The 115,343-nt window shown below is 44.2% G+C and carries 111 protein-coding genes and 3 pseudogenes; 55 read left to right on the top strand and 59 right to left on the bottom strand.

The features are described 5' to 3' along the window. Positions 1–39: 39 nt before the first annotated feature. From xni to queF, 5 genes are all read right to left on the bottom strand, one after another. A complete protein-coding gene (gene xni / locus AB6F11_RS00570; protein WP_017069498.1) occupies positions 40–813 on the bottom strand; it encodes a flap endonuclease Xni in 774 nt (257 codons plus the stop codon). A gap of 145 nt (positions 814–958) precedes the next feature. Next, complete coding sequence (gene ppnN / locus AB6F11_RS00565; protein WP_102393213.1) at positions 959–2,323, bottom strand: nucleotide 5'-monophosphate nucleosidase PpnN; 1,365 nt, start codon at positions 2,321–2,323, stop codon at positions 959–961. Between the two features lie 243 nt (positions 2,324–2,566). Next, positions 2,567–4,132, bottom strand: a complete 1,566-nt coding sequence (locus tag AB6F11_RS00560; RefSeq protein WP_102393214.1) for a GGDEF domain-containing protein — start codon at positions 4,130–4,132, stop codon at positions 2,567–2,569. Between the two features lie 118 nt (positions 4,133–4,250). Beyond that, positions 4,251–6,509: a tetratricopeptide repeat protein gene (locus AB6F11_RS00555; RefSeq protein WP_102393215.1), complete on the bottom strand. Its 2,259-nt coding sequence runs from the start codon at positions 6,507–6,509 to the stop codon at positions 4,251–4,253. A 58-nt stretch (positions 6,510–6,567) separates the two neighbouring features. Then, positions 6,568–7,413, bottom strand: a complete 846-nt coding sequence (gene queF, locus AB6F11_RS00550; RefSeq protein WP_017060768.1) for an NADPH-dependent 7-cyano-7-deazaguanine reductase QueF — start codon at positions 7,411–7,413, stop codon at positions 6,568–6,570. Positions 7,414–7,544: 131 nt separating this feature from the next. On the opposite strand from queF, the gene syd reads away from it, so the two are divergent. The 3 genes from syd (at position 7,545) to AB6F11_RS00535 (ending at position 10,479) form a co-directional block, all read left to right on the top strand. After that, positions 7,545–8,090, top strand: a complete 546-nt coding sequence (gene syd / locus AB6F11_RS00545) for a SecY-interacting protein (RefSeq protein ID WP_050633962.1) — start codon at positions 7,545–7,547, stop codon at positions 8,088–8,090. 4 nt (positions 8,091–8,094) lie between these two features. Beyond that, positions 8,095–8,871 carry a Zn-ribbon-containing protein gene (locus AB6F11_RS00540; protein WP_102393216.1) on the top strand — a complete coding sequence of 259 codons (777 nt, stop codon included), beginning with the start codon at positions 8,095–8,097 and terminating at the stop codon, positions 8,869–8,871. 402 nt (positions 8,872–9,273) lie between these two features. Continuing rightward, positions 9,274–10,479, top strand: a complete 1,206-nt coding sequence (locus AB6F11_RS00535; RefSeq protein ID WP_050633964.1) for a carbohydrate porin — start codon at positions 9,274–9,276, stop codon at positions 10,477–10,479. 91 nt (positions 10,480–10,570) lie between these two features. Here the strand turns inward: AB6F11_RS00535 and AB6F11_RS00530 are convergent, their stop codons facing one another. The 3 genes from AB6F11_RS00530 to metN form a co-directional block, all read right to left on the bottom strand. Then, a complete protein-coding gene (locus tag AB6F11_RS00530; protein ID WP_017060765.1) occupies positions 10,571–11,380 on the bottom strand; it encodes a MetQ/NlpA family lipoprotein in 810 nt (269 codons plus the stop codon). Positions 11,381–11,446: 66 nt separating this feature from the next. Beyond that, positions 11,447–12,130: a methionine ABC transporter permease gene (locus tag AB6F11_RS00525; RefSeq protein ID WP_017060764.1), complete on the bottom strand. Its 684-nt coding sequence runs from the start codon at positions 12,128–12,130 to the stop codon at positions 11,447–11,449. Next, positions 12,120–13,154: a methionine ABC transporter ATP-binding protein MetN gene (gene metN, locus AB6F11_RS00520; protein WP_017060763.1), complete on the bottom strand. Its 1,035-nt coding sequence runs from the start codon at positions 13,152–13,154 to the stop codon at positions 12,120–12,122. Before metN ends, AB6F11_RS00525 begins: the two co-directional genes overlap by 11 nt. A gap of 207 nt (positions 13,155–13,361) precedes the next feature. On the opposite strand from metN, the gene gmhB reads away from it, so the two are divergent. The 5 genes from gmhB to treC all read left to right on the top strand — a co-directional run bounded on the left by gmhB (position 13,362) and on the right by treC (position 18,892). After that, positions 13,362–13,946: a D-glycero-beta-D-manno-heptose 1,7-bisphosphate 7-phosphatase gene (gene gmhB, locus AB6F11_RS00515; RefSeq protein ID WP_017060762.1), complete on the top strand. Its 585-nt coding sequence runs from the start codon at positions 13,362–13,364 to the stop codon at positions 13,944–13,946. Positions 13,947–14,058: 112 nt separating this feature from the next. Continuing rightward, complete coding sequence (locus AB6F11_RS00510; RefSeq protein ID WP_017060761.1) at positions 14,059–14,400, top strand: MliC family protein; 342 nt, start codon at positions 14,059–14,061, stop codon at positions 14,398–14,400. Positions 14,401–14,491: 91 nt separating this feature from the next. After that, on the top strand, positions 14,492–15,436 hold the full coding sequence (gene treR / locus AB6F11_RS00505) for a trehalose operon repressor TreR (protein WP_017071999.1): 945 nt from the start codon (positions 14,492–14,494) through the stop codon (positions 15,434–15,436). Between the two features lie 204 nt (positions 15,437–15,640). Beyond that, positions 15,641–17,065 (top strand): PTS trehalose transporter subunit IIBC, encoded by a 1,425-nt coding sequence (gene treB / locus AB6F11_RS00500; protein ID WP_017063347.1) that lies wholly within the window; start codon positions 15,641–15,643, stop codon positions 17,063–17,065. Between the two features lie 141 nt (positions 17,066–17,206). Then, complete coding sequence (treC, locus tag AB6F11_RS00495) at positions 17,207–18,892, top strand: alpha,alpha-phosphotrehalase (RefSeq protein WP_102393217.1); 1,686 nt, start codon at positions 17,207–17,209, stop codon at positions 18,890–18,892. Positions 18,893–19,072: 180 nt separating this feature from the next. Here treC and AB6F11_RS00490 read toward each other — a convergent pair whose 3' ends face one another. Next, entirely contained in the window at positions 19,073–19,675 is a 603-nt protein-coding gene (locus tag AB6F11_RS00490) for a YitT family protein (RefSeq protein WP_017060757.1), read from the bottom strand. 347 nt (positions 19,676–20,022) lie between these two features. Between AB6F11_RS00490 and glyA the strand changes: the two genes are divergently transcribed. Next, on the top strand, positions 20,023–21,273 hold the full coding sequence (gene glyA, locus AB6F11_RS00485; protein ID WP_102393218.1) for a serine hydroxymethyltransferase: 1,251 nt from the start codon (positions 20,023–20,025) through the stop codon (positions 21,271–21,273). Between the two features lie 338 nt (positions 21,274–21,611). Here the strand turns inward: glyA and AB6F11_RS00480 are convergent, their stop codons facing one another. The 6 genes from AB6F11_RS00480 to tsaA all read right to left on the bottom strand — a co-directional run bounded on the left by AB6F11_RS00480 (position 21,612) and on the right by tsaA (position 26,124). Then, entirely contained in the window at positions 21,612–21,938 is a 327-nt protein-coding gene (locus AB6F11_RS00480) for a hypothetical protein (RefSeq protein ID WP_102394418.1), read from the bottom strand. Between the two features lie 232 nt (positions 21,939–22,170). Beyond that, the gene (locus AB6F11_RS00475; protein ID WP_004738555.1) at positions 22,171–22,362 is read right to left on the bottom strand and encodes a DUF4250 domain-containing protein; all 192 of its coding nucleotides are present in this window, start codon (positions 22,360–22,362) and stop codon (positions 22,171–22,173) included. A gap of 1 nt (position 22,363) precedes the next feature. Further along, positions 22,364–22,567, bottom strand: coding sequence for a YaeP family protein (locus AB6F11_RS00470; RefSeq protein ID WP_008222923.1), 204 nt, complete (start codon positions 22,565–22,567; stop codon positions 22,364–22,366). A 164-nt stretch (positions 22,568–22,731) separates the two neighbouring features. Further along, complete coding sequence (locus tag AB6F11_RS00465; RefSeq protein ID WP_017060754.1) at positions 22,732–23,421, bottom strand: tellurite resistance TerB family protein; 690 nt, start codon at positions 23,419–23,421, stop codon at positions 22,732–22,734. Positions 23,422–23,611: 190 nt separating this feature from the next. Further along, positions 23,612–25,327 carry a proline--tRNA ligase gene (locus AB6F11_RS00460; protein WP_017063353.1) on the bottom strand — a complete coding sequence of 572 codons (1,716 nt, stop codon included), beginning with the start codon at positions 25,325–25,327 and terminating at the stop codon, positions 23,612–23,614. 101 nt (positions 25,328–25,428) lie between these two features. Beyond that, complete coding sequence (gene tsaA, locus AB6F11_RS00455; RefSeq protein ID WP_102394419.1) at positions 25,429–26,124, bottom strand: tRNA (N6-threonylcarbamoyladenosine(37)-N6)-methyltransferase TrmO; 696 nt, start codon at positions 26,122–26,124, stop codon at positions 25,429–25,431. 125 nt (positions 26,125–26,249) lie between these two features. On the opposite strand from tsaA, the gene AB6F11_RS00450 reads away from it, so the two are divergent. The 3 genes from AB6F11_RS00450 (at position 26,250) to AB6F11_RS00440 (ending at position 28,613) form a co-directional block, all read left to right on the top strand. Next, on the top strand, positions 26,250–26,510 hold the full coding sequence (locus AB6F11_RS00450; protein WP_009847432.1) for a type B 50S ribosomal protein L31: 261 nt from the start codon (positions 26,250–26,252) through the stop codon (positions 26,508–26,510). Position 26,511: 1 nt separating this feature from the next. Beyond that, positions 26,512–26,637 carry a type B 50S ribosomal protein L36 gene (ykgO, locus tag AB6F11_RS00445; RefSeq protein ID WP_004734365.1) on the top strand — a complete coding sequence of 42 codons (126 nt, stop codon included), beginning with the start codon at positions 26,512–26,514 and terminating at the stop codon, positions 26,635–26,637. 389 nt (positions 26,638–27,026) lie between these two features. Continuing rightward, complete coding sequence (locus AB6F11_RS00440; protein ID WP_102394420.1) at positions 27,027–28,613, top strand: AbgT family transporter; 1,587 nt, start codon at positions 27,027–27,029, stop codon at positions 28,611–28,613. A 112-nt stretch (positions 28,614–28,725) separates the two neighbouring features. On the opposite strand, the gene AB6F11_RS00435 is transcribed toward AB6F11_RS00440, so the two are convergent. Beyond that, complete coding sequence (locus AB6F11_RS00435) at positions 28,726–29,169, bottom strand: YaiI/YqxD family protein (protein ID WP_017063355.1); 444 nt, start codon at positions 29,167–29,169, stop codon at positions 28,726–28,728. Positions 29,170–29,223: 54 nt separating this feature from the next. Then, entirely contained in the window at positions 29,224–29,511 is a 288-nt protein-coding gene (locus tag AB6F11_RS00430) for a hypothetical protein (RefSeq protein ID WP_017069390.1), read from the bottom strand. A 768-nt stretch (positions 29,512–30,279) separates the two neighbouring features. Here AB6F11_RS00430 and AB6F11_RS00425 point away from each other — a divergent pair. After that, positions 30,280–30,798: a GNAT family N-acetyltransferase gene (locus AB6F11_RS00425; protein ID WP_017060749.1), complete on the top strand. Its 519-nt coding sequence runs from the start codon at positions 30,280–30,282 to the stop codon at positions 30,796–30,798. Here the strand turns inward: AB6F11_RS00425 and AB6F11_RS00420 are convergent. Both AB6F11_RS00420 and AB6F11_RS00415 read right to left on the bottom strand, forming a co-directional pair. After that, positions 30,764–31,072 (bottom strand): DUF3301 domain-containing protein, encoded by a 309-nt coding sequence (locus AB6F11_RS00420; RefSeq protein ID WP_017060748.1) that lies wholly within the window; start codon positions 31,070–31,072, stop codon positions 30,764–30,766. The genes AB6F11_RS00425 and AB6F11_RS00420 overlap by 35 nt on opposite strands. 84 nt (positions 31,073–31,156) lie before the next feature. Further along, on the bottom strand, positions 31,157–32,197 hold the full coding sequence (locus AB6F11_RS00415) for a DUF3549 family protein (RefSeq protein ID WP_017060747.1): 1,041 nt from the start codon (positions 32,195–32,197) through the stop codon (positions 31,157–31,159). Between the two features lie 87 nt (positions 32,198–32,284). Between AB6F11_RS00415 and AB6F11_RS00410 the strand changes: the two genes are divergently transcribed. Both AB6F11_RS00410 and truC read left to right on the top strand, forming a co-directional pair. Then, a complete protein-coding gene (locus tag AB6F11_RS00410; RefSeq protein WP_102394421.1) occupies positions 32,285–32,599 on the top strand; it encodes a YqcC family protein in 315 nt (104 codons plus the stop codon). Next, positions 32,599–33,348, top strand: a complete 750-nt coding sequence (gene truC / locus AB6F11_RS00405) for a tRNA pseudouridine(65) synthase TruC (protein ID WP_017060745.1) — start codon at positions 32,599–32,601, stop codon at positions 33,346–33,348. The genes AB6F11_RS00410 and truC overlap by 1 nt, the downstream gene beginning before the upstream one ends. A gap of 153 nt (positions 33,349–33,501) precedes the next feature. Here truC and AB6F11_RS00400 read toward each other — a convergent pair whose 3' ends face one another. The 3 genes from AB6F11_RS00400 to map form a co-directional block, all read right to left on the bottom strand. Continuing rightward, a complete protein-coding gene (locus AB6F11_RS00400; RefSeq protein ID WP_004734354.1) occupies positions 33,502–33,885 on the bottom strand; it encodes a DUF3461 family protein in 384 nt (127 codons plus the stop codon). Positions 33,886–34,066: 181 nt separating this feature from the next. Then, positions 34,067–36,688 (bottom strand): bifunctional uridylyltransferase/uridylyl-removing protein GlnD, encoded by a 2,622-nt coding sequence (gene glnD, locus AB6F11_RS00395; protein WP_102394422.1) that lies wholly within the window; start codon positions 36,686–36,688, stop codon positions 34,067–34,069. Between the two features lie 138 nt (positions 36,689–36,826). After that, positions 36,827–37,705, bottom strand: coding sequence for a type I methionyl aminopeptidase (gene map, locus AB6F11_RS00390; RefSeq protein WP_017060743.1), 879 nt, complete (start codon positions 37,703–37,705; stop codon positions 36,827–36,829). Positions 37,706–38,162: 457 nt separating this feature from the next. On the opposite strand from map, the gene rpsB reads away from it, so the two are divergent. The 21 genes from rpsB (at position 38,163) to AB6F11_RS00285 (ending at position 60,886) form a co-directional block, all read left to right on the top strand. Beyond that, the gene (rpsB, locus tag AB6F11_RS00385) at positions 38,163–38,894 is read left to right on the top strand and encodes a 30S ribosomal protein S2 (RefSeq protein ID WP_032546326.1); all 732 of its coding nucleotides are present in this window, start codon (positions 38,163–38,165) and stop codon (positions 38,892–38,894) included. A 141-nt stretch (positions 38,895–39,035) separates the two neighbouring features. Beyond that, a complete protein-coding gene (gene tsf, locus AB6F11_RS00380) occupies positions 39,036–39,881 on the top strand; it encodes a translation elongation factor Ts (protein WP_017063361.1) in 846 nt (281 codons plus the stop codon). A gap of 161 nt (positions 39,882–40,042) precedes the next feature. Then, positions 40,043–40,774: a UMP kinase gene (pyrH, locus tag AB6F11_RS00375; protein ID WP_017060742.1), complete on the top strand. Its 732-nt coding sequence runs from the start codon at positions 40,043–40,045 to the stop codon at positions 40,772–40,774. A gap of 98 nt (positions 40,775–40,872) precedes the next feature. Then, positions 40,873–41,430, top strand: a complete 558-nt coding sequence (gene frr / locus AB6F11_RS00370; protein WP_017060741.1) for a ribosome recycling factor — start codon at positions 40,873–40,875, stop codon at positions 41,428–41,430. Positions 41,431–41,528: 98 nt separating this feature from the next. Then, a complete protein-coding gene (locus AB6F11_RS00365) occupies positions 41,529–42,281 on the top strand; it encodes an isoprenyl transferase (RefSeq protein WP_017063364.1) in 753 nt (250 codons plus the stop codon). Between the two features lie 15 nt (positions 42,282–42,296). Then, entirely contained in the window at positions 42,297–43,139 is an 843-nt protein-coding gene (locus tag AB6F11_RS00360) for a phosphatidate cytidylyltransferase (RefSeq protein WP_017063365.1), read from the top strand. 51 nt (positions 43,140–43,190) lie between these two features. Further along, positions 43,191–44,399, top strand: a complete 1,209-nt coding sequence (ispC, locus tag AB6F11_RS00355) for a 1-deoxy-D-xylulose-5-phosphate reductoisomerase (protein ID WP_102394423.1) — start codon at positions 43,191–43,193, stop codon at positions 44,397–44,399. Next, positions 44,396–45,754, top strand: coding sequence for a sigma E protease regulator RseP (gene rseP / locus AB6F11_RS00350; protein WP_017060736.1), 1,359 nt, complete (start codon positions 44,396–44,398; stop codon positions 45,752–45,754). Before ispC ends, rseP begins: the two co-directional genes overlap by 4 nt. Before the next feature lie 48 nt (positions 45,755–45,802). Continuing rightward, the gene (gene bamA / locus AB6F11_RS00345) at positions 45,803–48,208 is read left to right on the top strand and encodes an outer membrane protein assembly factor BamA (RefSeq protein ID WP_102394424.1); all 2,406 of its coding nucleotides are present in this window, start codon (positions 45,803–45,805) and stop codon (positions 48,206–48,208) included. Positions 48,209–48,235: 27 nt separating this feature from the next. Continuing rightward, on the top strand, positions 48,236–48,736 hold the full coding sequence (locus AB6F11_RS00340; RefSeq protein ID WP_102394425.1) for an OmpH family outer membrane protein: 501 nt from the start codon (positions 48,236–48,238) through the stop codon (positions 48,734–48,736). Positions 48,737–48,741: 5 nt separating this feature from the next. Next, positions 48,742–49,773, top strand: a complete 1,032-nt coding sequence (gene lpxD / locus AB6F11_RS00335; protein ID WP_102394426.1) for a UDP-3-O-(3-hydroxymyristoyl)glucosamine N-acyltransferase — start codon at positions 48,742–48,744, stop codon at positions 49,771–49,773. 93 nt (positions 49,774–49,866) lie between these two features. Then, on the top strand, positions 49,867–50,319 hold the full coding sequence (gene fabZ, locus AB6F11_RS00330; RefSeq protein ID WP_009847408.1) for a 3-hydroxyacyl-ACP dehydratase FabZ: 453 nt from the start codon (positions 49,867–49,869) through the stop codon (positions 50,317–50,319). A gap of 1 nt (position 50,320) precedes the next feature. Further along, positions 50,321–51,109, top strand: coding sequence for an acyl-ACP--UDP-N-acetylglucosamine O-acyltransferase (gene lpxA / locus AB6F11_RS00325; RefSeq protein ID WP_017069381.1), 789 nt, complete (start codon positions 50,321–50,323; stop codon positions 51,107–51,109). Positions 51,110–51,238: 129 nt separating this feature from the next. Next, the gene (gene lpxB, locus AB6F11_RS00320) at positions 51,239–52,435 is read left to right on the top strand and encodes a lipid-A-disaccharide synthase (protein WP_102394427.1); all 1,197 of its coding nucleotides are present in this window, start codon (positions 51,239–51,241) and stop codon (positions 52,433–52,435) included. Between the two features lie 33 nt (positions 52,436–52,468). After that, positions 52,469–53,089, top strand: a complete 621-nt coding sequence (gene rnhB, locus AB6F11_RS00315; protein WP_017069379.1) for a ribonuclease HII — start codon at positions 52,469–52,471, stop codon at positions 53,087–53,089. A 112-nt stretch (positions 53,090–53,201) separates the two neighbouring features. After that, positions 53,202–56,681, top strand: coding sequence for a DNA polymerase III subunit alpha (dnaE, locus tag AB6F11_RS00310; protein ID WP_102394428.1), 3,480 nt, complete (start codon positions 53,202–53,204; stop codon positions 56,679–56,681). Between the two features lie 45 nt (positions 56,682–56,726). After that, positions 56,727–57,686 (top strand): acetyl-CoA carboxylase carboxyl transferase subunit alpha, encoded by a 960-nt coding sequence (gene accA, locus AB6F11_RS00305; RefSeq protein ID WP_017060731.1) that lies wholly within the window; start codon positions 56,727–56,729, stop codon positions 57,684–57,686. A gap of 124 nt (positions 57,687–57,810) precedes the next feature. Continuing rightward, positions 57,811–59,145, top strand: a complete 1,335-nt coding sequence (gene tilS / locus AB6F11_RS00300; protein ID WP_017060730.1) for a tRNA lysidine(34) synthetase TilS — start codon at positions 57,811–57,813, stop codon at positions 59,143–59,145. A 46-nt stretch (positions 59,146–59,191) separates the two neighbouring features. Further along, positions 59,192–59,515 carry a cytochrome c gene (locus AB6F11_RS00295; protein WP_170791809.1) on the top strand — a complete coding sequence of 108 codons (324 nt, stop codon included), beginning with the start codon at positions 59,192–59,194 and terminating at the stop codon, positions 59,513–59,515. Between the two features lie 130 nt (positions 59,516–59,645). Then, entirely contained in the window at positions 59,646–59,984 is a 339-nt protein-coding gene (glnB, locus tag AB6F11_RS00290; RefSeq protein WP_017063373.1) for a nitrogen regulatory protein P-II, read from the top strand. Positions 59,985–60,043: 59 nt separating this feature from the next. Then, the gene (locus AB6F11_RS00285; RefSeq protein ID WP_017060728.1) at positions 60,044–60,886 is read left to right on the top strand and encodes an endonuclease/exonuclease/phosphatase family protein; all 843 of its coding nucleotides are present in this window, start codon (positions 60,044–60,046) and stop codon (positions 60,884–60,886) included. Between the two features lie 106 nt (positions 60,887–60,992). Here AB6F11_RS00285 and AB6F11_RS00280 read toward each other — a convergent pair whose 3' ends face one another. The 3 genes from AB6F11_RS00280 to gloB all read right to left on the bottom strand — a co-directional run bounded on the left by AB6F11_RS00280 (position 60,993) and on the right by gloB (position 64,079). Then, a complete protein-coding gene (locus AB6F11_RS00280; protein ID WP_017060727.1) occupies positions 60,993–61,679 on the bottom strand; it encodes a YIP1 family protein in 687 nt (228 codons plus the stop codon). After that, the gene (locus AB6F11_RS00275) at positions 61,676–63,250 is read right to left on the bottom strand and encodes a LysM peptidoglycan-binding domain-containing protein (RefSeq protein ID WP_017063374.1); all 1,575 of its coding nucleotides are present in this window, start codon (positions 63,248–63,250) and stop codon (positions 61,676–61,678) included. Before AB6F11_RS00275 ends, AB6F11_RS00280 begins: the two co-directional genes overlap by 4 nt. 70 nt (positions 63,251–63,320) lie before the next feature. Beyond that, positions 63,321–64,079 carry a hydroxyacylglutathione hydrolase gene (gene gloB, locus AB6F11_RS00270; RefSeq protein ID WP_017060725.1) on the bottom strand — a complete coding sequence of 253 codons (759 nt, stop codon included), beginning with the start codon at positions 64,077–64,079 and terminating at the stop codon, positions 63,321–63,323. Positions 64,080–64,132: 53 nt separating this feature from the next. On the opposite strand from gloB, the gene AB6F11_RS00265 reads away from it, so the two are divergent. Continuing rightward, complete coding sequence (locus AB6F11_RS00265) at positions 64,133–64,915, top strand: class I SAM-dependent methyltransferase (protein ID WP_017060724.1); 783 nt, start codon at positions 64,133–64,135, stop codon at positions 64,913–64,915. A 98-nt stretch (positions 64,916–65,013) separates the two neighbouring features. Here the strand turns inward: AB6F11_RS00265 and rnhA are convergent, their stop codons facing one another. Then, entirely contained in the window at positions 65,014–65,478 is a 465-nt protein-coding gene (rnhA, locus tag AB6F11_RS00260) for a ribonuclease HI (RefSeq protein ID WP_017063376.1), read from the bottom strand. A gap of 56 nt (positions 65,479–65,534) precedes the next feature. On the opposite strand from rnhA, the gene dnaQ reads away from it, so the two are divergent. Continuing rightward, on the top strand, positions 65,535–66,302 hold the full coding sequence (gene dnaQ, locus AB6F11_RS00255; RefSeq protein WP_017060722.1) for a DNA polymerase III subunit epsilon: 768 nt from the start codon (positions 65,535–65,537) through the stop codon (positions 66,300–66,302). Positions 66,303–66,311: 9 nt separating this feature from the next. Next, positions 66,312–67,559 (top strand): TIGR03503 family protein, encoded by a 1,248-nt coding sequence (locus tag AB6F11_RS00250; protein WP_017069371.1) that lies wholly within the window; start codon positions 66,312–66,314, stop codon positions 67,557–67,559. Positions 67,560–67,687: 128 nt separating this feature from the next. Here the strand turns inward: AB6F11_RS00250 and fadE are convergent, their stop codons facing one another. After that, positions 67,688–70,153: an acyl-CoA dehydrogenase FadE gene (gene fadE, locus AB6F11_RS00245; RefSeq protein ID WP_102394429.1), complete on the bottom strand. Its 2,466-nt coding sequence runs from the start codon at positions 70,151–70,153 to the stop codon at positions 67,688–67,690. A gap of 330 nt (positions 70,154–70,483) precedes the next feature. On the opposite strand from fadE, the gene lpcA reads away from it, so the two are divergent. Further along, positions 70,484–71,059 carry a D-sedoheptulose 7-phosphate isomerase gene (gene lpcA / locus AB6F11_RS00240; protein WP_017066852.1) on the top strand — a complete coding sequence of 192 codons (576 nt, stop codon included), beginning with the start codon at positions 70,484–70,486 and terminating at the stop codon, positions 71,057–71,059. A gap of 64 nt (positions 71,060–71,123) precedes the next feature. Then, entirely contained in the window at positions 71,124–71,969 is an 846-nt protein-coding gene (locus AB6F11_RS00235; RefSeq protein ID WP_010436557.1) for a class II glutamine amidotransferase, read from the top strand. 100 nt (positions 71,970–72,069) lie between these two features. On the opposite strand, the gene purN is transcribed toward AB6F11_RS00235, so the two are convergent. After that, on the bottom strand, positions 72,070–72,744 hold the full coding sequence (purN, locus tag AB6F11_RS00230; protein ID WP_102394430.1) for a phosphoribosylglycinamide formyltransferase: 675 nt from the start codon (positions 72,742–72,744) through the stop codon (positions 72,070–72,072). A gap of 132 nt (positions 72,745–72,876) precedes the next feature. After that, positions 72,877–73,917 carry a phosphoribosylformylglycinamidine cyclo-ligase gene (gene purM, locus AB6F11_RS00225; protein WP_008222945.1) on the bottom strand — a complete coding sequence of 347 codons (1,041 nt, stop codon included), beginning with the start codon at positions 73,915–73,917 and terminating at the stop codon, positions 72,877–72,879. Between the two features lie 169 nt (positions 73,918–74,086). On the opposite strand from purM, the gene upp reads away from it, so the two are divergent. Then, positions 74,087–74,713, top strand: a complete 627-nt coding sequence (gene upp, locus AB6F11_RS00220) for a uracil phosphoribosyltransferase (protein WP_017060716.1) — start codon at positions 74,087–74,089, stop codon at positions 74,711–74,713. Positions 74,714–74,854: 141 nt separating this feature from the next. Here the strand turns inward: upp and AB6F11_RS00215 are convergent, their stop codons facing one another. Continuing rightward, positions 74,855–76,093: a uracil-xanthine permease family protein gene (locus AB6F11_RS00215; RefSeq protein ID WP_050619933.1), complete on the bottom strand. Its 1,239-nt coding sequence runs from the start codon at positions 76,091–76,093 to the stop codon at positions 74,855–74,857. Positions 76,094–76,371: 278 nt separating this feature from the next. On the opposite strand from AB6F11_RS00215, the gene AB6F11_RS00210 reads away from it, so the two are divergent. Continuing rightward, the gene (locus AB6F11_RS00210) at positions 76,372–77,631 is read left to right on the top strand and encodes a DUF2066 domain-containing protein (protein ID WP_102394431.1); all 1,260 of its coding nucleotides are present in this window, start codon (positions 76,372–76,374) and stop codon (positions 77,629–77,631) included. 110 nt (positions 77,632–77,741) lie between these two features. Here the strand turns inward: AB6F11_RS00210 and AB6F11_RS00205 are convergent, their stop codons facing one another. The 4 genes from AB6F11_RS00205 to AB6F11_RS00190 form a co-directional block, all read right to left on the bottom strand. Further along, the gene (locus AB6F11_RS00205; protein ID WP_017060713.1) at positions 77,742–78,179 is read right to left on the bottom strand and encodes a DUF2069 domain-containing protein; all 438 of its coding nucleotides are present in this window, start codon (positions 78,177–78,179) and stop codon (positions 77,742–77,744) included. After that, a complete protein-coding gene (wrbA, locus tag AB6F11_RS00200) occupies positions 78,176–78,769 on the bottom strand; it encodes an NAD(P)H:quinone oxidoreductase (protein WP_017066556.1) in 594 nt (197 codons plus the stop codon). Before wrbA ends, AB6F11_RS00205 begins: the two co-directional genes overlap by 4 nt. A gap of 6 nt (positions 78,770–78,775) precedes the next feature. Continuing rightward, positions 78,776–79,126 carry an arsenate reductase (glutaredoxin) gene (gene arsC / locus AB6F11_RS00195; RefSeq protein WP_017060711.1) on the bottom strand — a complete coding sequence of 117 codons (351 nt, stop codon included), beginning with the start codon at positions 79,124–79,126 and terminating at the stop codon, positions 78,776–78,778. Positions 79,127–79,248: 122 nt separating this feature from the next. Then, complete coding sequence (locus AB6F11_RS00190) at positions 79,249–80,703, bottom strand: M48 family metallopeptidase (protein WP_102394432.1); 1,455 nt, start codon at positions 80,701–80,703, stop codon at positions 79,249–79,251. Positions 80,704–80,881: 178 nt separating this feature from the next. Between AB6F11_RS00190 and AB6F11_RS00185 the strand changes: the two genes are divergently transcribed. Then, complete coding sequence (locus AB6F11_RS00185) at positions 80,882–81,121, top strand: sulfurtransferase TusA family protein (RefSeq protein ID WP_017060709.1); 240 nt, start codon at positions 80,882–80,884, stop codon at positions 81,119–81,121. Next, positions 81,114–82,190 carry an AI-2E family transporter gene (locus AB6F11_RS00180; protein ID WP_017063383.1) on the top strand — a complete coding sequence of 359 codons (1,077 nt, stop codon included), beginning with the start codon at positions 81,114–81,116 and terminating at the stop codon, positions 82,188–82,190. Before AB6F11_RS00185 ends, AB6F11_RS00180 begins: the two co-directional genes overlap by 8 nt. A gap of 148 nt (positions 82,191–82,338) precedes the next feature. Here AB6F11_RS00180 and AB6F11_RS00175 read toward each other — a convergent pair. Then, positions 82,339–82,482: pseudogene (locus AB6F11_RS00175) on the bottom strand (thioredoxin-dependent thiol peroxidase); the annotation flags it as partial. 520 nt (positions 82,483–83,002) lie between these two features. Here AB6F11_RS00175 and AB6F11_RS00170 point away from each other — a divergent pair. Both AB6F11_RS00170 and AB6F11_RS00165 read left to right on the top strand, forming a co-directional pair. Next, positions 83,003–83,434: a diadenylate cyclase gene (locus AB6F11_RS00170; RefSeq protein ID WP_086774689.1), complete on the top strand. Its 432-nt coding sequence runs from the start codon at positions 83,003–83,005 to the stop codon at positions 83,432–83,434. Next, entirely contained in the window at positions 83,434–84,036 is a 603-nt protein-coding gene (locus tag AB6F11_RS00165; RefSeq protein ID WP_086774688.1) for a hypothetical protein, read from the top strand. The genes AB6F11_RS00170 and AB6F11_RS00165 overlap by 1 nt, the downstream gene beginning before the upstream one ends. A gap of 84 nt (positions 84,037–84,120) precedes the next feature. Here the strand turns inward: AB6F11_RS00165 and AB6F11_RS00160 are convergent, their stop codons facing one another. The 11 genes from AB6F11_RS00160 to AB6F11_RS00110 all read right to left on the bottom strand — a co-directional run bounded on the left by AB6F11_RS00160 (position 84,121) and on the right by AB6F11_RS00110 (position 96,894). Further along, positions 84,121–84,585: a Mov34/MPN/PAD-1 family protein gene (locus tag AB6F11_RS00160; RefSeq protein ID WP_136999095.1), complete on the bottom strand. Its 465-nt coding sequence runs from the start codon at positions 84,583–84,585 to the stop codon at positions 84,121–84,123. Continuing rightward, positions 84,563–86,311 (bottom strand): ThiF family adenylyltransferase, encoded by a 1,749-nt coding sequence (locus tag AB6F11_RS00155; protein ID WP_206361197.1) that lies wholly within the window; start codon positions 86,309–86,311, stop codon positions 84,563–84,565. Before AB6F11_RS00155 ends, AB6F11_RS00160 begins: the two co-directional genes overlap by 23 nt. Continuing rightward, positions 86,311–87,549 (bottom strand): nucleotidyltransferase, encoded by a 1,239-nt coding sequence (locus AB6F11_RS00150; RefSeq protein WP_136999093.1) that lies wholly within the window; start codon positions 87,547–87,549, stop codon positions 86,311–86,313. The genes AB6F11_RS00155 and AB6F11_RS00150 overlap by 1 nt, the downstream gene beginning before the upstream one ends. A gap of 301 nt (positions 87,550–87,850) precedes the next feature. Then, the gene (locus AB6F11_RS00145) at positions 87,851–89,437 is read right to left on the bottom strand and encodes an SAVED domain-containing protein (protein WP_136999092.1); all 1,587 of its coding nucleotides are present in this window, start codon (positions 89,435–89,437) and stop codon (positions 87,851–87,853) included. A 315-nt stretch (positions 89,438–89,752) separates the two neighbouring features. Further along, positions 89,753–91,117 (bottom strand): SMODS domain-containing nucleotidyltransferase, encoded by a 1,365-nt coding sequence (locus AB6F11_RS00140; protein ID WP_136999091.1) that lies wholly within the window; start codon positions 91,115–91,117, stop codon positions 89,753–89,755. 9 nt (positions 91,118–91,126) lie between these two features. Further along, positions 91,127–92,233, bottom strand: a complete 1,107-nt coding sequence (locus AB6F11_RS00135; protein ID WP_086774682.1) for an SAVED domain-containing protein — start codon at positions 92,231–92,233, stop codon at positions 91,127–91,129. Between the two features lie 680 nt (positions 92,234–92,913). Next, positions 92,914–93,183 (bottom strand): hypothetical protein, encoded by a 270-nt coding sequence (locus tag AB6F11_RS00130; protein WP_240698607.1) that lies wholly within the window; start codon positions 93,181–93,183, stop codon positions 92,914–92,916. A gap of 431 nt (positions 93,184–93,614) precedes the next feature. Next, a complete protein-coding gene (locus AB6F11_RS00125) occupies positions 93,615–94,028 on the bottom strand; it encodes a hypothetical protein (RefSeq protein WP_136999090.1) in 414 nt (137 codons plus the stop codon). Positions 94,029–94,355: 327 nt separating this feature from the next. Continuing rightward, positions 94,356–94,907 carry a hypothetical protein gene (locus tag AB6F11_RS00120; RefSeq protein WP_086774660.1) on the bottom strand — a complete coding sequence of 184 codons (552 nt, stop codon included), beginning with the start codon at positions 94,905–94,907 and terminating at the stop codon, positions 94,356–94,358. A 101-nt stretch (positions 94,908–95,008) separates the two neighbouring features. Further along, positions 95,009–96,388, bottom strand: coding sequence for a DEAD/DEAH box helicase (locus AB6F11_RS00115; RefSeq protein WP_136999089.1), 1,380 nt, complete (start codon positions 96,386–96,388; stop codon positions 95,009–95,011). Continuing rightward, a complete protein-coding gene (locus AB6F11_RS00110; RefSeq protein ID WP_269147984.1) occupies positions 96,382–96,894 on the bottom strand; it encodes a hypothetical protein in 513 nt (170 codons plus the stop codon). Before AB6F11_RS00110 ends, AB6F11_RS00115 begins: the two co-directional genes overlap by 7 nt. A 114-nt stretch (positions 96,895–97,008) precedes the next feature. On the opposite strand from AB6F11_RS00110, the gene AB6F11_RS00105 reads away from it, so the two are divergent. Next, on the top strand, positions 97,009–97,344 hold the full coding sequence (locus tag AB6F11_RS00105) for a helix-turn-helix domain-containing protein (protein ID WP_086774657.1): 336 nt from the start codon (positions 97,009–97,011) through the stop codon (positions 97,342–97,344). A gap of 65 nt (positions 97,345–97,409) precedes the next feature. On the opposite strand, the gene bcp (AB6F11_RS00100) is transcribed toward AB6F11_RS00105, so the two are convergent. From bcp (AB6F11_RS00100) to AB6F11_RS00070, 7 genes and pseudogenes are all read right to left on the bottom strand, one after another. Beyond that, the gene (bcp, locus tag AB6F11_RS00100) at positions 97,410–97,874 is read right to left on the bottom strand and encodes a thioredoxin-dependent thiol peroxidase (protein WP_086774656.1); all 465 of its coding nucleotides are present in this window, start codon (positions 97,872–97,874) and stop codon (positions 97,410–97,412) included. A gap of 114 nt (positions 97,875–97,988) precedes the next feature. Continuing rightward, positions 97,989–98,477 carry a bacterioferritin comigratory protein gene (locus tag AB6F11_RS00095; protein WP_136999088.1) on the bottom strand — a complete coding sequence of 163 codons (489 nt, stop codon included), beginning with the start codon at positions 98,475–98,477 and terminating at the stop codon, positions 97,989–97,991. Further along, positions 98,477–100,678 carry a site-specific integrase gene (locus tag AB6F11_RS00090; protein ID WP_136999087.1) on the bottom strand — a complete coding sequence of 734 codons (2,202 nt, stop codon included), beginning with the start codon at positions 100,676–100,678 and terminating at the stop codon, positions 98,477–98,479. The genes AB6F11_RS00095 and AB6F11_RS00090 overlap by 1 nt, the downstream gene beginning before the upstream one ends. Positions 100,679–100,691: 13 nt before the next feature. Beyond that, positions 100,692–103,046 (bottom strand): hypothetical protein, encoded by a 2,355-nt coding sequence (locus AB6F11_RS00085; protein WP_136999086.1) that lies wholly within the window; start codon positions 103,044–103,046, stop codon positions 100,692–100,694. A 1-nt stretch (position 103,047) separates the two neighbouring features. After that, positions 103,048–104,448: a site-specific integrase gene (locus AB6F11_RS00080; RefSeq protein WP_136999085.1), complete on the bottom strand. Its 1,401-nt coding sequence runs from the start codon at positions 104,446–104,448 to the stop codon at positions 103,048–103,050. Between the two features lie 91 nt (positions 104,449–104,539). Then, positions 104,540–104,872: pseudogene (bcp, locus tag AB6F11_RS00075) on the bottom strand (thioredoxin-dependent thiol peroxidase); the annotation flags it as partial. A gap of 12 nt (positions 104,873–104,884) precedes the next feature. Beyond that, entirely contained in the window at positions 104,885–105,427 is a 543-nt protein-coding gene (locus AB6F11_RS00070; RefSeq protein WP_017060705.1) for a glycine cleavage system protein R, read from the bottom strand. A gap of 374 nt (positions 105,428–105,801) precedes the next feature. On the opposite strand from AB6F11_RS00070, the gene dapA reads away from it, so the two are divergent. Together dapA and bamC are read left to right on the top strand one after the other, a co-directional pair. Continuing rightward, on the top strand, positions 105,802–106,680 hold the full coding sequence (dapA, locus tag AB6F11_RS00065) for a 4-hydroxy-tetrahydrodipicolinate synthase (RefSeq protein ID WP_102394433.1): 879 nt from the start codon (positions 105,802–105,804) through the stop codon (positions 106,678–106,680). 48 nt (positions 106,681–106,728) lie between these two features. Continuing rightward, entirely contained in the window at positions 106,729–107,775 is a 1,047-nt protein-coding gene (bamC, locus tag AB6F11_RS00060) for an outer membrane protein assembly factor BamC (RefSeq protein ID WP_017060703.1), read from the top strand. A gap of 161 nt (positions 107,776–107,936) precedes the next feature. Here bamC and AB6F11_RS00055 read toward each other — a convergent pair whose 3' ends face one another. The 4 genes from AB6F11_RS00055 to AB6F11_RS00040 all read right to left on the bottom strand — a co-directional run bounded on the left by AB6F11_RS00055 (position 107,937) and on the right by AB6F11_RS00040 (position 110,457). Next, positions 107,937–108,146, bottom strand: coding sequence for a DUF2897 family protein (locus tag AB6F11_RS00055; RefSeq protein ID WP_017060702.1), 210 nt, complete (start codon positions 108,144–108,146; stop codon positions 107,937–107,939). 8 nt (positions 108,147–108,154) lie between these two features. Next, on the bottom strand, positions 108,155–108,829 hold the full coding sequence (locus tag AB6F11_RS00050; protein ID WP_017063385.1) for a M15 family metallopeptidase: 675 nt from the start codon (positions 108,827–108,829) through the stop codon (positions 108,155–108,157). A gap of 45 nt (positions 108,830–108,874) precedes the next feature. Further along, on the bottom strand, positions 108,875–110,011 hold the full coding sequence (gene dapE / locus AB6F11_RS00045; protein ID WP_017060700.1) for a succinyl-diaminopimelate desuccinylase: 1,137 nt from the start codon (positions 110,009–110,011) through the stop codon (positions 108,875–108,877). 98 nt (positions 110,012–110,109) lie between these two features. After that, a complete protein-coding gene (locus tag AB6F11_RS00040; RefSeq protein ID WP_017060699.1) occupies positions 110,110–110,457 on the bottom strand; it encodes an ArsC family reductase in 348 nt (115 codons plus the stop codon). A 205-nt stretch (positions 110,458–110,662) separates the two neighbouring features. Here AB6F11_RS00040 and AB6F11_RS00035 point away from each other — a divergent pair, with 205 nt between their 5' ends. Next, positions 110,663–110,950 carry a helix-turn-helix domain-containing protein gene (locus AB6F11_RS00035; protein WP_004734273.1) on the top strand — a complete coding sequence of 96 codons (288 nt, stop codon included), beginning with the start codon at positions 110,663–110,665 and terminating at the stop codon, positions 110,948–110,950. A 68-nt stretch (positions 110,951–111,018) separates the two neighbouring features. Here the strand turns inward: AB6F11_RS00035 and AB6F11_RS00030 are convergent, their stop codons facing one another. Continuing rightward, a complete protein-coding gene (locus AB6F11_RS00030; RefSeq protein ID WP_017063387.1) occupies positions 111,019–111,351 on the bottom strand; it encodes a DUF4156 domain-containing protein in 333 nt (110 codons plus the stop codon). A 12-nt stretch (positions 111,352–111,363) separates the two neighbouring features. Then, the gene (locus AB6F11_RS00025) at positions 111,364–111,708 is read right to left on the bottom strand and encodes a DUF2956 domain-containing protein (protein WP_017060697.1); all 345 of its coding nucleotides are present in this window, start codon (positions 111,706–111,708) and stop codon (positions 111,364–111,366) included. A 109-nt stretch (positions 111,709–111,817) separates the two neighbouring features. On the opposite strand from AB6F11_RS00025, the gene AB6F11_RS00020 reads away from it, so the two are divergent. From AB6F11_RS00020 to AB6F11_RS00005, 4 genes and pseudogenes are all read left to right on the top strand, one after another. Further along, positions 111,818–112,279 (top strand): DUF2919 domain-containing protein, encoded by a 462-nt coding sequence (locus AB6F11_RS00020; protein WP_017060696.1) that lies wholly within the window; start codon positions 111,818–111,820, stop codon positions 112,277–112,279. 65 nt (positions 112,280–112,344) lie between these two features. Beyond that, the gene (locus AB6F11_RS00015; protein ID WP_102394434.1) at positions 112,345–113,268 is read left to right on the top strand and encodes a Dyp-type peroxidase; all 924 of its coding nucleotides are present in this window, start codon (positions 112,345–112,347) and stop codon (positions 113,266–113,268) included. Between the two features lie 121 nt (positions 113,269–113,389). Next, positions 113,390–114,523, top strand: a complete 1,134-nt coding sequence (locus AB6F11_RS00010) for a flagellin (RefSeq protein WP_017063389.1) — start codon at positions 113,390–113,392, stop codon at positions 114,521–114,523. A gap of 297 nt (positions 114,524–114,820) precedes the next feature. Next, a pseudogene (locus tag AB6F11_RS00005) lies at positions 114,821–115,343 on the top strand (flagellin B); the annotation flags it as partial.

The following is a 115,343-nucleotide window of genomic DNA, read 5'->3' as shown; positions in this document are numbered from 1 at the left end:
GGGGCATTTTTTGTATCAATATTATCGAGTCACAGCAACTTAAGCGTTTGCTTCGTAACGAATATCTTGCAGGTTGAACCCTAAATCAATATCGGTTTTGAGTGCCGATACTTGCTTACATACACGAGCGGATTCGATGTGTTCGTCGAACTTCTTACGATATTTTTTCGGCAGATCTTCTGCTTGATAGGCCGCTTCGATATCTGGGTAAGTGGTCAATATCTCTTTGGCTGCTTTTGGCCCGATACCTGGGATGCCCGGTACTTGGCTTGAGCTTACGCCCGTTAATCCCCAGTAATCCGCCAGTTGTTCAGGTTTAACGCCAAACTCAGCTTCGATAAAGGGTTTATCTAACCAGCGGTGCTGGAAGTAATCTCGGATCTGAAGCGTTGGTGACAACAGTTGGCAGTAGCCCTTATCCGTCGAGACGATGGTGACGGTTTCTCCGTGGTCAGCTACTTTCTTTGCCAGTGTTGCGACGAGATCATCCGCTTCATCGCCATCAGACAGCAGTGAATCAATGCCTAACTCCCACCAAGCTTGTTGAATAGCATCAAGGCCTTTCATCAATGGTTCTGGCATCGGTTTACGATTCTGCTTATAAGCAGGAAGCACATCTGCGCGCCAGCCACGGTCTTGTAAATGGTGATCAAATACCGCGATGATGTGGGTGGGCTTTGATTCATTCAGAATCTTATTGAGAGTGCGAATTGTGGTGGTAATGGTTCTTGCTATATCGGTTGGATCCGGCTGAACAGAGTGCACGCGTCGGATGAGGTTTAAGGCATCGATAATAACAAGATGGATAGACATAAGTTTCCACTAAATAGGCAATAAAAAAGGGGCTGCTAGCCCCTTATAGTAACGTATCACTTGGTGAGTTGAAACGTTAGCGACGTAAACGTCATAAGCTGATTAACTTTATGTCTGCCACTTAGTTACTCGTTAATGAGTGTGCCTATTCGCTCGGTGCGATTTTATAGCAAGGCACGTAATCAGAGCCGCCCGGTAACTTCATTCGATGTTGCTCAACAAAGTCATTCAGCAGTTGGTCCATCTTGGTCATTAGCTCTTTGTCGCCATCAATTAGGAATGGGCCGTGCTTCTCGATCTCCAGAATACCCTCTGCTTTGACGTTACCAGCCACAATGCCTGAGAACGCTTTACGTAAATTAGCGGCTAGGCTTTCTGTTTTTTGGTCCATATGAAGATCAAGCGCCGCCATAGATTCGTGTGTTGGGTCGAATGGCAGTTGGAACTCAGGCTCAATATGCAGTGACCAGTTGTAGCTGTAGGCATCACCGGTCTCTTTACGGTGAGAACGCACATCTGGCATCGCTTGTTTCATGATTTTCGCAGCGCGTGCTGGGTCATCAATCACGATCTCGTAATGTTTCTGCGCATCAGGCCCTAGAGTTTCCCCAATGAACTTATCGATTGAGCGGAAGTAAGCCTCACTCTCTTTCGAGCCCGTTAACACAATCGGCATTGGTTGTTCGGCGTTATTCGGGTGCATCATGATCCCTAAGATGTACAGCAGCTCTTCCGCCGTGCCTGGGCCGCCTGGGAAAATGATGATGCCATGTGCCATACGAACGAATGCCTCAAGACGCTTCTCGATATCTGGCATGATCACCAGTTCGTTTACTATCGGGTTTGGTGGCTCAGCGGCAATGATTGAAGGCTCTGTCAGTCCTAAGTAACGATGATCAGTATAACGCTGTTTCGCGTGACCAATAGCCGCGCCTTTCATTGGCCCTTCCATCGCACCCGGTCCACAACCTGTACAAATGTTCAGCTCACGTAGGCCCAGTTCATTACCCACTTCGCGAGTGTACTGGTATTCAGTGGCATTAATTGAGTGACCACCCCAACACACGATCAGGTTAGGCTCGATGCCCGGCGTAAGTGCGCCTGCATTCCTCAGAATACCAAATACGAGGTTGGTAATGTGAGTGGCATTAGTCAGGTTGAGCCTTTGGTTATCTGCGAGGTGCATGTTGACGTAAACAATGTCACGCAGCACTGAAAATAGGTGCTCTTGAATACCCTTGATGATTTCACCATCGACAAAGGCATGCTCTGGTGGGTTGCTTAGTTCGAGCTTAATACCACGCTCACGGCGAACGACTTCGACATCGAACGACAGATATTTGTCAAGCAACTCTTTGGAGTTGTCGGTATGGCTACCCGAGTTCAGGACCGCTAACGTACAGTTGCGATACAGTTGGTACAGATCACTAGACGCGGTTTTCTTAAGACGCTCAACCTCAAGTTGAGAGAGTAAATCCATGCTACCGGCAGGGCTGATATGAGTGATCATAGTGCCTCCTTGTTGAAAAGAGCAGGGGACGTTGAAGTGACCCTCTGGCTCGAGAGTGAGAAGCAAACGTTGAAAGTGTTTGGTTAAAGGTAGGAGAGAGTTAACCAGACGAAACGGATACGACAGCGTTGCTTGCCATGAATGCTTGTTAAGCGAATGTTAATCATTAGCTTAGCAAACATTGAGGGAAATGGTATGTGATAAGTATTTGAAAAAATGAAATAAATTAAATCTAGGGCTGGCCTAGTGCCAAACAAGTTGGTTGGTACCGCGTTGTTTTGCTTTATTTAGAGTCTTATTGAGTCGCTCTAGCACTTCTTCAGGTGTATCTGACTCTTTAAACTGAGTACTTGCCGCGCATAAAGTGATCGTGATTTGCTGGTCACGGAATTTAAAGGGCAGGCGGCTTACTTGAGTTTGAATGTTCTGAATCACCTGATGGCAATATTCATCGGTTTGCTCTGGCAGCAATAACACAAACTCTTCACCTGAAAAACGTGCCACAGTATCGGTGGTGCCTGCTTCTTTGGTAATAGTTCTTGCGATGATCTTGAGTGCTTTGTCGCCCGCGGTGTAACCAAAGCTATCGTTAATTGCTTTGAAGTTGTCGATGTCGAGCAGTACTACGCGTAGCGAGTGTTGCGCGCGGATCCAGCGGCGATACTCAAGCTCTAAGCGATCAGTAAAGGCAGTGCGATTGTAAACCTTGGTTAGAGGATCAAGCAGCATACGCTGAGCCTGATCTTCCAAGCGCTTACGGTAATCTTGCGTCACTTCATAGAGTGAATCTAACTGAGTCTTTCCGTAACTCATTCTCTCTATCAGAGCTTGTTCTTTTTGCTCTGCGTGGTTCAGCCTTTCCGAAAGAGAGGCGATTTCACTGAGTAGCGGATTAATCGACAGCTTTAAACTATCAATATCTTTCGCTTTATCTACCGAGCTTTGGCTTCTAGTGACTAGTTCATTTAACTCAGAGTTTAGACCTTGTCGGTGCTCAAAGTAGCTCTGGCTCTGGTCGGCATTTTGGTCTGCCGTTTTGATGCTGGACGCTAAAGAAGAATTAAGCTGATCGATGAATTGTTCAGACTTCTTACGTTCTAGGTTGGTGCCTTCAATAACCAGTTTGAGGATCTGAAGTGTTAGCTCAAGTAGGTTTTGTGTGGAAACACCAAGCAGCAGCTTCGCTCGAATATCGGTAAGCAGATCACCCGATTCACCCTCGAAGTCGAGTTCAGTGATCAGATGTTGTAGTTCGTTTGATAGGTCGGAAAGGAGCTCTTGTTCCGGAGAGTGCGCAGCATCGGCAAAATGAGTGCGTGAGTTGTTCGCCATAATCTTAATGGCACGCTCATAAATACCGAGTAGTTTCATGGCATGGTCAACTTTCTGACTGCCATTGCATTCGGAGAAGCTAAGTAAGTTTCGTAGGTCGCGTTTTAGCTGTGCTGGAAGGCCAGTTATGCGTTGCAGCGTTTCCCCACTGTGCTTAATGCTATCGTCCAGATATCCGTTCTGTTTATCCATAGCCAACGTTTTCTGCTTAAGCATCCTTTCTAATACTGCCAGCTTTGGGATCATCGAGCTAATGTCTTTTTGCTTTTCTAGCTCTTCCCTAAGGGCAATGAGGTTTTCATCTAAATGGCTGTTACTACCAACACATGCATCACTTAAAGACGTGACGATACGCTTTAGAACTTTCTGTTCTCTAATAAACTTGAACGAGGTGTCTCTTTGCGTCAAACGGACCTGATCCAACTGAGATTTCAGCTGGTGGAGTTGCGCCTGAATGTCTTTTTCAAGAATGCCCATAGATGTATTTATTAGCGCCGCGTAGACCGATCTCGATCATTTTGATGAAATTCCGTTACATCGATAATAACAAAACTAAAAATAAGGTCACGACTTGCTGCTCTTAACCGCTCGCAAATCAGTCATCTTTTAGCATTTTTTTGATGTTGTCCTCATTCTGGTACGAGGATTGTATTTTTATTAACCCTTGATTAATCGCATGTTTACACGCTTCTCTTATGTTACCAGTTGCAAGGCTCGCTGCTGGTGCATTATCGATAGCTTTTAGATAGACCCATTGGCTACTGCGCTCTTTGAGACTGATCTCACGGGCGAGATTGGTCGACATCAACAATACGTCGAGCAGCTCTTGATCGTTAATTGCGGTGTAAGCGCGTGGCAAGAATGGGTAGTCAGCGATGCCCATACGGACCGTTCGGTTGATGTTTCGCTCTGTTTCGAAGTCATTCACCCAAGACTGAATCTTTCTGAACATGTCCTCAGGCGACAAATCACGGTCCGCGTTTGGCTCGATATAAAGCAGGTTCGCATCCGAGAAGTGGTAGACACGAGCTGGGCCTTCAAGCTTAGATTTTAGGAATTCACCGAAAGCGTCTTCCAGTTCTAGACCGGCTTTGTAACCGTTCTGCGTGTACATATTGCGTAAGAACGGTAAATCAATCATCACGAAGCGTAAGCGGTCGTTGAGTGGCTCATGAATCAATTCGCCAAGTTGCCACTGTTCGAAGGTCTGGCTGGTTTGTTCTAGCGAATTGGACAGCTTGGCATTGAGCATTCTGAGGTTCGGGAGCTTAGATCGTGAGTGCGTAAACAGGTCTGTTCGTAGTGAGTCGACTTCTTTGGCTAAGGTTTGAATGAGGTAGCCACGGCGAAGCACAAAGAAGAACAAGATAATACTGAACAGGAATAGGGCGAACGATATTTTCTGGAACTTGCGATGCTCTAGTTTGTACTTTTCTAGCTCTTGCGCTTGGCCTGCGTAGTGCAGGGTTTGTTCGGCAAATTCTTTCTGTTGACGGAACGCGTCTTCGCCAACACGGTTGAGTTTTTGCTGCTCTAGAGAGACAAGGCTGTTGTATTGCTTGAGGTTTGCCAATGCTTGCTGTGGACGACCTGCCTGTTCATAACCCAAAGAAAGTAAGTAGTACGAGCGTTGTGAAAGGCGCATGTTCTCTATCTGGCGTGAGATCTCAAGTGCACGTGTCGCATGCTTTATCACGTCTTCGCTTTCTTGTAGGTGATACGCTAACCCTGCAGATAACAGTGCAGCACGGCCTTCCAGCTTTGGAATGTCGGTATATTCCAGCAGCTCAAGGGCACGGGTTAGGTACTGTTCTGCTAGAGGGTAGTTATAAAGGCGTAAGTAGGTCGCCGATAGACTTAGTCGGATATCAATGACTTGGTGGATATCTCGGTCAGTGCTTTCGTGATCAAGAACGTTGAAGAAGTGTACCAAGGCAAGGTTATATTTCCCTTGATAGAAGTACACATCCCCCATTTTCTTAAGCACTTGTGCTAAGACAGGCGAGTTTTCAAAATTGTCATAGAAATCAGCGGCTTGAGATAGGTGTTCTAACGCTTTATCCAACACTTGGCGCTCAAAGAAAAGCTGCGCAAGTAGGCGGTTGACCTTGGCCAAACGTGAACTTAGATTGCCCTCTACTGATTTCCAGTAGCCATACAACAACTCGGATAACGCGTGGTTGTACTCTTTGTGAGTCAGATAAAACTCGCCGACGGAGATATGGTAGTCGATGGTGACTTTTTCAGAGTAACGTTGATCGAGATAGGTTTTGGCTTCTTGATAGAACTTTTCGGCTTCATCGATCTTGTTGTCGTAAGAGGCGATGTCGGCTTTCAACATGATCAAGCGATAGGTAATGCCTTCCGTTAAGCGTAAGGTTTTATTCACCGACTCTAGATTTGTTTCAATGTTAGTGAGCTCTGATTTTGCTTTGGCTGATTTTCTATCACTCAGCCAAAGTAAGCGAACTTTTAGGATCTGAAGATCTATTTTTAGGTAATCAAGCTTATAGGTTTGCGCTAGCTCGGAGGCTTTGTCGATGTGCTGAATCGCAATACGCATATTGCCAAGGTTGTATTCCGCTTTGGCTAAGATCTTATACGCATCGATACTGCTGTTTGGTGTTCGAATCGAGGAGTCTGTCTCTTCGCGAGAAATAGCTGAAGGGCTTTTCTCGCGTTGATCAGAAAGGACACGCAGCGTTAGGTAGCTGTTGGCCATTTGTTTTGCTTGGCTCGGCTCGATCTCAACCAAATTATTGGCTTCATTGAGTAGCGCCGACGAATAAACCGACGCATTGACCGATGTGCTTAAGCTTAAAATAAATAGACTAACAACGTATAACCAACGCATTTCAATGTCCCTTTAAAGATTTGGTAGGTTCAAATAAGTGTGGGTGGTTCTCGCCTGATTATTGGCGAGCCATACGCTTATTGTGGCTTGGTCTATCTTGCTCTGTTGAACGGTATGGGTTGATATCCAGACCACCACGACGTGTGTAACGTGCGAACACAGTTAGCTTCGAAGGTGCACAGTATTTCATGATGTCAGTGAAGATACGCTCAACACATTGTTCGTGGAATTCATTGTGCTCACGGAAAGAAACTAAATAGCGTAGCAGAGCTTCACGGTCAATTTGCTTACCAGAATATGCGATCTCAACGCTGCCCCAATCCGGTTGATTGGTGATCAAACAGTTCGACTTCAATAGGTGGCTGTGCAGTGTTTCTTCAACGTCTTGTTCGCCAGCAGCGCCTTCAAGCAGCGACGCTTCAAAGTCGTAGCTAGTGATTTGGATGTCTTGGTTGTCGATACAGTCACCTTCCATCGTCACGATAGGTTGGTTAGTGTAGTCGGTTACTGAGTTTACATTCACAATCACCGTTTCGCCTGCACATGCCGACAAATCTTGGGTCAGGCGCTCGGTTACTTGATCCCAGTTTTCAAATTGAGTCTGGTTGTAGCTGTTCAGGTACAGCTTGAAAGATTTTGATTCAATTAAATTTGGGCTGGTTGCTGGGATGAAAACTTCACCGACAGCCACTTGTGGTAGACCATTGGTGTTTAGCCACGAAAGCTCGTACATCGTCCAAATATCATGACCAACAAAAGGCAGCTCGCCGTTTAGCGCAAGATCATCGCGATTAAGGCTACGAGGCACTGGTTGCAATAAACTTGCATCGTATTGGTTAGAGTACTCAGTTTTTTGGCCAAGGGTTAAACCCGCTAGCTCTTTTGCGTCAGAATATTTGCTCATACTTTCGTTTCAAATTCGATTAGAATGGGGTCGATTTTACTGAATCCCCCTTACCCTGTCATTAAGTCATCGCTTAATCGGCGCGGAAAGGGCTCGGATTCTATTTATTATTTTGTGTTTAGGAGATTTTCATGACTCAACGTGCTCAAGACGCACTACTTTCTTTTAGTCAGCGATACGTTGACGCGTGGCAGCAGAAACACCAAAGCTTACCTCGTAATGAGGAGTTGGTGGACATCGTATCGCCATGCGTAGAAGAAAAGAGTGGCGATGCCGTGTTGTGGAAGCACTATCCACGTGAGCAATTCGCGGATTTCACCAACGTTGAAACCGGTATTGAGTTGACTCTGCATGAAGACATCAAAACTTTCTACGGCGCACAATTCAGCGCAGATATGAACGCAACTTTCGATGGTAACGAATTGACTCTGTTACAGATTTGGAGTGATGAAGACTTCGAATGCCTACAAGAAAACATTTTGGGTCACCTAGTAACTCAGCGTCGCTTGAAGCTAAAACCAACGGTTTTCATTGCCGCGACCGATGCTGAGCTGGATGTTATCTCTATCTGTAACCTAACGGGTAACGTGATTTTGGAGCGCTTAGGTACCAAAAATCGTGATGTGCTCGCCGAGACATTGGCAGAATTTTTAGAAAAGCTACAACCAGCGGTATAAATAGATGTACGTACTAGAACTTCAATTTGAGTGTTTTGATAACACAACGGTAAGCGCTGTCGACAAGGCGGTTAATGGCTTAATGGATGCACTTCGTTATAACGGACAAGTGTTAGGTCGTGAGTTCCCAATCGTGATGGGCGATGGGGAATTCTATGTTCGCGTTGTGTGCCCGGAGCAAGATAGCTTGCACCCGCGGAATCACTCAGACTTTGTGAAAATGTGTTTTGATCGCTTGTCTAACGCGAGCCTACTAGCGCCTAAAATGCGTTTGCTCGGTCGAGATCTGAACTCAGAAGAAGTGGCAGAAGATGAAACACCAAGCTGGCAGGTGTTATACACGACATTCGTGCACACCTGTTCACCGCTGCGTAGTGGCGATAGCTTGCTACCAATCCCTTTGTATCGCAATCCACCTACCTTCAATGGCGACCATAAAGCCGTGTTGAAATGGCAGACCGAATGGCAAGCCTGTGATGAAGTACAAATGGGTGGTGGTTGTCGCGCGGAACATGCAACGCTAACCGAGATCAGTGACACGAAGAGTGTGCTGTTTAAACGCGGTTGGGGTCTAAGAGGGCGCATTGAGTATCTGACTAAGGTTCCAACCTACTACTACTTATACCGTGTCGGTGGGATCAGCCTGAAAGATGAAAAAGAGCGCAAATGCCCGCAATGTGGTGGTGAATGGCTGCTAGATGCGCCTATCCACGATATTTTCTATTTCAAGTGTGATGACTGCCGATTGGTGTCAAACATCTCTTGGGATCACCTGAAGTAGTCTTCTTGTAGTTATTTAAGCGTCATGCTTTAGATATCGGAGTGCTATTTAGTGCTCCGATATTTTTTTCCTTTTATATTAAATGTTTAGCACCTTGTATCATCCCCGATGCCGTGACTTCGTTACCTGTCTTAGCTTGATCTTTGTTACTCTCTTATCGTTATCCTTTTCCCCTTTAAATACGCACAGAACGTGATATTCAGCTCTTTCTGTAGCGCCAATGTATTCATTGAAATAATCCAACACCCATCAACTTTTAGTTATCTCAATAGTTATCCTGATCACAATAATCAATCAGTTCTCTTTCAATTTATATTCTGCTCAATATAAATGGGATCGATCCCATGGGAATGTTCCCATTTATAAATAATAACCTGATTCTAGATCTGAAAGGAATGGACGATGAAACTGTTACCTATTGCTGCTGCACTCTCTACTGCTTTACTTGCTCCTAATTTATACGCTGATGAAACCACGCCATTGGAGTTCAATGGCTACATGCGCGGCGGCGTTGGCCTGAGTAATGAAGGCGGCTCAAACAGCAAGTGGGAGGTGAGTAAAGTTGGCCGACTCGGCAACGAAAATGACCTGTATGGTGAGTTTGGCTTTAAGAAAGAAGTGTATGCTGAGGACGACGTTTCATTTTTAGTTGATTCCATGTTGTCGTACTGGCAAGGCCAAGATGAGAATGCCGCGGATAAAAGCGTGGATGTGGTGCAATTGAATGTTCAGGCGGTGGGGCTTTTTGAAGATAAGGACATTGGGATTTGGGCGGGTGAGCGCTACTACCAACGTCATGATGTGCACATCGTTGATAACTACTACTGGGATGTAAGTGGTATTGGAGCCGGCGTTGAACACATCAACCTAGGCCCTGGTAAATTATCGGTGGCTTTGATTCAAGACACGGTGACTGGCGATGTGTTTGATGGCAAAGAAACCACAGCCATGATTGCTGATATACGTTATGCGGGCATTCCATTGTGGAGCAATGCTGATCTTGAGGTCGGTATTGATATGAACTTCGCCAATGAAAAACAAGGTCAAACGGTGGATGCGGATGACAGCGTAATGCTAACGGCGAGCTTGAATCAAAACCTATCTGGCGGCTTCAACAAAACCATTCTACAGGTTGCTAACTCTGGTTATGCCGAGCAGATGACGACTTTTGGAACGGGTAAAGGCATCGTTCGTGATGCAAACAACAATGACGCCGATGGCTTCCGTTTGATTAACTGGGGCGTGCTTGCGATTGGTGAGAACATCGAGTTTGGCCACACTGTGCGTTATGCCGCGTCAACCGGTGTGGGTGCTAATAATAGTGATGATGACTCTTTCAGTGCCGTCATTCGTCCGCTTTATAAGTGGGACAAGCGCATGCGTACCATCCTTGAAATTGGTGGTTTTGTAGAAACGATTGATAACCAAGATGGGGCAGGTGGTAAATTCACAATCGCTCAGGCTTGGGTTCCACAAGTGGGTTTCTGGTCTCGTCCTGAATTCCGTATCTTCGCCACTTACTTGAATGATGCTGAAAACGACAATGCCTTCGGTGAAGGTAAAAACAGTGAAATGAGTGTTGGTATGCAAGTGGAAGCTTGGTGGTAAGTCGAACTTCCTGGTAAATCCTAACCAATAAAAAGGGGCTGACGTTATGTCAGCCCCTTCGGGTATCTATACAGTGCTGTTATTTAGTTGATTACCAACCTTTAACGACGCCACCTTGGAAGATGTCAGAAGCTGCGTTGTACACTTCTTCAGTTTGGTAAGCTTTAACGAAGTTTTGTACGTTTTCAGCGTTTAGGTTGTCTTCACGAGAAACGATTAGGTTTACGTAAGGAGAATCTTTGTCTTCAACGAATACGCCATCTTTTTGTGGAGTCAGGTTGATAGAGCTCGCGTAAGTTGTGTTGATGATAGATAGAGCAACATCATCAAGAGAACGTGGCAGTTGAGCTGCGTCTAGTTCAACAATCGTTAGGTTCTTAGGGTTACCCACGATGTCGCGAACTGTAGCTAGAAGACCTGCGCCTTCACGAAGTTCAAGAAGACCTTGTTGCTCAAGAAGAAGTAGAGAGCGACCTAGGTTTGTAGGGTCGTTTGGTACAGCAATACGAGCACCGTCTTGGATTTCGTCTACCGATTTCACTTCTTTAGAGTAACCCGCAATTGGGTAAACAAACGTGTTACCAGCGATAGTTAGCTTGTAGCCACGGTCAGCCACTTGCTGATCTAGGTACGGTGCGTGTTGGAATGCGTTGATGTCGATAGAACCATCATCTAGAGCTGCGTTTGGTGTTACGTAATCCGTGAAAGTAACCAGTTCAACGTCTAGGCCGTATTTCTCTTTCGCTACTTTAGCTGCCACTTCAGCAACTTGCGCTTCTGCACCTGCCATTACGCCAACTTTTACTTTAGAAGTATCCACTTCTTTATCACCACAACCTGCTAGAACTAGCGCTGAAGCTGCTGCTGCGATAGTTAGTAAACCTTTAAGGTTAAATTTCATAATAATCTCCTTTTAATAAATCTATTTAATTAGGTTCAGACGACTCTAATCTTTATGTGTGAGTCTTTATCTGTGGTCAACGCGGCGAACTAATGAATCACCGATTGATTGAATAATTTGTACCAGCACAATCAACATCACTACTGTCACAGCCATGATGGTCACATCGTAGCGGTGGAATCCGTAACGAATCGCGACATCACCTAGGCCACCACCGCCTACAGTACCGGCCATTGCTGAGTAGCTCACCAGAGTCACTAGCGTAATCGTTACTGAGTTGATGATAGTCGGTAGTGCTTCTGGAAGCAGAACCTTATTGATGATTTGTGTTGGTGTTGCGCCCATTGATTGGGCCGCTTCCACTAGACCTGTTGGTACTTCAAGTAGTGCACTTTCGATAAGTCGAGCCACGAATGGGATAGCGCCAATCGTCAGTGGAACAATCGCTGCTGTTGTACCGATGAAGGTACCAATCAGCATCTTAGTCAGTGGAATAATCGCAACCATCAAAACTAAGAAAGGTACTGAACGACCCACGTTCACAATCGCACCTAGAATCTTGTTTACTTTGGTGTTCTCTAACAGGCCACCTTTTTTAGTCGTATGCAGAATCACGCCTAGTGGAATACCGACCGCGAAGCCAACAATGCCTGCAACAGCAACCATGTAAAGCGTTTCGCCTGTTGCGCCTAATAGAAGGTTACCGTTAAGGCTGATCCAGTCAGCAATCTCGTTGAAACTAAAGGACATAACCAAGCACCTCTACTTTTACATTGTTGTCGCGTAGGAATTGGATAGCAGCATTATCATCTGCTTCATTACCGAACAGTTCAGCGACCATCATGCCGAACTTCACGCCACCGGCGTAATCAAGGTCAGAACTTAAGATGCTGACATCGATATTGAATTTACGTGCGATTTGCGTCATTAGCGGAGCATCAACCGTTGCACCCGTAAACTCAAGACGCACCAGCGGGTAGCTGCTGTTTACGCGAGTCTCTTGCAAACGTGCTTGGTAATCTTCAGGGATCGTCAGATCCAACGTTGAGCGAATAAACTGATGCGCTAGCTCTGTCTTCGGATGAGCAAAGATGTCACCGACTGTACCTTTCTCTACCAATTCACCGCCGCCAATGATCGCAACCTCGTGACAAATGCTTTTAACCACATCCATCTCGTGTGTAATAAGCAGGATAGTGATGTTCAGCTTGCGGTTGATTTCACGCAGCAGCTCAAGGATAGATTGAGTTGTTGCTGGATCCAATGCGCTGGTGGCTTCATCACATAGCAGTACTTTCGGGTCAGAGGCCAGTGCGCGAGCAATCGCCACACGCTGCTTTTGACCACCACTTAGGTTTGCCGGGTAGGTGTCACGCTTATCAGCAAGGCCAACCAGTTCAAGTAACTCGCTGACTTTCGCTTCAATAATCGCTTTATCTTTACCAGCAAGTTCTAGAGGCAGTGCTACATTGTTAAATACAGTACGAGAAGACAGCAGGTTGAAGTGCTGGAATATCATGCCGATGTTACGGCGCGCTTCGCTAAGTTCTGATTTGCTGAGTTTTGTTAGGTCGATACCGTCAACAATCACTTCACCAGAGGTCGGAGCTTCCAACATATTTACACAACGGATCAGGGTACTTTTGCCTGCACCAGAAGAGCCGATGACTCCAAAGATTTGACCTTGAGGAATGTGGAGGTTGATATCAATTAAGGCATTGATTTCTTTAGTGCCTTGATAAAAAACCTTGTTGACTTGATTCACTTTAATCATAGAGAAACCCGTGCAGGTAGAACAGAATAATATGTCGATAGCTCGCTCGATTTACAGACGATGCTATGGTGTTCTATGATCTAAGTCAATAGATATTTTTACGTCTAGACGGCTAAACGTCGATTGTATGGCTAAGCTAGAAACAAATCGTTAACGAACGCAAAACTAAATAGATAGTGATGAAGCAAATAAAGCGTGTAATAATTAATGATTAATAGAGAGTTGATAGAGAACAAAATTTTGTCTAAACCTGCTGTTTTTTTAGATCGTGATGGAGTGATTAACGTTGATCACGGCTACGTACATGATGAGCATGACTTTGAATACATCGATGGTGTGTTTGAAGCGGCGAAAGCGTTTAAAGATATGGGTTATTTATTGGTGCTAGTGACCAACCAATCTGGTATTGCTCGCGGCATGTTTAGTGAAGACCGTTTTCTTTCTTTAACGCAGTGGATGGATTGGAACTTTGTTGATAATGGTGTCGAGCTCGATGGCATTTATTACTGTCCTCACCACGCTGAGCACGGTATTGGTGACTACAAGCAAGATTGTGAATGTCGTAAGCCAAAGCCAGGCATGTTCATTTCTGCTCGTGACTTTCTGAAGATTGATATGGCTAACTCGGTCATGATCGGCGATAAAGCGGAAGACATGATGGCTGCAGAAGCAGCAGGTGTTGGTACTAAAGTCTTGGTAAGAACGGGTAAACCCATCACTGAAAAAGGTGAAGCGTTGGCTAGCGTGGTACTTGATAGCATTAAAGACGTACCCGCTTTCTTAAAAGGCTAAACGTTTTATTTATCACTAAGGTATGGACCTATCATTAGGCACTTACATTAGGTTTGTTCGAACCTGTGAATAGGCTAAGTGTCGTTGACTATATAAAGATGAGGAACGAAGTATGAAAGCTATGTTGGTAGCATCTCTATGTACAGTAGCATTGGTTGGGTGCTCTAAATCAGCAGCCCCTGAGACTGATAGCGCAACATCGAATGATCAATTCGCGACTTATCAATGTGAGTCTGACGTCTCGTTTGATGTGTCTTACCTTGATAATGAAAAAGCGGTACTACGCTTGCCTGATAATGAATACCGCCTGACTCAAGTTCCAGCGGGCTCAGGAACCAAATACATCTTAGATGATGGCACTTCAGAGATGATTAACAGCATCACTTTGCGCACGAAAGGTGACAATGCGCGTCTAGAACTTGGTCGCGTAGTCTATCGAAATTGCCAAAAGTAAGTCATAGTAAGAACTGCTAGTATTTACAAACAGTTAAGTGAGGGAATCTACCCTCACTTTTTCTTCTCTTCCCTTTAACGTTAGACTTTTTATGAGCAAAAAACTCACTATTCTTGATATTGCAAAGCTGTCCGGTGTTGGTAAGTCAACCGTATCACGCGTTCTGACCAATGATCCAAAAGTGAAACCTGAAACCCGTGAAAGGGTGGAAAGAGTAATTCAAGAATCTGGGTACACGCCTTCAAAATCTGCGCAATCGATGCGCGGTGGCAGCCAAAAAGTCATCGGCGTGATTATCTCTCGTTTGGACTCTCCCTCTGAAAACAAAGCCGTTAGCACGATGCTGGCCGAGTTGTATCGAGCGGATTACGATGTCGTGATCATGGAAAGCCAACTTGATAGAGATAAAGCCAATGAGCACCTGCAAGTTCTAAAGCGTCGTAACGTTGATGGCATTATTGTATTTGGTTTTACTGACTGCGATATTCCGGCAATCGAAGCTTGGGAACACAAAGCGGTGGTGATTGCTCTGGATACCGAGAACGTGACGTCGATTAACTATGATAACCAACAGGTGATCAATAGTGCGTTGGTGCATTTATCGGATCAAGGGATCTCTGACATTGGCTTTATCGGGGTTGATCCTAGTGATAAATCAACCGGTGAACTGCGTCTTAAGGCTTATCTCGATTGGTGTGAAAACACAGGTTCGGTGGCAAACTATCGTACTGGTCAACTTCATCACGAAAGTGCTTATCAGCTGGTGGATGAGGTACTAACACCTAACACCCAAGCTATAGTCTGTGCTAGTGACACATTGGCTCTCGGTGTGATCAAACGTCTGCAAGAGCGACAACGTGAAGATGTGGTCGTCACCGGCGTTGGTGGTAATGATCTTCTCTCTTTCTTGTTCCCTCGAGTATTTAGCATTGATCCTGGGTATCAATCTGCAGGTAAATTGGCCGCTAATCTATTGATCTCTCAGCTTTTAGGCAATTCAGAGATCTCTCATCACACTCAATCTCCGATTCTATAATCCACTCAATTAAGCGAAATTGAACCGCTTAGATTAAAATTAGAGTGTGATCTCTTTCAATTAATGGGACTGTTCCCATTTTAATTTATCATTCATGTGGGCATTATAATAACCGTGATTGGGAATGTTCCCATCAATCTAAATCGAAGTGGTTATAGCTGCATGGTTTAGAAGAGTAATTGAATGAAACCAGGGTGGGGTAGTATGAGTAAGATAGCGAAGCAAGACGTTGCGCGTCTTATCGAGTTAGTCGGTGGTAAAGAAAACATTGCGAGTGTCAGCCACTGTCTGACTCGACTGCGTTTTGTATTGAACGATACAGAGCAGGCCAACAAAGCTGAACTCGAAAAACTGAAGCTAGTAAAAGGCTGTTTTACTAACGCAGGCCAATTCCAAGTTGTGATTGGCACTGAAGTTGATGAAGTGTACGCACTTCTGATTGAACAGACAGGTAAAGAGGCATCATCAAAAGATGAGGCGAAGCTGGCTGCTCGTCAAAATATGAACTTCCTTGAGCGTGGTATCTCCCATTTAGCCGAAATTTTCGTACCACTGCTGCCTGCCATCATTACAGGTGGTTTGATTCTTGGTTTCCGTAATGTGATTGGCGACATTCGCATGTTCGACGGCAAAACCTTAGTTGAAATCAGTCAATTCTGGGCAACCGTTCACTCTTTCTTATGGTTGATCGGCGAAGCTATTTTCTTCTTCCTACCGGTTGGTGTGTGTTGGGCTACGGTTAAGAAGCTTGGCGGAACCCCAATTTTGGGTATCACGCTCGGTGTGACCTTAGTTTCACCACAACTCATGAACGCATACATGATAGGTAAATCGGTACCTGAGGTATGGGATTTTGGACTGTTTGTGATTGAGAAGGTCGGTTATCAGGCTCAGGTGATCCCAGCAATGTTAGCGGGTGTGGCTTTGGCGTTCATTGAAACCAATCTTAAGCGCATCGTCCCTGCTTACTTGTACCTAGTTGTGGTGCCATTTGTATCGATTATTTTGTCTGTGATTCTAGCGCACGCTTTCATTGGCCCATTCGGTCGTATGTTAGGCGATGGTGTGGCATTCGCAGCTAAAGCGGCAATGACAGGTGATTTTGCGATTCTTGGTTCAGTGGTTTTTGGTTTCCTATACGCACCTTTGGTTATCACGGGTATTCACCACACCACCAACGCGGTGGATCTGCAACTGATGCAAGACTTAGGCGGGACACCAATTTGGCCTTTGATTGCACTATCAAACATTGCACAAGCATCGGCAGTAGTCGGCATCATTATCTTGAGTAAGCGTGAAGGTGAACGAGATATCTCGGTTCCTGCGGCAATCTCAGCCTACTTAGGTGTAACAGAGCCTGCGATGTACGGTATTAACCTTAAATACAAATTCCCAATGCTGAGCGCAATGATTGGTAGTGCTGTTGCAGCCGCAATCTGTGGTAGCGCGGGTGTGATGGCGAATGGTATCGGTGTCGGCGGCTTGCCGGGCATCCTATCGATTCAACCTCAATATTGGTCGATTTACCTAGTCGCGATGCTGGTGGCGATAGTACTGCCTATCACGCTAACCCTGTTTTTCTACAAGCGAGCCCAATCCAAGGGTGAGTTAGAAACCGCGAACGCGTAATGCATTGAATAAGCGATGACTCCAAAATGAGTTATCGCTTTTTCTCTTAGTTATAGCTTTTTCTTTTAGTTATAACGGCTATTCGACCATGATTCACATGGTGATTTTTATTTTATATTTTCTGGTAAGTGAGTGTTAGAGATGGCGATGACTGAACATGATGAAAGCTGGTGGAAAACCGCAACCATCTATCAAATCTACCCAAAGAGCTTTTGTGACAGTGGCAGTAAAGGTACTGGCGACATCAAAGGGATCATTTCGAAACTGGATTACCTCAAACATTTGAGTGTCGATGCGATTTGGCTAACCCCGGTTTACGCATCTCCTATGATCGATAATGGTTACGATATCTCAGACTACTACGCGATTAATCCTCAATTCGGCACCATGGAAGATTTCGACCTATTGCTGGCTGAAGCGCACCAACGTGGTATTCGTATCGTGATGGATATCGTGGTAAACCACACCTCAACAGAACATGCGTGGTTTCAGTCAGCATTGGGTGATAAAAACAGCCCATACCGCGACTACTACATATGGAAAGATCCCGTAGATGGTCAAGCACCAACTAACTGGCAGTCTAAGTTCGGTGGTAATGCGTGGGAACTAGATGAGGCGACTGGGCAATACTTCCTACACTTATTCGCCAAAGAACAGGCTGACCTCAACTGGGAGAACCCGGTTGTACGTGAAGAAGTGAAAGACGTTATCAGCTTTTGGGCAGAAAAGGGCGTTGATGGTTTCCGCTTGGATGTGATCAACCTGATTTCGAAGCAGCAAGACTTTCCTAATGATGATATCGGTGATGGCCGTCGTTTCTATACCGATGGTCCACGTGTACACGAATACCTGAAAGAGATCAGCGAAGCGGTATTCCAGAAGTACGGCAGCGTGACCGTAGGCGAGATGTCTTCAACCACGTTGGAACACTGCCAGCAATACTCAAACGTTGATAACAGTGAGCTATCGATGGTGTTTAACTTCCACCACCTTAAGGTCGATTACACCAATGGTGAGAAGTGGACCAATGCGCCGTTTGATTTCTTACAGCTCAAATCGATCTTTAACCACTGGCAAACGGGATTGAATGGCAAAGGGTGGGGCGCACTATTCTGGTGTAACCACGACCAACCAAGAGTGGTGAGCCGCTTAGGTAACGATCAGCAATATCGCGTTGAATCAGCCAAGATGCTTGCCGCTTCTGTTCACATGATGCAAGGCACGCCGTATATCTATCAAGGTGAAGAGATTGGTATGACCAACCCAGGTTACACCGAGATCAGCCAGTATCGTGATGTAGAGAGTACCAATATGTACGACATCATGGTGAATCGTGATGGTGTGGCTCATGAAGATATGATGGCGATTTTGGCGCAGAAGTCTCGTGATAACTCTCGTACACCAATGCAATGGAACAGTGAGCCTTACGCAGGGTTCTCACAAGCTCAGCCATGGCTTGATGTAGCGAATAATTACCCTGGGATTAACGCTGAGCAAGCACTGGAAGACAAAGACTCTGTTTTCTATTTCTATAAGAGTTTGATTGAGTTACGCAAACAAGTACCAGTGATTACGGATGGCAGCTATCAAGATCTATTGCCTGAGCACCCGTCGGTATTTGCGTACTCTCGTGAGAGTGAAGGACAAACTCTGCTGTGCATTAACAACTATTATGGTGAAGAGGCTGAATGCGTTTTACCTGAACGTTTTGAGATGGCAAAGGCTAAGAGCTTGTTGTCTAATTATCAAGTGAGCGAGAGTTTAGTGGCGTCTCATCATCAAGTTTTGCAACCTTACGAGACTCGTATTCTTTTGATCGAAGGTTAGCCTTGTTTTTATTTCAATCGGCTTGATTCTCTTCCCCTTAAAGGATTCGGCTGTTAAAAGGCTTTGGAGTGCTCCCCAAAGCCTTTTTTGTTTTAGTGATGGCTGGAATATCGTGCCTCGAGTCTACTTGCTAGAAGTTTGAGCATCGAGTGCCAGCAACGACAGAGCAGGTAATGAACTTTAAGACGCGTAATTCACCGAGTAGCGAGTTGGTTTGTGGTTCATTGCCAATACGATGTTCAATACTGCGGTGCCTAATACAGATACGGCAATCACCCAAGGTGACACGAAGAAGAACGATGCAAACAGAATACACGCATCAATACCCATTTGTGTTTTGCCTACCGAGATACCGTAGCGGTCTTGGATAAACAAGCACAGTACGTTGAAGCCACCCAGACTTGAGCGGTGACGGAATAGGATTAGCATACCTAAGCCCATTAGTAAGCCGCCGGCAACAGCACAATAGATCTCGTTATGAACTTCTAGCGAGATAACTAAGTATAAATGATCGGCAAACACAGACACTAAAGCACCAGAAATCGCACTGCTAATAGCAAAGCTACGGCCGAATCGTTTCCATGCTAATAAATAGAATGGACAATTGGCAACAAAGTACAAAATACCAAAGGTTACAGGCAAGAATTGACTCAAAAGCAGAGCCAAGCCAGTAGTGCCCCCGGTAAGCAGGTTCGCTGACTGTAAAAAGAAGACGCCTAACGCCACTAAAAACGTGCCAGTGAGAATCGCTACCCAATCTTCTTTACGTGAGTGTTTTTCCATCGTTTTTATAATTACCTAACCAATAAAGGCGTGCATAGTAGAGAAAAACCTTAGCTTTCGGTAGCTTGAGGGGCAAAATTAAGGTAAACCTATGTAATCTGCGTTTTACAGGGTGTAAAGCGTAAAATTGACAGTAAGCGCCATCTTTGGTTGGATAAGCCAAATAACCATGATGAATCTTATTTGTGATTATGAAAAAACTGCATGATAAAATTGCAATTAGCTCTTTATGACCTAGATCAAATTATGTAGAATGCGTCACATCAAAACGGTGACGGAAACGTTTGCTTTCGGTCGTTGTGTGGTTTTTTTGAAACTTTCAGTACAATCTGAGTCAGGAGATACAGATGCTTAAGCGTGACATGAACATTGCTGATTACGATGCGGATCTATTCGCAGCTATCCAAGAAGAAACTCTTCGTCAGGAAGAGCATATCGAACTTATCGCTTCAGAAAACTACACAAGCCCACGTGTAATGGAAGCTCAAGGTTCTCAGCTAACAAACAAATACGCTGAAGGCTACCCAGGCAAGCGTTACTACGGTGGTTGTGAGTACGTAGACAAAGTTGAAACTCTAGCAATTGAACGTGCATGTGAACTATTTGGTGCAGAGTACGCAAACGTACAGCCTCACTCAGGTTCTCAAGCAAATAACGCTGTATACATGGCACTACTAAATGCAGGCGATACGGTTCTAGGTATGAGCCTAGCACACGGTGGTCACCTAACTCACGGTTCTCCAGTAAACTTCTCTGGTAAGCTTTACAACATCATCCCTTACGGTATCGATGAAGCGGGTCAAATCGATTACGAAGAGATGGAAAAGCTGGCTATCGAGAACAAGCCTAAGATGATCATCGGTGGTTTCTCTGCTTACTCTCAAATCTGTGATTGGAAGCGCATGCGTGAAATCGCTGACAAAGTAGGTGCTTACCTGTTCGTAGATATGGCTCACGTAGCAGGTCTAATCGCTGCAGGCGTTTACCCGAACCCAGTGCCACACGCTCACGTAGTAACTACAACGACGCACAAAACGCTTGCGGGTCCTCGTGGTGGTCTAATCCTTTCTAACGAAGGCGAAGATCTTTACAAGAAGCTGAACTCAGCAGTATTCCCAGGCGGCCAAGGTGGTCCTCTAATGCACGTTATCGCTGGTAAAGCAGTAGCGTTCAAAGAAGCTCTAGAGCCAGAGTTCAAAGAATACCAAGCACGCGTTGTTGCTAACGCAAAAGCAATGGTTGCTGAATTCCTAGCTCGTGGTTACAACATCGTTTCAGGTTCTACAGAGAACCACCTGTTCCTAGTTGACCTAATCAACAAAGACATCACAGGTAAAGAAGCAGATGCAGCACTAGGTGCAGCAAACATCACTGTAAACAAGAACTCAGTACCAAACGACCCACGTAGCCCATTCGTTACTTCAGGTATCCGTATCGGTTCTCCTTCTATCACTCGTCGCGGTTTCTCAGAAGTAGACGCGAAAGAGCTAGCAGGTTGGATCTGTGACATCCTAGATAACATGGGCGATGAGTCTGTTATCGAAGCAACGAAAGCAAAAGTATTAGAGATCTGTAAGCGTCTACCTGTTTACGCTTAATTTTTCTGCGTAGTAATTTGAACTTCGTTGTCGAGCATGCTCACTTACATCCGTAAGCTCCGCGTGCTCTCCTAGAATTTCAAACGACTACTTTGAAAAAGTACTTTTAAAGGGGCTCATTGAGTCCCTTTTTGTTTTAGGGAAAGGTGTTGAAGACTCTGCACCTGTTCCTTGAACTAAAGCTATTTGATTGAAAATACGATTTGAAAGGCTCCTTTATTGGGGCCTTTTTGGTATCTATCGGAATGAAAGTTGGGTTACCTGAGAATACAGAAAGGCGGGTACTAAAAAGGGTTAATGCTTTCACATCAACCCTTTGTGGTTTTCTTATGTTGGTTCTACTTTCTGATACTAAGCAGGGTGCCAGACTTACACTTGAATGAATAATAATGGCGGCTCTCATTGAATTTGCCTAAGCCTTCGCCGTCACAGTAATCGATATTGATATCACGCATCACTTCTAATGTGTCTTCGCTGTTCAAAGCGAATTTAGAGCCATCAGAACAGACGATACGAACTCGTTCATCATGGCTTACAGAGTAAATATCGACTTCAGTATTACACAGCTCAAAAGAGGCTTCGCGAAAGTTGTCTTGCTGAGTATTTGAAGCGCAACCTGCGGTGAGTGCGGCTGCGATAACGGCTAAAAGTCCGAGTCTTTTCATTGTTAATCCTTCACTATCATCAAGTTGAGTGATGAGTTTTATATGCTAGTTTAGGTAGCCTATACAACAATACGCTTTGGTTCAAGGCGCGTTCGTTGACTCTAAGATATAAAAGTATAGGTGCATACAGATAATTTATAATGGGTTTGCTGCGTGTTTCCTTATTACGTATCACCAACAAAAAAAGACCAACACAGAGGTTGGTCTTTAAATAGGAAGATTTTTTAAACGACTATCGAAACTGTTTAGCTTCTGGAAGATACTCAAAACCAGCAGACGCGAGCTTAGCGATTAAGGCTGCTTTGTCGATTTCGTAGAAGTTGACCACTCGATCTAAATCACCGCCGAAGTCGTCACGAAGCTTCATGTTGACGATGCTCATCAACATCACTGGATCCATTTTTTCAAAGTTAGCGAGGTTCATATTAGTCCTCGAAATCTGAAATCAGTAAGTTAGCAGCGGCAAAGGCTGCACGTTCACGAGCTTCTTTAGGAAGAGACTCATCGGCAGCAAGGTCATTCAATGTTTTTACTGCGCAGGTGATCGCTTTAGGGATATAGCCTTGGTCGCCACTGCCAATTTGAGAATACAGTTCACGAACCAAATCACAACAATCGTATACTTTCATTTTTATACCTAACCAAATGATAACTGATCTCAATATACACATAGAGATAAGCAAAAACAAAGTGGATCTGATCAAGTTCAGAGTTAGTTTGTCCTTGCTCAATATCTCACTTGGTTAGCTCGCTGCTTAGGCCGTTCTTTACGGCTTCGTTTGGTACTTGCCGATTAGCCAGAGACTTGTTGTTCAAGTTGATAGGTGACTTCATCAGCAAGATTGAGCTGTTTCGCGAGCTCTTTCAGGTACGCCTTTTCCATGAAATTCTGTTCGTCGGCCACAATCAAAGAGGCTAAGTAGATCTCACTCGCCTGTTGAGGTGACGTTGCCAGTTGAGCGATTTCGCTTGGGTCGAGTGGCTTATGCAGTTCTTCAGAGACCAATTTAGTCAGTTGATAATCAGCGCCCATATTCTCGACGGCTTGCTCTATCTTAGCCATCTCTTCTTCATCAACATGGCCATCAGCTTTAGACGCGGCAATCATCGATCGTAGAATCAGCACGCTGTGGTTTGCATCATTTTCATCAAACTGAGCCTGTTCGGCGTTAGGTGTCTGGCCTTGTTTGGACTGGTAGTCGTTGTAGACTTTATAAGCCAAAGCGCCCAGTGCTGCTGCGCCGCCAATCCCAGCCGCTTTCTTACCCATTTTCTTAGTCTTCTTAGAGCCCATTAACGCACCTAACAGTCCTCCGCCAACTGCGCCTGCACCGAAGGCTCCGAGTGTACTTTTACTGCTACTCTTGCTATTGCTGCCTTGAGAAAGGCCACTTAAACTTGAAGACCCTTGTGAAAGTTTCTGAGTACCTTGTTTTACGAGATCTGATTTAAGTGCTTGGTTCAGTAAGCTTTTGATATCCATCGATACCTCCAATGGTGAGCATGTCCAAAAAGTTGATGACACCAATATACGGATTTAAAGATGAACAGGGGATTAACTTACGTTATTTACTCTACTGATAAATAGAAGGGAGTTTGAAGCGAAATGACAGGCACAAAAAAGGCCACCTAACGGCAGCCTTTCAATGTTTATCTAGTCAGTAATCGGATTACTAAGCTAGTTGAGCCTTAAGGTGCTCGATAACCGTGTCCATTGCGATAGCTTCTTTATCACCAGTACGACGGTTTTTGTATTCGAAGTTACCTTCGTCCATGCTGCGATCGCCGATAACGATAGTGTGAGGGATACCCACAAGCTCGATATCTTTAAACATAACACCAGGGCGCTCTTTACGGTCATCGAATAAAACTTCGATACCCATAGCTGTTAATTCAGCGTATAGCTTCTCAGCTGCTTCTTTAACGCGCTCAGATTTGTGCATGTTCATTGGTACGATAGCAACTTGGAACGGCGCTAGTGCGTCTGGCCAAGTGATACCGAATTTATCGTGGTTTTGCTCGATAGCAGATGCAACAACACGTGAAACACCGATACCGTAACAACCCATTTCTAGGATTACGCTCTTACCATCAGGACCAAGCACGTTACAGTTCATTGCTTTAGAGTAAGTATTACCTAGTTGGAAGATGTGACCAACTTCGATACCACGCTTAAGCTGAATAGTACCTTGACCACATGGGCTAAGGTCGCCTTCAACAACGTTACGTAGATCTTCAACTTGAGCAAGCTCAACGTCACGACCCCAGTTGATGCCGAAGTAGTGCTTACCATCTACGTTTGCACCAGCGCCAAAGTCGCTCATTACAGCAACAGAGCGGTCAACGATGAATGGTAGCTCTAGGCCAACAGGTCCAAGTGAACCAGGACCTGCACCAACAAGTGCGCGGATTTCTTCTTCAGAAGCCATCTCTAGCGGAGAAGCAACCTGTGGAAGGTTCTCTGCTTTCACTTCGTTCAGTTCGTGGTCACCACGGATGATTAGCGCGATGATATCAGCGTCTACTTCATCAGAAGCTTTAACGAATAGAGTCTTAACTGTCTTCTCGATTGCTAGACCGTGTTGCTCTACCAATTCTGCGATAGTTTTCGCATTTGGTGTATCAACCAGTTCCATCTCTTGAGTTGGTGCTGCTGCATCTTCAGTAGGAGCAAGTGCTTCTGCTTTTTCGATGTTTGCTGCGTAATCTGACTCAGTTGAGAATGCGATTAGGTCTTCGCCGCTTTCAGCAAGAACGTGGAACTCTTGAGAGCCGCTGCCGCCGATTGCGCCAGAGTCTGCCAATACTGGACGGTATTCAAGGCCCATACGGTCGAATGCTTTACAGTAAGCATCGTGCATCGCTTGGTAAGACTTTTCTAAGCCTTCTTTGTCGATATCAAAGCTGTACGCATCCATCATAGAGAATTCACGTGCACGCATTACGCCAAAACGAGGGCGGCGCTCATCACGGAATTTAGTCTGGATTTGGTACAGATTTAGAGGTAGCTGTTTGTAAGAGCTGATCTCGTTACGTACTAGACTCGTTACCACTTCTTCAGCTGTTGGGCTAAGAACAAATGGACGAGAGTGACGGTCTGTGAAACGAAGTAGCTCAGGCCCCATCTTTTCAGAACGGCCAGTCTCTTCCCAAAGCTCAAACGGTTGAACTACGGGCATCAAGATTTCAACGGCACCTGCATTATCGATCTCTTGGCGAACGATATTTTCGACTTTACGCAGTACACGTAGACCAGTAGGTAGCCAAGTATATAAACCTGAAGCTAGCTTACGGATCATACCTGCACGTAGCATCAGCTGGTGGCTGATAACTTCTGCGTCGTTTGGAGTCTCTTTCAGAGTAGAAAGAAGGTAGTTACTGGTACGCATTCTATGGTATCCGTTTCATCATTGATAAAAGAAAACTTGCTGTCGTTCGTAACCACAGCAAATCTGATATAGCCGCATATAATATCAGCCTATTTGGGATCTCAAAAGCGTTCAATGTCAGTTACATTGATGAAAAGCGTTTCAACCACGAATTTCACGTTAAGATTGAACAAATTTACCGCATATTCCTTGTTGTCAGGCTTACCTTTCTTATAGGCAGGGCGAGGATCTTGGCCTAATACTTCTTTGATCACCTGAATGATATGGCGCGCTTGTGGATGGCTTGCGAGCTTACTTTGCGCTTGCTGCGAAAAGTTAACGTCGAGCACTTCTGGTTCATCGGTGGCAAACCCTCCCAATGCATCCGGAATCGAATCTGAATAGGGGATATAAGGCTTGATGTCGATGATCGGTGTACCGTCTACTAAGTCGACGCTGCCGAGATCCAACCAAGTCTGTCCTTTCTCTTGAGACACACCTTTTAGTTCAACCGCAGACATGCCAATTCCATTTGGTCTGAATGTGGCACGTGACGCGAATACACCAATACGTTCATTCCCGCCAAGGCGAGGTGGCCTCACAGTTGGTTTCCAGCCTGCTTCAAGGTTCTTGTCGAACAGAAATAGTAACCAAACATGGCTAAATTGCTCTATATCACGAACAGACTCAAGGCAGTTTGCTGCATCAACCAATCTGACTCTTGAGGTGGATGTGGGTACCAACCTGGGCTGCCTTGGCACAGCGAACTTCTCTTTATAAGGAGACTCAATAAAGCCAACAGGTTCAATGGTGTACATAGTTGGGTGTTCTCTGATTACGATTAAGACGGAAAAATATCATAAAATCGCTTGTTTTTCTTTTGATAATAATTATCATTTGCAATGTTATAACATTGCAAAATTAGTTATTTAAGGGAAATACAATGAAACCGAATATCCATCCAGATTACCGTCCCGTGGTTTTTCATGACACCAGTGTCGATGAGTACTTCTTAATCGGCTCAACGCTAAAAACAGACCGTACTATCGAATGGGAAGACGGCAATACTTATCCTTACTTCACGATTGAGGTGTCGTCAAAGTCGCATCCTTTCTATACGGGTAAACAACGAGTGCTACATAAAGAGGGACGTGTTGCGAACTTCACTCGTCGTTTTGGTCAATTAGGTAAGGGAGCGAAATAGAATGAAAGTTGTGAAATCACTTAAAAGTGCGAAAAGTCGCCATCCTGATTGCCAGATAGTAAAGCGCAGAGGTCGTCATTATGTTATCTGCAAAACCAATCCGAGATTCAAAGCGGTTCAGAAATAGTCAGTCAAATTGATGTGACGCGAGTGTAAAAACGAGGGGAAAGTCAAACTTCATTCATTTGTCTGTTTTTCTTTTCCTTCGAGAGGAACTTAACCGGATATCGAGTGTGTATTTAACGTACGATGTATTTTGTTTTCAAGTAAATCAATGGGTTATATTGTGAGTTATATTTCTAGTGAATGCGTTGTTGTAAATTATAAATCTAGTTTTTGTGTTTAATATAGATTTATTTGCTAATTAATTGTTCAAATAGAGTTAAAAGTCGTTGTTTGTTACACACTTTGTAACATTTTGAATTTCTAATTGATATTTTTGTCGCGTACCCTTCGCTGGCAATTTGAACATCTTTGTCACAATTGCACAGGAATCACTACACAAGGAGGGAACAGATGAGTTCATCTGCTTCAATAAAAAACAACGCACCAAAAAAACCTATTTTTACCCGTTTTCTCGATGGTGTTGAATATTTGGGGAACCTATTACCCCACCCGATCACTCTTTTCGCAATCTTCTGTGTCGCTATTCTAGTTACTTCAGGTATAGCTGGATATTTTGATGTGTCTGTTATGGACCCTCGTCCAGAAGGTGCTCCAGGTCGTGCTGCTGACGGCATGATCTACGTTGTAAGCTTACTTAATGCTGAAGGCTTACAGCTCATTGTTACTAATCTAGTGACAAACTTTGTTGGCTTTGCGCCATTAGGTACCGTGCTTGTTGCAATGCTAGGTGTAGCGATTGCTGAGCACTCAGGTCTATTATCTGCGGCGATGCGTGGCATGGTAATGGGCGCATCTAAGCGCATGGTTACGGTAACCGTAGTTTTCGCAGGTATTATCTCTAACACGGCTTCAGAGCTTGGCTATGTAGTACTTATCCCGCTTGCAGCAATGCTTTTCCACTCTTTGGGTCGTCACCCATTAGCAGGTCTAGCGGCAGCATTTGCTGGTGTATCTGGTGGTTACTCTGCAAACCTTCTAATCGGTACGGTTGACCCGCTGCTTTCTGGTATTACTACAACAGCAGCACAAATGATTGACCCGACTTACAACGTTGGTCCTGAATCAAACTGGTACTTCATGTTTGTTTCTACTTTCTTCATCGCGATTACAGGTGCATTTGTAACTGAGAAGATTGTTGAACCAAAACTGGGTAAATACAACGACGAAGAAGCGTCTGAAGATTTATCAAATGATTCAATGGGCAAGCTAACAGACGTTGAGAAGAAAGGCCTTAAGTTTGCGGGTATCGCAGTGCTAGCGGTTTCAGCGCTTCTTGCTTGGACGATTGTTCCAGCTGATGGTGTTCTACGTTCAGCAGCAGGTACGGTTTCAGGTTCTCCATTCCTGAAAAGTATCGTAGCGTTCATCTTCGTATTCTTCGCAGTTCCTGGTTTTGTTTACGGTAAAGTTACCGGCACAATGAAAACAGACCGTGATGTAATCAATGCAATGTCTAAGTCTATGTCTTCAATGGGCATGTACATCGTACTTGTGTTCTTCGCTGCTCAGTTTGTTGCTTTCTTCAAGTGGACTAACTTCGGTCAAGTATTCGCAGTTGCAGGTGCTACTTTCCTACAGGATATCGGCCTAACGGGTCCAATGTTGTTCTTCGCATTCATCCTAATGTGTGGCTTCATTAACCTGATGATCGGTTCGGCTTCTGCTCAGTGGGCAGTAACAGCGCCAATCTTCGTTCCAATGCTAATGTTAGTAGGTTACGCACCTGAAACGATTCAAGCGGCTTACCGTATCGGTGATTCAACAACCAACATCATTACGCCAATGATGAGCTACTTTGGTCTTATCCTAGCTGTAGCGACGCGTTACATGAAGAACCTAGGTATCGGTACTCTGATTGCAACTATGCTTCCATACTCAATCGTATTCTTGGTTGGTTGGAGCTTAATGTTCTACGTTTGGGTATTCGTATTTGGCCTACCAGTAGGTCCAGGTGCTGCAACGTACTACACGCCTTAGTTGTAGAGTAGGGGAAACCTTCTTCTAATTGATATTAAAAAAACCTGCATTGTTTGCAGGTTTTTTGATTTTTTATGGAGAGATAGAACTAGGTTAAGCTCGGATGAGCCAGCTAGCGTTTGGCTAGAATTCTATCTAAGTGGTTGGCAAACTCACGACGGTCGGTTTGAGAAAGGGCACTTGGTCCACCCGTTTGGATGCCACTTGAGCGCATGGTATCCATAAAGTCACGAATGTTCAGACGCGCTTTAATGGTCTCTTTGGTGTAAAGCTCACCGCGAGAGCTGAGTGCTTGCCCACCTTTAGTGATCACTTCGTCAGCCAGAGGGATATCGGATGTAATCACAAGATCGCCGGGTTCAGTGCGCTTTACGATTTCATCATCAGCAATATCAAACCCGCTTGGCACTTGAATTGAGTGAATGTTATTGCGTTTAGGAACGGGAACCAGATGGTTTGCCACAAAGGTACATTCAACCCCTGTGCGCTCAGCTGCGCGTACGATTGTTTCTCGGATAACCTTTGGACAAGCGTCCGCATCAACCCATATCTTCATAGTGTTCTATTTCTCTGTTAGCTTATTTATCGGTCAACTTATTGCTCAGTTGCCTTATTGATCAGTTAGTTTAGCTTCAAGCATGGCAACGCGAGCAGTGAGTTCAAGGATTTGCTTTTCCAGTTGGCTAACACGATCAAGTGCTGGCTCTTCTTGTGTCGCGACTTCAACTTTAGGAACACGATTTGCGCTTTTCCAGCTCTTGATGGTCGTGATTAAAGCGGGCATCGGAACGGATGTGCTCATACGAGCCTTAACTAAAGCAACTGTCGGCTCTTTCCCTTGCGCTTGCAGTCCTTCAAGCACTGATTTCAACTCTTCAGAAACATCTTTTGTCAGCATGTTGATCTCCATTTTTAATCTTTAGTCATTTTACTCGCTCTGGTGAATGATAGCGAATCATAAAACCGCCCATGGCTTGTGAGAGATCTCTTACAAAGGTTGTGAGATAACACGAATACATCGCTAGAGAGATTGATGTGCACATGGTTAAGGTGTTGAATTTTAATTGTTTTATATAATTAACAACTTTCTTGAATTCAAAATGTGATGCAAATCTATTGTCCGAAATCCTAAATCGCGTAAATTAAACCTTGTCGGAAGGATTCTGACACGGAACAGGAAAGCACCAAGGATTTGGTTATCTTCAGGATGAAGATTTGGTTACTTAGGATTGAGTGATCAAGCATGGAGCGTAAGGACATTGTAGGGATACAGTCAGTTAACAGGAAGTTAGCTGCAACGGAATGACAATGGACACCTTTAGGATTAAAGGGTTGGATTAGCATCAGGACGATGTAAAGGACACCGCTCACGGAACAAGTGATGTGCGCTAACTAGGATTGTTAGCTTTCAGGATGATTGGACACCGCTAGGACGGCGAAGTAAAGGAAAGAGCTGAAGGATTACAGCCACTATTATGGATGATGCATGGAGCATTAATTAGTAGCCGGACTGCTGCGAGTAAGACCCTAGCCCTGACACTTCGGTGTCGGGGCTTTTCTTTTCCTAAGGCTTTTTCTCTATCTAGGGGCTCTCTTTAATTCAGGAGCTTTTATCTAAGCACGCGACATCTGCTTTTCTGCTAATGGTCAACACAAGGAGTGTTTTATGACGATAGCAACCTCAAGAACGCTGTTGGTACCTTATACCGAGCAGTTAGAACATGACTTTATCAAGTTGAATTGCTGCCCCATCAATCGTGCTGAAATGAACGGGCCGCATTCTATTGCCTCTGCAAAACACCTATTTCAAGAAATACTGAACGACAACGTTGGTTTTTGCCGAGCCATTATCCACAACCAAACCCGCGAATACCTCGGGCATTTGTTTGTTTCGTCTGAAGAAGGGAAGCATGAACTGGGATTTATTCTGGACAAGGAGTTTTGGAATCAAGGCCTTGCTAGTGAAGTGCTAAAACCTTTCTTTAGTTTGGTTTGTTTTGAAGAACACCTAACGAATGTTGTCGCGACCGTTAATGTTGGTCATAACCCATCAATTAAGTTACTTGAAAAGTTAGGCTTTGCATTTAAAGAGACCAAACAAGATCAGTTTGGCCCTTATCATGAATATAGTTATACCGCGTATTGCGACGTTACATTCTATGAGGCTGTAGCTCAAACCGCATAGAACGGAAGCCCACCATGGTCAGTTTCCCTTGGTACAGGTCATCACCTAACGCTGAAAACTCAAATTGATACACGGTGTGCCAGCGCCAAATGGTGGTGAGCTCATGGCGCATCTTAAGTTTATGACCACTAAAGGCAACACTTAATAGCTGTAAGTCGAGCTCTTTACATTTTCTCGCAATGGCAGCTTTCGCAAGCTCGGATTGCCTGCGCTGTTGCCAAAACAGAAAGCAAAAGAAGCACAGCATCAAAATAGCCAATAAGTTATCTATCATTTAATCCATACTTCCTTTTATCTCTCTATTCCGTTCGTGATTTGAGCTTTTTGTTATGAGCTACTGAGCTGTTCTGTCTGGTATCTATTGCGACTTAGCCGCTTGTTGTAATTCTACAAGTGCATTGGCGAGTTCTGGTGATGGGTTCGAGTTCAATAATGGTAAAAATACCATTCTCAGTGTCGGAATCATCACTAAATCTGCAAATAACTGATTGAACAAGTTTTGGTTGCCCGTTTGTGCGAGACGCAGCAAGAACTGCTCAGCAATCGCAGGATCTTGCAGTGCGTGCCAGCTGCGACCAGCCAAACCAATCAATACTTCTTGGTGGCTTAAGCGCGGGCTAGCCAGAACTTGGTTAATTACGGCGTTGGTTGTGCTTTGCTCTGCGCCAGAAAGGGCACGTACCAGTGCTGACAGTAAGAACAGATCTGGCTCTTGACTGTTAATCTCATTCTCTGCCATTTCTTGTAAGCGTTGAGCGAGCTTGTCATTGATTTGCGTATGCTCAAGCGCCCCGAGAGTCGCGTATAGAGGTTCTGAAGGCAGCTTATTCAATGCTTTGCGAATCGCGACACCATTTTGTTGGCTGCCTAAACGAGCACACATATCAGTGATGCCTTGTAGGCCAACGGTTTTCCAGTTGTCCCAGCCTAGATCGCCTGTGAAGTAGTGTTGAGCGTGTTCGTAGTATTGGCTCGTTGCAAGGTCTAAACCTGCTCTTACTTGGCTATGGAACACGGCCATTTTGTCTTCTGAAGGCTTGAAGGTATATGGGTTGTTTGACAGCTTTTGTTGTTGCTCTTCGCTGATCTCACCGTTCAAACGTGTGCCCATCGCTTCGATAACAAACTTAAGGAAATTGCCGACATCACCTTGATGTAATAGGCCTCTTTCGTCCAGTTTGAATTTTAGGAACCAGATCCAAGGCTGCTTGTGTTCGTTCCAGTAGCTAATCGCTAAGTGAGCTTGTTTTTGAAGTGGAAACGGGTATGGCTGTTTCCCCTGCTCAACATCAGAGAATAGGGTGTTGTCGATCTTCTGGATACGGCGACCTAGGTCGTAGATATCGTATTGGCAACCGCTATTCTTTAGCAACTGAGTGAGCGTGTGAATCGTTTCCATAGTAATAAAGCTCCTAACTTTCTTTCCTAAATAGATGGTACTCTATGCCCCAATTTCAAGGTCACTAGATAAATAACTTGGTGAAAAATGACAGCAGCCACAAAGTTACCTCTTTTACTTCAACAATTAGAACAACAAATGCGCCAATGTTCTCTATGGAGTGTTCTTCCGCCTTCGGATGAAGCTCTGGCGAGCGTTGAACCTTTCGGGATTGATTCGTTACAACCGGAAGAGTGGTTGCAGTGGATCTTTATCGTTAAGATCAACGCAATGATGGATGCCCAAATGAGCCTACCGAAAGGCTTTGCTATCCATCCTTATTTTGGTGAAGTGTGGAAAAATGAGGCAGACAAAGTCGGACTGCTAGTGACAATTCAGAGCATTGATGAGGTATGTGCGTAATGTTAGAGATCATTTATCAAGATGAGTACTTTGTCGCGGTGAATAAGCCCGCTGGCATGCTAGTGCATCGTTCATGGTTGGATAAACACGAAACGCAATTTGTTATGCAGACATTGCGCGATCAAATTGGTCAGCATGTATTTCCATTACACCGCTTAGACAGACCGACATCGGGTGTGTTGGTGTTTGCGTTGTCGAGTGAGGTTGCTTCACAGGTGATGCCAATGTTCGCTAATCATGAGATGCAAAAAACCTATCATGCGATTGTCCGTGGTTGGATAGAAGAGGGCGATACGCTCGATTATGCACTTAAGGTTGAGCTGGATAAGATCGCAGATAAGTTCGCGAAAGAAGACAAAGAAGCGCAAGAGGCAGTGACAGTCTATGAACCGCTAGCAAAAGTAGAAGTGCCATATTCAACAGGACGCTTTCCTACGAGCCGCTACTGCTTGGTTGAGATGATGCCAAAGACAGGTCGCAAACATCAGCTGCGTCGTCACATGGCTCATCTAAGACATCCGATTGTCGGTGATACTTCACATGGTGATGGTAAGCACAATCGACTGTTCCGTGATGATTTAGATTCGCATCGTTTGTTGTTGCACGCTTCTGAGCTTCGCTTTATCCATCCTTTCACAAAAGAAGAGTTGGTGATGAAGGCCAACCTTGATGAAACTTGGCTAAGGTTGTTTGAAACCTTTGAGTGGGATACTAACTTAATCGATGCTCAAACTTGCTTGTCTAAGTAAGTCTCGCGTGTTTAGGCAATCTCCAGTCTAAGTGAATAGAGAAAATAGAATAAAAAACAAAGGGCTGATAGTGATATCAGCCCTTTTTGTATCTGTATAACCTTAACGGCATAACTAATGTTGGTTAGTTAACAGTAATAGTTAGTCGCGGGATCATTTTAGCTTTTCTAGATCAGCTTCGATCTCAGCGATCTTGCTTGATACCACTTTCTCTAGATGGCGTAAGTCGGTAAGGATCTTCTGCTTCACATCCACCTCAGCCGTTGGCGTCGGTTTGGTGATTTTGTTGAGTTCATCAATCACAAGAGTGAGGTTGCGGTTAATCTCTGTCACTTCTTTGTATTGATTATTGCCACCGCTAACAAGCACACTTTTTACTTGTCGTGGGTACTTAAATTTAACGCTTTTCGCGAACAGTTCCCCTTTCTGCTTACGAAAGTAAATCTTCAGGATATCTTTGTGCGCTTCTTGGCGAAGGGAGTAACGTTCAATCTGTTTAGGTTCGTGGATACCTAAGCCAGTGAGGTTTGGATACATAAGCGACCTCTAGGTTATGAATGTAATACTTTTATGTAATTGACTTGATCAATGTAGCAGCCTAACGACGAGCTAGATAGTTGATATCTGTGAATTGATTGTAAGTTGTGGGCAAGATCGCTCTCTATCTTTGCCCACACTTATTTGGTTATTAAACCTGTTTTTAGACTGAATTCGCTTTCTAAGGTGCGAGTTCAGAAACGTGCTCGGTTAATCGTTCTCTTAGTGCCTGTTCTTGTTCTTCAGACAGCCTTCCTCCCGCTTCACTGGTCAGAATAAACAGATCCTCTGCTCGCTCACCTATGGTGGTGATTTTGGCACCGTGCAAGTTGATGTCTAGCTCCGCAAAGGTTGCACCGACTTGAGCCAATAACCCCGGCGTATCAAGAGCTCTTAACTCCATCAAGGTACGTTTCTTGCTCTTGGTTGGTAGGAACTCAACTAAGGTTTTGACCTTAAAGTGTTGCAAGTTACGTGGCGTGCGACGCGTCTTAATCTTAGTTGGGCGGCCATCAGCCAATACATGAGTCAGATGTTTAGCAACGGCTTTGTGTCTTGCTTCATCAATCGCTTCGCCGTGCTGGTCTAGTACGATAAAGGTATCCAAAACATGACCATCTTTGCTAACCATGACCTGCGCGTCATGAACGTTAAAGTTGCGTCTGTCGAGTTCGGCAACCACGGTCGCAAACAGTGCTGCTTGGTCTTTACAATAAACGAACACTTCTGTGCCACCACGCGTCGCTTTCTTACTGATCAGCACTAACGGTTGGCTTGGGTCTTCTAGGCGAAGTAAGTGCTCACAGTGCCAAGCGATTTGTTTATGTGTGTGACGCAAGAAATAATCGGCCTTAAAGCGTTGCCACAACACTTCAATCTCACGAGCGGTGAAGCCTTCTTTACGCAGCAGTGCTGATGCCATTTGTTGGTTGTGACGAATACGGTCTCTGACATCGACAGGGTTTTCCAAGCCGCGGCGCAGTGCTCGCTGCGTTGAGTGGAACAGCTCAGCTAACAGGGTTCGTTTCCAACTGTTCCATAGCTCAGGGTTAGTCGCACAGATATCGGCAACGGTTAAACAAACCAGTAGCTCGAGTGATTCTTCATCACGCACTTTTTTGGCGAATTCGGTGATCACATCTGGGTCGTAGATATCACGACGTTGAGCCGTTACTGACATCAATAGGTGATTTTGTACCAACCACGCGACTTGTTTGGCTTCAGGCTTCGATAGCCCGTGTTCAATACAGAAAGAGTAAGCCTCAACCGCACCTATCTCAGAGTGGTCTCCGCCGCGGCCTTTGCCGATGTCATGGAAGATAGCGGCAAGGATCAGCAACTCTTTCTTCTGTACTCGAGGATAGACTTCACAGCAGATAGGGTGCTTATCGTGGTTTTCGATTTGACCAAAGCGGTTGATGTGCTTGAGCAGGCGGATACTGTGCTCATCCACGGTGTAAACATGGAATAAGTCAAACTGCATCTGACCAACGATCTGGCTCCACTGCGGTAAGTACGCAGAGAGCACGCCCAATTTGTGCATTAAGCTAAAGGCTTTGTGCAGGGCATTAGGGTGGCGAACTAGATCCATGAACTTGTCACGAGCTTCAGGAATGGTATGCAGGAATCGGTTCAATCGACGGCGTGCCGTACGCAGTTGTCGCAATGTTGGTGGACTTACCCCTTCGATAGTCGAGTCATTGGCGATATGGATGAACATATCGAGAATGGTTTCTGGTCTTGCTTGGAATAGGGCAGGCTTGCGCGCTTCGATCAACGAACCTCGACGTTGGAAATCACTATCGAGAATTTCAGCATCTTGGGTTTGACCGCCATTGATGATCGCTTGATCGAACAGCTTAAGCAGCATCTTATTCAGTTCAGCAACACGACGAAGAGTTCGGTAGAACTCTTTCATCATCATCTCAACACCACGGTTTCCTTCACCCGTATAACCCAGATGTTCAGCGACTTGAGCTTGATGCGCGAACGTTAAACGGTTGTCGTAACGGCGCAGTTCAATATGCAATGCAAAGCGAACACGCCATAAAAAATCTTGGCACTCAACGAGCTCACGATATTCAGCATCGGTCAGAAAGCCGTATTTGCTCATCTCTAACAAAGAGGTCGCGCCGAAGTGGCGACGCGCAACCCAGCTCAGGGTATGGATGTCTCTGAGCCCTCCCGGAGTCGATTTGATGTCCGGTTCTAAATTATAGGTGGTGTCGTGGTAGCGAGCATGACGCTCTCTCTGTTCTTGAATCTTGGCTTTGTAAAACGTCTCACTTGGCCAAAATGAATCGGAATGAATCTTCAGTTTTAGTTCTTGGAAAGTGTCTTCACTACCACATAACAATCGCGACTCTTGTAGGTTGGTCGCGACGGTTAAATCATCGGTGCCGATATCGAGACACTCAGTAATAGTTCGCACAGCATGGCCAACTTCGAGCTTTAAATCCCAAAGTAGAGTAATGAATTGACTGACCTTTTCACCAAGAGCTGGTGGTAGTGTTTTTTGCGAGACAATGAGAATATCAATGTCAGACAAAGGATGCAGTTCGCCACGACCATAACCACCCACTGCGACAAGTGAAATATGAGGCAGTTTGTTGAATCCGAAATTTTCCCACAAACGATTGAGAAGTAAATCCATGTATTCGGAGCGGAGTAGAACCAAATCGGTGACGGGATGGTGGTTCAGAAATTCATTTTTTTGATACTGCGTGAAGATCTCGAGCTGATTTTTTAATTCGCAGATTTCAATTTGTTCGTCATTGAACGTAAGAGGGCATTGATAAGGCATAGTCTGCTATCCGTGCAAGCAAATGAGAATAGTAAACAATTTAACAGAAGCTGATGGAAAATCGAAATTGAGTGGATAAAAAATATCCTCGACAATGCGAGGATATTTTTAAAAGGCTGATGCGCTCAGTTCGGTGAACTAAGCGTTCTTCATGATACGTGGGATTGTATCATCGCTGCGCAGTGTTAGTACTTCACAACCAGTATCAGTTACAACCAGAGTGTGCTCCCATTGAGCCGAGTTCTTGCTGTCTGCTGTGTATACTGTCCAGCTATCTTCGTCATCAAGACGACAGCCAAACTTACCCGCGTTGATCATTGGCTCGATAGTGAAGCACATGCCTGCTTTTAGCACGGTGCGATCGCTGTTCTTGTAGTGAACTACTTGTGGATCTTCGTGGAATTCAGAACCAATGCCGTGACCACAGTAATCTTTAACAATAGAGAACTTAGCGCGTGGGTTGTTCTTGTTGTTTGTTTTGATGTACTTCTCGATAGCAGTACCGATTTGACCAAGTTGAACACCTGGCTTAACTTGGCGCATGCCTTCGTAAAGTGCTTCTTGAGCAACCATGCACAGACGCTTGTTTGCAGGTGAAACCTCACCCACTAGGAACATCTTAGAGGTGTCACCGTGGTAGCCTTGAGGGCGAGTACTAAGATCGGCATTTGCGTCATCAGGGATGATAACTGTGATATCAACGTTCAGAATGTCGCCATCTTTGAGTACCGCAGGTTTGAATTGACCTGTGCTACCCGTCTCGTCTTGTGACGCGGGAATGCCGTGACACACAATATGATTGATAGACGTACAGATAGACTTAGGGAAACCGTGGTAATCGAGTGGCGCAGAGTATGCACCTCTTTCTAGAGCGTACTCATGACAAAGCGTATTGAGCTCTTCCGTCGTGGTACCCACTTGGATGTGAGGTTCGATCATCTCAATAATGTCAGCGGCCAGCTTGCCGGCGACGCGCATTTTTTCAATTTCTTCAGCAGTTTTAATTTTTACAGCCATTGCATATCTCTTAATTTGGTAGCACCTAAGTGTGCATATTGGGGCTATTCTATCAGTGCAGCAATTTAGCGCAACATTACCATGTCCGTACAATACTGGAGGATACTGTTAACGTGATTAAATAATGTTCGGTTAACAGATGCAGAACCTGCTTGATATAGACACTATTTTATAGAGAAAATTTACCTTTAGAGATCAGTATAGCAGTCGCCATTTTTAGAATTTTTTCTAGCCATAGATAGACAAAATATGGTATAAAGCGCGCCGGACATCAGGACTGTTTTCTCCAATTGGCGAAACAAGCTTTATGTCCACTAACTTATTTCTTTAAATCACACACATTCCGACACATGTTCCGGGGTGCCTCAACAACACAGATAACGGCTGAAAAGTGGTTAGTTGTTAGGGGTCGGATTCATGGGGGATGTGGAGGCCTAACCCCATAGAGGATTTTAAAATGGCAACTGTATCAATGCGCGATATGCTTAAAGCTGGTGTTCACTTCGGTCACCAAACTCGTTACTGGAACCCAAAAATGAAGCCATTCATCTTTGGTGCTCGTAACAAAGTACATATCATCAACCTAGAAAAAACTGTACCAATGTTCAACGAAGCTCTAGCAGAAATCGCTAAAGTTGGTGAGAAGAAAGGTAAAGTTCTTTTCGTTGGTACTAAGCGCGCTGCATCTGAAGCTGTTAAAGAAGCTGCTGTAAACAGCAACCAGTTCTACGTTAACAACCGCTGGTTAGGCGGTATGCTAACGAACTACAAAACTGTTCGTCAGTCTATCAAGCGTCTGAAAGAACTTGAAGCGCAAGCTCAAGACGGTACTTTCGACAAGCTAACTAAGAAAGAAGCTCTAATGCGTACTCGTGAAATGGAGAAGCTAGAGAAGTCTCTTGGTGGTATCAAGAACATGGGCGGCCTACCAGACGCTCTATTCGTAATCGATGCTGATCACGAACACATCGCAGTTAAAGAAGCAAACAACCTAGGTATCCCAGTTTACGCTGTAGTTGATACTAACTCTAACCCAGACGGCGTTGACTTCGTTATCCCAGGTAACGACGATGCAATCCGTGCAGTACAGCTTTACCTAAACGCTGCTGCAGACGCGGTTAAAGAAGGTCGTAACAAAGACGTTGCTGCTGTAGCTGCTGAAAAAGATGGTTTTGTAGAAGCTGAATAATAGCGGCTCTGAATCACGCTTGGCTTAGCTAATATAGATTTTGAAATCTTTATTAAATGTAAGCTAAGTTATAGTTAGATCGGGGGCCTCGTTTTGGCCCCTGATTTTTACCTTATTTTCGAATCAACCGAGGAATAGAGAATGGCAACTGTAACTGCTGCTCTAGTTAAAGAACTTCGCGAGCGCACTGGCGCTGGCATGATGGAATGTAAGAAAGCGCTTGTAGAAGCAAACGCTGACATCGAACTAGCAATTGAAAACATGCGTAAATCTGGCGCAGCGAAAGCAGCTAAGAAAGCTGGTAACGTTGCTGCTGAAGGCGCAATCATCATCAAAGAAGAGAACGGTGTAGCTGTTCTTCTTGAAGTTAACTGCCAAACTGACTTCGTAGCAAAAGATGCTAGCTTCACTGCGTTTGCAGAAGAAGTTGCAGCTGCAGCAGTAGCTTCTAAAGCTTCTGTAGAAGAGCTACAAGCACAGTTCGAAGAAACTCGCGTTGCTCTAGTTGCTAAAATCGGCGAAAACATCAACATCCGTCGCGTAGCTTACGTTGAAGGTGCTGCACTAGCTTCTTACCGTCACGGTGAGAAAATCGGTGTTGTTGTAGCTGGTGAAGGCGAAGCTGAAACTCTTAAGCACGTTGCTATGCACGTTGCTGCTTCTCGTCCTGAGTTTGTTAACCCAGAAGACGTACCAGCAGACGTAGTTGCTAAAGAGAAAGAAGTTCAAGTTGAAATCGCTATGAACGAAGGCAAGCCTCAAGAGATCGCTGAGAAAATGGTTATCGGCCGTATGAAGAAATTCACGGGCGAAATCTCTCTAACTGGTCAAGCTTTCATCATGGAACCTAAGAAAACTGTTGGCGAAATCCTTAAAGAAAAAGGCGCTGCAGTATCTAACTTCGTACGTCTAGAAGTTGGTGAAGGTATCGAGAAAGCTGCTGAAATGAGCTTCGCTGACGAAGTTGCAGCGGTACAAAAAGGTTAATCCTTAGCGTATTGTTTGAAAAAAGACCGTGGCAAATGCTGCGGTCTTTTTATGAATAGTGAACTATTTTTGAAGGCAACGTTAGTGGTTATGAATGCAAACTGACTTACTCAGTTTTTATCCATGACTGTTAATCATCAACTCTTTGGAAGGTAAACTCCATGACTACGAACCCTAAACCAGTGTATCAACGTATTCTGTTAAAACTTAGCGGTGAAGCGCTACAAGGCGAAGAAGGTTTTGGTATTGACCCAACGATCCTTGATCGTATGGCTCAAGAAGTAAAAGAATTGGTTGAACTAGGCGTTCAAGTTGGTGTTGTTATCGGTGGCGGTAACTTGTTCCGTGGTGCTGGTCTTGCTGAAGCTGGCATGAACCGCGTTGTTGGTGACCACATGGGTATGCTTGCAACGGTAATGAACGGCCTTGCAATGCGTGACGCTCTTCACCGTGCTTACGTAAACGCACGTGTAATGTCTGCAATCCCTCTTAAAGGTGTGTGTGACGACTACAACTGGGCAGATGCAATCAGCCAACTACGTCAAGGTCGCGTTGTGATCTTCTCTGCTGGTACGGGTAACCCATTCTTCACTACGGATTCTGCTGCATGTCTACGTGGTATCGAAATCGAAGCTGACGTAGTTCTAAAAGCGACAAAAGTAGATGGTGTATTTACTTCTGACCCTGTAGCAAACCCAGACGCAGAGTTGTATGATACGTTGTCTTACAACACGGTTCTTGATAAAGAACTTAAAGTAATGGACTTGGCTGCATTTACGCTAGCACGTGATCACAAAATGCCAATCCGTGTATTTAACATGAATAAACCAGGCGCACTACGTCGCGTGGTTATGGGTGAAACTGAAGGTACATTAATCAGCGACGCTGACTAATTTTTCGGGCTTACTGAGGTGTTGTACCTTGGTAAGCTTATCCTTATCACTCCAAATAAAAAGCTTTCTTGAAGAAAGAACATAATCAAGGTGAAATTGTGATTAACGAAATCAAAAAAGACGCTCAAGAGCGCATGGTAAAAAGTGTTGATGCACTAAAAAACAGCCTGCAAAAGATTCGTACAGGCCGTGCTCACCCGAGCCTACTTTCTGGTCTTACTGTTGAGTACTACGGTGCTCCAACGCCTTTGACTCAAGTAGCTAACGTTATCGCTGAAGATGCACGTACACTAGCTATTACAGTGTTTGATAAAACACTGACTCCTCTAGTTGAAAAAGCAATCCTGACATCTGACCTAGGCCTAAACCCTATGTCTGCTGGTACGGTTATCCGTGTTCCACTTCCACCGCTAACGGAAGAGCGTCGTAAAGACCTAGTTAAAATCGTTCGTGGCGAAGCTGAAGGTGGCCGTGTTGCTATCCGTAACATCCGTCGTGACGCGAATGGCGATCTAAAAGCACTTCTTAAAGATAAAGAAATCTCTGAAGATGAAGATCGTAAAGCACAAGACGAAATTCAAAAGCTAACTGACGCTGCGGTTAAGAACGTAGACGAAGTTCTAGCTGTTAAAGAAAAAGAGTTGATGGAAGTTTAATTTTCCATATTCTTTTCTTTCCGGAAAAACGCTGTACTCACGGTGCAGCGTTTTTTTATGCTACTCTGTTCGACTATTAGAATTTGATTCACTCTTTTATGCATAATTCTCAAGCGTTCACAGACTCTCTTCCTAAACACATTGCTATCATTATGGATGGTAATGGTCGCTGGGCAAAAGCTCAGGGCAAGCCTCGCGTCTTTGGCCATAAAAACGGTGTTCAAGCCGTTCGTAAAACTATCTCTTCTGCAGCCAGACTTGGCATTAAAGCCGTTACTCTTTTTGCATTTAGTAGCGAAAACTGGCGTCGTCCTGAAGAAGAAGTCGGTATCTTGATGGAACTGTTTATTTCAGTGCTGTCGAGTGAAGTTAAAAAGCTTCATAAAAATAATCTACAACTTCGTGTTATTGGTGATAAAAGTCGTTTCAATGATCGACTACAAAAGAAGATAGAAGAAGCGGAAGCTTTGACTAGCACCAATACGGGTATGGTTATTAATATTGCAGCTAACTACGGCGGTAAGTGGGATATTCAGCAAGCAATGACCTCTATTGCTCAACAGGTAAAGTCTGGTGATATTAATGTAGATGACATTGATGAAGCTATGATTACACAGCACCTGACAATGGCAGATATTCCTGAAGTCGATCTACTTATCCGTACCAGTGGCGAATGCCGCATTAGTAATTTTATGCTTTGGCAGTTGGCTTACGCCGAAATGTATTTCACTGAACAATTCTGGCCAGACTTTAATGAAGACAGCTTAGTAGAAGCTGTGACTTGGTTTGTTAACCGTGAGCGTCGTTTTGGATGCACCGGTGAGCAAATTAAAGCTCTGATGGACAGTTAATAAGGATTTTTTGGTTTGAAACAACGAATTATTACGGCGTTGATTTTAGCTCCCCTAGTTATTCTAGGTATTTTCGAGTTATCACTTCCTACATTTATTCTTTCACTAGCGGTAATCTCGCTATTGGGTTTTTGGGAGTGGACTCAGTTTGTTGAAAGCAAATCACGTTATGTAGCGTTGATTCCAACGGTTGTGGTAAGTGCTGCAAGTTTTGCTTTTATCCCTTTTGATGCATTTAGCCTTAATAACTTGTCTACTGCTCACTACGCCATTCTAACGATTGGCTCGATTTGGTGGGTAATCGCGAGTGGCATGGCGGTGACTTATCCTAAGTCTATGCCTGCATGGAAAGACTCTTCTCTTCTTCGTCACGCCTTTGGTGTGCTGACTCTGCTGCCATTCTTCTGGAGTGTGGTTATCCTGCGTGCTAACGGTATCGATGCTGATCCTTACCACGGTGCTAAACTGGTGATGTTTGTTTGCTTGCTTGTTTGGGCTGCAGATAGCGGCGCATACTTTTCAGGAAAGAGTTTTGGTAAGCGTAAAATGGCACCAGCGGTAAGCCCTAATAAGACGATTGAAGGTCTTATCGGTGGCATTATTACTGCGGTGATCGTGGCTTGGATCTTTGCTGACTTGTTTGACATCCAATTCACAAGCCCACTTCACATGATTGTTATTACCCTTGTGACCGTTGTTATTTCTGTTCTAGGTGACCTTGTTGAAAGCATGTTTAAGCGTGTTTCTGGGGTGAAAGACAGCAGTAATCTGATTCCTGGTCATGGTGGTATACTAGATAGAATAGATAGCTTAACGGCTGCATTCCCTGTCTTTGCTCTGCTTTATTTAGCATTCTAATAAAAAAGGGCAGTGATTCTGCCCTTTATTACATTTCTACGGTCATATGTGATGCGAAATCTAACTATCCTTGGCGCTACCGGCTCAATTGGTGCAAGTACACTAAAAGTCGTTGAGCAAAACCCAGATCTCTATTCAGTGGTTGCACTGGCTGCAGGCTCGAATGTTGAAAAGATGCTGGCGTTAGTTGAAAAGTGGCAACCAAGCTATGTTGCTATGGCTTGCTCTGATGCAGCGTCTCAACTGACTGAAGTGTTGTCCGTGAGTTACCCTAACGTAAAAGTACTTTCAGGCACTGAAGGCATGTGTCAGGTTGCTTCTCTAGAGGAAGTGGACACGGTAATGGCCGCGATTGTTGGTGCCGCTGGTTTACTTCCTACTATGTCTGCGGTTAAAGCGGGCAAGCGTATCTTGCTTGCAAACAAAGAAGCTTTGGTGATGTCTGGGCAGTTGTTTATCGACGCCGTGGAAAAATACGGTGCAGAGCTGCTTCCTGTCGATAGCGAGCATAATGCTATTTTCCAATGCCTTCCGCAGAACGTACAAACTAACCTAGGCCGCTGTAACCTTGAAGAAAACGGCATTAACCATATTCTTCTGACTGGTTCTGGTGGTCCTTTCCGTTATACCGATGTGGCTGAACTCGAATCAGTGAATCCTGAACGCGCAATTGCACACCCTAACTGGTCTATGGGGCCTAAGATCTCTGTCGATTCTGCGACTATGATGAATAAAGGGCTAGAGTACATTGAAGCGAAATGGCTATTTAATGCTTCTCAGGAGCAGTTAAAGGTCATCATTCACCCGCAGTCTGTAATTCACTCGATGGTTCAGTACAAGGATGGCTCTGTGCTTGCTCAAATGGGCGAACCAGATATGGCAACGCCAATCGCTTTGACGATGTCTTACCCTAATCGTACCGAGGCGGGTGTTAAGCCTTTAGACTTTACTAAAGTGGGTGAGCTTACCTTCTTAGAACCAGATTTCAGTCGTTACCCGTGTTTGAGGTTAGCGATTGAAGCGTGCTACTTAGGTCAGCATGCGACAACAGCCATTAATGCAGCAAACGAGATCGCGGTCGATGCTTTCTTGAACAATCAGGTGAAGTTTACCGATATTGCTGTCATTAACGAACACGTTATGAGCAAAGTATGTGAACAACATAACTCTGAGGGTTTAGATAGCTTGGAAAGCCTTCTCGAGCTCGATAATATGTCTCGTCAAATAGCCATTCAATTTATTAAAGAGCAGCTAGCATGAGTGGAATTCTGTGGAACTTCGCATCTTTTATCGTAGCGCTTGGCATTCTGGTTGCTGTTCATGAGTTTGGACACTTCTGGGTCGCTCGTCGTTGTGGTGTGAAAGTTGAAAAATTCTCGATTGGTTTTGGTAAATCAATCTGGAGTAAAGTTGGCCGTGATGGTACTGAATACAGCTTGTCAGTGATTCCACTGGGCGGCTACGTTAAGATGCTCGATGGTCGTGTTGACGATCTTTCTGAAGATCAACAGCAATACGCTTTCGACAAGAAGCCGCTTTGGAAACGAACGGCGATTGTGGGTGCAGGCCCTGCATTCAACTTTATCTTTGCGGTGTTCGCGTATTGGTTAGTATTTTTGATTGGCGTACCCGCGGTTAAGCCCGTGATTGGTGAAGTCACTCCACAATCTATTGCTGCACAAGCCGGAATTGAAACTGGAATGGAACTTAAATCTATTTCAGGAATCAAAACCGCAGATTGGGAATCAGTCAATATGGGGTTGATATCGCACATTGGTGATCAATCCATGACAGTGACGGTTGCTTCTCAAGACGACATCGGCTTTGAGCAACAAATGACATTGGATATTTCAGACTGGTCGTTCAACCCAGAAACTGAATCTGCAATGACAACGCTGGGCTTTAGACCGTATTCTCCAGAGATATCGACCGTACTGGCTCAAATCATTGATGATGGCGCTGCATACGATGCAGGTCTTGAAGCTGGCGATAAAATTGTTGAGATTAACGGGCAACCTATTGAACAGTGGCAGTCGGTTGTTGAGTTAATTCGTGCTAATCCAATGACATCATTGGACTTGGTCGTATTGCGAAATGGTGCCGAGCAGTCATTGGTTATGACACCAAAAAGTCGAGAGCTTTCTGATGGTTCGACAATCGGCTATGCAGGTATTGCTCCGGAAGTCGCAGAATGGCCAGAAGATTATCGCTTTGAGTTACAATTTGGTGTAATTGAGTCTGTAGGAAAAGCATTTGATAAAACAGGTCAAATCATTGGATTGACACTGACAATGCTTAAGAAGCTCATCGTTGGTGATGTTGGCTTAAACAACTTGAGTGGCCCTATTTCAATCGCTAAAGGTGCAGGTACAACCGCCGATTACGGTTTGGTTTACTTCTTAGGCTTTTTGGCTCTGATTAGTGTTAACTTGGGGATTATTAATTTGGTTCCGCTGCCTATGCTTGATGGCGGACATTTGCTCTTTTTCGCTATTGAGGCCGTTACTCGTAAACCGGTGCCTGAAAAAGTTCAGGAAATGGGATACAGAGTGGGAGGTGCAATCCTCTTCTCTTTGATGGCTCTGGCAATATTTAATGATTTTACTCGTCTGTGAATGGTTTCTCACAGGCATTGGTAGTAGCAAGGAATAATTAGAATAAGTATGGCGATTAAGCAAATTCTGTTCGCAAGTCTATTGGCCACTAGTGTGGCTGCGAACGGAGCACAAAATTTTGTGGTTCAAGATATCAAGATCGAAGGTTTACAGCGTGTTGCACTTGGTGCAGCTCTACTGAAAATGCCAGTGCGTATTGGCGATGAAGTGGATGAAAGCGATGTATCTGAGATCATTCGTGCATTGTATGCTTCAGGTAACTTCGAGGACGTTAAAGTTCTTCGCGATGAAGGTGTTTTAGTTGTTCAAGTAAAAGAACGACCGACCATCGCGAGCATTTCATTCTCGGGTAACAAAGCGATCAAAGAAGAGCAACTTCAGCAGAACCTAGATGCGTCTGGTGTTCGTGAAGGTGAGGCTCTTGACCGTACTACGCTGAGTAACATTGAAAAAGGCCTTGAAGATTTTTACTACAGTGTTGGTAAGTACAACGCGACAGTAAAAGCGGTTGTGACACCTCTGCCACGTAACCGTTCTGACCTTAAGTTTGTGTTTACTGAGGGCGTATCCGCTAAGATTCAGCAAATCAACTTTATCGGTAATGAAGTCTTCTCTGACTCTGAACTGCTTAGTCGTTTCAATCTGAATGTTGATGTTGCATGGTGGAATTTCCTTGCGGATGAAAAATACCAAAAGCAAGTATTAGCCGGTGATATCGAAGCGCTGAAATCTTACTACCTTGACCGTGGTTACCTTAAGTTTAAGGTTGACTCTACGCAGGTGGCGATCTCTCCAGACAAAAAAGGTGTTTACATCACGCTTGGCCTCGATGAAGGCGAAGCCTACACCGTTAAAGATGTCTCTTTCCGTGGTGAATTAATCGGTCGTGAGGCTGACTTCGAAGCGTTAGTGCCATTCGAAGACGGCGATACGTACAACGGTTCTTCGGTAACGTCTTTGGAAGAGAACGTAAAACGAATTCTTGGTGAATCTGGCTACGCGTACCCACAAGTTCGCACGATTCCTGAATTTGACGATGAGACCAAAGAAGTGTCGTTGGTTATCAATGTAGAAGCGGGCAGCCGTATCTATGTTCGTGATATTCGATTCACGGGTAACAACTCAACGAAAGACGAAGTACTGCGTCGTGAAATGCGTCAAATGGAAGGCAGCTGGCTTAACTCTAAGTCCATTGATACCGGTAAGAGCCGTCTTAACCGTTTAGGTTTCTTTGAAACGGTTGATGTACAAACAGTGCGTGTTCCTGGCAGTGAAGACCAAGTTGATTTGGTTTACAACGTTAAGGAAGCGAACTCAGGCAGTATCAACTTTGGTGTCGGCTACGGTACTGAATCTGGTGTGAGTTTCCAAGTTGGCCTGCAACAAGACAACTTTGCGGGCTCTGGTAACCGTGTTGGCGTAAGTGCCATGATGAACGATTACCAAAAAAACGTGAGCTTAGACTACCGTGACCCATACTGGAACCTGGATGGTGTGAGCTTAGGCGGTAAGATCTTCTACAACGAATTTGAAGCCTCTGAAGCGGGCATCGTCGACTATACCAACCAAAGTTATGGTACGAGCTTAACCTGGGGTTTCCCTATGGATGAGCTGAACCGCATTGAGTTCGGTGTTGGCTATACGCACAACAAGATCGGTAACGTACCGACTTATATCCAGGTTGAACAGTTTGCGAGAAGTATCGACCAATACGGTGATGAGCACATCTTAACTGATGACTTCGATATCAATATCTCTTGGACGCGTAACAACTTGAACCGTGGTTTCTTCCCAACAGAGGGTAACCACCAACGTGCTTTCGCTAAAATGACGGTACCAGGCTCTGATGCTCAGTACTTCAAAATGCAGTACGATGTAAAACATTACATCCCGCTGACCAAAAAGCATGAGTTCACACTATTGATGCGCGGCCGATTAGGCTATGGTAATGGTTATGGTCAAACAGATGGTAACGATAACTTGTTCCCATTCTACGAGAACTACTACGCAGGTGGTTTTACAACCCTACGTGGTTTTGGCTCTAACTCAGCTGGCCCGAAAGCCGTTTACGGCAGCAGCACAGGTAATAACCCAACCTATGATACCGCTACTGATGATTCAGTGGGTGGTAACGCGGTTGCCTTAGCAAGCTTAGAGTTAATTGTACCAACGCCGTTTGCTTCTGATGAAGCGCGCAGCCAAATTCGTACCAGTGTCTTCTTCGATATGGCAAGTGTATGGGATACCGAGTTCGTAGACCGTGGCGCACCTAACAGTGGCGGCCAGTACTACTACGATTACTCTGATCCAACAAATTACCGTTCATCTTATGGTGCAGCCCTTCAATGGATGTCACCGATGGGCCCACTGGTTTTCTCTCTAGCGAAACCAATTAAAGTTTACGAAGGTGATGATGAGGAATTCTTCACATTCACCATTGGTAGAACTTTCTAATATTTAAAGGACAATATTTTGAAAAATATGATTAAAGCAGCAGGTTTAGGCCTTGTAGTTCTTAGCTCTTCTTTCTTTGCAACAGCTGCTGAAGCTGCGCAAAAAGTGGGTTATGTAAACACTGCACAAGTATTCCAGGCTCTACCTCAGCGTGAAGTTGTTCTTCAAAAAATGCAGGAAGAGTTCAAAGACAAAGCAGCTGAGCTACAGAGCATTCAAGCTGAAGCTAAAACGAAGATTGAAAAGCTTAAGCGTGATGGCGAGCTACTAGGTCCTGACGAAGTTGAGAAGCTACGTATCGAAGTAGGCCAACTAGACAGCAAGTACAAAATCAAAGCTCAAGCACTAGAAAAAGCAAGCCAACGTCGTGAAGCACAAGAGAAGCAGAAGCTATTCAAAGTGATTCAAGATGCTGTAACGAAAGTTGCAGAGAAAGAAGGCTACGACATGATCGTTGATATTCAAGCTCTGCAATACGGCAAGCCAGAATACAACATCTCTGAGAAAGTAATTAAAGTACTGAAATAAGTTTTATGAAGAATCTGACTTTAGCCGAATTGGCAACGATTACCGGGGGAGAGCTACACGGAGATGGTACAATTACCGTTTCAGCAGTCGCTCCGATGGATAAAGCGCAAGAAGGTAACATTACGTTCCTTTCTAACGTGAAGTACAGCAAGCACCTAGGTGACTGTAAAGCGTCCGCTATTATGGTTAAAGAGAGTGAGCGTCAACTGTGCAAGACTAACGTGATTGTGGTTAATGACCCTTATGTTGCTTTTGCTAAAGTTGCTCAAGCGCTTGATACTACTCCTGCTCCCGCAGCGGCTATTGCTGATTCTGCTTCAATCTCTAGCGAAGCAACCATTGGACAAAATGTGTCTATTGGCGCGAACGCTGTGATTGAGTCTGGTGTAGTACTTAGTGATGATGTGATCATCGGTGCTGGTTGCTTTATTGGTAAAAATGCAAAAATTGGCGCAGGCACTAAGCTGTGGGCTAACGTAAGTGTTTACCATGAAGTTGTGATAGGTGAAGCATGTCTGATCCAATCAAGTACTGTTATTGGCTCTGATGGCTTTGGCTATGCAAACGAGAAAGGTGAGTGGGTTAAGATCCCGCAAGTGGGTTCTGTTCGCATTGGTAACCGCGTAGAAATCGGCGCGTGTACTACCATTGACCGTGGTGCATTAGATGACACAATCATTGAAGATAACGTTATCTTAGATAACCAACTTCAAATTGCTCACAATGTTCACATCGGATATGGTTCTGCTCTTGCGGGTGGTACTATAATCGCAGGCAGCACGACGATAGGTAAGTACTGTATTATTGGTGGCGGCAGTGTGATTAATGGTCACATTGAAATCGTTGATGGCGTTACAATCACCGGTATGGGGATGGTAATGCGCAGCATCACTGAGAAAGGCATGTACTCTTCAGGTATTCCTTTACAGCCAAATAAAGATTGGCGTAAAACAGCAACGCGTGTTCATCGAATTGATGAAATGAACAAGCGTTTGAAAACTGTTGAAAAACTTATCGAGAAGAGCGCGGAATCATAATTCCAGCATTTCTAATAAAAGGCTCGCGTACAGCGAGTCTTTTTCGTTTATAATCCTTCTAATTAAATAAAGAATATATATAGGAATACGACTTTGACTACTGAACAGACAACGATGAACATTACTGAAATTCAGGAACTATTACCTCATCGCTACCCATTCTTAATGGTTGATCGTGTGACTAGCTTTGAAAAAGAAAAAACACTGACTGCGATTAAGAATGTCTCTGTTAACGAACCTCAGTTCACAGGCCACTTCCCACAACTTCCTGTATTCCCAGGCGTGTTGATCTTAGAAGCAATGGCACAAGCAACAGGCCTTCTAGCATTTAAATCTTTTGGTGCGCCTTCTGGCAACGAGCTTTACTACTTTGCAAGTGTTGATAAAGCAAAATTCCGTAAGCCAGTAGTACCTGGTGACCAACTGGTTATCGAAGTTGAATTCTTAAAAGAACGTCGTGGCATCGCATCGTTTAATGGTGTTGCTAAGGTTGACGGCGTAGTTGTATGTTCAGCTGAACTTAAATGTGCTCGTAGAGAGTTTTAATATGATTCATGAAACAGCGAAAATTCACCCGGCAGCAGTAATCGAAGGTGATGTAACTATCGGTGCTAACGTGACGGTTGGGCCTTTCACTTACATTGCTGGTAACGTGACAATTGGTGACGACACTGAAGTGATGTCGCACGTTGTGATCAAAGGTCACACAACCATTGGTAAAGAAAACCGTATCTTCCCACACGCTGTTATCGGTGAAGAAAACCAAGATAAGAAATACGGCGGCGAAGACACAACAGTTGTGATCGGTGATCGCAACGTAATTCGTGAAGCGGTTCAAATCCATCGTGGTACGGTTCAAGACAAAGCAACCACAGTGATTGGTGATGACAACTTACTTTGTGTTAATGCTCACGTAGCGCACGATGTTATTGTTGGTAACCACACTCACATTGGTAACAACGCTATTCTTGGCGGTCATGTAACGGTTGGCGACTACGCTGGTGTTATGGCACTTTCTGCGATTCACCCATTCTGCTCAATTGGTGCTTACGCATACATCGGTGGCTGTTCTGCAGTTGTTCAAGATGTACTGCCGTACGTGCTTGCACAGGGTAACCACGCGGCTCCATTCGGCCTTAACCTAGTAGGCTTGAAGCGTAACGGATTTGAGAAACCTGAAATTCGTGCACTACAGAAAGCGTACAAAGAGCTATACCGTTCAGGTAAAACACTTGAAGAAGCGAAAGCGGCTTTAGTGGAAATGGCAAAAGAGTTTACTTCGGTAGTTCCTATGCTTGAAATGCTAGAGAACTCTGAGCGCGGTATTATTCGTTAATACTCGATGTGGTTATGTACCAATCCGCGTAAGTATGACAATAATTACTTAATCAGATTGGTATAACAAAAAGATCGCTAATCATTAGGCGATCTTTTTTGTTTTAGGCAAGAAGGGAATTGGAAAACTATGGCACAGCAAGAAACAGCAACCAACAGCACGGACTTTGTTTCGATTGAACCACTGCGCGTAGGTATCGTTGTCGGAGAACTCTCTGGTGACACGCTTGGCGAAGGTTTTATCAAAGCAATCAAATCGCAGTACCCGAACGCTGAATTCGTGGGTATTGGCGGACCAAAAATGAAGGCGCTTGGTTGTGAGTCTCTTTTCGAGATGGAAGAGCTGGCTGTCATGGGCTTAGTTGAAGTACTTGGCCGTTTACCTCGCTTATTAAAAGTGAAAGCAGAGCTGGTAAAGTATTTCACTCAAAACCCGCCAGATGTGTTTGTGGGTATCGATGCGCCCGATTTCAACCTAAGGCTTGAGTTAGACCTTAAGAACGCTGGCATCAAAACGGTGCATTACGTGAGCCCTTCAGTGTGGGCTTGGCGTCCCAAACGTATCTTTAAAATCGACAAAGCAACTGACTTGGTATTGGCTTTCTTGCCGTTCGAAAAAGCGTTCTACGATAAATATAACGTTGCCTGTGAGTTTGTTGGTCACACGTTGGCAGACGCGATTCCTTTAGAGCCAAGTAAACAAGATGCTCGAGAGCTGTTAGGTCTTGATCAAGACAAGCAGTGGTTAGCCGTACTGCCGGGCAGTCGTGGCGGTGAGATGGGTTTGATTGCTCAGCCATTTATCGAAACTTGCCAGAGTATTAAGCAGAAGTATCCGGATATCAACTTTGTTGTTGCGCTCGTTAACGAGCAACGTAAAAAGCAGTTTACTGAAATCTGGCAATCGACCGCACCTGAGCTTGAATTCACGTTAGTCGAAGATACGGCAACCAACGTGATTACCGCCGCTGATTCTGTGCTTTTGGCTTCAGGTACCGTGGCTCTCGAATGTATGTTGCTTAAACGCCCTATGGTGGTTGGTTACAAAGTAAATAAGCTGACGGGTTACATTGTTAAGAAATTGGCGATCACTGAGTTTGTGTCACTGCCGAATATTTTGGCTGGTGAAGAGATCGTGAAAGAGCATATTCTTGAAGAGTGCCACCCAGACTTTTTGTTCCCGTCTGTCGATAAAATGCTATCAGCCGATAACAGTGCCTTGATCGAACGCTTTACCGAGATGCATCACTGGATCCGTAAAGACGCAGACAAACAAGCCGCTAACGCAGTATTGAAATTGATTGACCGACCTTTTGTTGAAGCATAAAGCGCTTACTTACAGAATATTAAGAGATTAGTTATGGCAGTAAAAGAGAAAAAAGAGCTTCCTCCATTTGAATACCCGCAAGGCTACCAGCTGTTTGCTGGCGTGGATGAAGTAGGACGTGGCCCTTTGGTTGGCGACGTGGTGACTGCTGCGGTTATCCTCGATCCAAACAACCCAATCGAAGGCTTAAACGATTCAAAAAAACTGTCTGAGAAAAAGCGCCTTGCTCTGCTTCCTGAAATTAAAGAGAAAGCATTGGCGTGGTCGGTTGGTCGTTGTTCACCACAAGAAATTGATGAGTTGAACATCCTGCAGGCAACCATGGTCGCCATGCAGCGCGCTATCGCTGGGTTGAGCGTTCAGCCTGACATGGCACTGATCGATGGTAACCGTGTTCCTCAACTTCCAATGGACGGTCTGGCTATTGTAAAGGGCGATTTACGAGTAGCAGAGATCAGTGCGGCGTCTATTATCGCTAAAGTGGTTCGCGACCAAGAGATGGAAGAACTCGATAAGCTTCATCCGGAATTTGGCTTTGCTAAACACAAAGGTTACCCGACTAAGGCGCATTTTGAAGCCATTGAAAAGCACGGTGTTACCGAGCATTACCGCAAGAGCTTTAAGCCAGTAAAGCGTATTCTTGGTATAGATTAAACGCTACATGGCTCAGAGCTAAGCTTCGAATAAATTTGCTTACTTGCTGCAGAAAAAAATAGAATACACTCAGTTGTAATCCTAGGCCCTAGCCTAGAACTCAGGAAAAATAATGTCAGATCCAAAATTTGTTCACCTACGCGTACACAGTGACTTTTCTATGGTGGATGGCCTGTCTAAGGTGCCACCGTTAGTTAAGAAAGTCGCTGAAATGGGTATGCCCGCCCTAGCATTGACCGATTTCACTAACCTGTGTGGTTTGGTGAAGTTTTACGGTACTGCCCATGGGTGTGGGGTTAAGCCAATTATTGGTGCTGATTTCCTCATGCAATCTCCAGAATTTGGAGATGAACTGACGAAACTGACGGTGTTGGCGTCTGATAACAAAGGTTATAACAACCTTACCTTGCTGATTTCAAAAGCTTACTTGCGTGGTCACGTGCAACATCAGCCTGTGATCGACAAAGAGTGGTTAATCGAAAACGCTGAAGGATTGATCATCTTATCCGGTGCGAAGGAAGGTGAGATCGGTAAGGCATTGCTGAAAGGTAACCGTGATCTCGTCGCGAGCAGTGTCGAGTTTTACAAGACTCACTTCCCCGATCGCTTTTATTTAGAGTTGATTCGTACAGGGCGTGCCGATGAAGAGTCTTATCTGCACTTTGCACTAGAACTTGCTGAGCAGGAAGACTTGCCTGTTGTTGCAACCAACGAAGTAGTATTCCTAACTGAAGACCTGTTTGATGCCCATGAAATCCGCGTGGCAATTCATGATGGTTTCACTATGGTCGATCCTCGTCGTCCTAAAAATTACAGCGCGCAACAGTATCTTCGTAGCGAAGAAGAGATGTGCGAGTTGTTCTCCGATATCCCTGAAGCACTTGAGAACAGTGTTGAGATTGCTAAGCGTTGTAATGTAACGGTTCGTCTGGGCGAGTACTTCCTGCCTAACTTCCCAACGGAAGGTTTGGCGATTGAAGACTTCTTGATCAAGAAATCTGAAGAAGGCCTTGAGCGACGTCTAGCGTTCCTATTCCCAGATGAAAAAGTGCGTGCTGAGCGCAGACCGGAATACGATGAGCGACTCAAGATTGAGCTCGAAGTTGTTAACAACATGGGTTTCCCAGGTTACTTCTTGATCGTAATGGAGTTCATCCAGTGGTCAAAAGACAACGATGTGCCAGTAGGTCCTGGCCGTGGTTCTGGTGCCGGCTCTCTAGTCGCTTACGCCTTGGATATCACCGATCTCGATCCACTTGAATACGATCTACTTTTCGAACGTTTCTTGAACCCAGAACGTGTATCCATGCCCGATTTCGATATCGACTTCTGTATGGATAAGCGTGACCAAGTTATTGATCACGTGGCTGAAATGTACGGTCGTGATGCCGTTTCTCAGATCATCACCTTTGGTACCATGGCGGCAAAAGCGGTAATCCGCGATGTAGGCCGTGTACTGGGTCACCCGTTTGGTTTCGTCGATCGAATTTCAAAGCTTGTACCGCCAGATCCGGGTATGACGCTAGAGAAAGCATTCCTTGCTGAACCTGCATTGCCAGAGCTTTACGATGGCGATGAAGAAGTTCGTGAGCTGATCGATAAGTGTCGCATCCTTGAAGGTTGTACGCGAAATGCCGGTAAGCACGCGGGCGGTGTTGTTATCTCACCCACCACGATCACCGATTTTGCGCCAATCTATGCCGATGCAGAAGGTAACTTCCCAGTAACGCAATTCGATAAGAATGACGTTGAAACCGCCGGTTTGGTTAAGTTCGACTTCTTGGGTCTACGTACTCTGACCATCATCGATTGGGCGTTAGGCCTTGTAAACCCTCGCCTGAAGAAAGAAGGCAAAGAGCCGGTTCGTATCGAGTCGATTCCTCTTGATGACCAAGCGTCATTTAACCTATTACAAAATTCTGAAACCACCGCGGTATTCCAGCTGGAATCGCGTGGTATGAAAGACCTTATCAAACGTCTACAGCCCGACTGTTTTGAAGATATTATCGCATTGGTAGCCCTGTTCCGTCCGGGTCCTCTGCAATCAGGCATGGTAGATAACTTTATCGACCGTAAACACGGCCGTGAAGCGGTTTCTTACCCTGATGAAACGTGGCAACACGAATCGCTGAAAGAGACGCTAGAACCTACGTACGGCATCATCCTGTATCAAGAGCAGGTAATGCAAATCGCACAGATCCTTGCTGGCTATACGCTTGGTGGAGCGGATATGTTGCGTCGTGCGATGGGTAAGAAAAAGCCAGAAGAGATGGCAAAGCAGCGTGGTACCTTTAAAGAGGGTGCTGAAGCCAATGGTGTTGATGGCGAGCTGGCCATGAAGATCTTTGACTTGGTAGAGAAATTTGCGGGCTACGGCTTTAACAAATCTCACTCCGCAGCATATGCACTGGTTTCTTATCAAACGCTATGGCTGAAAACGCACTACCCAGCGGAATTTATGGCTGCGGTAATGACGGCAGATATGGATAACACCGAGAAGGTTATTGGCCTTGTTGATGAATGTTTCCGTATGAAGCTCAAGCTTTTACCACCAGATATCAACTCGGGTCTGTACCGCTTTAACGTGGATGAAGATGGCGCGATTGTTTATGGCATCGGTGCGATCAAAGGGGTCGGTGAAGGCCCTATTGAAGCGATTATTGAAGCGCGAAATAAAGGTGGTTACTTTAAAGACTTATTCGACTTCTGTGCACGTCTTGATCTGAAGAAGGTTAATAAACGTGTTATCGAAAAGTTGATTCTATCCGGAGCCTTAGATAGATTAGGTCCTCACCGAGCGGCGATGATGGCATCTTTGAAAGATGCGGTGAAGGCAGCGAGTCAACATCACCATGCCGAGTCTTTTGGTCAATCTGATATGTTTGGCGTGTTGACCGACGCTCCGGAAGAGGTTGAACACAAGTATACCCAAGTGCCTAAATGGCCTGAGAAGGTTTGGCTTGAAGGTGAACGTGAAACGCTTGGTTTGTATTTAACGGGTCACCCGGTTAACGCTTACATCAAAGAGTTAGCGAAATACACCAGCTGTCGTTTGAAAGATGCCACGCCAACGCGTCGTGACCAATCACTAACAATTGCAGGCTTGGTGATTGCTGCGAGAGTGATGACGACGAAGCGCGGCACGCGAATTGGTTTGATGACACTTGATGACCGTTCGGGCCGAATGGAAGTGATGTTGTTCTCGGATGCGCTCGATCGCTACGCAGAATTGCTCGAAAAAGACAAAATTGTGGTCGTTTCCGGACAGGTCAGCTTTGATGATTTCAATGGCGGGCTTAAAATGTCCGCGCGCGAGGTCATGGACTTAGGAAGCGCCCGTGAGAAATATGCTCGTGGGGTGTCGATATCTATCGACCAATCCCAAATTAACGGTCAATTTTTTGAACGCTTTAGTCAAATCTTAGAACCTTATAGAGCCGGAACGGTCCCAGTCAATGTATACTACCAGCGTGCCGACGCTAGAGCGCGGTTAACATTGGGCACAGAATGGCGCGTGACGCCAAGTGATACATTACTAGACGAATTAAAACAGCTGCTTGGAAATAGCCAAGTAGAACTCGAATTTAACTAAAATTTAGCTTCGCGAATGCGGAGCTGAATCAACAAGGATTCATAGATGAGCCTGAACTTTCTAGAATTTGAAAAGCCTATCGCTGAACTTGAAGCAAAAATCGAAGCGCTACGTGACGTTTCGCGTCACGGTGGTGACACAGCGGTAGATCTAGACAAAGAAATCGAACAACTAGAGAAAAAAAGCTTAGAGCTTAAACAGAAAATCTTTAGTGACTTAGGTGCATGGCAGGTAGCTCAACTTGCTCGTCACCCTCAACGTCCTTACACCAAAGATTACCTGGAGCATGCATTCACAGAGTTTGAAGAGATGGCGGGCGATCGCGCTTACGCTGACGACAAAGCTATTGTGGGTGGTATGGCTCGTCTAAATGGCCGTCCTGTTATGGTTATTGGTCACCAGAAAGGTCGTGAGACTAAAGAGAAAGTGATCCGTAACTTTGGTATGCCAAAGCCAGAAGGTTACCGTAAGGCGCTACGTCTAATGGAAACTGCTGAGCGTTTCAACATGCCTATTATTACTTTCATCGACACAGCGGGCGCATACCCAGGTGTTGGTGCTGAAGAGCGTGGTCAATCTGAAGCTATCGCTAAAAACCTAAAAGTGATGGCTGGCCTTTCAGTTCCTGTTATCTGTAACGTTGTGGGTGAAGGCGGTTCTGGTGGCGCACTAGCGATTGGTGTTGGTGACTACGTGAACATGCTTCAGTACTCTACGTACTCAGTAATCTCTCCAGAAGGTTGTGCTTCAATCTTATGGCGCGATTCAGATAAAGCACCACAAGCAGCTGAAGCGATGGGCCTGATTGCTCCTCGTCTTAAAGAGCTTGAGCTTATCGACGAAATCATTCCTGAGCCTCTAGGTGGCGCGCACCGCGACCCTGCACAAACCGCTCAAAACATGAAAGACATGTTAGTTAAACAGCTAGAAGAGCTAGAGCAGTTTGATAACGAAACGCTGCTTGAGCGTCGTTACCAGCGTCTAATGAGCTACGGCTACTGCTGATAACTTGCCTTAGCGATAAGGCTAGCTATACGAACAAATGATGAAAGGGTTGGACTCAGTGCCAACCCTTTTTTATTATTAAAACATTATCCCTTAAAACACGATCTCTTGGTTTATTAGCCTCATGACACACTTAATTGATACCTTCACATCTGTACTTGATCAAAGCGCGCTTAAGCCTTGTCGGTTGATCGTCGCTTTCAGTGGTGGTGTCGATTCACGAGTGTTGTTGGAGTTGGCTGCCCAATTCGCTAAGTCCCATCACATCGATTGCTGTGCGGTACATGTTCACCACGGCTTAAGCAACAATGCTGATTATTGGGCAGAGCAGTGCAAAACATGGTGTGATGCTTTGTCGGTATCCTTGTTCATTGAACGAGTCTCGCTAGATATTAGCCGTGGAGAAAGCGTTGAAAAGCTGGCTCGAGACGCGCGATACCAAGCCCTTAAAAAGCATATTAGACAAGGTGATGTGTTAGTGACAGGCCAGCACATCGATGACCAAGTCGAGACCTTCTTGTTAGCTCTTAAGCGTGGCAGTGGTCCGAAAGGGCTCTCTTCAATGGCGAAAGTGATGCCATTTTCAGGTGCTCATATCGTTCGCCCACTGCTGTCGGTGACGAGAACGGATATTGAAGTGGCGGCGCGCGATATGGCTTTAACTTGGGTAGAAGATGAGAGTAATCAAGACGTTCGCTTTGACCGTAATTTTATTCGTCATCAAGTCACTCCGACACTGACCGAGCGTTGGCCTAGTTTTCGAGAATCGGTCAGTCGTAGTGCTCAGCTATGTGCAGAGCAAGAGTTACTGTTGGATGAGTTGTTAGAATCTCACTTACAACAAGCTTTGACTGAGAAGCACAGCTTAAGTATTGAGGTATTATCTCAGTACTCTGATTTACTGCGTGCACGCTTATTAAGAATGTGGCTGAGCCGCTGTAATCAACCGATGCCGAGCCAAAAGCAGCTCAAACTTATATGGGATGAGGTGGCATGTGCTCAGGCAGACGCCAACCCTAAGCTGGTGTTGAATGAGGTTGAGGTTAGACGTTTTAATCATCAGCTCCATGTCGTAAAAGAGACCAAAGACTTGTCGAACTGGCAAAGTGATATCTCGATGGAAGAGAGCTTAGTTTTGCCTGACGGTTTAGGGGAACTACACTTAACTTCAGCGGCGAGTGATGGTGTATCTAACCACTGTGATGCGCAACATTTTAGTCTCAACACAACGAGAGGAACACTGCGAGTGATATTTAACCCTGAGGGATTGTCAGCACACCCTGTTGGGCGCGGTCATAGCAGGAAGCTTAAGAAGTTGTTTCAAGAGTACCAAGTACCCAGTTGGTTAAGACGCAGAACGCCGATATTAATGGATGGCGATCGAGTGATCGCTGTTTTAGGCTTATTCGTAGATAAAAACTACGAAGGTCAAGATTGTGAAGCGCTTTGGAGCAAGTAGAAAAAGTTTATGTCACAATTCACCGTCACTTTAATAAAAATAATTAATGGAATATGCAATGAAGAAAATTACACTAGGATTAGTTCTTGGATTTGGACTATTGAGTGGTAACGCTCTGGCGGCTGATGTTGCTGCGGGTCAAGCTAAAGCAGCAATCTGTGCGGCATGTCATGGTGCAGACGGTATCGCAGTGATCCCTGGCTATCCAAACCTTAAAGGTCAAAACGAGCAATACATCGCTTCATCAATTAAGGCCTATAAGAATGGCCAGCGCACCGGCGGTTTGGCCGCTGTAATGCAGGCTCAAGCTTCAATGCTGAGTGATGAAGACATCGCGAATCTAGCCGCTTACTACGCAAGCCTTAAGTAAAACCTTCTCAAAGCGCTGATTAAACAAGATGATAAATTTCGAGCCAGAGCTTTAAAGCTCTGGCTTTTTTCATTGAATGTTTACTATAGCTAACCGATAATGAGCCATTCGCACAGTTTAAGGGATGAACATGAAAAAGATTGAAGCCATTATCAAGCCATTCAAACTTGATGATGTACGTGAAGCACTTGCAGAAGTGGGTATTACGGGTATGACAGTATCTGAAGTTAAAGGCTTTGGACGTCAAAAAGGTCATACTGAGCTATACCGCGGCGCAGAGTACATGGTCGACTTTTTACCTAAAGTGAAACTAGAAATCGTTGTGACCGACGAAGTGGCTGACCAATGTGTTGATACCATCATTGAGACGGCTCAAACAGGTAAAATTGGTGACGGTAAGATCTTCATTACTGAAGTTGAACGTGTGGTACGTATTCGTACTGGCGAAGAAGACGAAGACGCCGTATAAAAACTATTACCCTAAAAGGAGCGTTTATCGCTCCTTTTTCATCTCTGGTAGGGTGCTGTATGTTTAAGAAAACCATCATTGTTATCACGTTATTGATAACGCTTGCTGTCGTTAGTTTTCATTTTATCTTCGTGATCCCGAATAAACCCAACCTGATCATTTCCTCTCAAAGTACCAGTAACGACATCTACAGTTGCTACCAAAACTCTGCACCGAAAGCGATTGATGTGTCTGATGGCTTAGACATTACGGTGTGGAATATCTACAAGCAAAACCGAAATAATTGGCAGAGTGAGTTAAATAAGCTGTCGGCAGGTAGCGATTTAGTCTTGCTGCAAGAAGCTAGTATGACAGAAGGACTTCGCCAATGGGTAATGAGCGGACAGTGGGGAAGCACACGTGTTAATGCGTTTGAGGCCTTTGAGCAAAGTGCTGGGGTACTCAACCTAGCAACCCATTTACCGATTGAAGCGTGTGCTTATACTCATGAAGAACCTTGGCTTCAACTGCCTAAATCGGCGCTTTGGTCGCGTTACCAACTAAACAATGGCGAAGAGCTGGCTGTGATTAATATCCACGCTGTGAACTTTACCTTTGGTACGGAAGATTACGAGGCTCAGCTCAAGAGCTTAACTGACAATCTGCAAAAGTATCGTGGGCCGGTTATTTTTGCTGGGGACTTTAATAGCTGGAGTGAAGCTCGCTTTGCTGTATTGAAAGATGCGTTGGAGAAGGTTGGTTTGACGGAAGTTGCCTTTGAGCCAGATAATAGAACTCAGTTCATTACAGGACTGGTGCTCGACCATGTGTTCTATCGAGGGCTAGAGGTAGAAAAAGCAAAAGCGCCCATTACGGACGCTTCTGATCATAACCCTATGCGAGTGACCTTTAAGGCTAAATAGTGATTAGCTATTAGTCATTGGAACTTAACCATTCGCACGGTGGTTACCTTGGGAAATCTAACGGAACAATAGGCTAGAGAGTCTTCGCTAGCCTTATCTCTTCTACTTAAAAGATTAAAATGTAGAGCGCCCAGATTAGGTAGTAGCCAACCCATGGTAAGCCTGAAATCACAAGCGCTTGCCCGCGTTCAAACTCAGTCCACGTTAATACCGCAGCATAACCTAGCACGATGTACCATGGCAGAAGCAGTGGTAATGAGCTAGCAAACTGTGACCAATCATTAGTTAGCGGTAACTTGATCAAGCCATTTAAGCTGTTCAAGTCGGCAGCGTAGTTCATCACATGTCCATGCTTGAGTATCAGGCTTGCGTAGCTTGCTACATCACCTAAAACAGCTGGGAATATAACAACCGATGCCGCTGCAAACCATCGCCAAAAGCTGTGCTGATGTTGGCTTGGCTTGGTTGCTAGGTTAAACCAGAATGCCAATAGAACGATGGTTAATGTTCGGCCAAATACGTCGCTGATGATTTCACTTGCGAGTAAGGTATTGCTGTCAAGTAACGCCAATTGGTCAGGGTTCGTTTGAGCCAGTTGCTGCGAGAGCTCTGCACTTAACCATGCAAAATCTACATTCGAAAAATAAGCACCCCAAAACAAAAATGGGCTGAGCATTAATACGACGTAGGGTTGCCATCCCCAAGCACTTCGTTGATAAAGCGCTAAGAAACAAGCTGTTGGCGAACGGAATATATCCAACAGCATGACGAGTGGGTTACTTGACGGGTTCATACACTTACCTTAGTTACATCAACATACAGCTTCAGTTTTTGTCCTGGCTGTAGGTATTTTTTGTTCTGCAAAGTGTTCCATTTTACAACATCTGTACTTTTTACTTTGAACTTTGATGCAATACCGCTGACTGTGTCACCCGATCTTACGTTATAAAAGATCGTACGGATGATGGCGCCGTCTGAGCCGTTCTTCCAAATGACCAGTTCTTGACCAACTCTAAGCGTGTCGCGTGGTCCCATGCCATTCCACTTAGCCAGTGATTGATGAGAGACCTTATTTGCGCGTGCAATCGTCCATAGGCTGTCACCACTTCTTACAGTATGGCTGAGCTTATATTGACCACGACTCTTCGACTGTGTGCTTGCTAGGCGGTTTGAGGCGCTTAGGGCGTATGTCTTGTCGTCTTTGGTGGATGTTGGGATAAGTAAGTGCTGGCCAATACGAATATTGTTGTTGCTCAAACCGTTTGCAGAGCGGATCACTTTGCTGGTGGTGTTATATTTGCTTGCCAGTACGCTAATGCTGTCACCAGATTGAACCTTGTAACGCACCAACTTCATGCCTTTGCCTTTATTGGCAGCGACTTCTTTGTTGAATTTCTCAACTGAATCTAAAGGAAGTAATAGTTGTTGGTGTTTCTCTGGTGCCGTTGCCCATTGGTTGTAAGCCGGGTTGTAACCTTGAAGTTCTTTGACAGGAATGCCTGCGTAGTTCGCAGCAATGGCTAAATCAAGCTGTTCTTCAGGGTTAACCAGAGTCAGCACTGGCTTATTCGGGATCGCCGGAATATCGATGCCATACTTTTCTTGGTTGGCAATGACATCTGCTAGAGCAAGCAGTTTAGGTACATAGCTGCTGGTCTCTTTTGGTAAGTCCAAAGAGAAGAAGTCGATTGGCTTGCCAAGCTTCTTGTTCTTGCGGATTGCGCTGTTTACTCGACCACCACCACTGTTATAGGCAGCAATCGCATGATTCCAGTCGCCATCGAAACGTCGGTTAAGATCTGAGAGGAAGTCCAATGCGGCGTCGGTAGAGGCGGCAACATCGCGGCGGCCGTCATACCAAAAGTTCTGTTCAAGCCCGTAGTCTTTGCCAGTGCCTGAAATGAATTGCCATAGACCAGCAGCACTGCCATGAGAGTAGGCAAATGCATCGAAAGAGCTTTCTACAACGGGTAGTAGTGCCAATTCTAGTGGTAAGCCTTTTTCTTCAATCTTAGTCGTGATCAGATACAAGAAAGGTTCAGCACGCTTTGATACTGTTTTTAGATGACTCGGGTGCTTGAGATACCAAGTTCGGTAGTAGTCGACCTTCTTTTGGTCTGGCACTTCCATTTCAAGTTGCATCGCAATGCGTTTCCAAACATCTTCTTGTGTTTGTGGAGTAACGACAGGTGCTTCAACTTTTTGATCTTCTTTGGCTGTTGCTTCTGATGAAACGTTCGCTTGAGAAACTTCTTTAGTAGGAGATGTGTTGGTTTGCTCGGAAGCTTGGTCTGGATTCTCTGACTGAGTTAATTGGCAACCAGAAAGTAGTAATACCAAAGCCCAGCTGTACTTAACTCGCATGTTACAGCCTTTTTAATTAACGGCCGATGATAATACTTGCCACCCCCTATGAGTGACAAGTCTGTATTTGTTAAAATTCGTTCTTCCACGCACGTAAAGCGGTGAATACCGATAAAGGATCGGTCTGCTCGGTGCGATTAGACACTGATTTCACTACACTTGGCTCGGTATAGCGCAGGAAGGGGTTCACAAACTTCTCTTGTCTCAAATTTGTGGGGATGGTCGACTTATTTTGAGCGCGAAGTCGGTTCACTTGGTCGCGATATTGCTGCAAATGTTGGTTATCAGGCTCTACGGCTAATGCGAAAGCGATATTGGCTGCAGTGTACTCATGTGCACAATAAACTTCGGTTTCTTGAGGCAGAGCCGTGATCTTATTCAGTGCATCGAACATCTGTTGTGGTGTGCCTTCCATGATTCGGCCACAGCCCGCAGAGAACAACACATCACCACAAAACAGTTTGGCATCGCCCACATAACCAATATGACCCGCAGTATGGCCACTGAGCCCTAGGACGAGGAATACTTCGCCAAACAGTTCTAATTGATCACCATCATCGACCGGATGAGTTAAGGTAGGGATAGGTTCATTCCTTGGACCGACAACATCCACGCCGGGAAATTGTCTAACGAGTTCTGGAACACCACCAATGTGATCGTGGTGGTGGTGTGTAATCAAGATTGCATCTAAAGTTAGCTCATGGTGTGCCAAGTACTCTAATACTGGAGCCGCATCACCAGGGTCGACGACAGCACAACGGCGATCGCTATTTTGAATCAGCCAGATGTAATTGTCGTTAAATGCAGGTATGCTTTTGATATGTAACATTATTGGTTCTCCAGTCACTATTAGTGCGACAGAATAAGTGAGACAGATTATTGATGAAGCCAGCACGTAGCAGAAAGAAGTTTGAACGTCCTTACACTTGGGCGCAATTGCACAATGGGGACTGGTTGAGAGAATCTATTCAAACTCGACTCGATGAGTGGTGCCCAAAGCTATTTGGTTACCATATGCTCAAGCTCGGTGGCCTCAGTAGTGAGATTTCTAGCTGCACATGCAACATTCAACATCAAGTAAACCTAGATATCCAGAACCCATTACATAATGTGATAGCGGATGGCTATAATTTACCCTTTTTGGAGAAAAGCTTTGATGTTGTGGTGCTCAGTCATCAATTAGATTATAGCAATGACCCGCATCGCTTATTGAGAGAAGTCGATCGAGTGATGATGGACGATGGCTATATCATTATCACGGGCTTCAACCCAATCAGTGTCACTGGGCTTGCCAGTTTGATGCCTTGGCGAAAGAACAGCTTGCCTTGGAGTGGGCGTATGTACACGCCAAGTCGAATTAAAGACTGGTTAGGTGTACTTAACTATGAAGTAATTCATTGTGACACCTACGCGCTGTTTCCGATGAGTAAGTATCAAGCGATGTGGACGTGGTTGGAGAACAGCTTAGGTGGTTGTGCATCCTTCGCCGGAAGCCAATACTTTATTGTTGCTCGTAAGCGTACTTACCCGCTAAAACCCATCAAACCACATTGGCACCTTAAGCGACGTTTCTCGCCTGTTGGGGCAAGTTTTAGAACCAATACGCGCCGTACAATGGATTCAGCCAAAGCGTCATATCCGCTAAAAACAGAAAAAGCCGATTAGTTGTCGGCTTTTCATCTATCAATTCGATTGAGAAATTGTCAATTAGTTTAAGAAATTATAAATCGCTTTCTGAAATGTGCGTCTAATTAAAAAGACGATTAGCTTGGTTGATAGCCCGTATCTTCTAGAGTCGGATTCTCCGCTGCATTTCGCGCTAAATCATCACACATTTCGTTTTCTCTGTGTCCGGCGTGTCCTTTTACCCAGCGCCAATCAACGTTATGGCGAGCGGTTTCTTTATCGAGCCTTTGCCACAGATCGGCATTTTTAACCGGTTTCTTGTCGGCTGTTTTCCAGTCACGCTTTTTCCAGTTATGAATCCACTGTGTGATACCTTGACGCACGTATTGGCTATCTGTGGTCAGAATCACAGAGCAAGGTTCTTTGAGGGTTTGGAGAGCAACGACAGCGGCGAGCATTTCCATACGGTTATTGGTTGTTAGCGTGAAACCTTCTGCTAGCGTCTTCTCGACTTTTTTGTAGCGAAGTACGATACCATAGCCGCCGGGACCAGGGTTGCCTAAACAAGAACCATCAGTGAAAATTTCAACTTGTTTCGTCATGATTTGATACTATTACCTCAAGCACATTATCGGCATAGTCTGACACAGTTATCCTTATGAATACCAGTAGCACTCCAGAACAAAGCACGAACGAAAAAAACAGTTCGAACGAAAATAAGCGCATTGTTGTACTCGATACCGAAACCACCGGTATGAATACAGAAGGTGGCCCTCACTATATGGGTCACCGCATCGTTGAAATTGGTGCAGTAGAGATCATCAACCGTAGGCTGACCGGGCGTCATTTCCACGTCTACATCAAGCCCGATCGTGCGATTCAAGAAGAGGCGATTGGCGTTCACGGTATTACCGATGAATTCTTGATTGATAAGCCTGAATACCAAGACATTCATAAAGAGTTTCTCGACTTTATCAAAGGTGCGGAGCTGGTGGCTCATAACGCGCCCTTCGATACGGGCTTCATGGACTATGAGTTTGAGAAGCTCAACCCAGCGATAGGTAAAACGGATGACTACTGTAAAGTTACCGATACCTTGGCAATGGCGAAGAAGATATTCCCAGGTAAAAGAAACAACCTAGATATCTTATGTGACCGTTACGGTATCGATAACTCGCACCGCACTCTCCACGGCGCATTGCTCGATGCGGAGATCCTAGCCGACGTCTACTTATTGATGACGGGTGGTCAAACTTCGCTGCAATTTAACGCTGGTCAACAGGAAGGTGAAGCCGAAAGCATACGAAGAGTAGAAAGTGGTCGAAAATCCCTAAAGGTTTTACGAGCTACGGCCGATGAAGTAGAAGCGCATCAAAGTCGTTTAGATCTCGTCGAGAAAAGCGGAAGCTGCCTCTGGCGTCAGTAGGGAGAAAGTATGTTAAGGGTATTGGCTACCGGTTGCTTATTGCTGTTAAGTTTTGGCTTACATGCAGCAACAGAATCCGTTATGAGTTTATTGGACAACCGTTTTAGAGTTGATCCCAGTATTGAACAAGTCACCTTTGTGATTTATCGAGCCGATAACTCTAAACCTGTCGTTTTGGTTCGCCCTGATGGCAAGAAATACTACTCTTGGCGCAATGCTGATAATGTCCGTTGGTACGAAGAATCGTCCATGGACATTATCTCTATCGACAATCCGATGCCCGGCCCTTGGCAAGCGATAGGTAAAGTTTCCCCTAAGAACAATATCAAGCTGCTGTCTCATCTTGTTTTGGATGCTAATGAGTTCCCAGATAAGTTGTATCAAACAGAGCGCATCAAATTTACCGCTCGACTGACTTCTGATGGCAAGCCGCTGGTGCTGCGCGATTTTCTCGATCGCGTGAAGCTTAAGGTTACCTTTACTAAGTTTGTTGAAAACGAAGAGTCTTTGGTGAGAGAAGCGCGCCCGGTGCCGGTTGTGATGGGCGAGTTTGCCGATGATGGCGCTGATCTTGATGAAAAGGCCGGAGATGGTGTGTTCACTGTCTCTTTGCCAATTGATATCGAGCCCGGTAAATACCGAGCGCGTATTACCTCTGGTAATGGCGTGTTCCTGCGAGCGCAAGAGCAAGAAGTCTTGGTTTACCCAACACCGATCACTAGCACCTTCATTCAATCACGAAAAGAGGGTTTACCTCATACTATTGTGGTGTCTGGTGAACAGGGGATGATCGCACCGAGCTCGTTAGCGGTTCATGTTGAGCACAAGGCTCCTGATGAATATGTGATGTACAAGCAGGGGCAAGCTGAAGTCGACGCAATGAAAGTCGCTTTAGAGGTGCCTTATAATGGCGATTTAGGAATTTATAATTGGTCAGGGATGGTTTATGCCACTGATGCTTCAAGTCAGCGCCCGCTGATCTTTCCAATTACCGAGCAGTCGTACAGCGTTGTTGAAGATATCGACTTAGCAGAGTCACGACGCCTTCAAGAAGAAGCTCTTGCTGAACAGAAGCGTATCGCAACAGAGTTGATGATCCTTCAAAAACGTGAAGATGACAGACAGCGCAGTATGATCATTATTGCGGTGGGTAATGTGGTCGCGATTCTATTGGGCTTATTGATTTGGTTTGTGGTTCGTAAGGTTAAAGCGAAGAAAAAAGCGTTACCTGAGATGCAGCTCAAGGCGCCCAAGTAACTCGCATAGATGATTAGATTGTCTAGAGAGAATAAGCCGCTAGATAAAGCATGGGAATTTGTGGCAACGAAATCATGAACAAAAAAACGGGACTCATAGGAGTCCCGTTGTTGTTTCTTTTTCTGGCCTTAAGCGACGTTATCAATCGATTGGTCTGGGTACTGAGACTTTGCTGCAAGCTCCTCTGGTGAGAAGTCATCCACGTTAATCGTGTACAGTCTATGTTCCTCAGCGCTAATCAGAAGATTTGCTTCGTCTTGCGTTAAGATACCTTTCTCAAGTCCCAACTGAGCAACAAGATCAAGTCGTAAGAAGGCACGTTTTTGATGCGTCTCTTTGCAGACTTTGTCGAACAGAGGTTCAGCTTGAAGAATCACTTCTAGCGCTTTTTCAATCTTACCTACTGGGTTGTATTCCGTCGCTTCTAGGTATTGGCCGCGACCTATACGAGAGCGTGTTTCGCTTGGTGTTTGTAGAATGTGCGCAACTTTGCTGTCGAGCTTGTCGTTTGGTGCACGACGGATACGGCCAAATGGCATTAACACAACACGAAGTAGACGGCCGATCACAGGGTTAGGGAAATTCGCTAAGAACTCATCAATCGCCACTTCAGTCTGACGTAAGCTATCTTGCATACCCCAATGTACTAACGGTAGATCTTCAGCGTGGCTGCCTTCACTTTCAAAGCGCTTCAACGTTGCTGAACCGAGGTAAAGTTGACTCAGGATATCACCCAGTCTTGCTGATAAACGTTCTCTACGCTTCAGTGATCCGCCTAGAACTGCCATTGAAATATCAGACAGTAGCGCTAGGTTTGCACTGTAGCGGTTTAGCTGTTGGTAGTAACGCTGTGTCTGTTTATCTGTTTTATTTGAAGGTGTTGGCGCATCAGAACCACGACCATCGGTTAAACCAAACCACAAGCTGCGGACTAGGTTGCTCATCGTAAAGCTAACGTGCCCTGCTAACGCTGAATCAAACTTATCAAGCGCATCGCTGCTTTCAGAATAAGCCGCTTCCATTTCGTTCAGTACGTAAGGGTGACAGCGAATCGCACCTTGACCATAGATGATCATTGAACGAGTCAGGATGTTTGCGCCTTCAACCGTAATCGCGATAGGCGAGCCTTGGTAGCCACGAGCTAGGAAGTTCGATGGGCCTAAACAAATGCCTTTACCACCGACGATATCCATCGCATCAATGATGCTGCGCTGGCCACGGTGAGTACAGTGGTACTTAACGATTGCAGAGATAACCGAAGGCTTTTCACCAAGGTCGATGCCCGCAACGGTTAGGTTACTTGCAGCGTCCATTACATAAGCGTTACCTGCAAGGCGTGCAAGTGGCTCTTCAACCCCTTCCATGCGGCCAATAGGCTGTTTGAACTGACGGCGGATACGAGCGTAAGCGCCAGTTGCAAGCGCGGCAGACTTGATGCCACCAGTTGAGTTTGAAGGCAGTGTGATACCACGACCAACCGACAGGCACTCAACCAGCATACGCCAGCCTTGACCGGCCATTTTCTGACCGCCAATGATGAAATCGATAGGCACGAAGATATCGTCGCCTTGCGTCGGGCCATTTTGGAAAGGTACGTTTAGTGGGAAGTGGCGGTTGCCAATCTCTACGCCTTTTAAATCCGTTGGGATAAGCGCACAAGTGATACCAAGATCTTTTTGATCACCAAGCAGGCCGTCCGGGTCACGAAGTTTAAAAGCTAAGCCTAATACCGTCGCGACAGGCGCGAGAGTGATGTAACGCTTGTTCCAAGTTAGGCGCATGCCGAGTACTTCTTCGCCTTGCCAGTCGCCTTTACAAACCACACCGTAATCTGGAATAGAGCCAGCGTCTGAGCCAGCTTCTGGGCTAGTTAGTGCGAAACAAGGGATCTCTTTACCTTCCGCTAGGCGAGGCAGGTAGTGGTTTCTTTGTTCTTCTGTACCGTAGTGTTGTAAAAGCTCACCAGGGCCTAATGAGTTAGGTACGCCAACCGTCGATGACAATACACTAGAAACACCCGTCAACTTCTGTAGAACCAAAGATTGAGCGTAAGCTGAGAACTCTAAGCCGCCGTATTTTTTCTTGATGATCATGGCGAAGAATTTATGGTCTTTCAGGTATTGCCATACTTCTGGTGGCAAATCAGCAAGCTCATGTGTCACTTGGTAATCGTTGACCATTTCACACACGGTATTTACTGGACCATCTAAAAACGCTTGCTCAGCCTCAGAGAGTTTTGGGTCAGCAATGTTCTGAAGCTTCTTCCATTCAGGTTTGCCTTTGAACAGCTCTGCTTCCCACCATACTGTGCCAGCTTCTAGTGCTTCTTTTTCTGTCTGAGACATCGCTGGCAGAACTTTCTTAAATAAAGAGAGTGCTTTTTGGCTGATCAGTGTCTGACGAATGGTCGGTACAGCAAAGATCGCAACGGCTAATAGATAGCAAAGCCAGCCAGTAACAGCCACGCCGCCAAACAGTGTGAGTGCTATCATCGCGCAGGTTAGTACAACTAATGCACGCACAAGACTAACTCTATGGTAAAGACAGACGCCTAAGATGACGGTCATGCCGAGTAGGGAGAGCAATATGTTCATGATCGATTTCCTTTTCAGAGATCACTTATTGTTATTAAGTTTTAGGTAAGAGGTCTAACCAGTTAAGTGTAAACAAAATATTAAATATTTGTAAAACTCTAAATTGGATAAAAAGCGATCTGAATAGAGTTAAAATTCTAATTGTGAGAGGTTGGTGGTGAATATTTGGGCGGATCGACAGTGACTGGTTAATAAAGGTGGCAATCTTTGGGCTTAAGTGTCGACACTATTTCATGTTTGTGGGTAAACTCAGTGATATAAAGAGGGGGAACCCCTCAATTCTCGTTTCGCGCAAGTTAAACTGCGCCAAAAAAATAAGAGATAAGCCTTATGTACCAAGACCTAATCAAAAGTGAATTGAACGAAGCTGCTGACGTTCTTAACAAGTTCTTGAGCGATGACCACAACATCGCTCAAATTGAAGCGGCTGCAAGACTGATTGCCGACTCATTCAAACAAGAAGGCAAAGTGCTTTCTTGTGGTAACGGTGGCTCACACTGTGATGCCATGCACTTCGCGGAAGAGCTTACTGGTCGATACCGTGAGAACCGCCCAGGTTATGCTGGTATTGCGATTTCAGATCCTAGCCATTTATCTTGCGTGAGTAATGATTTTGGTTACGACCACGTATTTTCTCGCTATGTAGAAGCGGTAGGCCGTAAAGGTGATGTGCTGTTTGGTTTGTCGACTTCTGGCAACTCTGGCAACATTTTAAAAGCGATTGAAGCTGCTCAAGCGAAAGGCATGAAAACCATCGCCCTAACAGGTAAAGATGGCGGTAAAATGGCAGGTTGTGCAGACATCGAAATCCGAGTTCCACATTTTGGTTACGCAGATCGCATTCAAGAAGTTCACATTAAGATTATTCATATTGTGATTCAACTTGTTGAAAAAGAAATGGAATAGTCGTTTACAGAGATTTAAAGCACAGCTTAGGCTCTGCTGGTTTTAATAGGGAGTAGATTAAACCATGTGTGAATTGCTCGGTATGAGCGCGAATGTGCCAACTGATATTTGTTTTAGTTTTACTGGTCTGATGCAGCGTGGAGGTAACACAGGTCCACACCGTGATGGATGGGGTATCACTTTTTATGAGGGAAAGGGTTTTCGTACTTTTAAAGATCCTAACCCTAGCTGTGAATCTAAGATCGCAGAGTTGGTTCAAAACTACCCAATTAAAAGCCAGGCTGTTGTCAGTCATATTCGTCAAGCCAACCGTGGTGGGGTTAATCTTGAAAATACTCACCCTTTTACCCGCGAACTTTGGGGAAGATACTGGACTTTTGCTCACAATGGTCAGTTAACAGACTACGATGATCTTATCAGTGGTCGTTTCAGACCGGTAGGTGAGACGGACAGTGAGCTCTCTTTTTGTTGGTTATTAAAACAGCTCGAGGATCGCTTTCCTGAACCGCCTCAAGACATGGAAGGCATGTTTCGCTTTGTTGCTGAGTGTTGTGACCAGTTACGAGATAAAGGTGTCTTCAACATGTTGTTGAGTGATGGTGAGTATGTGATGACGTACTGTACCAATCATTTGTACTGGATAACAAGACGCGCGCCTTTTGGCAACGCGAGCTTAATTGATGAAGACGTTGAGATTAACTTCCAAGAAGAGACCACGCCGAACGATATAGTTACCGTAGTGGCAACTCAACCTCTTACATGCAATGAGGAGTGGTTTAGAATGAAGCCTGGCGAATATGCGCTGTTTCATTTTGGTGAGCTGATAGGTAACAACCATCAAGCGTTAGAAGATGTTGCTTACGCACCTAAAAAAGTTGCGAGCCAAGCACCGACTGAGCCATTGAGCTAAAACCTCCGGGTAGTATTATTTGCTCTGAACAAAAGAGAGGCCGCTTACTGAACCAAAAGATCAGTAAGCGGCCTTTTTATTTGATTTAGTTTTTGACGAACTACTCTTCTGCGTAACCGTGCTTGCCCAACGCTATACCGTCTAAGATCGCTTGCCCGTTTACCATTAATAAACGATCTTCAGCGAACCATTTACAGACCATAGGGTAAATGCAGTGTTCTTGAGTCAGCACTCGGCTTGCCAACATATCAGCATCATCATCTTCAAATACCGGCACCTTAGCTTGCAAGATCACAGGGCCGCCATCGAGCTCCTCGGTAACAAAGTGGACGCTGGTGCCATGCTCTTTGTCCTGAGCATCAATAGCACGCTGGTGGGTGTGCAGCCCCGGATACTTAGGTAACAGGGAAGGGTGAATGTTGACCATTTTACCGGAATAGTGACGAACAAACTCTGAACTCAGGATACGCATGTACCCCGCAAGTACGATTAAATCGGGTTGGTATGCATCAATCTGAATCATCAATTCATGATCGAACTCTTCACGTGAACCAAAGTCTTTTGGATTCACTGAATGTGCGTCAACACCTGCGGTTTTCGCTCGTTCTAATCCAAAAGCCTCTGCTTTGTTTGAAAAGACAGCCTTAACTGAAGCATCAATCATATTGTTATCACAGGCATCCAAAATTGCCTGTAAGTTACTTCCGCTTCCTGAAACTAACACAACGATGTTTTTATTAGAGTGACTGGTTTTATTTGAGTGATTGTTTTTCATAGAGTGGGTCATACGATTGATTAACTGAATTGTTTACAATGTACCTACATAAACTAAGGTTTTCTGCGGGCTAAATAGCAAAATGAGGACCATTAGGTCCTCATTGATTAACTAAGTAAGTGAGCGTATCACTTATTTAATTTCAACTTGCTCTTCGCCAGCTTCAGCGTTTGCGATCTCACCGATAACCCAAGCGTTTTCGCCTTCAGCTTTCAGTAGTTCAACAGCAGCGTCTGCTTGATCTTTAGGTAGAGCAACAACTAGGCCTACACCACAATTGAAAGTGCGGTACATTTCGAATGTCTCCACGTTACCTTTCTCTTGTAGCCAGTTGAAGATAGCAGGCCATTCCCAGCTCTTGCCATCAATGACTGCTTTAGTACCTTCAGGAAGTACGCGTGGGATGTTTTCCCAGAAACCACCACCTGTGATGTGTGAGATAGCATGAATGTCATGCTCTGCAATCATCTTAAGTGCCGATTTGATGTAAATCTTAGTTGGTTCTAGTAGGTGCTCACCGATAGTGCGACCTTCTAGTTCTTCACTCTTATCAGCACCAGAAACTTCTAGGACTTTACGAATTAAAGAGTAACCGTTTGAGTGTGGACCACTTGAGCCAACAGCGATAAGTGCGTCGCCTGCTGCTACTTTAGTGCCGTCGATGATGTCAGCTTTTTCTACAACGCCAACACAGAAGCCAGCAACATCGTAGTCGTCGCCTTCGTACATGCCCGGCATTTCAGCGGTTTCACCACCGATAAGTGCACAACCAGCTTGAACACAACCTTCAGCGATGCCAGAAACAACGTCTGCTGCTGTGTCTACATCTAGCTTACCTGTTGCGTAGTAGTCTAGGAAGAATAAAGGCTCACCACCTTGAACGATTAGGTCGTTCACACACATTGCCACTAGGTCGATACCAATGGTGTCGTGTTTTTTCAGATCCAAAGCAAGGCGAAGTTTAGTACCAACACCATCAGTACCTGAAACAAGTACCGGCTCTTTGTATTTCGTTGGAAGTTCACATAGGGCGCCAAAGCCACCAATACCGCCCATTACTTCAGGGCGACGAGTGCGTTTAACAGCACCTTTAATACGGTCTACTAGTGCATTACCTGCGTCGATATCAACACCAGCGTCTTTGTAGCTTAGAGAAGAAGTATTACCACTCACGGGATAGTCCTCGAACTTAAGTTGGATGTGAAAACGGCGCTATTCTAACAGGGCTTGATTACCAAGAGCAAACGTTTGCGCGGTTTTTTTTATTAGAATAAAGATTCTGAAATAACCTTAGAGTTCGTGTATAATCTACAGGTTTGTTTAAATATTGCCGGAGTTGGAAATGAAAGTTGTTGAAGTGAAACACCCGCTAGTAAAACATAAAATTGGCCTGATGCGTGAAGGTGAGATTAGCACTAAGCGTTTTCGTGAGCTAGCGACAGAAGTGGGTAGCCTTCTAACATACGAAGCGACATCAGACTTTGAAACTGAGCGTGTGACGATTAACGGTTGGAACGGTCCAGTTGAAGTTGACCAAATTAAAGGTAAAAAAGTAACAGTAGTGCCAATCCTACGTGCTGGTCTAGGCATGATGGACGGTGTTCTTGAGCACATCCCAAGCGCACGTATCAGCGTTGTTGGTATCTACCGTGACGAAGAAACGCTTGAGCCAGTTCCATATTTCAACAAGCTTGCATCTAACATCGATGAGCGTATCGCTCTAGTGGTAGACCCAATGCTTGCGACAGGTGGTTCTATGATCGCGACTATCGACCTGATGAAAGAGAAAGGTTGTAAGCACTTTAAGATTCTTGTGCTTGTTGCTGCTCCTGAAGGTATCGCTGCTCTAGAAAAAGCGCACCCAGATGTTGAGCTTTACACGGCTGCAATCGATGAGAAGCTAAACGACAAGGGCTACATTGTTCCTGGTCTTGGCGATGCTGGCGATAAGATCTTCGGTACTAAGTAATTCGGTTTCAGCTTAAGTGACTCTAAACAGTTCCTTAACTCGCTGAATTAACTGTATTAATAAAAAGGGAGAGCATTCGATGCTCTCCCTTTTTTGATCTTGTTAGGTTGTGATTCTATTGAATCTAGCCTTATCGATTCATTAATCGATTTGAGCTTTATCTACCACAGTGTTGTCACCTAGCTCATCTGGAAGTACTAGGTTAAGTAGAATCGCTACGATGCCACATAAGCTTACGCCCTGTAGGCTAAAGTCACCGATGCCAAATGCCATGCCGCCAATACCAAAGACTAAGGTAATGCCCACAATCACAAGGTTGCGAGATTTGTGCAGGTCAACTTTGTTTTGAATTAGAGTATTCAAGCCTACGGTTGCGATAGAACCAAACAGTAGAATCATGATGCCGCCCATAACAGGAACCGGAATCGTTTGAAGTAGTGCACCTAGCTTACCTACCAATGCAAGAACGATGGCTGTTACCGCAGCCCAAGTCATGATCACTGGGTTGAACGCTTTGGTCAGCATTACTGCGCCTGTTACTTCACTGTACGTCGTGTTTGGTGGCGCGCCCAGCATAGAAGCCGCAATTGTTGCCACACCGTCGCCAGTGATTGTGCGGTGTAGGCCAGGTTTTTTAAGGTAGTCTTTACCGGTCACGTTAGAGATAGCAAGCATGTCACCTACGTGCTCAACAGCAGGTGCAATCGCAACAAATACCATAAAGAAGATAGCGTTGATGTTGAACTCTGGCGCTGTGAAGTTTGGCAGTGCTAACCAAGATGCTTGCGCTACTGGTGTGAAGTCGACTGCGCCATAAACCAAGCTAGTGATGTAACCCGCGACAATACCACCGAAGATTGGTAGTAGCTTAAGGAAGCCTTTAGAGAACACACTGATGACAATGGTCACTAACAGTGAAATAGAAGAGATCCACAGTGCAGCGTCTGCATCAACAAGCTGAACTGCGCCATCGCCTGTCTTACCTAGTGCCATGTTAACCGCAACAGGCGCAAGGCCTAAACCGATAACCATGATCACAGGGCCAACCACGACAGGTGGAAGCAGTTTATGGATGAAGCCAACGCCACGAACTTTAATTAACGCGCCCATTAGTACATACACAACACCCGCCGCCATAAGGCCGCCCATGGTTGCACCTACACCCCAAGTTTGAATACCAAACATGATAGGCGCGATGAATGCGAAAGAAGACGCTAAGAAGATTGGCACTGAACGGCGTGTAATAAGTTGGAATAAAAGGGTACCGATACCTGCGCCAAAGAGTGCAACGTTAGGATCAAGTCCTGTTAGTAGCGGCACGAGTACAAGCGCACCAAAAGCTACGAACAGCATTTGCGCACCTTGCAAAGCATTTTTCATGATATGTCCTTAAAAATGGTCGTTATATGAAAAGTGAAAAATAAAATTCGCGGGATTCTATCACTTAGCAATCGATTGCTACACCAAATAGATCAAATTTATTTATCTTAGTGATGTTTTATATCCATCTAAGCCCTAGAAATTCAGTTTATAAGTGAGCGATTTATCATGGTCAGGTGATATTTTGTGGTTATTAAACACAGTGGGCGCTATCGACCTTGCCCCTCAATCCATAGTTGCTTATCATCTAGGCACAAGATTTGAATATTAGGATCAGTATGCGCTACAAAGCATTGTTGTTGATGGGACTATTAGCCTCTCCGAGTTATGCCTTAACTCAAGTAGATATTTTTAGTGCTGAAGTTGCGATTAACGCTGAAGACAAACAGCCAGAACAAGTGGCAAGAAATACAGGTATGGAGCAGGTATTGATACGTGCGACTGGCCAAACTGATGTCGCTTCGAATGAGACGATTCAAAAGGCGATGCGCAAGAGTTCGCAGTACATGTCTCAAATGAGTTTTGGCGAAAGCAATGACCAATCAACATTGCGTATGCGTTTTAACGGTGCTCAAATCCGTTCTCTGTTGACTCAAGCACAGTTACCTTACTGGCCTGACACGCGTTCAAACATCCTTGTTTGGCTTGTGGAAGAGGACAACTACGACAAGAACATCGTATGGGAACACTCTAACTCACAGTTAGCAGCTAGCTTACAAGCGAACGCAAAAGAGCGTGGCTTGCCTCTAACGCTGCCTGTGGGTGACTTTGACGATATTACGGGTATTGCGACTTCTGATTTGTGGGGTAGCTTTGTTACGCCAATCAGTAAAGCGAGTCAGCGTTATCCTGTTGATGCTGTGTTGGTGATAAAGACTCAATCTTCAGGCCTACGTTGGGCTCTATACGATCAAAAGCCAAGTCAATTGACGAGTGCACCAACATCGCCTGTAAGTGGTTCACTATCGGGTAACAGCGACACGACTTCTAAGAAGTTAGTTGACCAAATCAGTAACTACTACGCAGGCAAAAGTGCTGTGACGGTAGCGAGTGAGTCATCAGAATCGATTTTAACGCAGTTTATTAGCCTGAATAATGCTCAAGACTTCTTCCAGTTAGAGAACGCACTTAAGCGTCTAAACTCGGTGGCAAGCCTAGATATTCTGAAGATTCAGAACAACGAAGTCACTTTCCGAATTCACTTATTGTCGACTCAACAAGAGTTTGAGCAAGAAGTAGCAAGTATTCGCCAAGTTGCGAAGGTTGAAGAATCTTACATTGAGCCTGAAGTGAGCCCTGAATTTGAAACTCAAGACAACACAATGTCTGTAGGTGATGATTCAACAGACGCTGCTGAAGTCGTTGGTGACGAAACTGACTCAGGCGTACAAGTGATTAAGGGCAACGAGGTATCTGAGGATGCTGAGCTAACGAATACGCCTGACGCAACGTTAGAGGATTCTAGTACAGAAGATCTAACCATCACTGCGCCAGTACATGCTAAGCCAAGCTTGGTATACGAGTGGGTTCGCTCATAATTGTCAGCTGACATGACTGATTGAAATGAAAACTTGAAAAAAGCCCTGCAAGAGCAATCTCGCAGGGCTTTTTGTTTGTAAGCGGTCAGTTTAAAAGCATGGGCTCAATATTATTGCTCGAACTTAGCTTTTTCTCTCTTTTCTACTTCAGAAAGACGCTTCAACTTGATGCCTAACTCTTTGGCTCTAAAGCGAGTAAATAAGATATTGCCCGCGAAACCTAGAGTCGTCAGAAGCAGTTCTACAGCCGCTAATAAACGTTCACCATCGTCTACATACAAGATAGTTAATGCGTGTAGGAAATAGAGCATCAAGACGAAATTTGCCCATGCGTGCGTATAAGGTTTTCCTGCTAAAATGCCCGGTAATGGCAATAACAGCGGGATAGCCCAAGCAATCGCCAGTGTGACATTACTGAGATGAGGGTGCGGTGAAAGCGTCATCTGCCAAGCCACTACCCAGAATAAAAGCGACAAGTTGCCCGCTAAAGCAAGGTAGCGAAATAGCTTGGTTTTGGGAGACATAGCCTTCTCTGGCATATACATCATTGAGAAATTCCCTTCTGATTTATTGCGATGCGCGCTAGGCGTTTACCTAGGTTTTGCGCCAACTCAATCTCTTCTTTGCTAAGTGAAGCGCTCTCTCCAGTACTGCTTGCACCATAAGGCGTACCACCAGTTTGAGTGGTGTGCAGCGCCGGTTCTGAGTAGGGGATGCCCACGACTAACATGCCGTGATGAAGCAGGGGCAACATCATGCTTTGTTGTGTTGTCTCTTGACCACCATGCAATGATGAAGAAGAGGTAAATACGCAAGCTGGCTTATCGATGAGATCACCATTGATCCACATTGATGTCGTGCTATCCCAAAAGTGCTTCATTGGCCCGGCCATGTTACCAAACCAAACCGGACTGCCTAGCGCCAAACCATCACAAGATCGAAGCTCTTGTAACGAGGCAATAGGATCGGTTGGTTGATAGCGTGAATCAGGCTGCTCTTCTACCGTGTACACGTCGTTCACCGTTCTTAACATGGCTTCACAGTTTGGGATAGACTCAACCCCTCGTGCAATCTGCCTTGCTAGAGCTTGTGTGTTGCCGTGGCGGCTGTAGTAAAGAACAAGAATGTTAATGCTCATATTGGATTACAGAATCTCTAGCACTTGCTCTGGTGGACGACCAATTTTTGCTTTGTTGTTCGCGACAACGACTGGGCGCTCAAACAGTTTTGGATTGGTTGCCATCGCGGCGAAAAGATCTTCATCAGTAACTGAAGCATCGCCAAGGTTTGCTTCTTTGTAGTCCGCTTCTTTGGTGCGCATCATGTCGCGAACACTGTCAAAACCAAGCTGAGTGAACAGTACTTTCAGCTGTTCAACTGTTAACGGAGTCTCCAGGTATTTGATGACCTCTGGCTGTACGCCGTTTTCCTGAAGCACTTCTAGAGTTTGACGGCTCTTTGAGCAGCGTGGGTTATGATAAATCACGACAGACATGGTTCTTCCTCATTATTATTTTTGATTTAGTTGTTTAGCTGAAGCCACCAGGGGTGACTTCTTTTTTGTGTAACGTTGAGCTTTCTTTTTATTCGGGTAACGAGCTGTTACCAGTAAACACTCTATTGTAGCGACAAGAAGCGCTCTCGTTGAATCATTAGCTGATCAATTCGAGCATCGTAGCGTGCTTGTTTTAGGCTTCCTAATTCTGCGATTTGGCTTGCTTGCGTGTAGTACTGAATCGCTTTGTTCCAGTTGGCTTGCAGTGCCAAAATTTCTGCACGAGCAGCCAGTTCTTCGTCGCTATTACCAAGGCTCGTATTTACTTTTGAAAGTAAGTACCAGCCATTGGTGTCATTCGGGTTATCGTGCGTGTAACGCTGCAATACGCGAACCGCTTCTTGAAGATCTTCATTTTCAATCAGTGCGTTGGCGTAGTTAATGGTCAGAACCGGGTTGTTTGGTTGACGAACCAGTGCCGATTTAAGTTCTTTAATCGCAATCTCAGGCTGCTTCTTCTCGATGTGCAGATCCGAAATAGCATCTAGATAAAACAGGTTGGTTGGATCGCTGTTAATCAGCTTGTTCAGGATGGGCTCTGCTTTGTCTAATTTTTTAGAGTCTAGGTAAACCAGTGCTTGGCCATATTCTAATGACGGAACCAAAGCTTTAGGGGCTTTCTTTAGCTGACGCTCAAACCAATCAAGAGCAGCATCATTATTAATGCCAGCATAGCGCGCAACAATGCGGGCTCTTGCTAGGTGGTAGTCCAGAGAGGGAGCCAGTTTCAGTGGCGGGTAACTACGAGCACGAGCACGTGAATCGGTAATTCGGTCTTCTGGTAATGGGTGAGTCAGTAGCATTGGCGGTGGTGTGCTCGCATAGCGATATTCATCAGCTAAACGGCCAAAGAAACGTGGCATCGCATTCACATCAAACCCAGCTTTTGCTAGCGTGTTGATACCAAAGCGGTCGGCTTCTTTTTCATTACTACGGGTGTAGTTGATTTGGCTTTGCATATTACCCGCAGTCGTTGCCGTTAGGGCTGCAATGCCGGCTTCAGGAGCTGCAATTGCCAGTAATACAGAGGCTGCTAGCGCTGCAATGGTTGCTGGAGAGCGGCGCGCTTGGTCTTCCATACTACGCGCTAAGTGACGTTGGGTTACGTGCGCGATTTCGTGCGCTAATACAGAAGCTAATTCACTTTCAGATTGTGCATGCAGGAATAGACCTGAGTGCAAAGCAACATAACCACCAAAGAAAGCAAAGGCGTTGATGTTGCGGTCACGGATCATAAAGAACTGGAAAGGTGTCTTTACATCATTTGCGTTCGCGACCAGACGATGGCCAAGAGTATCAATATATAGATTTAGAACTGGGTCGTTTACGATAGGCTGGCTACTTCTGATGATGCGCATGTAGGCATCACCATAGATAAGCTCTTGGTCGATAGTGAGTGTGCCGCCAGCAGCGGTACCGATATCTGGTAGCTCCAAACTATTGGTATTCGCCATAGTTGGGGTGCTTAATGTAGCTGCGATGCATAAGCAAGCAATTGAGCGAGCGCGTTTAAACATATTAGTCAGTAATACTCCGTTTCTTCTGACAGTAAGACAAGTGCAATGGAAATTGGTTCTTTATCTGATTTAACCTTTGCCAAGTGCGTGCGCTATCATGAAGGAGGATGAATGAATGATGGCGCGTTTTCAAAAACAGATTACAATACGACCCTTATAATAAGCATCGAGCTCAAGAATGACACCTAATATTCTAGATTTACGCCAAGAGCGCTGTCCAATGGCGCTATTATTAGCCAAGCGTCACAGTGTAAAGTTAGAAGTAGGGCAGTCATTGTCAATTTATGTGTCTGATAACAGTTCGATGAAAGATATTGTTACTTATTTGTCTAAGCAAGCCTATGACGTCATCACTGAGGTTTGCTCTAATTACCATCATCTCCTCGTCACTAAAAAGGAATTGCAGTCAGATGCTTGAAATGGTCAATCGTTGGTATAAACGACGTTTCTCTGATCCCCATGCTGTCAGTTTGGTTGCCATCATTCTCTTCGGCTTTATTACGATCTACTTCTTTGGTCACCTAATTGCGCCACTCTTGGTTGCAATTGTGTTGGCTTATTTGCTTGAGTGGCCTGTTACCCAACTTCAAAGACTCGGTGTTCCAAGAACGCCTTCGGTGATGTTGGTGATCATGATGTTCTTTAGCGTGATGCTACTTGCGATCTTTGGCTTGGTACCAACCATTTGGCAACAAGTGGGCAATCTAATTAATGATATCCCAAGCATGTATGGCAGCTTGCAAAACTTCATTGCGACGATTCCTGAACGCTATCCAGAATTAGCTAACCTGCAGATCGTTGAGTCCATTATGTCTAACGCCAAGAACAAAGCGTTAGGTTTTGGTGAAAGTGTTGTCAAAGGTTCTCTTGCTTCTCTTGTGAGCTTAGCGACCTTAGCGGTTTACTTGATTCTTGTACCACTGCTTATTTTCTTCTTGTTAAAAGACAAAGAAGAGATGATCAGAATGGCGAGCGGTGTACTTCCTCGAAATCGTCGTTTAGCGACCAAAGTATGGGAAGAGATGAACCAGCAAATCTCGAACTACATTCGCGGTAAAGTCTTAGAGATTTTAATTGTTGGTGGTGTTAGCTACGTAACCTTTGCGATTCTGGATCTGCGTTATTCAGTCTTGTTGGCTGTCGCGGTTGGCTTCTCGGTACTGATCCCTTATATCGGCGCGGCAGCTGTGACTGTTCCTGTGGCGATTGTAGGCCTGTTCCAGTGGGGATTAGAGCCTCAGTTTTACTGGTTGCTTCTCGCTTACGGTATTATCCAAGCGCTAGATGGTAACGTGCTCGTTCCTGTTCTTTTCTCTGAAGCGGTGAACCTGCACCCAGTGGCCATTATTGTTGCCGTGTTAGTGTTTGGTGGACTGTGGGGATTCTGGGGCGTGTTCTTTGCTATCCCGTTGGCAACGTTAGTTAAGGCGGTTTGGAATGCCTTACCGAGTCACGCATTAGACGATGACCCCGAACATCAAAAGTAATTGATCTTGTTATAGAAAAAGGCCGAACATCCATGATGTTCGGCCTTTTTGCTCTTAGCTTAATAATTAGCTTAATAATTAGCTTAATGAGTGTTGCTATTGCCTTAGAAAGTGATGAATCTAAGTCATTAACTCACTCAAATCGCCCTTAAGCTTCTTGATTGAAGTAATCTAGAACCACTTCGTGGTGAGTCTTAGTCTTGAACTTGTTGAAGACATGTTCAATCTGACCTTCTTCATCAATTAGGAAGCTAATACGGTGCAGACCGTCGTAGATTTTACCCATGAGTTCATACCCTTGGAAATCTTTTTAGACTCAACTTTTGACAATTTCTAACAAACTCTATATTTAACAGTGAGTTAGTTTGGTAATTTCTCTTTTTGAACCTCAATTATAGTAGTTGTCATAATTTTTTGTAAATCGGGCTGATTTTGACGCTTTTCCAAGCGCAAACTTGTCATAAAAACTAAGGCGTTGCTATAAGTTGAAGTTGATAGTCATTACGATGGGATCACTTGGTGATCACATGTACACTTGTCACTCAACTCGCTTTTGGACATTTCTGAGTAATGAACCATACAGAGCCCTGATTTTTCGGATTACTTCTAGTATTGCAACTATGTAACCAGCCTACATGTGACAGGCCAAGTTCCCTTATTCACTACAGTTACTGATATCATGCTGAAAAGAATTTGATATCTCTGATTTTAGTGTGTGAAATTTGGTACGAGTTTCCTGTATTATCTCCATAAAGTATCGAAGAAGTACCTCGGGCGCTCCTAGTACTCAGCGCTCTAGTATAGAAGCTATTATGACACAAAGCGATTTTAGAGATTTAATGTATAAGATTAAGGCCGATGCTTGCTCCGATTTCTCTGGAGTTGGTGTTATTGTGTCTGATTCTCCTGCGAGTTTACCAATAGTAAGTCTACGAGATACATCACCAAAGTTATCCGGTTCGGTGGTTGAGATTTTGGCAGAGCTTTCTAGCTATAGAAGCAAATATCATGATGGGTTTCATATTCTAAATAGAAAAGGAGAAATTACGCATGTCGCTCAGTATTTCTCTCCACCGATTATTAAAGAATTGAACATCGATACTGTTCGCCCAGTAGGTGGGCGTTTCGTAGCTGCTCTTTTCGGCTCAGCAATTCCTGATGTAATAATGACCGGGGTTATCAGTGAAAGACATGGCCTTTCTATCTTTGTAGGTGGCAAAGAAGTATATTTTGAGAAAGCATAATGATTAGCCTTATTCCAATAGGTAGAGTTATTACCCTCATTGCTGTCGTATACGCAGTCGTTAGCTGTCTAATCCTCTGGGCTGTGTATGACGAAAGTACATCGTTCTTGTCAGCTGTATCAATAGGAGCTAGCGGTTCAGCTGTTTTAAATGGTCTACTCGCCATTCTATTTTATTATGGCTGGGAGAGAATTTGGGGGAAATACCCTATCCTAAACAGACTTTTATTCCCCAACTTAAACGGGACATGGGATATGACGATCCATTGGGAGTGGGAAGGAAAGCAAGGTACATCGCAAGGCAGAGCTGTGATTAAACAAAGTTTTCTGAATATCGGTATGGATGTAGAGGCTGAAGATTCTGACTCTCAAACTTTACTGGCTAAGCCTAAAAAAGATGCAGAAACTGGGAGATCAGAACTATATTATGTTTTTTTAACCACCCCAAAACACAAATCACACTCACAGCCTCAACAACCATATAAGGGTACAGCTATTCTTAAGCTAGGTCTGGATGATGATGGATTACTTCAAGGGAATTATTTTACTAGTCGAAAAACCGTCGGTTACTATGTGTTAAAACGTGTTAGCCATTCTGATTAAAATCATACCGAAAGTTAACTCTACCTTGCTAATAGTGATAAATAGCATAAAAGCTCGACAATTAACTATCAAAGTAATATGCCTTTATTTTTTCTCAATAATAACCTCTACTTGAATTGGTTGATGACCTCGAATAAACAGGTAAGCACTACACTCGAACTGCCAAAACCAACGTAACCTAGAAATAAATAAAAACGCAAAATCTACGTTTTCACCACCATTAACTATACCTTGCATAGCATTGATGTCATTGATACTAGGATCAACTGAGAAACTTGGGTGTGTGTGCCACTCTCCTAAATAATTGAAGCGTTTGTAATCAGAGCCTGTTTCTTCATAAAACTTCTGCAATGCCAAATCGTGTTCATCAGAATCTCTGAAAAAGCTAGAAGTCGTCCCTCTTTTCACATCAACAGAAAAGTCAACGATCCGGAAGGCCTGTTCGCCTAAGTCTTCCCCCATAAGCATTCCACCTATTTCACGCTTGCCAGCCTTTAACATATGAAGCCGAAGCTTTTTCAAAACACTATTCGGAAGAATTATTTGCATCTAATTGGCCCTTAGGTGGCAGGTAAGCTTGCAATATTTGGATAATCTCTTCTGAATCAATATGTTCAGCAGTTTCTCCCCACTTGCCTTCTGGTAGCAGGTCGATAGGGCGAGTATCAAAAGGCTGTTGAAAAAGCCATTCTGACGACATACCAACGATATACGCAGAATAAGGGAATATACTAGCTTCAGGTCGAGCTAGAATATCGGTTGCGAACTGAGTAGCATGAGCACTCATAATGGAGACTTCAGCATCATTTGCTATTAACGGTGTATCGTCATCCATTTGAGCACTATAGTCATTTGCTTTTGTGCTATGCAAGAACTCTACACCTTGTCCTTCGCACCAATTATATATTTGAGCTCTCGCAGACAGTGGGACAGGGTCTAGCTCAGGTCTTGACCTTGCCACAAGGCCGCCAATTCCACCACCAAAAACTTCAACCCAGATCATTGGTTTTTTCTTGCGCACTGAAACAGACGCAATCCAGTTGAATGCTAAAGGCTCTGCTGTAGCATCTATAATGAGATCGCAATTACCGAGTGATTCTAACGCCCCAGACATTGAACTAGAGCTTTCTTGTCCACCTAACGATAATCTAAGGATCTGTGTATCAACGCGAGGGTTAATGTTTTGTAATCGCTGTTGTAATGCAGGTGCTTTATGAGCTCCAACATAGTTGAGATCTAAGTCATTTCTAACAATGTTGTCAGGAAAAAAAATGTCTTCATCAATGAGCAAAAAATTTCCTACCCCAGATCTACACAAACTTGCGGCAACTTTGGAACCAACAGAGCCACACCCAACTAGTCCTACTTTTTTATCGCTCAATGATAAAAATTGATCAGGTAATCTATTTTTGTGCTCCGGTATTTTAATCGTCGTGTAACGTATTAATTTTCGTTCATCGATAGAACCAAAGAGAGTCAATAAAACCCAATTATCTTTATCCCCCATAATCAAGTTTGCAATTGAATCTGTTTGTAGAACTTCATGATACAGCTCTAGCATTTCTGATGTTTCAAGTAATTTTTTTAAATCAGATACTTCTGGTTGTTCTGATATTTCTGCACCAGAAAAACGTACTACGAAGGCTTGTTCTTCTCTATTACCGTCAGGTAAGTTGAGATTGCTTGTCCAAATTGGATTATCTTTGTCTCCCACCTTTAAAAGAGAACTAATGAAGACCCCGCCCACCTTACGTTCTCTGATCCAAGCTCTTTCTGTTTTTCTCTCTGTGAGCGCTTTGAGTGCATTTAGGTCTCCTTCAGCAAGCAAAAAACGACAAGTTTTGATGCGCGTATCACGCCCTAAGGAAGGTATATGTGCTGATTGTGCATGCGCCATATACCCTTCTTCTCCCTGCTCTTCTAAAAGTAGTCGGTAAACACTTTCAATCATATCTGAGCCACTTATTGACGATTGCCAATTATCAGGCCTATGCTCTAAACATAGTTCACCGTTCGGCCCATACTGATGCAAAGAGACCCTCGTTTTATCTTCTGTATAGATCATTGGTGGTGAATCAGGGAATACGCTCGGGTACACCATCTTAAAGTGATAAGTTGTATTTAGATGAAATACATGAAATGTCAAACACATTGCCAATTCATTATCTGGATCAGCCTGCCACTTGCCTACTTCTAACCAGCCTATTTTAGACTCAAGCTCCGATACAGCCGCTCTTTCTAAAGAAAACCTTTCTTTTTGAAGAATCCACCACATCACGCAAATCCATCCGGCTTCTTAGGTTTTCTTGCAACATCACCAAATGCAATGTTTGGGGTTGCTAAGGTTGATGCTGCCGTCGCAGCAGACAACAAACTAGAGGCTCCAGATTTTGTTAAACTTAATAGATCTTGGTGAACCAGATTCGTTACATTCTGACCGATTCTGCTTTCCAGGATACCCGACATTCGGCGGTGTTCAGCTTGTTGTGCTGCTGAGTAAAAATCTTCTCGAGCCTGACTAAGCCAGGAGAAAAAGGCTTCAGCGCGTTCAGGATATGTTTCCCATTTATCGGCAAAGTTCTCCATGGCATCTGTTGGATTGTTGATTACATACTTCTGTCCATCATAGTGTATTCCTTCCTCCATCTTGAATAATATGGAGAGCAGCGCCGAACCTATATTATCTTCACCTTGATATGCATGAGCAGATAGCGTTGTAAGAATTATTGATATGGGTTTATCTTTTGAATTACCTTCAAACATCATGTCACGATGACGTTTAAGTATCATTATCGCTGATTGCAAGGGTGTTCTGACGCGATAACTCGGGATGTCTTCAATACTGGCTTGTATACCTTTAGTTTCCATTTCTTTCAGTATTTCGCGGCGTTTTCTTTCAAAGTTCTCACCCATTCGAAATTTAAACCATTCAGCATATCCACGAGGGTTCGATCTCGGCCAGTCTGATGTAATTTGATAGTACTGAGGTAGTACTTCATTATCTGTTATAGCTATTGCCGTCTCAGCAAATTTAGTATCAAAGTTCTTCTGTTCTAGTAGAAGACGTTGTTGTTCAGCGTTTGGGATACAGGGAACGACATCCATGTGGAATTGCGCGCCGTCAGCATATTCTAGCCTCCAACAGCGCCTCTGCTCAGCGACTGGCTTTTTGATACCCTTGCTTTTGCGATATAACTCTAGTTCATCCCCCATGAGCACTTTTAAATCTTGTTGCGAGAGAGACGACTTATCGAGATAAGTCAAAGAGCACGCACAATCAATATCGTATTCTTCCTGTGCTGACAAAGGTTTAATGACTAATCCTAGACGAAAAGAGCCTTGTACATACACGTCAGGAGAGTAATCTTTTACCGTTGACTCATCTCTATGAAGCCATTCCCCTACAGACTTATAGCTTTTCTCAGCCTGCTCATATCTAGACTGTGGGATCTCTAATGCTTTGGCCAAAGCCTCTAGATAAGTATCCGCTTGCTTTGTAACTGATACAGACATACAACCTTCTCCTGCCTTATGGGAACATCATTCCGTTACTTCAATAATGCAGCTTTTGAACGTTGATGTTGTATAAATGCCAAAAGTTGCATAGCTAGAATACTCCTTAGAATCAATCATGTACAATTTGCAACCGCCATTTTTACAACGACATATTTAAAAGGTGTATTCGTAACATATGGGAATACATGCTCTGGCTGGAGTCTATCTGGTATGCCACAAAAATAGGCTGTAATTGAAAATCTACACTGTATAAATCGAGATTGTCCTGAAATTTGTGTAATTGTTACTTTAATATCCTTTATCTGAGACTTATTTGATGTTGCTGATCGGAGTTAGCACCGACTGACCTAACATCATTGCCAGTTATATCTAAAGCGGGGACGAAAATATTTGAACCATCAGGTCTATCGTAAAGTCTGCATACTGAATGATTCCCTGCTTGTAACATTTGGCCAAATTTGAAAAGTGTACTGGCTGGGGAGATACCGAAAACATGTATCACCTTAGAGCGCCATGAATCTTGAATTGTCCTTATGGCTTGCCTAGCAAGAACTGAAAAATTATCTAATTGTTCTTTTGAGTTAATGCAGTTAGGGTCGGGGTCAGTATTAGTGATTCTAATCCAGCCTATTTTCTTATCTCTAACTTTTTTAGCCAATTCTTCGGGAAGAGCATTGGTATCTAACTTTGCTGTGAGTTCGAAAGAAAGGATTGCTTCTTCCTGGTCAGAATCGTCACCTACTTCATACGAGATATTAAACTGCGAGGTTAAGATCGGAGATTCCTTTGGCCAACGCCAAGTTTTTGCGATTCGATCATATTGGAAAATTTCTACATGCCTAGCTTCACCGATAATCCTTCCAGCTAGAACTAGTACTGGAACCAAATGCAACGGGAAAATTCCTAGAGATTCAGGTGTCATAGATGATTTCTGAGATGGTTTGTTACTTGTGAAGCTAATTAATTCTCGTATATCTGACTCATGTTCATGAAGAAAATGCCCCCAAAACCCAAAACGTCCTCGGTCATCTCGCTGTGTTCTTCGGAGCATGTGTTTGATTTCTGGGAGTGGACCAAGATTTCGGCTAAGTGCAGAACTGCAAAGTTCTGTTTTGGATACATTTGTTGGTACTTGAGCTAAGTCAGCGAGTAGAGTTATGAGTTGTACGGTGGGATACTGCAAACTACCCAATAACAAATTAACTCGGGCAGTATGTTCATCGCGCATATGTTGTAAATCGGATGCTGAATGTCCAGCTACATCTATCCTATCTATAAGTCTATGGTGACCGTCACACATAAGCATGATGTTGTCTGGAGAGTCTGATAGTGCATGAGAGCTCTCATTCCCTCTAGGTCCATCTGGATCGGAAGCTACAATGTGAGCCAAATATGCAACCCTTGCATTTTTTGTTGTTAAAGGAGTAGAGCCAAGATCTTGACCACACCCCCGGTACATACACCTTCCTCCAGCATCATGCCATACCTTAGAAGCTGTAAGGGGTGATATTGCTTTACCTCGACCTTGGCCAAATAGTACATCCCTTGCTTTCTTTAGGGCGGTAATATCTTTGACTTTTGCTTCTAGCAACGTCCAGTCAAATTGTGAGGTCTTACTTTCTACTAATACGTCATAAGGAAGCTCTATACGTTTAAGCATGTTCTTCTTAGACAGCACCTTGAGAACGGACACAGCTTCCGTACCTAAATCACCTACCATTAACTGCGACGGTTTTTCACCCTGTTCATAGACCTTGAAGATATGTTTGGCATAAGCATAAACTATTAGTTTTCCATTTGAGAGGCATAAAGAAAGCCATTCTGCCAATTCTGCGTCAGATAAACCTGACGGATGACCTTTAAGTACCTTCAGTTCGTTTTGCACTTGTAATCCTTTTCCATCATTTAACTGCTACTCATTATTAACTGACTCTGACCCAATTTCTTCCTTTCGGTTGCAGACAAGTAAGAACAATAATCAACCAAGCTCATAATGTGGTATTAGTTAGATTTGGTCAAACAGAGGTAACGAGGGTTACTAAAAGTAACAAATATTTCCAGTTAAAACGCTTTCGTACTGTCAATCCCCGATAGAAATGTCCACTTTTAGGAGAAAAGAAATGGAGTCAACGTGAGTGGCTGGCGGTGAATTGGTCAAGTTCAAGAAGGAAAAGGCTCGCTAATGCGAGCCTTATATCTATCAATTGATAGGGATGACGAGCTTACCACTTCTTGCTAAAAGCACCTCGTCTTTAACAACAAATGCCTCTACGAAGTGATTCCCTTTATAAGAGGTTGTTTCTTCTTTGATTTTTCCACCGATTTCAAACCCACCTCGTAATTGACCTAATCTACCCGCTTCTTCTCCAGTGTTAGTAATTTGCCAATATACGTCTGAGTTGGGAGGAATATCATCTGTAACCGTGAACTTAAGCGAATAGTTCTTGCCAAAAATAATTTGTTGGACAGCTCTAGCGAACGGATTGACGCCATTTTTATTACGATACTCAACATCTAAGTTGACACTACCAACGCTCTCCACTTCTTCCCATCTATGACGCGCGCAGTAAGGAGGAATAGGGAAGTTAGGTTGACTTGCTTCGCCCAAGATTTCATCATAGGTAGCTGCTGTGGCAGATTTCTTGGTAACAGAATGAAAGCTATCTCCGAACACACGGCGCCATTTTTTAATAGATTCAGTTCGATCTGTTTCATCAAATGCATCTTCTATCCAAGTTCTATAATCGCCGATCTTTGTTTTGAAAATCGTATACTTTTCTTCATTCCAGTGACGAGTAAACGTTTCTTCGGTTCGTACTGGATTGACTATTTCTGGCATTGAATCGTAAAAACTTAAATAATCATCCAAACGGGTAAAAATTGTCTTTAAGGTGGTAGCAATATCTTTGAAGAGCTCACTATTAGGTTCGTAGTCTTGAACCATATTACAAATCAAAGTGGTTAAAAGTATTGATTTACATGAAAACGTAGTTTTTATGTCACGAAGATACTTGATAAGGCGAATACATTTAATGAGGTTGTTGTTACCTACTACTGAATTCTTGTCGGCGACCCACTTCTTGTATGATTCAGGGTCAGTAAGCTCAAACTCATTGGTGTGTCTATTCGCAATCAAATATTGTGTATGATTACCTAAAACGGTTTCTGTTACTCGTACAATACATGGAACAACATCGATATGAAAATCACCTGAATAATCAAGATAAACACAACGAGTGTTATAGTGAACCATATCTTTATAGATACTTGACCCCTTAAAAGCCTGATGAAGTTTTGTTATGTAGTCTTTAGGCTCCCAATTATCATTTTCGTCCATAAAGAAGACTATATCAGCGTCAAACTCTTTGTTTTTAACTGGCTTGATAATCGTCCTATGTCCGTATGACCCCTGAGGCGAGGTGTTCCTAAAAATCCCTTTAAAATCGTCGTGATCTTTTACATACTTCTCAACAGACGCTGAAGTGGTAGTAACCTTGTTAATTCGAGCTTGATTGAGATTGACCACTTCTGTTAGGAATTCAGTAAATATTTTTTGATGTCTCACATGGTTTCCTTACTTAATTAAATAACTAATTTCTTGGTCTTTGTTTATTTGTAATGACCAAGGGTAACCAGCACCATCAAAGTGGTGTACGTTTATCTGCTGACTAAGGTGATTTTGATTAAACTCCGCCCCTATGCGCATGATTAGCGAGGCTTGAGCCATAAGGGTCAAATGAACTTCAGTAACGTAGGGGTACTTCTTAAGAAGGGTGTTATTTATTTCGGTTCTAAGGGAGGCAACAAAGTTTGATTGCTCTACATCTGAGAACATATTTCCAACGTTTCTACTTTCAACTCTATAAGCAATAGCGCGATCTAACTCTAGACTTTCAAGAAAGGTCTTTAAGTCATTATCAAAAGAGACTTCTATCGAAATGCCTAGCTTTGTTACCTGAGAATCTAGAACCTCCGGCTTTTCCATAATTTCTGAGCACTCTAATTTTTGACCTCGACTTCTAGCATCTCGACAGTCTAACCATCGTTCCTTGTGCTGCTTCTTGTTGTCACGGTTCCAGCAGTAGTAATTTACCAAACGCTTATTTCCAACCAAGTAACCTAAAGTAAAGCAATGCGGAACATGAGCTATAGCTCCTAAAGCGAGTGGCTTGTTTGGTTCAAAGCCATTTAATTTCTGAAGTGATTCGTCGTAAAACTTCTGAAGTTTGGCGCATGATTCTTTTAACCAGTCCTCAAGAGTCTGCTTTCTAGATTTCCACATGAAAAGGTCATCATGTAACCCGGCTGGTTCGATTGTGGAACTAAAACTGCTGCACAGGGTTGGAGCGGCAGCCCCATCTAAGCTTCTTAAATCGATACTCTTTGCTCTGTTCTTTGAGGCTGACTCACCAAATAGCATTGAGTAAACTTCAAAGAAGAATCCTACGACGATCATTACTATTGAGACATAAACACCTACCAACGTCGCAATTTCATATGTTGAGTCAGACGCTGTATCAATGACGAATGAGTATTCACCATTGCTAAACTGAATTGCAAGTGAGCCAATTGCCGTAAGAGTAAAGAGCTTTATGCCTAAGCTCATAAGATAGCGCGAGCCTGAAAGTCGGCGCTGAAAAATTACGTAACCAAAATCAAGTAGTTGATCTATCCATTTCAAACTTCAAGTCCTATATATCTAGAAAGTAATTGATTCTAACCTATAAGGTATTTATTGCACATTGATATATGTGTATGTAAATGCCTATTCATATTTGGTTATCTATTCGTTTGTACAGACTTTCACCCCCATATTACATCTCGGGGATTAACAGCGAACAGCATGAGAAGAAGGGATGATTTTTAGTATTGCAAAAGCCCTGAACAGGGTGTGAATGAGTAAAAGATCTAAACAACTTTGGGGCACTTTGGAGTTAGAAAGTGCCACGGGTAAAAATTCAGTCTGTGAAGGTTTTGGACATAAACGAGTTTTGATTTCTGTGAGTTAAGGTGTGTTAGGATAAGATCAGTTAGGCCAAACCTATTCTCACGCTGCGTTCTGATAACGGTACTAACTGTGTGAGGCAGCAACACAGAACATGTTCAACTTACAAGGGTAAATGAGTTAAAAAGGTATTTCTTTTTCTGCAACAGGTTCAAGTATCTCAATAACATCATCACACATTTCTTCACGTGTTCTCTGGTCAGCATAGTCTGAGCCTTCATTTACTCGGGGACGCTTTAATGAATCAAGTGCATCATTAATCGTTCGTAGAAGAAGTTCGTTGCCAAACTGTATAGCATTCTTTTTTTATCTGATATTTGCAATTGACCTACAAATTCGGCCATCTGTTTTTCTAGTTAATCAATCTGACCATGTAAGTCTACTTTTTCTTGCTCCCAACCATCTACTTCTCTTTCAAGCAACTTACTTTGGTACTCCTGTGCAGATAATAAGGCATTCCTAGCCAATTTAATGTCATGATCCTTGCGTGATTCACCAAGTGTATTGAGGACTCTCCAATCAAGTAATAGTTGGATTGCGGGAATGACCGTTAAATATAACAACGTCAATAGAGCTGGGTAAGCGAGGTCACTTAGTACATCAAATTTGGTGGTTTTCCGTTTCAACCTTGATATCTAAGGATGTAAACATGAACTCCAAAATAAAGGCGTGATTAACCAGCGCCCAAGATAGTACAAATGCTCCAACTATAGGTATTTTCATTCGTTGAGCTAAAGTATCACTTACAGGTTTGATGATTTTGTTATGCATAAATTATTTTATTTAATCAATAACGTATGTTATCTCAAATGTAAAATAGGAACTAGAACCAACACCACCTGGTCCCCACACTCCTCATCCATTCTCAATTTACGCGCATAGTTATATTAATCCACTTAAGCATGGTTTGTAGTGAATTCATTGCTCGAAGCTTGGAACAGCTTTTGCCAAGATAAATACAGAGTTTAATCTGTATTTTATAGATTGATTCAGATTGATAAGTTAATGATATTATTACTTGTATTAATTTGGATGTCAGAACAACTAATGATAAGCCCTATCGCTTTAGTGATGTGGATTCACGACTCAATTCTGTAGAGATATCACTTCCTGAGATTCGTAGGTCATCCAAAAGATTTTGTGATATAGGGTTACCATAATGTGACTGTTCACAATGATGACGGTATCCAGAGTATACACCCCATGCTAACAGGCGCGGCCAGCTTAAGTTCTTAAAATAGTCATCGCCGCTTTCTTGCAAAGCAACGGCCGCTTGTTTTACTTCGTCCATATGGGAGCAGACACTATGATTGTAAAAAGCTGCTGGTACACCAAGTTCACGTGTTGCAATATGTCTAGATTCTTTACCAAATTCTTGACTTTGAGATGTTGACTTTGTTCGACCTATAAATCTAACAAAAATGCTCACAACCAACCAACCAACGACTGCTATCCCGATAAATTCAAACATGAAACCTCATTAAAAGTGCAGGAGTAAAAACAGCATTATATTATAGCTTTTAAATTCCACAACGATAGACTCTAAAACTGATAAGTTGATCTACTGGATTAAAATTACAGATAGCCGATATCATCGACTATAAGGCTCTTGGGTGAGCATACTGCGTCTTAATTAGCTTTCAAGTTTACTACTACACTGATTAGAAAAAATAGGTCAAATTGCCACCCGTAAAGTGTGGTAGATAAGAGCACTAACTTGAAAAGGGGCAAAGACGCGTTAGAAGGACCAAAAAGAAGTTATCCATTTATCACACTCTATTAGTCTTAGGGAGCATTGTTACTCTTCAACAAGAGCTTTGGCCACTACTGAATCGGTCGCTTTTTTTAGCATATCAGCCATCTCTGAACTAAATGCGAGTTCAGGTCTATGCTCTGAGCGTTTAGGTATACAAAGTTGCTTGTGAAGAGAAATAAGGTTCCGTACGCTAGTAGAAAACTTAGCATTAGCCCGACAAACTAGTTTAAAAGATTGCACAGCTTCACTCTCAACCCCAGCACACCTAACTATCCCATAAAATTGAGTCTTAAGGATGTCTTTAAAAGACTGAATCATTGCAGCAGCATCGGTTAACTCTTTGATGGATTCAGCATCAAAGAATTTTTCAGGATGCTGCGAATCTTCAATAAAGGTATAGAGCGTATTAAGGGCATCAACCCTGCTATCGATAGAACTCTTAAGGTGTGCGATGGCAAGCTTAACGTCATCACTCATAAACTCACCAGTTGGGCTAATCAAGTTAGTTCCAATTTCAAGGTCAATAGCTTCTGTTATTAACCGGCCTATCTCCACACTAGCTTTACCTTCAAGCGCTGCGATAATTTTACTCATGACTACCCGCTGTTCTATTATTTTAAAGGTATTCTATAAACTCTGATGTGCCGCGTAGCCAAACCTTGGTTTTGACAACAACAGTCCCCACACTCATCGAATCAAGAAGCCAAAAATGCCGATATTACCCGCTGCCTAAAAGTCCCGAGCCGAAGCTCATCAAGCGCGCCAAGTACGTCATCAATATTCTTCGTGCTACTTGTCGTGCTATTCCATACCAGTTTAGAACTTATTTCTTCTCGTTCTTCTAGCAACTCTTTTTCGTTTAGACGGTTGCGCTTAGTGTCAGGATCGGCTTCTGCAAACCTTTCCCACTTTGCATACATACACGACTCAGGGATATCTTGTTCAATCCTCTCGGCATACTCGATCAAGCTTTGTTCAGCAAAGGTGAATAACCACGCTTGTTGATTTGTCGCGCAGTTCACACGAAGAATTCGGCCTAAGACTTGCCTAAAATACAATTCGGTTTTGACCGAACTCATGTGGCAACATACTTGAAGACGCGGAATATCGGTCCCTTCACTAATCATACCAACGCTAACAATCCACTGAGTGTCACTTTGTCTGTACCTTTCAATCTCAGCTAAAGGTTCTTCATGCCGATAGGTCACTATTGAGACCGATTGAGCGTACTTTTCAGAAAGTACCTTTCTAATTGTTTGTGCATGCTGAACTGATGCGGCAACAACTAACCCTCCAGCCGCTGGGGTTCGAGAGCGGATTTCTGTAAGCTTTTTGCAACCTAATCCAAGCAAGTACTCCATCGCATCTTCATTATGAATGATGCTTTGATAAGAGGTCTTAGTCTGCTTAATCATTTCTAATATTGAAGAGAAAGACTCCATCTTCTCATCGTTCGTCACGGTCAAATGCTCATTATCAACCAAAACAATCTTAGGGACTCTGCAAACCTTATCGGCGATTGCTTGCTTCAGCGTGTATTGATAATCAACCAAAAGAATTCCATCTGGGTCGCTATACTCACCAAGAACAATCGGCAAAGAGTCCGAACGCCACGGAGTCCCTGAAAGCGCAAGAGTATACGTTGCGAGTCCTTGAATCTTTGCAAGGACTTGTTGCCCCCAAACATTCGCGTTTTCAATCTCTGAACCAGAACAATGGTGTATCTCATCGAAGACAACGAATACTCTGTGATTTCGCAGCGTCAGCCAAAACTCCTCATTTAGAAATTGAATCGACTGATAAGTGAGAGACCGTCCAATAGAGCCTAATCCTCCATTAAAGGTACAATTAAGAATCTGTGAAAAGGTTATCTTTATTCCGCTTGAAACCGTTAAAGAGGGGGATAAACACAATACAAGGTCAATCTTGTCCTCTTGCAGTAATCTTGAAGCAACCGTCGCAGCCAATACCGTTTTTCCTGCCCCAGGCGTTGCTTGGCAGAAGAAGTGCTGCTGGCTTGAGCTGTATTTATGTAACGCCTTCTCTGAGCACTCTGCTTGCCATTGCCTTAGCACGACGGATTGTCCTCTGAGAGTGTTTTGAGAACACTAGTTAGTACATTTACGCTGCCCAACAATTGTCCTGAATGTTCTTTTGCTTGTTCAAGAAGTGGGATTAACCTCGGTTCTAGTTCAGGAAAACGACCGCAGAGAGATTGATACTCATTAATCTCCCCTAAAACAATCTCTAGCTCACCTTTGTACTGATTGCATTCGTGTCTTAGTACCGAATAATCAGAAGCAGCGGAAAGGGTAGCCTTAGTGTTTTCTGATCCAATATAGACTTGAAGACCTTTAAATAAGTCCGTTTGAAAGTATCGTTTTTGCTGCCCCGTCCCCTCAACTCGAAGCCAATTGTTCTTAACCAAACGTAGGAGTTGACGGTAAACCTTACGACGAGCATCATCCAGATCAACATAGGAGTCATCAATGGAAACAAATGCATCTCTTAGTTCAACAACTAAAAAACCATCCATCTCTTTTTCGATCAATAACTTGTGCATTTCATTACTGATTTTTATACAACGCTTCATGTACTGCATATACCATTAAAATACTAAGGATTGCTTAGTATACAGAAATCGGTAAAACTAAGAAAATCTTAGTTACGATGAGATTAGAGATATGAAACTCAAGTGCCATTCGAAAACCCAATTCCCGTGCGGCTCAAAGAAGCACGCAAAAAAGCAAACCTCTCTCAAAAAGCGTTGGGAGGGCGTATAGGTATGGATGAAAGCTCTGCTAGCCCTAGAATGAATCAATATGAGAAGGGTAAACATACTCCAGACGTACAAACCTTAAAGCTATTAGCCAACGAATTAGGTGTGCCGTTAAGTTATTTCTTTTGTGAAGATGAGATTTCTGCTGAGTTAGCAGTGAACCTGAACAGGCTCTCTGAAAAGGATAAGCAGAAGGTTCTTGATATGACTGCTCGACTGATTGATGAATCGTGGGAGGGTAGTAGTTCGTAAGCTCGTTAAGCGGTTTTAAATCAGAGCCAGTGCCGTTAGCACCAGCCCTATTAATAAATTAAGAGTTACTTGCTATTTAGGTAGTCCAATACAATTTCATGGTGATCTTTAGTCTTGAACTTGTTAAACACATGCTCAAGGTTGCCTGACTCGTCAATCAAGAAGCTTGTTCTTACAACGCCCATGTTTTCACGGCCCATGAACTTCTTGAGTTGCCAAACACCGTACTTCTCACACACTTCGTGTTCTTCATCGGCTAGTAGAGTGAAGTTCAGCTCTTGCTTGTTGATAAAGTTGGTCAGTTTTTTGGGGGTGTCTGGGCTTAAACCAAGTACAACAACATTGTGTGCATCTAGTTCAGCTTTCGTGTCACGCAATCCTTGAGCCTGAACGGTACAGCCAGGCGTCGAAGCGCGTGGGTAGAAGTAGAGCAGCACTTTCTTTCCTTGAAGCTCAGAGAGGGTTACTGGGTTGCTGTCTTGGTCGTTTAATGTGAAATCTGGAGCGATTTGTCCTGCTTCGATAGCCATGGGTTATCCTTACTTTCTTTAATTTACTCTGAATCGAGCTTTGTTATTATTTCAGTGTGTAGTTTTATCTATGCTTGGTGGTGTTGTCTAGTGGTAAGTCTAAACTGGGTTTAGTTACTTTCTGAAGTTGCCTTCAACGATATTATCGGGCCTTGCTTTGACTACCTTATCCATTGCTTTTTCACGCTCACTTTCATGCAGCATCTCCATGAGTTCTTGAACCATCTTTATGTGATTAGCAGCTTGTATAGCTAATGCTTGCTCATGGCTTCTAGCTAGATCTAGATACTCCTTTTTCTTTTTATTTGCTTGAGTCTTATCGCTTTTTAGTTGTTTCACTTCCGCTTGTAATACATCAATAGGTGATTGGCTTGAGTTATCCTGAGCCGCGCGAGCTTCAAGTGATTTACTCTCCACCATGACTCGAACATCCTCATGTCTTCGTAGTGCGCCTACCGAAAGACCTGCTTCCTTCTCAACGGTGCTATTGTTGATTTTTAGTTTGCCCTCTCGGGCTTTTTTCCTTAGCTCTCGGTTTTCTGGACTACCATCTAACAGTCGCCCTAGGGCTTTTACCAGTTTGCTTTTAGTTGCTTGTGTCATTACGCAGTCACTCCGAAAGGAATCAGCAGATTTTCTACTTCTTGTGGTATCTCAACAGGCTCATAACTGATATCTAAGTCATTCATAATGCGCTCGGCAGCCGTGATTTTGATATACGCTTCTGCCGCCGTTTGAGGCGTTAATTCATCATGTTCAATATCCCATAGCATATTGATTTCAGCCTCTTTGCGTTTGGCCTCGGCAAAAACGGCATCGACTATGTAGTCGTTCTTACAGTCCACACACTCTAAAAGGTTGACTTGTGTGCGTAGACTACAACCTGTAGAAGTGCAGTAAACACCAGGGGCGACGGCATGAATGTGACGCTTTTGGTCCTGGATTTGTTTTTTCCAGTAATTGAGCGATAGCATGTCATCATCAACTTTATCTTTAAACAGGTTGTGCTTAGCCTTCATCATGTTTTTGGCAAACTCTTTACCTTTACCGCCAGCGACACGTTCTTTATTCGCCAGTTTCTTGTAGATGTTTAGATAGACCTGCGCTTTTTGAACAATCCTTTCTTCATCAATGGCGTGGACCAAGCTTTGTTTTTGCTTTCTGATTTTCTGAAATTTACTGGCGTTCTTAGCGTAATGTCTTGTCATCGCCATCGATACATGGCTGAACTGCTGCTTGAGTTGTGGAAACGCACAAAGCTCGAAGCCGATAAGGTAGTAGGCAAACGAGCGGCGCAGTTGGTGGGCTGTGAATATATAATCATCACCCACAGTAAACGAGAGGTTAGAGTCGGAAACCTTCAAATCAATCACATCATCATTGGTTAGCGCAAGTTTCTCCCCCAGTGCGCCTTCAAACCAATCCGTAATATGGTTTCCGAGTTGGTTTTTAAGAACTGCACCACAGTCCTCTCTTACCTTATGGAAAAACGCTTGACTGTCTGGGTGGCGCTCTCTAAGTGGTTCGTGTAAAGCCTGCAATATCTCGTAAGCTTTTTTTCCGACTTCAGTAGTGACAAACTCATCTTGCTTTGACTGAGAGCCTTTGGTGGTCTTTGATAGGTCTGCATGAATAATATGAATGGTTTGCTTAGATATAGTTTCTTCTGAGCACCCACTCGCGGTATGAAGGTGAAAGATTTCATCAGAGCGCATGCCCGTTCGAGACATTAGCGCCCAGAGGCAGCCGCCGTTGAGCTGTTTAAAAAGTGACTGAGCCTCAATTAGACTTGCTACTTCCCTTGTTCCTACCCTTAATCTTCTATCAGGGTGGAATTTGTCGATGTAAGCACCTTTGATTTGAGGTTTGTGCTTATAGAGTAACTCAAGGGTTGCTGCTTCTGAGGGGCAGTTTATCGCTAGAAAAGCCGCTTGAAAGGCTATGACTCTTTCTCTACCAACTTCTCTTGTTTTACTTAAATACCACTTGAGTCCGCCATTTTTTAACTTTGGCTCATCACTGACAAGGTATTTGGCGTACCCTTGATAGCTCTTATCAAAGTAGGTTGCAATATAATCTGATAACTTGCTCAGTTCATCTCGGATCGGGTACAGCTCGTCAACTAATGCTTCTGATTCTTGCAGTCCCCAATAATATAATCGCTGAGGGACAACTGTGTATTGCTGGGCGTCTTTAAGAGTTAAGCCAAAATCTGATGCGTTTGTTTTTTTCGTCAGAGCAACGATAAACGGTAAGCCTTTTGACTCGATGTAAATTTTATTGAGAGCAGAATAGGTTGGTTCTCTTTCAAAATCGATATCGGTGAAATCGCTCAGCACCCAAGACTCTAATCGGTTAAAATTCAAAAACTCAAAGCTGTTGTAGCCTTCACTCAAAAGAGGTGGAATGAACTTTTTTAACACGTTGACGGTACAGTAAATGGAATCAAAAGAGTAGTATTTGGGAGAGAGCCACATCATATTCAAAGCAAGCGCCATCAATTGATTTCTAAGGTTGCGCTCCATCACTTTTCCATTAAGCGAGAAGTCTAGTGTGGATATTTTGGTATAGTTGGGTTCAAAGAACGATTGAAGCTTTCGCCACGCATCATTGTTCCCAATTTTACCTAGTGATTCGCCAGTGACGCTAAAGCCAATATCTAGCGTTTCCAAATAATCCCAATCCCCCGACTTAATCGCAGGCCTTAATACGTCGTTCAGGTAGTTTGTGTAGCTGCCAACGTTATTTTGCGCATTTATGATGGCATTTTGTCGGGCAAGATCATGCTTAGGTAGCTTTATCATGGCAGACTCCTAATTAACGATATAAAGCCAAAATGGCGTGGTCAGTGGATACCCTTGGATGACGACCGTTTTTGTTAAACATCGCCATAGCATCTTCGTACACATCTTGACTTGCCCCGTCCAGGGTGAACTCAAAAGCGGCTATCTTTTCATGTACCTCTTCTTTTGCATTGGGGTACTGAGCTAAGGCTTCTTTCAGCACATCAATAAAAGAAATAAGTTTATAGATGGATTGAACCTCATCAACGGCTTTGGCAGACTGACATTTATGGCACATATCGTACTCGGTACAAGGCAGTGTCAAGCCCATTGCGTTGTTGGTTTCGCGCTGCGTGTCTTTACCGCCTGTAATGCTTTGCTGCCCATTACAATGAATGCCATTTGGATTCGTTTTAGCTCTTTCTTCCTCTTGTTTCTTTTTCCATTCATCATGTGCCAGCATTGTAATGCCGAGTTTGGTCACAACCATAGCTTTCGCTTGCTCTAAACTTGTGCCTTCGCCCAATTGCTCCATGACTTGCATGGCTTGTGAGATAATGACCTTGTTTAGTCTCGCGTCACCATTGGTATAATGCTTATCTATGGTTTCAAGTAGATTTTGAAGGAGACTCTGAACACCGCCTTTACCATTATCGGAGTACACTTGGTTGCTGGTCATTTCTCTCCAACGGCTTGATTGAAGTGAAATGAAGTATTCATTTGTCTCAATTGACCATCGATTCATTTGGCTGGATGTGATAGGGCTAATCCCGTCCCAGTCTTTAGGGGCTTGGTTTTCATGACCTCGTTTGAGTAGCAGTCGCTCATATTTAGGGTATTGTTTGTCTGCTAGCTCTGTGGCGAATTGTTCAATATCTTGAATTAACGTCTTATCCGCAGCAGAGATAGAGAAGCAATGGCTTGCACCATCTCGGTATTTTAATGAAATATTGATGTTTCCATCGGAATCTTTCTCTGAGTAGGAAAGTGGCAGCAGGATGCCTTTGAGTGGCAAGTCTGTGTAACACGATAAAATGCAGTAGGCGGTATTGGTTGCGCCTTTTGTGGCATGCATTTTTGAGCATGGGTGAGTCACTTTGCTTACGACTATTCTACCATGCTTATGGGTCTTTTTTTTAAGCTCGATAATATGTTGGTTTCGATAGCTATAAAACAGCTCTTTAAACCATGGAATAATGGATGCTCGAGTGGGTGAGAGTAGGTTTAATTTCACCATCAGACTTTTGTTTAATTCTATTAAATTAAACGTTTCGCTTTTCTCCCCCAGGTTATTGAGAGCGAAGAGTAACCCTGAACCTTCTTCGCTACCGCCGTACAGAGCTGAAAGTGTCTCAAGGGTTTTAATAAACTTCACACCATCACGCTTCTCAACATCGAAGCTCTGATTGGTTAGAACGGCGTCTACTTCTTTGTTTGCTCGTGCTTTAAAGCTCGATACCTTGACCACCTGCAAGCCCTTATCCCGTTCATCAGTATGAATTGTAATTGGATGAGCGATGCCCTGTATGTCGCTATCGTTCAATGAGGTGAAAAAACACATTAGGTGATAAGCCGCCCCCATCACCATGTTAAACGCAGCGGAAGCTCTTACAGACGTGCCATTCTGGCTTGATCCATGTGTTCGTGTTTTTAGAGAGGTTTGAATCGAAATGACTTCTTGGTACCCATTCAAATCAATAACGATAGGCAGTTCATCAGGCAGTTCTAGATTTTCTTTTTTTGCAGCAATGAGCTGCGGGGCTAAGGTGAAAAACAACTCACTCAATCGAGTGACAAGGACTTTCTCCTCAGCATCAGAATAGCCTTGGTTTGGTATTCCTTCACCATTAAATCCTCGATGCAGGAGCGCCCATGAATCAGCGGGTAATCCACACCATATAAGGGCTATGCGAAGTGCTGAAACGATGCCAGGTGTTGAGTTTTCTTTAATGCCAAGCTCATCCCCATGTTGCCTTTCCCACAACTTTTTTGATGGGTGGTACGTTTTTATGCGATGCCGTAACTCACCATCATTCCCCGCGAATTTTAAATAGCCTTCCTCTGATAATGGGTTAACTTTCACAGCATCACAAAAGACGATGAAAGCGCGCAAGCACTCATAAGTTCTCACGACCGTTGATACACGGTTACCATTATCAACATACTGCTTGGCTTTTTTGCAAAAGCTTCTCAAGTATGGTGTACGGCTTTCAATTTTATCGTTATCGCGGTTGGTGCCAAGGTACAACAAATGTGAGACATCAAACTCTGTGACTGCTCTGTTTCTAGAGCTCTTGTAAGGGATAGTAAGACGTAATGGAATCACATTTTTACTATTTCTAACGTGCCTGGCTGTCTTTGAGTTTTTTGCGAGTGGGCTTTTTGCCATGCTACCAACCCCCGTTTATCTTGTTGTTTTTACTCTTTGCGACTCTCAATTGGTCGTCAAGCTTATTCATGAACTTAATATACTTTTCAGTTGTTGAGGTGCTTGCATGGCCCATTAGCTCTGCTAACTCATCCATCAGAAAGTCATAGGCAACCTGTCGCTTTTGATATTCACTCCAAAGCCAATGGGTGGCAAAGGTTGAACGCAAATCGTGAACTCGGTAGTACCAACTAGATTCTATCCCTCGGATGCGCTTTCTTAGTTCCCCAAAATGTACTTCAAGTGTGTTTTCTGTGTACGGGCGGCCTTTATTAGAGACAAAAAGGTAATCAGTGGAATCTAGCTCTTCTTTAGAATCAATCAGCTCTTTACGTCTGATAAGGTTCTTTTGTCGTTGTTTACTTTCTTTGTATTGCTCTAATTCTTCATAAAGCGCTATAGGGATTTCAACAGTACGTTCCTTACTGCCTTTAGTGTGTGTAATGTGAACGGAGACAACTTCGAGTTCACTAAAATCAGTGTGACCAATATTGTGTGCGGGGAAGTGCGTGGCTTCATCAATCCTAAGTCCTGACTCCTCACAAAGTCTAAGCATTAAGGATACAGCTTTTGGCAACGTACCTATGTGTTGATAGAACAGTTCTTTATGATCGAACGTCATAGGCTTTAACTTTTTATAAGCAGGCGTTTTATCGTTCTTGGGAAACATCTTCATGATGTTTGAGATTTCATAGACTCGCTTTGCGCCAGATTGGGTATGAGCAAGCATGTCGTGCTGATTGATACCTTCGTAACTCTCAACCTTACTGAAGTGTGTTAATACGTGTTCATCATCATTTTTGAGGTAACCGTATTTTTGCATCCACTTATAAAAGCCAATCACAGCGCCCATATAGCTTCTTGCAGAGCTAAGTGAGTATGCTTCGTCACCGGTTGCGCTTAGTTTGGCACGGCAGTTTGTTAAAAGGTGTTCTGCAAAGCGCCATGGCGCACCTTCTTCTTCATACTTCGATAGTGTTTTATACGTTAAATATTCAGGTGGTATCTCATTATCGTCTTCATCAGGTTGAGGGTGATGGGTGGAATCTAAGTAGCGAGTAAAAGCCAGTAAGCCTTTGGCAATTGAGTCAGTGTCCTTGACGGCACCATCACCACGCAGTTTAGAGACGAGGTAAAGAGATTGTGGGTAAACAACACTCCCATCAGGCGCAATGATAATATCTGTTTTCTTTAGGCGTGTTTCAATACTGGAAGGAGAAAGGTAGGGTGAATAAGTCACCTCTCCTGAGTCAGCATTGATGCTCTCTGAAACTTTAAGCTTTGCTAATGTATCTACCTCTATGGAAAGCAATCGGTAGTCATCATAAATATCAGAATGTTTTTCATCATGTGTTTCTATCACAAAACAACCCTCAATATGTTACCCACATATCAAAGATAGATTTGTCATAAAAAACGATCAAGGTTTTATGTCATAAAAATTATTCAAGGGTGAATTTTTTCTCGCCCCAAACGCCAAACTGTTCAGCAACGCTGTGGTCTTCATCAGATAGCAGGGTGAAGTTTAGAGATTTCTTCTCAACGAAGTTTGGTAGACGTTTTACTGGGTCAACACTCACACCTAGAACAACCACGTTTAGGTCATCAAGCTGTGTTTTGATATCACGCAGGCCTTCCGCTTGCACAATACAACCTGGAGTCATTGCTTTAGGGTAAAAATAGAAAAGTACTTTTTTACCTTTGAAGTCACCAAGAGATACGATATTGCCATCTTGATCTGGAAGAGAAAAAGCAGGTGCTGGAACACCAGCCGTTAGCGTATTCATGACATTTCCTTTTTAAAGACTGTTTTTGATAAAGTTGAGCGAGCCTTGGACTGATAGGCTCTGACACAGCGAATCGAATTCTTCTTGTAGCTGCATCAAATTACATTCTGATTGCACAGAAGCGGTAATAGAGATATGGAATTGGTCGTTGTCGAGTTGAACCTTAGATTTATTGATGGTTCGTGCACTTAACGAATCGAGGCCGATGTTTCGGTCTGCGAAGAACTGGGTAAACTGCTCAGTAAGTCCGATTTTATCGTCTGACTCAACGAACACCTCTACTGTGTAAGAGTTCTCAATAACATCATGAGTTGAGGTTCGCTTCATAATCGTAATCAAGTCGTGCTCTTGTCCAAGCAAGGGCAAGGTGGTTTCAACGCGGGTAATGTTGTTTGCCTTTCCAGACAGCAGCATGATAAGCGTAAATTCTTCGCCAAACAGGGCGATACGGCTATCAATAATGTTACAGCCTGATTGGGTGACTAAATGAACCACTTGGTTGCATACACCTGGGCGATCAGTGCCCACAGCTGTGATTACTAGATGTTGAGTCATAAAATCACGTCTCTTTATATTCCATTGATTCATGCATGTTAGCACAGTTAGCTCGTGGAATAAGCGTGCGTGCGGGGCTTTTTATGTGCGACCTTGCTTCGAACATGCAACCAATGATAAGAATATCGAGCGCGTTAAAAAATGAGATAGAGCGATGAGAGCACAGCTTACTTGTTACTGACATCCAGTGATGTGCTATCCGCTAGATTGAGTGCAGGTTACCCAAATTCTAGGTAGAACGCCGTTAGAAGTCGTTTTACCTCAAACATACGACAATATTTAATGCAGATGTTGCCGGTAAGCCACTTTAATGTCTTGTGTTTATTGATTGGCTTACAGTAACATGCAAAAAGAATAAATTAAGGGAGATAGACATGTTTTCAGGAAGTATCGTTGCGCTAGTTACGCCATTTAATACAGATGGTGAAGTGGATTTCGACAGCCTTAAAAAGTTAGTTGAGCACCATATTGCTGCAGGTAGTGATGGTCTGGTTGCGGTTGGCACAACAGGTGAGTCTTCAACACTCACTATTGAAGAGCATGTCAAAGTCGTCAACAAGATCGTTGAATTTGCTGATGGTCGTATTCCCGTTATCGCTGGTACAGGTGCAAATGCAACTCATGAATCTGTTCTATTCAGCCGTTTGTTGAATGGTTCTGGTATTGCTGGTTGCCTGAGCGTAACGCCTTACTACAACAAACCGACTCAAGAAGGTTTGTACCAACACTACAAAGCGATTGCTGAAGTCAGTGACGTTCCACAAATTCTATACAATGTTCCAGGTCGTACTGCGGTAGACTTGTTGCCAGAAACGGTTGCTCGTCTTGCTGAGATCGAAAACATCGTTGCACTGAAAGATGCGACGGGTGATCTCGACAGAATTGCAATTCACCGTGAACTTTGTGGCGAAGACTTTATCTTACTAAGTGGTGATGACTTAACAGGCCTAGAATTTGTTAAGCGTGGTGGCGATGGCGTGATCTCTGTAACGAACAATGTTGCAGCCGCTGATATGGCAACCATGTTCAAGCTAGCAAAAGAAGGTAAGTTTGAAGAAGCGGAAGCGATCAATGAGCGTTTGATTCCTCTACATAAGAATTTGTTCGTTGAGTCTAACCCTATTCCCGTAAAATGGGCGGTTCATAAAATGGGTCTGATTGCTGAAGGTGGCTTACGTCTACCGCTGACTGAACTGTCAGAGCCAGCTCAACCTGTTGTTGCTCAAGCAATGACTGAAGCGTGCATTTACTAAAACGTATGAAGTGATGCCGAAGCGAACCTTCGGCATTTAGGAGTATAAATGAAGTATTCTCACCAGCTAGTGATTGGGTCACTGGCTGTTTTCGTTCTTACAGCATGTTCTGGCAACCCGACTCAACGTCGCCAAGCCAAAGATGATTTCGAATACTTAGAAACACCTGAGTTTTCACAATGGCAATTGCCTGTAGATGCTCAGCCTCAGTTCTACCCAAATTTTGACATCCCAAGCGGTGAATTCAGTGGTGGTACTGGTCGTGAAGTGGATATTCGTCCACCGCAACAGGTTCTTGAACTGATCCCGGGTGCTCGTGCTGAGCGTCAAAACGGTGAAGTGACACTATGGCTTCTTCGCGCAGAAGAGGCAGACCGCGTGTGGCAAACGGCTGTAGATATGCTGGCTCAACGTGGTATTGGTATTCGTGAGCAATCAGAGAATGAGATTGAGACCGATTGGGTAACTTGGGTTTCTGAAGATGAAGACGTAGAGATTGGTAGTCGTTACTCTATCTCTCGCTTCCAAGCAAACAACCGTCATGGCTTCAAGATTAATCTGATTGATTGGCGTGAAGGTACTGAAGAGAAAACAGTAACGGCAACCAATAAAGAGCGTTACAACGCGTTCCTGACCAACCTAGTTATGGCTAAGTACGATGAAAACCTTCGTGCTGAAGCGGCGCTGAAAGCGCAAGAGTTGGTGAAGCGTATTCCAATTTCAATGGGTGCTGACCGTAGTGGTTTCCCTGTGATTATTGCTCGTACGCCATATAATGTATTCTGGCAGCGTCTGCCTAACTTGTTGCCTGAAATGGGCTTTGAGCTTGAAGAACGCAATCAATCTCAGGGTACGGTGAAGGCGAAGTACGCAGCACCAGATGATGAGTTCTGGGAAGAAATTGGCCTACAGCCTATCGACTTAGCGCCAGGCACTTACAACTTCCTATTTGGTGACCTTGGCAACCGTACGTCAATCAACGTAACGGATGCATCAGGTAAGCCAGTAGAAGAAGAGCTGCTTAAGTCTATGGTTCCGGTATTAGCGCATATTGCTGACCAAACCAAAGATGACAAAGAAGCGAAAGCTGAGTAGTCATTCAAGCCGTCACAAGCTGAGTTAAATCAGCCTTGTGATTAGCAAAAGCAAATAAAAAAGAGGACACACTGTGTCCTCTTTTTTATTGTATTCGTTGTCATCAGGCTACATTGGTCAATCAAAATTGGTCAATCAAGCTGATTAGCCAAAGCAAAAGGCTATGCGTCTTTATTGTCTTTGGATTCTTCTTTTTCAGCTTTCTCTTGGTTAAGTTTATCCGAGCGATTGAGCTTATCTAAATCTCGCTCAGTTTTACCACGCCCCGTCAGATCCATATTGGCTGTCTGTTTGAGCGCTGCGATGTTACCCACAACAACGCTAACTACGATGATGATGATAACCCAAGGGTTTGTAAGCCACTCCAACATAAGCGCTCCTAATGACTGATATTCGCTACGAAGCGTGCATAGATCTCGTCTAGCTGCTCCATAATAATCTCATACCCTAATACTGGCTTAGATTGGAGTTGCTTGCCAAGTAAAGTCGGAGATAACTGTGATAAACACGACTCCGATACTTTGCGATGGCTGATATGCCATGGTTCGATCGCCACACCACCCAAATCTTGGCTGTAAGGAAAGAAGAAACCAAATTGTGCAGCATGAACTGATAGCCATTGGTAAAACGATTGCTGGTGGCCAGTAAGGTATTCCCATGGTTCTAATTGCAGATGTATGCCTTCAGGTAAGTGGTTACGAGCAAAGACATCGAAGTCACAACCCCAATGATGACGACTCGCGCCGGGAAGCGCAGACCATCTCAGGATAGCCGATAGCTTTTGTTGTTCGGTCAGTTTTGAAGCATCAAGAGGTTGGCTTTCTGAATCTAATATCGGAGCTTCGCCAGAAAACTTACGGTTCCAAATCAGAGATTGCCTTTCATAGTCGCGAAAGCCACTGGCAATCTCCATTTTAAAACCAGCGAGCTGAGCAGCTTCAATCAAATTATTCAGGTCATTCTTAACCTCACTGTGGACCAAGAAGGTCTTGGTGCCGATCAGGCTAGGTTCTAGATGAGAATCTGATTGTCCGGTAAGCTGCTCTGGTGTCATAACGAGTTTCTCAATAATTGGATGCTATGAATCGCTGATGAAAGACTATTTAGCGAATAGGTTCACTAATGTTCTTTCGTACATGTCAGTTAGCTTTTCTAAATCGGCTACCTTCACGCATTCGTTAACCTTGTGAATCGTTGCATTCACAGGGCCTAGTTCAACCACTTGTCCGCCCATACGTGCAATAAAGCGACCATCAGATGTACCGCCAGTCGTTAGCAGTGCTGGTTTCACATCATTGACGTGACCCACTGCATCAACAATAGCATCAAGCAGTGAACCTGCGTCTGTTAAGAACGGGTCGCCATTGAATGTCCATCTTAGGTCGTATTCGAAATCATACTTGTCGAGTGTCGTTGTGATGCGCTCAACGATGATGTCGTTGCTTAACTCTGTACTAAAGCGTAGGTTAAACTGAACATTAAACTCACCAGGGATCACGTTTGAAGCACCAGTACCCGCACTCACATTTGGAATTTGGAAACTGGTTGGCGGGAAGTAATCATTACCTTTATCCCACTCAGTTGTTGCTAGCTCATTAATAGCAAGCAGAGAGCTGTGTACTGGGTTGTTTGCTAGGTGAGGGTAGGCAACATGACCTTGTGTGCCTTTAATCGTTAGATCGCCAGTGATAGAGCCACGACGGCCGTTCTTCACGACATCACCCACGAACTCAGTGCTCGATGGTTCACCAACGATACACATATCGATGTTTTCACCGCGCGCCATTAATGCTTCAACAACACGTACAGTACCGTTGATGAAAGGACCTTCCTCATCTGAAGTGATCAGGAAACCAATTGAGCCTGTGTGGTCTGGGTGTTTGGCAATGAACTGCTCGACGGCAACAATCATTGAAGCCAGAGAGCCTTTCATATCAGCAGCGCCACGGCCATGTAGGAAACCGTCTACGATAGTCGGTTCGAATGGCTTAGTGTTCCACTGTTCGATTGGGCCTGCAGGTACCACATCAGTGTGACCAGCAAAAGCAAACAGAGGCGCTTCAGTACCACGACGAGCCCAGAAGTTGGTCGTATCTTCAAATACCATCACTTCGATTTCAAAACCGAGTGCTTTTAAGCGTTCAATCATCAGGTCTTGGCAGCCTGCATCTTCTGGTGTTACCGATTGACGGCTGATTAGGTCTTTTGCCAGAGCCAAAGTTGGGCTATCTGTCATCCTTGAATTCCTTGTTTAAATAAAACGTCTAGTCATTAATTTTTAGGCGCTGATTCACTGATCAACGTCCTGTTGTCTGTCTATGTAAATACAACGATCTAAGCAAAAATAGCCGCGTATTGGTCGGCTTTAAATCCGATGTGAAGCTTACCCTCAACTTTTAAGATTGGGCGCTTGATCATTGCAGGTTGTTCAACAAGCAAAGTCACCGCTTTTTCTTCTGTTAGGGTGTCTTTCTGTTCTTGAGAAAGTTGGCGATAAGTCGTACCACGTTTGTTTAGCACAAGCTCCCAACCTAGCTCAGAGCAGAAGCTTGTTACTAGCTCTTCTGTGATGCCTTGTTTGCGATAATCGTGAAATTCGAACTCGATACCTTCAGCTTCGAGCCATTTCTTTGCTTTTTTAATGGTGTCGCAATTTGGGATACCAAACATGGTGATAGTCATTATTCTTCCTTTGAGTGATTTTATTTCATTGTTATGAGTTGAATCCTATCAGGAAGCAGCAACCCAGACAAAATAGAGTGATGAATATTTCATAGAGTGAAAAAAAAGCGTAAGAAAATGTCACTATTGGAGACTTATTGATCAGCCTCAACATGTTGTCAGCGAAAAAAGAAATAATTGAGCTGCACATATATAGGAGGTGTCAATGGAGTTGAGTCCTGTTTTTGCAAGGCGGCTATATTTAGCATTGTTAGTGGAAAGCCTTGATAGGCCAAATGTGCCTAAACTCATCGAAAAAACGGGGTGGCCTCGTCGTACTATTCAAGATGTACTCAAGGCGTTACCGGGGATCGGTATCGAACTTATGTTTGTTCAAGATGGGCGACGTCATAATGATGGCTATTACCAGTTATCCGACTGGGGGCCATTTGACAGTCAATGGGTTATCCAGCGTAAAGGCGATATAGCAACAAGCCTTGGATTTAGTGCATAAGCCAGCGAAAGCTGGCTTTCTTTTGGGTGTCATAAAATCAAAGCATATCGATATGCCGCTTTAGTTGCTTACTCGCACAGGTAGGCGGTACCAAGCATAGTCACGGAAGTGCTGAAATCTTGGGGTAGGGTAAAGATGACGGTGTCTGCGCCTAGCTCAATGGCATTCGATTTAAGCTCATTCATCGCACCTTGAATCAGGGCGTCATTGGGAAAGAACAAGTAGCTGTACCAATGACCTTCGCTGCCAGTGATTTCCCCTTTATACTCACACTGCTCGATGTTAATCAGGCCGTGGTAATCCATTTGTACCTTGTCCGCTTTACTATGAGGCGTTGATGTGGGTTTGGTACACCCGAGTAACATGCCACTCATAGCCAAAGCGACTAATTCCTTTTTCATACGTTTACCCTGCTATTGCATCAAATAAATCGCGAAGCCTACCCAGCTTGCGAACAGTAGTAACCACGGCAGTTTAGTGGCGTGATTTGATGGTGTTTCAACACTTGTTTCGATCGTGTCTTCTTGGTGTTGATTAGCTTGTTGAGTCTGTTTTTCTTTCTGTACGCGCTTCTTCGCTTTATCGGCTTGGCGGCTGCGTTCTTTTTGCTGTTTCTTGTACAGTGCGATGCCTTTCTCGATACCCTGAGCAATCAGTTTAGTTTGTTCTTTGGTTTGAGCTGGCTTTTGAGTCGCTTTGGCTATCTTCAGTGCTTCCTGTTGAGATTCAACAGAGGGCGTATTAGTTTTGTTTTTCATACTGAGTTCGACAATTAAAACGGATTGGCTACTAAGATAACGCAAAGCTAGTTAAGTATGAATGATTTGCGTTAAAGTGTTGGTTTGAAAATAAGTGAAAGTGAGATTTGTGCGGTACTCCATAGAACAATACGACAAGCACGGCTTTTTGAAAGCTCCAATCTTGCTCTGGCTAGGTTGGTTGTTTCTTGCGAAAGCCTTGGTCGTTTTCATTGTTGCGGGCGCAAGCCGAGAATCGGGAACCGATATTCTTGAGATAATCTACCCAGACCATCAGATGTTTTATGTCGGGATCGCGTTGAGTGTGCCTAGTTTGCTGCTGATGTGGTTATTTGGGCTAAGATCGCCAGATAGAAAGCGCCTTAACAAAGTCGTGTCATGGGGACGTTGGGTTACCATGATGGCTATCTTGGCACAGGGCTCCCATACGATTTATTTAATCTATTTGGATAACGGATGGTTCCGTTGGTCAAATGGCATCACCCTATTGTTGCTGCTGTGGTTAGCGCTTTATCTAACCAATAGCCATGCTGCAAGGGATTGCTTTAAAGTGGTTGAGCTCGAAGACTGATTCTCATCAAAACATTTGTCCCATTCACAATTATACTTAGAAGCTAAAACTGGAAGGAATAATCTATGCTTAATGTTTCAAATGAGCAGCCTAACGTTCAAAGTGCTATTTTGCCTGAAGCTGGGCCTTTCGCGCTTTACGTTCAACTTAAAGTGAACGCTAATACTGCTAATGTACTAGCAGAAATTCAAAAGCTTCCGACTCTAATCGACGAACTAAACCAAACTCAGCCTGATGCGAACTTAACGGCATCGGTTGCGTTCTCAAAAGCTTTTTGGGATAGGTTCGAGCAAGCAGCGCCCGCTGATTTGATCGACTTCCCTGTGCTGGGTGAAGGTGATATCACAGCACCGAGCACACTGTCTGACGTTCTGATTCACTGTCATTCAAACCGACATGATCTGCACTTCTTTATCTTGCGTAAATTGCTATCTGAAGTAGCAGCTGATGTTGAAGTGGTTGATGAAACTTATGGTTATCGCTTCCTAGACTCTCGTGACATGACAGACTTTGTTGATGGCACTGAAAACCCGAAAGACGCACAACGTGCTGAAGTCGCTATTGTGCCTGAGGGTGAATTCGCTGGTGGTAGTTATGTAATGGTGCAGCGTTTTGTGCATAACCTGCCAGCTTGGAATCGTTTGAATGTATCGGCACAAGAGAAAGTGATTGGCCGAACTAAACCTGATTCAATTGAGTTAGATGATGTTCCTGCGGCGTCTCACGTTGGCCGTGTGGATATCAAAGAAGAAGGCAAGGGGCTTAAGATTGTTCGCCACAGTCTACCTTACGGTACTGCTACGGGCGACCACGGCTTATTGTTCATTGCTTACTGTAACGTTCGTCATAACTTCGATGCGATGTTAGAGAGCATGTACGGCGCAACAGATGGCAAAACAGACCAACTGCTTCGCTTTACCAAAGCAGTGACTGGCGCTTACTACTTTGCACCTTCAACTGACATGTTGAGTGTATTAACGATTAAGTAAATCACCTCATCTGCAGCAAAGAAAGGGAGCCTCAGGGCTCCTTTTTTATTAAAGCTTTATATGAACTGGTCGATATAAGAGCAATCGTGAGTTTTATTCATCTTTTTGTAAGCGAAGGTCTATGGCTATAACTGTCAATACGAATGTCTCGGCGTTAGTAGCTCAGAGAAACCTCTCTAACGCTAATAACATGCTGAACCAATCTTTGGAGCGCTTAGCTTCAGGGAGCCGTATTAATAGTGCAAAAGACGATGCGGCTGGCTTACAGATCTCAAATCGATTAGAAGCACAGATGAGTGGCATTGATGTTGCTGTTCGAAATGCTAACGACGGTATCTCCATTATGCAGACTGCAGAAGGAGCTATGAATGAAACCACTAATATCATGCAGCGCATGCGAGACTTATCCCTACAAGCGAGTAACGGCTCGAATAGTTCATCGGAACGAATCGCTATTCAAGAAGAAGTCACCGCGTTAAATGACGAGCTGAATCGAATTGCCGAAACCACTTCATTCGGTGGTAAAAAACTCCTTAACGGCAGTTTTGGGCACACCTCGTTTCAAATCGGCGGCAGTTCGGGCGAAGCTGTGCAGATTGGTTTGAAAAGCATGCGTACTGATGACATCAACATGGGCGGCTTTAGCTACGTTGCTAATGGCATGGCCAGTGATTCATGGGAAGTGAAATCAAACCAGAATGATATGACGATGTCGTTTACCGATCGTTTTGGTCAGCCACAAGAGATCACCATCAACGCGAAAGCGGGCGATGATATCGAAGAGTTGGCGACTTACATTAATGGTCAAACGGATCTCTTATCGGCTTCTGTTAATGATGACGGACAACTTCAGATTTATATGTCAGGTGAAGATACCGCGGGTACCATCTCTTTTTCAGGTTCATTAGCCAGTGAGCTTTCGATGTCAGCGGGCTATTACGAGTCAGTTAATGACATCAATGTAACGGATGTGGGTGGTGCTCAGCGCGCCGTCTCTATTTTGGATACGGCGATGAAGTATGTCGATAGCCATCGCTCTGAATTAGGGGCAATGCAAAACCGCTTTGATCATGCCATTAACAATCTTGAAAACGTTCATGAGAATTTGGCGACATCAAACAGTCGAATCAAAGATACCGACTACGCCAAAGAAACCACTCAAATGCTCAAGCAACAAATACTGCAGCAAGTGAGCACAACGATACTCGCTCAAGCCAAGCAAGCGCCGAATCTAGCTTTAACGTTATTAGGTTAATGAATTACCTACAATCTTATAAAAGCATTTCAGCTTGGTCGGTGCTTTTTGGCGAATAAAAATACAATTTCTCACTCGACTGACTTCCCGGCAACTTTAGCGATTTTCTCATCTTTTTTCGATAATTTTACGACCAGTCACGCTTTCTTCTGTTTTACCGCTATTTCTTTAAATTTGTTGTTTTTTTCCTAAAGGTTTCGCCAATCACGCCGTTATTAAAAGTAACTTAGAGATAACTACTTGGTTTTCCGAGACGTCGGAAACCGCTATACCGGAAAATCAATTGGAGAAGTCACCATGGCAGTGAATGTAAATACAAACGTTTCAGCGATGACAGCGCAACGTTACCTAAACAATGCAAACAGCGCACAACAGACATCAATGGAGCGTCTAGCTTCTGGCTCAAAAATCAACAGCGCAAAAGATGACGCTGCGGGTCTACAAATCTCGAACCGTTTGAACGTTCAAAGTCGTGGCCTTGATGTTGCTGTACGTAACGCGAACGACGGTATCTCAATTGCACAAACTGCTGAAGGTGCAATGAACGAGACGACTAACATCCTGCAACGTATGCGTGATTTGTCTCTACAATCTTCAAACGGCTCAAACTCAAAATCTGAGCGTGTAGCGATTCAAGAAGAAGTAACAGCACTGAACGACGAACTGAACCGTATCGCGGAAACGACGTCTTTTGGTGGTAACAAGCTGCTTAACGGTACTCACGGTACTAAATCATTCCAAATCGGTGCGGATAACGGTGAAGCTGTAATGCTTCAACTGAAAGACATGCGCTCTGATAACGCTCAGATGGGTGGTAAGA

It is taken from the genome of Vibrio sp. 10N.247.311.14, from assembly GCF_041467715.1.
Lineage (GTDB): Bacteria > Pseudomonadota > Gammaproteobacteria > Enterobacterales > Vibrionaceae > Vibrio > Vibrio crassostreae_C.
This window is presented reverse-complemented; position numbering and strand designations above follow the sequence as displayed.

Excerpts from the sequence above, each read along its gene's own strand:
- xni (WP_017069498.1), bottom strand. The coding sequence starts at position 813 with ATGTCTATCCATCTTGTTATTATCGATGCCTTAAACCTCATCCGACGC.
- ppnN (WP_102393213.1), bottom strand. The coding sequence starts at position 2,323 with ATGATCACTCATATCAGCCCTGCCGGTAGCATGGATTTACTCTCTCAA.
- AB6F11_RS00560 (WP_102393214.1), bottom strand. The coding sequence starts at position 4,132 with ATGGGCATTCTTGAAAAAGACATTCAGGCGCAACTCCACCAGCTGAAA.
- AB6F11_RS00555 (WP_102393215.1), bottom strand. The coding sequence starts at position 6,509 with ATGCGTTGGTTATACGTTGTTAGTCTATTTATTTTAAGCTTAAGCACA.
- queF (WP_017060768.1), bottom strand. The coding sequence starts at position 7,413 with ATGAGCAAATATTCTGACGCAAAAGAGCTAGCGGGTTTAACCCTTGGC.
- syd (WP_050633962.1), top strand. The coding sequence starts at position 7,545 with ATGACTCAACGTGCTCAAGACGCACTACTTTCTTTTAGTCAGCGATAC.
- AB6F11_RS00540 (WP_102393216.1), top strand. The coding sequence starts at position 8,095 with ATGTACGTACTAGAACTTCAATTTGAGTGTTTTGATAACACAACGGTA.
- AB6F11_RS00535 (WP_050633964.1), top strand. The coding sequence starts at position 9,274 with ATGAAACTGTTACCTATTGCTGCTGCACTCTCTACTGCTTTACTTGCT.
- AB6F11_RS00530 (WP_017060765.1), bottom strand. The coding sequence starts at position 11,380 with ATGAAATTTAACCTTAAAGGTTTACTAACTATCGCAGCAGCAGCTTCA.
- AB6F11_RS00525 (WP_017060764.1), bottom strand. The coding sequence starts at position 12,130 with ATGTCCTTTAGTTTCAACGAGATTGCTGACTGGATCAGCCTTAACGGT.
- metN (WP_017060763.1), bottom strand. The coding sequence starts at position 13,154 with ATGATTAAAGTGAATCAAGTCAACAAGGTTTTTTATCAAGGCACTAAA.
- gmhB (WP_017060762.1), top strand. The coding sequence starts at position 13,362 with ATGATTAATAGAGAGTTGATAGAGAACAAAATTTTGTCTAAACCTGCT.
- AB6F11_RS00510 (WP_017060761.1), top strand. The coding sequence starts at position 14,059 with ATGAAAGCTATGTTGGTAGCATCTCTATGTACAGTAGCATTGGTTGGG.
- treR (WP_017071999.1), top strand. The coding sequence starts at position 14,492 with ATGAGCAAAAAACTCACTATTCTTGATATTGCAAAGCTGTCCGGTGTT.
- treB (WP_017063347.1), top strand. The coding sequence starts at position 15,641 with ATGAGTAAGATAGCGAAGCAAGACGTTGCGCGTCTTATCGAGTTAGTC.
- treC (WP_102393217.1), top strand. The coding sequence starts at position 17,207 with ATGGCGATGACTGAACATGATGAAAGCTGGTGGAAAACCGCAACCATC.
- AB6F11_RS00490 (WP_017060757.1), bottom strand. The coding sequence starts at position 19,675 with ATGGAAAAACACTCACGTAAAGAAGATTGGGTAGCGATTCTCACTGGC.
- glyA (WP_102393218.1), top strand. The coding sequence starts at position 20,023 with ATGCTTAAGCGTGACATGAACATTGCTGATTACGATGCGGATCTATTC.
- AB6F11_RS00480 (WP_102394418.1), bottom strand. The coding sequence starts at position 21,938 with ATGAAAAGACTCGGACTTTTAGCCGTTATCGCAGCCGCACTCACCGCA.
- AB6F11_RS00475 (WP_004738555.1), bottom strand. The coding sequence starts at position 22,362 with ATGAACCTCGCTAACTTTGAAAAAATGGATCCAGTGATGTTGATGAGC.
- AB6F11_RS00470 (WP_008222923.1), bottom strand. The coding sequence starts at position 22,567 with ATGAAAGTATACGATTGTTGTGATTTGGTTCGTGAACTGTATTCTCAA.
- AB6F11_RS00465 (WP_017060754.1), bottom strand. The coding sequence starts at position 23,421 with ATGGATATCAAAAGCTTACTGAACCAAGCACTTAAATCAGATCTCGTA.
- AB6F11_RS00460 (WP_017063353.1), bottom strand. The coding sequence starts at position 25,327 with ATGCGTACCAGTAACTACCTTCTTTCTACTCTGAAAGAGACTCCAAAC.
- tsaA (WP_102394419.1), bottom strand. The coding sequence starts at position 26,124 with ATGTACACCATTGAACCTGTTGGCTTTATTGAGTCTCCTTATAAAGAG.
- AB6F11_RS00450 (WP_009847432.1), top strand. The coding sequence starts at position 26,250 with ATGAAACCGAATATCCATCCAGATTACCGTCCCGTGGTTTTTCATGAC.
- ykgO (WP_004734365.1), top strand. The coding sequence starts at position 26,512 with ATGAAAGTTGTGAAATCACTTAAAAGTGCGAAAAGTCGCCATCCTGAT.
- AB6F11_RS00440 (WP_102394420.1), top strand. The coding sequence starts at position 27,027 with ATGAGTTCATCTGCTTCAATAAAAAACAACGCACCAAAAAAACCTATT.
- AB6F11_RS00435 (WP_017063355.1), bottom strand. The coding sequence starts at position 29,169 with ATGAAGATATGGGTTGATGCGGACGCTTGTCCAAAGGTTATCCGAGAA.
- AB6F11_RS00430 (WP_017069390.1), bottom strand. The coding sequence starts at position 29,511 with ATGCTGACAAAAGATGTTTCTGAAGAGTTGAAATCAGTGCTTGAAGGA.
- AB6F11_RS00425 (WP_017060749.1), top strand. The coding sequence starts at position 30,280 with ATGACGATAGCAACCTCAAGAACGCTGTTGGTACCTTATACCGAGCAG.
- AB6F11_RS00420 (WP_017060748.1), bottom strand. The coding sequence starts at position 31,072 with ATGATAGATAACTTATTGGCTATTTTGATGCTGTGCTTCTTTTGCTTT.
- AB6F11_RS00415 (WP_017060747.1), bottom strand. The coding sequence starts at position 32,197 with ATGGAAACGATTCACACGCTCACTCAGTTGCTAAAGAATAGCGGTTGC.
- AB6F11_RS00410 (WP_102394421.1), top strand. The coding sequence starts at position 32,285 with ATGACAGCAGCCACAAAGTTACCTCTTTTACTTCAACAATTAGAACAA.
- truC (WP_017060745.1), top strand. The coding sequence starts at position 32,599 with ATGTTAGAGATCATTTATCAAGATGAGTACTTTGTCGCGGTGAATAAG.
- AB6F11_RS00400 (WP_004734354.1), bottom strand. The coding sequence starts at position 33,885 with ATGTATCCAAACCTCACTGGCTTAGGTATCCACGAACCTAAACAGATT.
- glnD (WP_102394422.1), bottom strand. The coding sequence starts at position 36,688 with ATGCCTTATCAATGCCCTCTTACGTTCAATGACGAACAAATTGAAATC.
- map (WP_017060743.1), bottom strand. The coding sequence starts at position 37,705 with ATGGCTGTAAAAATTAAAACTGCTGAAGAAATTGAAAAAATGCGCGTC.
- rpsB (WP_032546326.1), top strand. The coding sequence starts at position 38,163 with ATGGCAACTGTATCAATGCGCGATATGCTTAAAGCTGGTGTTCACTTC.
- tsf (WP_017063361.1), top strand. The coding sequence starts at position 39,036 with ATGGCAACTGTAACTGCTGCTCTAGTTAAAGAACTTCGCGAGCGCACT.
- pyrH (WP_017060742.1), top strand. The coding sequence starts at position 40,043 with ATGACTACGAACCCTAAACCAGTGTATCAACGTATTCTGTTAAAACTT.
- AB6F11_RS00365 (WP_017063364.1), top strand. The coding sequence starts at position 41,529 with ATGCATAATTCTCAAGCGTTCACAGACTCTCTTCCTAAACACATTGCT.
- ispC (WP_102394423.1), top strand. The coding sequence starts at position 43,191 with ATGCGAAATCTAACTATCCTTGGCGCTACCGGCTCAATTGGTGCAAGT.
- rseP (WP_017060736.1), top strand. The coding sequence starts at position 44,396 with ATGAGTGGAATTCTGTGGAACTTCGCATCTTTTATCGTAGCGCTTGGC.
- bamA (WP_102394424.1), top strand. The coding sequence starts at position 45,803 with ATGGCGATTAAGCAAATTCTGTTCGCAAGTCTATTGGCCACTAGTGTG.
- AB6F11_RS00340 (WP_102394425.1), top strand. The coding sequence starts at position 48,236 with ATGATTAAAGCAGCAGGTTTAGGCCTTGTAGTTCTTAGCTCTTCTTTC.
- lpxD (WP_102394426.1), top strand. The coding sequence starts at position 48,742 with ATGAAGAATCTGACTTTAGCCGAATTGGCAACGATTACCGGGGGAGAG.
- lpxA (WP_017069381.1), top strand. The coding sequence starts at position 50,321 with ATGATTCATGAAACAGCGAAAATTCACCCGGCAGCAGTAATCGAAGGT.
- lpxB (WP_102394427.1), top strand. The coding sequence starts at position 51,239 with ATGGCACAGCAAGAAACAGCAACCAACAGCACGGACTTTGTTTCGATT.
- rnhB (WP_017069379.1), top strand. The coding sequence starts at position 52,469 with ATGGCAGTAAAAGAGAAAAAAGAGCTTCCTCCATTTGAATACCCGCAA.
- dnaE (WP_102394428.1), top strand. The coding sequence starts at position 53,202 with ATGTCAGATCCAAAATTTGTTCACCTACGCGTACACAGTGACTTTTCT.
- accA (WP_017060731.1), top strand. The coding sequence starts at position 56,727 with ATGAGCCTGAACTTTCTAGAATTTGAAAAGCCTATCGCTGAACTTGAA.
- tilS (WP_017060730.1), top strand. The coding sequence starts at position 57,811 with ATGACACACTTAATTGATACCTTCACATCTGTACTTGATCAAAGCGCG.
- AB6F11_RS00295 (WP_170791809.1), top strand. The coding sequence starts at position 59,192 with ATGGAATATGCAATGAAGAAAATTACACTAGGATTAGTTCTTGGATTT.
- glnB (WP_017063373.1), top strand. The coding sequence starts at position 59,646 with ATGAAAAAGATTGAAGCCATTATCAAGCCATTCAAACTTGATGATGTA.
- AB6F11_RS00285 (WP_017060728.1), top strand. The coding sequence starts at position 60,044 with ATGTTTAAGAAAACCATCATTGTTATCACGTTATTGATAACGCTTGCT.
- AB6F11_RS00280 (WP_017060727.1), bottom strand. The coding sequence starts at position 61,679 with ATGAACCCGTCAAGTAACCCACTCGTCATGCTGTTGGATATATTCCGT.
- AB6F11_RS00275 (WP_017063374.1), bottom strand. The coding sequence starts at position 63,250 with ATGCGAGTTAAGTACAGCTGGGCTTTGGTATTACTACTTTCTGGTTGC.
- gloB (WP_017060725.1), bottom strand. The coding sequence starts at position 64,079 with ATGTTACATATCAAAAGCATACCTGCATTTAACGACAATTACATCTGG.
- AB6F11_RS00265 (WP_017060724.1), top strand. The coding sequence starts at position 64,133 with ATGAAGCCAGCACGTAGCAGAAAGAAGTTTGAACGTCCTTACACTTGG.
- rnhA (WP_017063376.1), bottom strand. The coding sequence starts at position 65,478 with ATGACGAAACAAGTTGAAATTTTCACTGATGGTTCTTGTTTAGGCAAC.
- dnaQ (WP_017060722.1), top strand. The coding sequence starts at position 65,535 with ATGAATACCAGTAGCACTCCAGAACAAAGCACGAACGAAAAAAACAGT.
- AB6F11_RS00250 (WP_017069371.1), top strand. The coding sequence starts at position 66,312 with ATGTTAAGGGTATTGGCTACCGGTTGCTTATTGCTGTTAAGTTTTGGC.
- fadE (WP_102394429.1), bottom strand. The coding sequence starts at position 70,153 with ATGAACATATTGCTCTCCCTACTCGGCATGACCGTCATCTTAGGCGTC.
- lpcA (WP_017066852.1), top strand. The coding sequence starts at position 70,484 with ATGTACCAAGACCTAATCAAAAGTGAATTGAACGAAGCTGCTGACGTT.
- AB6F11_RS00235 (WP_010436557.1), top strand. The coding sequence starts at position 71,124 with ATGTGTGAATTGCTCGGTATGAGCGCGAATGTGCCAACTGATATTTGT.
- purN (WP_102394430.1), bottom strand. The coding sequence starts at position 72,744 with ATGAAAAACAATCACTCAAATAAAACCAGTCACTCTAATAAAAACATC.
- upp (WP_017060716.1), top strand. The coding sequence starts at position 74,087 with ATGAAAGTTGTTGAAGTGAAACACCCGCTAGTAAAACATAAAATTGGC.
- AB6F11_RS00215 (WP_050619933.1), bottom strand. The coding sequence starts at position 76,093 with ATGAAAAATGCTTTGCAAGGTGCGCAAATGCTGTTCGTAGCTTTTGGT.
- AB6F11_RS00210 (WP_102394431.1), top strand. The coding sequence starts at position 76,372 with ATGCGCTACAAAGCATTGTTGTTGATGGGACTATTAGCCTCTCCGAGT.
- AB6F11_RS00205 (WP_017060713.1), bottom strand. The coding sequence starts at position 78,179 with ATGATGTATATGCCAGAGAAGGCTATGTCTCCCAAAACCAAGCTATTT.
- wrbA (WP_017066556.1), bottom strand. The coding sequence starts at position 78,769 with ATGAGCATTAACATTCTTGTTCTTTACTACAGCCGCCACGGCAACACA.
- arsC (WP_017060711.1), bottom strand. The coding sequence starts at position 79,126 with ATGTCTGTCGTGATTTATCATAACCCACGCTGCTCAAAGAGCCGTCAA.
- AB6F11_RS00190 (WP_102394432.1), bottom strand. The coding sequence starts at position 80,703 with ATGTTTAAACGCGCTCGCTCAATTGCTTGCTTATGCATCGCAGCTACA.
- AB6F11_RS00185 (WP_017060709.1), top strand. The coding sequence starts at position 80,882 with ATGACACCTAATATTCTAGATTTACGCCAAGAGCGCTGTCCAATGGCG.
- AB6F11_RS00180 (WP_017063383.1), top strand. The coding sequence starts at position 81,114 with ATGCTTGAAATGGTCAATCGTTGGTATAAACGACGTTTCTCTGATCCC.
- AB6F11_RS00170 (WP_086774689.1), top strand. The coding sequence starts at position 83,003 with ATGACACAAAGCGATTTTAGAGATTTAATGTATAAGATTAAGGCCGAT.
- AB6F11_RS00165 (WP_086774688.1), top strand. The coding sequence starts at position 83,434 with ATGATTAGCCTTATTCCAATAGGTAGAGTTATTACCCTCATTGCTGTC.
- AB6F11_RS00160 (WP_136999095.1), bottom strand. The coding sequence starts at position 84,585 with ATGCAAATAATTCTTCCGAATAGTGTTTTGAAAAAGCTTCGGCTTCAT.
- AB6F11_RS00155 (WP_206361197.1), bottom strand. The coding sequence starts at position 86,311 with ATGTGGTGGATTCTTCAAAAAGAAAGGTTTTCTTTAGAAAGAGCGGCT.
- AB6F11_RS00150 (WP_136999093.1), bottom strand. The coding sequence starts at position 87,549 with ATGTCTGTATCAGTTACAAAGCAAGCGGATACTTATCTAGAGGCTTTG.
- AB6F11_RS00125 (WP_136999090.1), bottom strand. The coding sequence starts at position 94,028 with ATGTTTGAATTTATCGGGATAGCAGTCGTTGGTTGGTTGGTTGTGAGC.
- AB6F11_RS00120 (WP_086774660.1), bottom strand. The coding sequence starts at position 94,907 with ATGAGTAAAATTATCGCAGCGCTTGAAGGTAAAGCTAGTGTGGAGATA.
- bcp (WP_086774656.1), bottom strand. The coding sequence starts at position 97,874 with ATGGCTATCGAAGCAGGACAAATCGCTCCAGATTTCACATTAAACGAC.
- AB6F11_RS00095 (WP_136999088.1), bottom strand. The coding sequence starts at position 98,477 with ATGACACAAGCAACTAAAAGCAAACTGGTAAAAGCCCTAGGGCGACTG.
- AB6F11_RS00090 (WP_136999087.1), bottom strand. The coding sequence starts at position 100,678 with ATGATAAAGCTACCTAAGCATGATCTTGCCCGACAAAATGCCATCATA.
- AB6F11_RS00085 (WP_136999086.1), bottom strand. The coding sequence starts at position 103,046 with ATGGCAAAAAGCCCACTCGCAAAAAACTCAAAGACAGCCAGGCACGTT.
- AB6F11_RS00070 (WP_017060705.1), bottom strand. The coding sequence starts at position 105,427 with ATGACTCAACATCTAGTAATCACAGCTGTGGGCACTGATCGCCCAGGT.
- dapA (WP_102394433.1), top strand. The coding sequence starts at position 105,802 with ATGTTTTCAGGAAGTATCGTTGCGCTAGTTACGCCATTTAATACAGAT.
- bamC (WP_017060703.1), top strand. The coding sequence starts at position 106,729 with ATGAAGTATTCTCACCAGCTAGTGATTGGGTCACTGGCTGTTTTCGTT.
- AB6F11_RS00055 (WP_017060702.1), bottom strand. The coding sequence starts at position 108,146 with ATGTTGGAGTGGCTTACAAACCCTTGGGTTATCATCATCATCGTAGTT.
- AB6F11_RS00050 (WP_017063385.1), bottom strand. The coding sequence starts at position 108,829 with ATGACACCAGAGCAGCTTACCGGACAATCAGATTCTCATCTAGAACCT.
- dapE (WP_017060700.1), bottom strand. The coding sequence starts at position 110,011 with ATGACAGATAGCCCAACTTTGGCTCTGGCAAAAGACCTAATCAGCCGT.
- AB6F11_RS00040 (WP_017060699.1), bottom strand. The coding sequence starts at position 110,457 with ATGACTATCACCATGTTTGGTATCCCAAATTGCGACACCATTAAAAAA.
- AB6F11_RS00035 (WP_004734273.1), top strand. The coding sequence starts at position 110,663 with ATGGAGTTGAGTCCTGTTTTTGCAAGGCGGCTATATTTAGCATTGTTA.
- AB6F11_RS00030 (WP_017063387.1), bottom strand. The coding sequence starts at position 111,351 with ATGAAAAAGGAATTAGTCGCTTTGGCTATGAGTGGCATGTTACTCGGG.
- AB6F11_RS00025 (WP_017060697.1), bottom strand. The coding sequence starts at position 111,708 with ATGAAAAACAAAACTAATACGCCCTCTGTTGAATCTCAACAGGAAGCA.
- AB6F11_RS00015 (WP_102394434.1), top strand. The coding sequence starts at position 112,345 with ATGCTTAATGTTTCAAATGAGCAGCCTAACGTTCAAAGTGCTATTTTG.
- AB6F11_RS00010 (WP_017063389.1), top strand. The coding sequence starts at position 113,390 with ATGGCTATAACTGTCAATACGAATGTCTCGGCGTTAGTAGCTCAGAGA.